The 114547-nt window shown below is 72.3% G+C and carries 93 protein-coding genes and 1 tRNA gene (1 of these 94 cut by a window edge); 52 read left to right on the top strand and 42 right to left on the bottom strand.

Annotated elements, in window-relative coordinates:
* Together V3T34_RS28005 and V3T34_RS28000 are read right to left on the bottom strand one after the other, a co-directional pair.
* Positions 1-549: the 5' end (the start) of an HlyD family efflux transporter periplasmic adaptor subunit gene (locus V3T34_RS28005; RefSeq protein ID WP_305077730.1), read on the bottom strand. It extends 1206 nt beyond the left edge of the window; only the first 549 of its 1755 coding nucleotides appear in the window; its start codon is at positions 547-549; its stop codon lies off the left edge, out of view.
* Positions 550-638: 89 nt separating this feature from the next.
* On the bottom strand, positions 639-1070 hold the full coding sequence (locus tag V3T34_RS28000; RefSeq protein WP_305077729.1) for a hypothetical protein: 432 nt from the start codon (positions 1068-1070) through the stop codon (positions 639-641).
* A 361-nt stretch (positions 1071-1431) separates the two neighbouring features.
* Between V3T34_RS28000 and V3T34_RS27995 the strand changes: the two genes are divergently transcribed.
* The gene (locus V3T34_RS27995) at positions 1432-2103 is read left to right on the top strand and encodes a hypothetical protein (RefSeq protein ID WP_305077728.1); all 672 of its coding nucleotides are present in this window, start codon (positions 1432-1434) and stop codon (positions 2101-2103) included.
* A gap of 12 nt (positions 2104-2115) precedes the next feature.
* A complete protein-coding gene (locus V3T34_RS27990; protein ID WP_060847881.1) occupies positions 2116-2376 on the top strand; it encodes a hypothetical protein in 261 nt (86 codons plus the stop codon).
* Between the two features lie 25 nt (positions 2377-2401).
* Here the strand turns inward: V3T34_RS27990 and nth are convergent, their stop codons facing one another.
* A complete protein-coding gene (nth, locus tag V3T34_RS27985; RefSeq protein ID WP_305077727.1) occupies positions 2402-3217 on the bottom strand; it encodes an endonuclease III in 816 nt (271 codons plus the stop codon).
* A gap of 20 nt (positions 3218-3237) precedes the next feature.
* Between nth and V3T34_RS27980 the strand changes: the two genes are divergently transcribed.
* Complete coding sequence (locus tag V3T34_RS27980) at positions 3238-3774, top strand: DUF2244 domain-containing protein (protein ID WP_060849470.1); 537 nt, start codon at positions 3238-3240, stop codon at positions 3772-3774.
* 353 nt (positions 3775-4127) lie between these two features.
* Here V3T34_RS27980 and recD2 read toward each other — a convergent pair whose 3' ends face one another.
* The 3 genes from recD2 to V3T34_RS27965 all read right to left on the bottom strand — a co-directional run bounded on the left by recD2 (position 4128) and on the right by V3T34_RS27965 (position 8028).
* Entirely contained in the window at positions 4128-6353 is a 2226-nt protein-coding gene (gene recD2 / locus V3T34_RS27975) for an SF1B family DNA helicase RecD2 (RefSeq protein ID WP_305077726.1), read from the bottom strand.
* Between the two features lie 92 nt (positions 6354-6445).
* Positions 6446-7279, bottom strand: coding sequence for an FkbM family methyltransferase (locus tag V3T34_RS27970; protein WP_060847878.1), 834 nt, complete (start codon positions 7277-7279; stop codon positions 6446-6448).
* Positions 7280-7386: 107 nt separating this feature from the next.
* On the bottom strand, positions 7387-8028 hold the full coding sequence (locus tag V3T34_RS27965; protein ID WP_091882259.1) for a DedA family protein: 642 nt from the start codon (positions 8026-8028) through the stop codon (positions 7387-7389).
* A gap of 358 nt (positions 8029-8386) precedes the next feature.
* Here V3T34_RS27965 and V3T34_RS27960 point away from each other — a divergent pair, with 358 nt between their 5' ends.
* From V3T34_RS27960 to V3T34_RS27925, 8 genes are all read left to right on the top strand, one after another.
* Complete coding sequence (locus V3T34_RS27960; protein ID WP_305077725.1) at positions 8387-9754, top strand: MdtA/MuxA family multidrug efflux RND transporter periplasmic adaptor subunit; 1368 nt, start codon at positions 8387-8389, stop codon at positions 9752-9754.
* A gap of 247 nt (positions 9755-10001) precedes the next feature.
* Complete coding sequence (locus tag V3T34_RS27955) at positions 10002-13121, top strand: MdtB/MuxB family multidrug efflux RND transporter permease subunit (protein ID WP_305077724.1); 3120 nt, start codon at positions 10002-10004, stop codon at positions 13119-13121.
* A 220-nt stretch (positions 13122-13341) separates the two neighbouring features.
* Complete coding sequence (locus V3T34_RS27950; protein ID WP_060847874.1) at positions 13342-16623, top strand: efflux RND transporter permease subunit; 3282 nt, start codon at positions 13342-13344, stop codon at positions 16621-16623.
* A 347-nt stretch (positions 16624-16970) separates the two neighbouring features.
* Positions 16971-18452 carry an efflux transporter outer membrane subunit gene (locus V3T34_RS27945; RefSeq protein ID WP_060847873.1) on the top strand — a complete coding sequence of 494 codons (1482 nt, stop codon included), beginning with the start codon at positions 16971-16973 and terminating at the stop codon, positions 18450-18452.
* Between the two features lie 306 nt (positions 18453-18758).
* Positions 18759-20378, top strand: coding sequence for an ABC transporter ATP-binding protein (locus V3T34_RS27940; RefSeq protein WP_060847872.1), 1620 nt, complete (start codon positions 18759-18761; stop codon positions 20376-20378).
* Positions 20375-21595 (top strand): phosphopentomutase, encoded by a 1221-nt coding sequence (locus V3T34_RS27935; RefSeq protein ID WP_305077723.1) that lies wholly within the window; start codon positions 20375-20377, stop codon positions 21593-21595. Before V3T34_RS27940 ends, V3T34_RS27935 begins: the two co-directional genes overlap by 4 nt.
* A 35-nt stretch (positions 21596-21630) precedes the next feature.
* Positions 21631-23028, top strand: a complete 1398-nt coding sequence (locus V3T34_RS27930; protein WP_305077722.1) for a cytochrome P450 — start codon at positions 21631-21633, stop codon at positions 23026-23028.
* Positions 23029-23104: 76 nt separating this feature from the next.
* Positions 23105-23743 (top strand): TetR/AcrR family transcriptional regulator, encoded by a 639-nt coding sequence (locus V3T34_RS27925; protein WP_305077721.1) that lies wholly within the window; start codon positions 23105-23107, stop codon positions 23741-23743.
* Between the two features lie 122 nt (positions 23744-23865).
* Here the strand turns inward: V3T34_RS27925 and V3T34_RS27920 are convergent, their stop codons facing one another.
* Entirely contained in the window at positions 23866-25341 is a 1476-nt protein-coding gene (locus V3T34_RS27920; protein ID WP_091882280.1) for a SulP family inorganic anion transporter, read from the bottom strand.
* Positions 25342-25873: 532 nt separating this feature from the next.
* A complete protein-coding gene (locus V3T34_RS27915; protein WP_305077720.1) occupies positions 25874-28516 on the bottom strand; it encodes an MMPL family transporter in 2643 nt (880 codons plus the stop codon).
* Positions 28517-28918: 402 nt separating this feature from the next.
* Here V3T34_RS27915 and ispH point away from each other — a divergent pair, with 402 nt between their 5' ends.
* Together ispH and hpnH are read left to right on the top strand one after the other, a co-directional pair.
* The gene (ispH, locus tag V3T34_RS27910; RefSeq protein WP_305077719.1) at positions 28919-29872 is read left to right on the top strand and encodes a 4-hydroxy-3-methylbut-2-enyl diphosphate reductase; all 954 of its coding nucleotides are present in this window, start codon (positions 28919-28921) and stop codon (positions 29870-29872) included.
* Between the two features lie 122 nt (positions 29873-29994).
* Positions 29995-31149 carry an adenosyl-hopene transferase HpnH gene (gene hpnH / locus V3T34_RS27905; RefSeq protein WP_048428969.1) on the top strand — a complete coding sequence of 385 codons (1155 nt, stop codon included), beginning with the start codon at positions 29995-29997 and terminating at the stop codon, positions 31147-31149.
* On the opposite strand, the gene V3T34_RS27900 is transcribed toward hpnH, so the two are convergent.
* Positions 31072-31812 carry a phosphorylase gene (locus V3T34_RS27900; protein WP_305077718.1) on the bottom strand — a complete coding sequence of 247 codons (741 nt, stop codon included), beginning with the start codon at positions 31810-31812 and terminating at the stop codon, positions 31072-31074. The two genes, hpnH and V3T34_RS27900, sit on opposite strands and share 78 nt — an antisense overlap.
* Positions 31813-32016: 204 nt before the next feature.
* On the opposite strand from V3T34_RS27900, the gene V3T34_RS27895 reads away from it, so the two are divergent.
* Positions 32017-32559, top strand: a complete 543-nt coding sequence (locus tag V3T34_RS27895; RefSeq protein ID WP_305077717.1) for a hypothetical protein — start codon at positions 32017-32019, stop codon at positions 32557-32559.
* A gap of 43 nt (positions 32560-32602) precedes the next feature.
* Here V3T34_RS27895 and V3T34_RS27890 read toward each other — a convergent pair whose 3' ends face one another.
* The gene (locus V3T34_RS27890; RefSeq protein WP_305077716.1) at positions 32603-33496 is read right to left on the bottom strand and encodes a 3'-5' exonuclease; all 894 of its coding nucleotides are present in this window, start codon (positions 33494-33496) and stop codon (positions 32603-32605) included.
* Positions 33497-33934: 438 nt separating this feature from the next.
* Here V3T34_RS27890 and ada point away from each other — a divergent pair, with 438 nt between their 5' ends.
* The 3 genes from ada (at position 33935) to V3T34_RS27875 (ending at position 36356) form a co-directional block, all read left to right on the top strand.
* Complete coding sequence (gene ada / locus V3T34_RS27885) at positions 33935-35038, top strand: bifunctional DNA-binding transcriptional regulator/O6-methylguanine-DNA methyltransferase Ada (protein ID WP_305077715.1); 1104 nt, start codon at positions 33935-33937, stop codon at positions 35036-35038.
* 122 nt (positions 35039-35160) lie between these two features.
* Entirely contained in the window at positions 35161-35883 is a 723-nt protein-coding gene (locus V3T34_RS27880; protein WP_060847863.1) for a DUF4142 domain-containing protein, read from the top strand.
* Between the two features lie 257 nt (positions 35884-36140).
* The gene (locus V3T34_RS27875) at positions 36141-36356 is read left to right on the top strand and encodes a hypothetical protein (RefSeq protein ID WP_060847862.1); all 216 of its coding nucleotides are present in this window, start codon (positions 36141-36143) and stop codon (positions 36354-36356) included.
* Between the two features lie 13 nt (positions 36357-36369).
* Here V3T34_RS27875 and V3T34_RS27870 read toward each other — a convergent pair whose 3' ends face one another.
* The 7 genes from V3T34_RS27870 to V3T34_RS27840 form a co-directional block, all read right to left on the bottom strand.
* The gene (locus tag V3T34_RS27870) at positions 36370-37086 is read right to left on the bottom strand and encodes a ribonuclease activity regulator RraA (protein WP_305077714.1); all 717 of its coding nucleotides are present in this window, start codon (positions 37084-37086) and stop codon (positions 36370-36372) included.
* A 235-nt stretch (positions 37087-37321) separates the two neighbouring features.
* Positions 37322-37792, bottom strand: a complete 471-nt coding sequence (locus V3T34_RS27865; RefSeq protein ID WP_060847860.1) for a hypothetical protein — start codon at positions 37790-37792, stop codon at positions 37322-37324.
* Between the two features lie 89 nt (positions 37793-37881).
* Positions 37882-39480, bottom strand: coding sequence for an ABC transporter ATP-binding protein (locus tag V3T34_RS27860; RefSeq protein WP_305077713.1), 1599 nt, complete (start codon positions 39478-39480; stop codon positions 37882-37884).
* 4 nt (positions 39481-39484) lie between these two features.
* On the bottom strand, positions 39485-40600 hold the full coding sequence (locus tag V3T34_RS27855; RefSeq protein WP_305077712.1) for an ABC transporter permease: 1116 nt from the start codon (positions 40598-40600) through the stop codon (positions 39485-39487).
* A complete protein-coding gene (locus V3T34_RS27850) occupies positions 40597-41520 on the bottom strand; it encodes an ABC transporter permease (protein ID WP_305077711.1) in 924 nt (307 codons plus the stop codon). Before V3T34_RS27850 ends, V3T34_RS27855 begins: the two co-directional genes overlap by 4 nt.
* A gap of 10 nt (positions 41521-41530) precedes the next feature.
* Positions 41531-43135, bottom strand: a complete 1605-nt coding sequence (locus V3T34_RS27845; RefSeq protein ID WP_407942792.1) for a peptide ABC transporter substrate-binding protein — start codon at positions 43133-43135, stop codon at positions 41531-41533.
* An 8-nt stretch (positions 43136-43143) separates the two neighbouring features.
* A complete protein-coding gene (locus tag V3T34_RS27840) occupies positions 43144-43578 on the bottom strand; it encodes a GlcG/HbpS family heme-binding protein (RefSeq protein WP_091744466.1) in 435 nt (144 codons plus the stop codon).
* A gap of 186 nt (positions 43579-43764) precedes the next feature.
* Here V3T34_RS27840 and V3T34_RS27835 point away from each other — a divergent pair, with 186 nt between their 5' ends.
* The gene (locus V3T34_RS27835) at positions 43765-44613 is read left to right on the top strand and encodes a methyltransferase domain-containing protein (RefSeq protein WP_060847854.1); all 849 of its coding nucleotides are present in this window, start codon (positions 43765-43767) and stop codon (positions 44611-44613) included.
* 11 nt (positions 44614-44624) lie between these two features.
* Positions 44625-45581 carry an alginate O-acetyltransferase AlgX-related protein gene (locus V3T34_RS27830; protein WP_305077710.1) on the top strand — a complete coding sequence of 319 codons (957 nt, stop codon included), beginning with the start codon at positions 44625-44627 and terminating at the stop codon, positions 45579-45581.
* Here V3T34_RS27830 and V3T34_RS27825 read toward each other — a convergent pair.
* The 8 genes from V3T34_RS27825 to V3T34_RS27790 all read right to left on the bottom strand — a co-directional run bounded on the left by V3T34_RS27825 (position 45503) and on the right by V3T34_RS27790 (position 53464).
* Positions 45503-46438: an aminotransferase class IV gene (locus V3T34_RS27825; RefSeq protein ID WP_305077709.1), complete on the bottom strand. Its 936-nt coding sequence runs from the start codon at positions 46436-46438 to the stop codon at positions 45503-45505. The two genes, V3T34_RS27830 and V3T34_RS27825, sit on opposite strands and share 79 nt — an antisense overlap.
* The gene (locus tag V3T34_RS27820) at positions 46435-47367 is read right to left on the bottom strand and encodes a DMT family transporter (RefSeq protein ID WP_091882309.1); all 933 of its coding nucleotides are present in this window, start codon (positions 47365-47367) and stop codon (positions 46435-46437) included. Before V3T34_RS27820 ends, V3T34_RS27825 begins: the two co-directional genes overlap by 4 nt.
* A 79-nt stretch (positions 47368-47446) precedes the next feature.
* Positions 47447-48211, bottom strand: a complete 765-nt coding sequence (locus V3T34_RS27815) for an SDR family NAD(P)-dependent oxidoreductase (protein ID WP_305077708.1) — start codon at positions 48209-48211, stop codon at positions 47447-47449.
* Positions 48208-48858: a cupin domain-containing protein gene (locus tag V3T34_RS27810; RefSeq protein WP_305077707.1), complete on the bottom strand. Its 651-nt coding sequence runs from the start codon at positions 48856-48858 to the stop codon at positions 48208-48210. The genes V3T34_RS27815 and V3T34_RS27810 overlap by 4 nt, the downstream gene beginning before the upstream one ends.
* 44 nt (positions 48859-48902) lie before the next feature.
* Positions 48903-49571 (bottom strand): hypothetical protein, encoded by a 669-nt coding sequence (locus V3T34_RS27805; protein ID WP_305077706.1) that lies wholly within the window; start codon positions 49569-49571, stop codon positions 48903-48905.
* A 476-nt stretch (positions 49572-50047) separates the two neighbouring features.
* Positions 50048-50911, bottom strand: coding sequence for a formyltetrahydrofolate deformylase (purU, locus tag V3T34_RS27800; RefSeq protein WP_305077705.1), 864 nt, complete (start codon positions 50909-50911; stop codon positions 50048-50050).
* Positions 50912-50960: 49 nt separating this feature from the next.
* On the bottom strand, positions 50961-51599 hold the full coding sequence (locus V3T34_RS27795) for a class I SAM-dependent methyltransferase (RefSeq protein ID WP_305077704.1): 639 nt from the start codon (positions 51597-51599) through the stop codon (positions 50961-50963).
* A complete protein-coding gene (locus V3T34_RS27790) occupies positions 51596-53464 on the bottom strand; it encodes an ABC-F family ATP-binding cassette domain-containing protein (RefSeq protein WP_091882327.1) in 1869 nt (622 codons plus the stop codon). Before V3T34_RS27790 ends, V3T34_RS27795 begins: the two co-directional genes overlap by 4 nt.
* A gap of 110 nt (positions 53465-53574) precedes the next feature.
* Between V3T34_RS27790 and V3T34_RS27785 the strand changes: the two genes are divergently transcribed.
* The 4 genes from V3T34_RS27785 to V3T34_RS27770 all read left to right on the top strand — a co-directional run bounded on the left by V3T34_RS27785 (position 53575) and on the right by V3T34_RS27770 (position 57785).
* Positions 53575-54948: a nucleotide sugar dehydrogenase gene (locus V3T34_RS27785; protein WP_305077703.1), complete on the top strand. Its 1374-nt coding sequence runs from the start codon at positions 53575-53577 to the stop codon at positions 54946-54948.
* Positions 54949-55080: 132 nt separating this feature from the next.
* Entirely contained in the window at positions 55081-55767 is a 687-nt protein-coding gene (locus V3T34_RS27780; RefSeq protein ID WP_060847844.1) for a Crp/Fnr family transcriptional regulator, read from the top strand.
* Positions 55768-55791: 24 nt separating this feature from the next.
* Positions 55792-56754, top strand: coding sequence for a C45 family autoproteolytic acyltransferase/hydolase (locus tag V3T34_RS27775; RefSeq protein ID WP_305077702.1), 963 nt, complete (start codon positions 55792-55794; stop codon positions 56752-56754).
* 59 nt (positions 56755-56813) lie between these two features.
* Positions 56814-57785, top strand: coding sequence for an NAD-dependent epimerase/dehydratase family protein (locus V3T34_RS27770; RefSeq protein ID WP_305077701.1), 972 nt, complete (start codon positions 56814-56816; stop codon positions 57783-57785).
* Here V3T34_RS27770 and V3T34_RS27765 read toward each other — a convergent pair.
* Complete coding sequence (locus V3T34_RS27765; protein ID WP_407942791.1) at positions 57764-58426, bottom strand: TetR/AcrR family transcriptional regulator; 663 nt, start codon at positions 58424-58426, stop codon at positions 57764-57766. The genes V3T34_RS27770 and V3T34_RS27765 overlap by 22 nt on opposite strands.
* A gap of 158 nt (positions 58427-58584) precedes the next feature.
* Here V3T34_RS27765 and V3T34_RS27760 point away from each other — a divergent pair, with 158 nt between their 5' ends.
* The 7 genes from V3T34_RS27760 (at position 58585) to V3T34_RS27730 (ending at position 67703) form a co-directional block, all read left to right on the top strand.
* Positions 58585-59823, top strand: coding sequence for an HlyD family secretion protein (locus V3T34_RS27760; RefSeq protein ID WP_060847840.1), 1239 nt, complete (start codon positions 58585-58587; stop codon positions 59821-59823).
* Between the two features lie 355 nt (positions 59824-60178).
* Positions 60179-61741 carry a DHA2 family efflux MFS transporter permease subunit gene (locus V3T34_RS27755; RefSeq protein ID WP_060847839.1) on the top strand — a complete coding sequence of 521 codons (1563 nt, stop codon included), beginning with the start codon at positions 60179-60181 and terminating at the stop codon, positions 61739-61741.
* 407 nt (positions 61742-62148) lie between these two features.
* Positions 62149-63246, top strand: a complete 1098-nt coding sequence (locus V3T34_RS27750; RefSeq protein WP_305077700.1) for an ABC transporter ATP-binding protein — start codon at positions 62149-62151, stop codon at positions 63244-63246.
* Positions 63243-64172: an ABC transporter permease gene (locus V3T34_RS27745; protein WP_060847837.1), complete on the top strand. Its 930-nt coding sequence runs from the start codon at positions 63243-63245 to the stop codon at positions 64170-64172. Before V3T34_RS27750 ends, V3T34_RS27745 begins: the two co-directional genes overlap by 4 nt.
* Positions 64169-64945, top strand: coding sequence for an ABC transporter permease (locus V3T34_RS27740; protein ID WP_060847836.1), 777 nt, complete (start codon positions 64169-64171; stop codon positions 64943-64945). The genes V3T34_RS27745 and V3T34_RS27740 overlap by 4 nt, the downstream gene beginning before the upstream one ends.
* 95 nt (positions 64946-65040) lie before the next feature.
* Complete coding sequence (rutA, locus tag V3T34_RS27735; RefSeq protein WP_305077699.1) at positions 65041-66123, top strand: pyrimidine utilization protein A; 1083 nt, start codon at positions 65041-65043, stop codon at positions 66121-66123.
* Positions 66120-67703, top strand: coding sequence for an amidase (locus V3T34_RS27730; protein WP_305077698.1), 1584 nt, complete (start codon positions 66120-66122; stop codon positions 67701-67703). The genes rutA and V3T34_RS27730 overlap by 4 nt, the downstream gene beginning before the upstream one ends.
* 4 nt (positions 67704-67707) lie before the next feature.
* Here the strand turns inward: V3T34_RS27730 and V3T34_RS27725 are convergent, their stop codons facing one another.
* On the bottom strand, positions 67708-68619 hold the full coding sequence (locus tag V3T34_RS27725) for a LysR family transcriptional regulator (RefSeq protein ID WP_305077697.1): 912 nt from the start codon (positions 68617-68619) through the stop codon (positions 67708-67710).
* 103 nt (positions 68620-68722) lie between these two features.
* Here V3T34_RS27725 and V3T34_RS27720 point away from each other — a divergent pair, with 103 nt between their 5' ends.
* Complete coding sequence (locus V3T34_RS27720) at positions 68723-70123, top strand: MFS transporter (protein WP_305077696.1); 1401 nt, start codon at positions 68723-68725, stop codon at positions 70121-70123.
* A gap of 31 nt (positions 70124-70154) precedes the next feature.
* Here V3T34_RS27720 and V3T34_RS27715 read toward each other — a convergent pair whose 3' ends face one another.
* Together V3T34_RS27715 and V3T34_RS27710 are read right to left on the bottom strand one after the other, a co-directional pair.
* Positions 70155-74462 carry a translocation/assembly module TamB domain-containing protein gene (locus V3T34_RS27715; RefSeq protein ID WP_407942790.1) on the bottom strand — a complete coding sequence of 1436 codons (4308 nt, stop codon included), beginning with the start codon at positions 74460-74462 and terminating at the stop codon, positions 70155-70157.
* A gap of 9 nt (positions 74463-74471) precedes the next feature.
* Entirely contained in the window at positions 74472-76487 is a 2016-nt protein-coding gene (locus V3T34_RS27710; protein ID WP_331369335.1) for an autotransporter assembly complex protein TamA, read from the bottom strand.
* Between the two features lie 425 nt (positions 76488-76912).
* Here V3T34_RS27710 and V3T34_RS27705 point away from each other — a divergent pair, with 425 nt between their 5' ends.
* Both V3T34_RS27705 and V3T34_RS27700 read left to right on the top strand, forming a co-directional pair.
* On the top strand, positions 76913-77809 hold the full coding sequence (locus V3T34_RS27705; protein WP_331369334.1) for a histone deacetylase family protein: 897 nt from the start codon (positions 76913-76915) through the stop codon (positions 77807-77809).
* 94 nt (positions 77810-77903) lie between these two features.
* A complete protein-coding gene (locus V3T34_RS27700; RefSeq protein ID WP_048425481.1) occupies positions 77904-78056 on the top strand; it encodes a hypothetical protein in 153 nt (50 codons plus the stop codon).
* Between the two features lie 313 nt (positions 78057-78369).
* On the opposite strand, the gene V3T34_RS27695 is transcribed toward V3T34_RS27700, so the two are convergent.
* Complete coding sequence (locus V3T34_RS27695; RefSeq protein WP_305077693.1) at positions 78370-79266, bottom strand: DUF6925 family protein; 897 nt, start codon at positions 79264-79266, stop codon at positions 78370-78372.
* 87 nt (positions 79267-79353) lie between these two features.
* Between V3T34_RS27695 and V3T34_RS27690 the strand changes: the two genes are divergently transcribed.
* From V3T34_RS27690 to V3T34_RS27675, 4 genes are all read left to right on the top strand, one after another.
* Positions 79354-80157 carry a DUF502 domain-containing protein gene (locus V3T34_RS27690; protein WP_082742573.1) on the top strand — a complete coding sequence of 268 codons (804 nt, stop codon included), beginning with the start codon at positions 79354-79356 and terminating at the stop codon, positions 80155-80157.
* A 91-nt stretch (positions 80158-80248) separates the two neighbouring features.
* Positions 80249-82219 carry an alpha/beta hydrolase domain-containing protein gene (locus V3T34_RS27685; protein WP_305077692.1) on the top strand — a complete coding sequence of 657 codons (1971 nt, stop codon included), beginning with the start codon at positions 80249-80251 and terminating at the stop codon, positions 82217-82219.
* Positions 82220-82480: 261 nt separating this feature from the next.
* A complete protein-coding gene (locus tag V3T34_RS27680) occupies positions 82481-83563 on the top strand; it encodes a fatty acid desaturase (RefSeq protein ID WP_305077691.1) in 1083 nt (360 codons plus the stop codon).
* A gap of 134 nt (positions 83564-83697) precedes the next feature.
* Positions 83698-84195: a DUF3617 domain-containing protein gene (locus V3T34_RS27675; protein WP_305077690.1), complete on the top strand. Its 498-nt coding sequence runs from the start codon at positions 83698-83700 to the stop codon at positions 84193-84195.
* Between the two features lie 141 nt (positions 84196-84336).
* Here the strand turns inward: V3T34_RS27675 and mfd are convergent, their stop codons facing one another.
* Together mfd and V3T34_RS27665 are read right to left on the bottom strand one after the other, a co-directional pair.
* Positions 84337-87939 carry a transcription-repair coupling factor gene (mfd, locus tag V3T34_RS27670; protein ID WP_305077689.1) on the bottom strand — a complete coding sequence of 1201 codons (3603 nt, stop codon included), beginning with the start codon at positions 87937-87939 and terminating at the stop codon, positions 84337-84339.
* Positions 87940-88110: 171 nt separating this feature from the next.
* The gene (locus tag V3T34_RS27665; RefSeq protein WP_060847824.1) at positions 88111-88407 is read right to left on the bottom strand and encodes an FAD assembly factor SdhE; all 297 of its coding nucleotides are present in this window, start codon (positions 88405-88407) and stop codon (positions 88111-88113) included.
* Positions 88408-88574: 167 nt separating this feature from the next.
* On the opposite strand from V3T34_RS27665, the gene recG reads away from it, so the two are divergent.
* The gene (recG, locus tag V3T34_RS27660) at positions 88575-90686 is read left to right on the top strand and encodes an ATP-dependent DNA helicase RecG (protein ID WP_305077688.1); all 2112 of its coding nucleotides are present in this window, start codon (positions 88575-88577) and stop codon (positions 90684-90686) included.
* Between the two features lie 16 nt (positions 90687-90702).
* Here the strand turns inward: recG and V3T34_RS27655 are convergent, their stop codons facing one another.
* From V3T34_RS27655 to V3T34_RS27645, 3 genes are all read right to left on the bottom strand, one after another.
* Positions 90703-91641, bottom strand: a complete 939-nt coding sequence (locus V3T34_RS27655) for an alpha/beta fold hydrolase (RefSeq protein WP_305077687.1) — start codon at positions 91639-91641, stop codon at positions 90703-90705.
* Between the two features lie 78 nt (positions 91642-91719).
* Complete coding sequence (locus V3T34_RS27650) at positions 91720-92064, bottom strand: type 1 periplasmic-binding domain-containing protein (RefSeq protein WP_060847822.1); 345 nt, start codon at positions 92062-92064, stop codon at positions 91720-91722.
* Between the two features lie 198 nt (positions 92065-92262).
* Positions 92263-93624 (bottom strand): AMP-binding protein, encoded by a 1362-nt coding sequence (locus V3T34_RS27645; RefSeq protein WP_305077686.1) that lies wholly within the window; start codon positions 93622-93624, stop codon positions 92263-92265.
* A 363-nt stretch (positions 93625-93987) separates the two neighbouring features.
* Here V3T34_RS27645 and V3T34_RS27640 point away from each other — a divergent pair, with 363 nt between their 5' ends.
* Positions 93988-94740, top strand: a complete 753-nt coding sequence (locus V3T34_RS27640) for an invasion associated locus B family protein (protein WP_060847820.1) — start codon at positions 93988-93990, stop codon at positions 94738-94740.
* A 159-nt stretch (positions 94741-94899) separates the two neighbouring features.
* On the opposite strand, the gene hspQ is transcribed toward V3T34_RS27640, so the two are convergent.
* Together hspQ and V3T34_RS27630 are read right to left on the bottom strand one after the other, a co-directional pair.
* Positions 94900-95265, bottom strand: coding sequence for a heat shock protein HspQ (gene hspQ, locus V3T34_RS27635; protein ID WP_060849465.1), 366 nt, complete (start codon positions 95263-95265; stop codon positions 94900-94902).
* A 123-nt stretch (positions 95266-95388) separates the two neighbouring features.
* Positions 95389-96444, bottom strand: a complete 1056-nt coding sequence (locus tag V3T34_RS27630) for an HpcH/HpaI aldolase/citrate lyase family protein (protein WP_305079616.1) — start codon at positions 96442-96444, stop codon at positions 95389-95391.
* Positions 96445-96906: 462 nt separating this feature from the next.
* Between V3T34_RS27630 and V3T34_RS27625 the strand changes: the two genes are divergently transcribed.
* A complete protein-coding gene (locus tag V3T34_RS27625; protein WP_305079615.1) occupies positions 96907-98130 on the top strand; it encodes a patatin-like phospholipase family protein in 1224 nt (407 codons plus the stop codon).
* 233 nt (positions 98131-98363) lie between these two features.
* Here the strand turns inward: V3T34_RS27625 and V3T34_RS27620 are convergent, their stop codons facing one another.
* Positions 98364-99578, bottom strand: a complete 1215-nt coding sequence (locus V3T34_RS27620) for a UbiH/UbiF family hydroxylase (protein WP_305079614.1) — start codon at positions 99576-99578, stop codon at positions 98364-98366.
* A gap of 141 nt (positions 99579-99719) precedes the next feature.
* On the opposite strand from V3T34_RS27620, the gene V3T34_RS27615 reads away from it, so the two are divergent.
* Together V3T34_RS27615 and pncA are read left to right on the top strand one after the other, a co-directional pair.
* Positions 99720-100694, top strand: a complete 975-nt coding sequence (locus V3T34_RS27615) for a quinone oxidoreductase family protein (RefSeq protein ID WP_305079613.1) — start codon at positions 99720-99722, stop codon at positions 100692-100694.
* A 60-nt stretch (positions 100695-100754) separates the two neighbouring features.
* Positions 100755-101459 carry a bifunctional nicotinamidase/pyrazinamidase gene (gene pncA / locus V3T34_RS27610; RefSeq protein ID WP_331369333.1) on the top strand — a complete coding sequence of 235 codons (705 nt, stop codon included), beginning with the start codon at positions 100755-100757 and terminating at the stop codon, positions 101457-101459.
* Positions 101460-101509: 50 nt separating this feature from the next.
* Here the strand turns inward: pncA and V3T34_RS27605 are convergent, their stop codons facing one another.
* Both V3T34_RS27605 and rimO read right to left on the bottom strand, forming a co-directional pair.
* Positions 101510-101752 carry a hypothetical protein gene (locus V3T34_RS27605; protein ID WP_305079611.1) on the bottom strand — a complete coding sequence of 81 codons (243 nt, stop codon included), beginning with the start codon at positions 101750-101752 and terminating at the stop codon, positions 101510-101512.
* 3 nt (positions 101753-101755) lie between these two features.
* Entirely contained in the window at positions 101756-103072 is a 1317-nt protein-coding gene (gene rimO, locus V3T34_RS27600; protein WP_305079610.1) for a 30S ribosomal protein S12 methylthiotransferase RimO, read from the bottom strand.
* A gap of 176 nt (positions 103073-103248) precedes the next feature.
* Between rimO and pabB the strand changes: the two genes are divergently transcribed.
* From pabB to V3T34_RS27585, 3 genes are read left to right on the top strand one after another with little or no spacing between them, the layout of a single operon-like run.
* On the top strand, positions 103249-104643 hold the full coding sequence (pabB, locus tag V3T34_RS27595; RefSeq protein WP_305079609.1) for an aminodeoxychorismate synthase component I: 1395 nt from the start codon (positions 103249-103251) through the stop codon (positions 104641-104643).
* Positions 104640-105251, top strand: a complete 612-nt coding sequence (locus tag V3T34_RS27590; protein WP_305079608.1) for an anthranilate synthase component II — start codon at positions 104640-104642, stop codon at positions 105249-105251. Before pabB ends, V3T34_RS27590 begins: the two co-directional genes overlap by 4 nt.
* Positions 105238-106083, top strand: coding sequence for an aminotransferase class IV (locus tag V3T34_RS27585; RefSeq protein ID WP_331369332.1), 846 nt, complete (start codon positions 105238-105240; stop codon positions 106081-106083). Before V3T34_RS27590 ends, V3T34_RS27585 begins: the two co-directional genes overlap by 14 nt.
* Before the next feature lie 137 nt (positions 106084-106220).
* Here the strand turns inward: V3T34_RS27585 and V3T34_RS27580 are convergent, their stop codons facing one another.
* Positions 106221-106445 carry a hypothetical protein gene (locus tag V3T34_RS27580; protein ID WP_060847812.1) on the bottom strand — a complete coding sequence of 75 codons (225 nt, stop codon included), beginning with the start codon at positions 106443-106445 and terminating at the stop codon, positions 106221-106223.
* Between the two features lie 202 nt (positions 106446-106647).
* Between V3T34_RS27580 and V3T34_RS27575 the strand changes: the two genes are divergently transcribed.
* From V3T34_RS27575 to V3T34_RS27550, 6 genes are all read left to right on the top strand, one after another.
* Positions 106648-108243, top strand: coding sequence for an ABC transporter substrate-binding protein (locus tag V3T34_RS27575; protein ID WP_305079606.1), 1596 nt, complete (start codon positions 106648-106650; stop codon positions 108241-108243).
* A 10-nt stretch (positions 108244-108253) separates the two neighbouring features.
* The gene (locus tag V3T34_RS27570; protein ID WP_091882414.1) at positions 108254-109264 is read left to right on the top strand and encodes an ABC transporter permease subunit; all 1011 of its coding nucleotides are present in this window, start codon (positions 108254-108256) and stop codon (positions 109262-109264) included.
* Entirely contained in the window at positions 109264-110175 is a 912-nt protein-coding gene (locus tag V3T34_RS27565) for an ABC transporter permease subunit (RefSeq protein WP_305079605.1), read from the top strand. Before V3T34_RS27570 ends, V3T34_RS27565 begins: the two co-directional genes overlap by 1 nt.
* Positions 110176-110183: 8 nt before the next feature.
* Positions 110184-111242 carry an ABC transporter ATP-binding protein gene (locus V3T34_RS27560; RefSeq protein ID WP_305079604.1) on the top strand — a complete coding sequence of 353 codons (1059 nt, stop codon included), beginning with the start codon at positions 110184-110186 and terminating at the stop codon, positions 111240-111242.
* A complete protein-coding gene (locus V3T34_RS27555) occupies positions 111239-112237 on the top strand; it encodes a peptide ABC transporter ATP-binding protein (RefSeq protein ID WP_305079603.1) in 999 nt (332 codons plus the stop codon). The genes V3T34_RS27560 and V3T34_RS27555 overlap by 4 nt, the downstream gene beginning before the upstream one ends.
* 85 nt (positions 112238-112322) lie before the next feature.
* Positions 112323-113792 (top strand): adenylate/guanylate cyclase domain-containing protein, encoded by a 1470-nt coding sequence (locus V3T34_RS27550; protein ID WP_305079602.1) that lies wholly within the window; start codon positions 112323-112325, stop codon positions 113790-113792.
* 43 nt (positions 113793-113835) lie between these two features.
* Here the strand turns inward: V3T34_RS27550 and V3T34_RS27545 are convergent, their stop codons facing one another.
* Entirely contained in the window at positions 113836-114213 is a 378-nt protein-coding gene (locus V3T34_RS27545) for a VOC family protein (RefSeq protein ID WP_048430973.1), read from the bottom strand.
* 179 nt (positions 114214-114392) lie between these two features.
* On the opposite strand from V3T34_RS27545, the gene V3T34_RS27540 reads away from it, so the two are divergent.
* Positions 114393-114482: transfer RNA gene (locus tag V3T34_RS27540), tRNA-Ser, on the top strand.
* The last annotated feature ends 65 nt before the right edge of the window (positions 114483-114547 follow it).

Here is a 114547-nt window from a genome sequence, read left to right as displayed (position 1 = left end):
TTTTTCGGTCAGGCGCTCCCCGAGCGCCTGGACCCAGCCTTCGTCGTCGTGCCCGGCGTGAGCCGGGTGCCCGGCCGGCGCCGGCGCGGCGGCCTTGCCGCCCTCGGCCGGGGCCAGGGCCACCGCCAGCGACAGCACGTCGACATCGGCGCCGGCCGTCACCGTGACGACGAGGTCGAGATGGTCCTGGCCCGGGTCGCGCGTCGCCAGCCAGGGCGCGGAGAGGCGGTAGCTGCCGTCCGCGGCGGCCTCGGCCGTGGCGGGGCCGGCCGGCGTCTCGACCTCCAGGGTGGCATCGGTGATCGGCTCGCCCGTCGCGAAGCGGTCGAGCCAGAGCACCAGGGCGTCGCCCCGGGGGATCGCCACCAGCTCGAAGACGGCGGACGCCGCCTCGCCGCGCGGCGCGATGGTCTTCGAGACCGGCGCCTGCGGGGCGCCGTGGTCGTGGCCCTCGTGGGCGCGGGCGACGGTGGGGAGGAACGGCAGCGCCAGCAGGGCGAGCGCCGCAGCCAGCGCGCGCGGCGCGGCCGGCAACCGGAACGGAACCATGGGGGGATGAACCTTCGCGAACGGACGTCGAGGGGCGCCCGCGGGAGCATCCACCCGTCAGGGCGGCGTGCCGGCGCGGAACGCGGGCGTCAGGCGAAGGATCGAGGGGGACGTGCGGGGGAATCCGGCACGATGCCGGGCGGCACCGCCTCCGCGGCGGCCGTGAGCCGGCGGGCCGGGGTGGGGGCCGGGAAGGCCGCCAGGGCGTCGGGCAGCAGGCCCGGCACGCAGCAGGACGCGCCCATCAGGCAGCACAGCCCGTTGCAGGGCCGGGCGACCGGCGTCGCGTCCGGGTCGGCGGCGGTCAGGCGCGGCCCCTGCGCGGCGACGCGCGCCTCGGCGAGCGTCAGCGCCGTCGGGGCGGGCGCGTCCAGGGACCTGTCGTGGTGGGCGTGACCCTGATGCGCATGGCCCTGATGGGCCTGCGCCGCCGACGCCCCGACCACGGACGCGCTGACGCACGCGGCGATCGTCACGATCACCGCGGCCAGCAGCCGTGCGAGGGGGAGGGGCAGGGACATAGAGCCAGGATACCAGATCCCGGCCGGGAGGGAAGCGGGTACCCCCACGCCGCCTACCAGCCCGCCACATCGAGGCCGGAGGCCGTCTGGTTCAGACGGAACGGGCGACGCCCAAGAATCCCGAACTCTCGATGGATCCCGCCCGGTTTCGCGCTGTTCGACGGCTCGTGTATTCTTATCTTAAATATAAGACCGTTATGAAATGCCATAAATGCTTGATATTACTCCATTATATATTATAATACAATCTTTGTTATGTCAAAATGAGCGATTTTGTTTTTTTGCGCAAATATCAACATCTAGCATATTCGATATAAAAGCAAATTTCCATCCGCGTCGAAGAATAATGCGCGACATATGCTTGACTGAAGATCCGACGTCCGGTCAATTGACGCTGTCGGCTTGGCATGTGTCGGGCGGCACCGTCGCGTTAGCTTGCAAAGTACCGGGCACAGAGAAAATGGCAAGATTTTACAAAGGCGTAGGAGTCGGCACTCATCTTCACGGCACGGATTTGAGAACCACAGGCATCGTCGCACGCAACCCGGGGGCGACCAGTTCGGTTAGTGCTCTTATGGCACATATCGCACAAGGCACGACCACTTCTCCGTTCATCTCGCTGACGCGCTCCTACGGCGTGGCGCGAGACTATGCGGTGAACGCGAGCCGGGCGATGCCGACGGCCTCCATTCCAGCCTACGTCTACGAGATCGATATCGACGACACCCACAACGTATCTGCGCGAGATCCGATCTTCGAGATCGCACGCAGCGTTAATAATCTATTTGCGAATATTTCCTATCAACACAATGGGGACCAGTCGTACCTGTTGGGGGTCGTGGATCCGATCGGCAACAGGGCCCGATTGCAGGCGCCGCCGCCCCAGCCTAAAACGATGGGTGGATCGAGCGCGCCGTCCCCGCGCCTGACCACAGAACTCGAAGCCCTCGTGCGGGGTCTCCGAGACGCCGAAGTTCTCATCGCCGGTATGGTGCCGCAAGCCTGCGTCATCCATCGCTACGATGAATACTGAAAAGGTGTGACGATGGCCATCCTCGGAACTGCGCCCCTCGGGATAAGCCTTCCCAACGATGTGTTCCTCAGCCACGCCGAATGGTGGAACGAAAACTCGCGGTTCGTCCTCGTCAGATTTCGTCGCCGGGGCGAGATGATGGATCTCGGATTGCGGTTCGACTTGGACAAGCTAACCTTCCTGGATGATACAGGCGATCCGGAGGCCGATCAAGTGTTGCAGTCGACGTCGAGCCGCATCAGCGAAGCCGTCTTCGACACGAAGGCAGCCTGACCGGACGCGTGCTCCGCGGCATCTCTCAGCCCGTACCGGGCGTCTTGTCGGGGTAGCGGCACAGATCGGCGATCGGGCAGCGCCAGCATTCGGGCTTTCGGGCCTTGCAGACGTAGCGCCCGTGCAGGATCAGCCAGTGGTGGGCGTTGAGGCGGTAGGGCTCGGGCACGATCGCCTCCAGCCCGGCCTGCACCTTGTCGGTGGTCGAGCCGGGCGCGAGCGGCACCCGGTTCGAGACCCGGAAGATGTGGGTGTCGACCGCGATGGTCGGTTCGCCGAAGGCGACGTTGAGCACCACGCTGGCGGTCTTCTTGCCGACGCCGGGCAGCACCTCCAGATGCGCGCGCTCCCGCGGCACCGCACCGCCGTGCTCCTCGATCAGGATGCGCGAGAGCGCGATGACGTTCTTGGCCTTGGTGTTGAACAGCCCGATCGTGCGGATGTGGTGGCGGACTGTCTCCTCGCCGAGCGCCAGCATCGCCGCCGGGTTGTCGGCTTTGGCGAAGAGCGGCGCGGTAGCGATGTTCACGCTCTTGTCGGTCGCCTGGGCCGACAGCACCACCGCGACGAGCAGCGTGTAGGGGTTGAGGTATTCGAGGTCGGAGCGCGGCTCGGGGTTGGCGGCGCTCAAGCGGGCGAAGATCTCCCTGAGCGTCGCCGCATCGACCGGCTCCGGCGTGGAGGCGCGGGCGGTGAGCGGTTTGACGAGCGCCGCCTTGGCGGAAGCTCCCTTCGCGGAGGCTGCCTTGACGGAGGCTCCCTTGGCGGCCGCCGACGCGGCGCGCCTCGCCCCGGCGGGTGCGGTGATTTGGTCGGGGGCGGCCTGCTTTCGGCGAGTCATAGGTGCCTTATATGTGGCGCATGGCGAGCGGCAAGGCACCCGACGACGCAAGGACGCGGCACCCCTATGGGCGTGACCCGGACGCGATCGAGCGTCCGGTCTATTCCGCGACCATCCGGCCGCATTGCTCGCTCTCGCGCCTCGGCTTCCGGGTCGTGATGGTGTTCTGCGGCGGCGTCGCCCTGGTGACGGGGATCGCGTTCCTGCAGATGGGGATGTGGCCGGTCACCGGCTTCTTCGGCCTCGACATCGCGGCGCTCTGGCTGGCGCTCACCCTCAACGCCCGCCGCGGCCGCTCCTTCGAGGAGGTGGTGATCAGCCAGATCGAGGTGCTGGTCGCCCGCGTCAGCCATCGCGGCGAGCGGGCCGAGTGGCGCTTCAACCCGCTCTGGACCCGGCTGCACAAGGTCGAGGACGACGAGTACGGCCTCATGTCGCTCGCCTTCGTCTCGCGCGGCCAGCGGGTGCTGGTCGCCCGCGACGCCTCGCCGACCGAGCGCCAGGTGGTGGCCGACGGGCTGACGCGGGCGCTCGCCGAGGTGAAGAAGGGGTATTAGCGGGCCCGTCCGATCCGCCCGGACGAATCCGACGCGCTTCGCAGATTTGACACCCTCCGGGTCATCCCGGGGCCGCGCAGCGGAACCCGGGATCCATAGCCGCCGACGATGCAGGATAAGGCGGAACGCCGTCCGCCTCCTTCTCAACCCTCGGAGCCTGCTTGACCGATCGATATAATCTATCCCGCCAGCAACCTCATCCTGAGGTGGAGCGCAGGATAGAAAATCCCCTCGCGATTGTGTATTTTTAAGCAAGGCTCTCAGAGGTTATGGATCCCGGCTTCTCGTCTTCGACGAGCCCCGGGATGACGCGGAGGGTGTCGATCCTGTGAGATCCCATCACAGACAGGTTCTTATTTTCGCTTTCTCGCCGGCTTGCGCAGCCACTCCGCCAGCTTGGTGAACCGCGGCTTCACCCCACCCCGCACGGCGGTCGCCACGGCCTTCGGTTGCGCCACCAGCACCACCAGCCGCTTGCCCCGGGTCACGCCCGTATAGAGCAGGTTGCGGGCGAGCATCGTGTAGTGCTGCATCGCCACCGGGATCACCACGGCGGGGTATTCCGAGCCCTGCGACTTGTGGATCGTGACGGCGTAGGCGGGGCTCAGGGCGTCGAGCTCGCCGAACGGCCAGGCCACCTCGCGCAGGACCACGGCACGCGACGCCGCATCGCGCTCCTCGAAGCCCGCGACCAGGATTTCCTCCTCGGGATCGACCCGCAGCACCACCCCGAGATCGCCGTTGAAGACCTCGCGGTCGTAGTCGTTCTGGCCCACCATCACCCGGTCGCCGGGGGCGAAGACCCAGCCGAAGCGCTCGACCGAGACGGTCGGGTTCGGGTTCAGCACCCGCTGGAGCGCCTGGTTGAGGTGGCGGCTGCCGAGCGCCCCGCGGGTCATCGGGCAGAGCACCTGCACGTCCTTGACCGGATCGAGGCCGAAGCGGCGCGGGATGCGGCGGGTGACGATCTCGACGAGCGTCTCGGCCCCGGCCTCGGGATCGTCGATCTTCACCACGAAGAAGTCGCCGTCGGGGGTGTCGGCGCCCTCCGGCATCTGCCCGGCATTGATCCGGTGGGCGCCCGTGACGATCCGGCTCTCGGCGGCCTGGCGGAAGACCTCGGTCAGGCGCACCACCGCGACGCGGCCCGAATCGATCACGTCGGCGAGCACCCGGCCGGGCCCGACCGAGGGCAGCTGGTCGACGTCGCCGACGAGCCAGAGCGCGGCGTGGCGCGGCAGGGCCCGGGTCAGCGCGTTCATCAGCGGCACGTCGATCATCGAGGCCTCGTCCAGCACCAGGAGGTCGCAGGCGAGGGGGGAATGCTCGTTCCTCTGGAAGCCGCCGAGCTGCGGGTCGATCTCGAGCAGGCGGTGGATGGTCTTCGCCTCGCGCCCGGTCTGCTCGGTCATGCGCTTGGCCGCCCGGCCGGTGGGGGCGGCGAGCAGCACCCCGGCCCCCGCCGCGTCGAGCATGCGCAGGAGCGCGTCGAGTGTGCTGGTCTTGCCGACGCCGGGGCCGCCGGTCATCACCGCGACCTTGGCATTGAGCAGCGTCGCGGCCGCCGCCCGTTGCGAGGGCGAGAGCGGCCGGCCGGTCTCGGCCTCCACCGTCGCGAGTGCGGCCCCCGCATCGATCTCGTCCCAGGGCAGGGGCGCGTCGTCGAGGGCGATCAGCCGCTCGGCGATCGCGGATTCGGCCGCGTGCAGGCCGCGCAGGAACAGGTGGGGCACGTCGGCAATCGTGTCCATCACCACCGACTCGCCGCCGATCTCCTCGACGAGGGCTGTGCGCAGCAGGCTCGCATCGACCGCCAGCAACGCGGCGGCGCGGGCGACGAGGTCGGGCACCGGCAGGGCGCAGTGGCCGTCGTCCATCGCCGCCTGGAGCGCGTAGGCGAGGCCGGCGCGCAGGCGCTCGGGCGCCGTCGGCGCCAGGCCGAGCCTGCCCGCGATGGCGTCGGCGGTGCGAAAGCCGATGCCGCGCACGTCGCGGGCGAGCCGGTACGGGTCCTCGGTCATCACCGCGACCGACTCGCGGCCGTAGGTCCTGTAGATCCTGACCGCCCGGGCGGTGCCGACGCCGTGGGCGTGGAGAAACACCATGATCTCCCGCACCGCCTTGTGCTCGGCGAAGGCGGCCGTGATCCGCGCGGCGCGCGTCGGGCCGATGCCGGCGACCTCGGTCAGGCGCTGGGGTGCTTCCTCGATCACCGCGAAGGTCTCGGCCCCGAAGGCCGCGACGATGCGCTTGGCCATCTCCGGGCCGATGCCGCGCATCTGGCCCGAGGCGAGGTAGCGGCCGATGCCCTCGACGCCAGTGGGCGGGGTCGCCGCGAGCGTGTCGGCGCGGAACTGCAGGCCGTGCTCGCGGTCGCTGACCCAGGCGCCGGTCGCGGTCACCCACTCGCCCGCCGCCACCGCGGGCGCGTGCCCGGTCACCGCCACGAGGTCGCGCCGGCCCCGCGCCTTGACCTTCAGGACGCAGAACCCGCTCTCGGCGTTGTGGAAGGTGACGCGCTCGATCGACCCGGCGAGGGCGTCGGGGGAGCGGGAGGTCGGGGGAGCGGGACGGGCCATCGGCCCTCGTGGGATCGGGACGGGCCGTCGGCCCTCGTGGGATCGGGACGGGCCGTCGGCCCTCGTGGGATCGGGACGGAGCGCGGGGGCCGCTACCCCTCCCGCTCGAAGATCAGGTTCAGGCGGGTCTGGGCGATGCGGCGGTAGCCGTGCTGCGTGAGGAGCGCCGACAGGTCGGTCTGCCACAGATCGGTGCCGTCCTCGATGACGAGGAGGCGCGGCAGCAGGGACGGGGGCGCCTGGCGCAGGAACGGCTCGAGGATCAGGTCCTCGGCGCCCTCGACGTCGAGCTTGACCGCGTCGATGCGGGTCAGGCCCTCGCCGCGCACGAGGTCGAGGAGCGGCACCGCCGGCACCCGGATCGACGCGCCCTCGTTGGTGCCGACCACCTTCAGGCTCGACTCGCCGCGGTTGCGGGGGTCGACGAACAGGGTCATGTCGCCGGCCTTGTCGGCCACCGCGCAGGCCACCGCCTTGATCGAGCCGAACGGGTTCTGGGCGATGTTGAAGGCGAGCTTGTCGAAGATGTCGGGCTGCGGCTCCACCGCCAGGATCCGCGCCCCGGGCCCGGCGAGCGCCGCCACGAACAGCGCGTAGGCGCCGACATTCGCCCCGATGTCGAGGAAGACGCAGTCCGGCCCGATCCGGCCGGCCAGGAGCTTGCGCTCGAGCGGATCGAAGAACTGCGGGGTGAAGAGCACCTTCTTCTCGCAGTTGTTGTTGTAGGGGTGCAGGCGCATCCGCGCGCCGTAGCGCTCGACGTCGAGGGGCCGGCCGCGCAGGAGCCGGATGGCGGTGCGGCGCAGGAGCAGGGCGAGGCGCCGCGCGCCCCAGTTGTCGTCGGGCAGGCGCTCGGTGCGCGAGAGGATCCAGCGCACGAGCCCGGCGGGCGCGTAGGTGCCGAAGGGGTGGGTTGCCTGTGTCATCGTGCCGGGTTCGGGCCGCGGGCGGCCGCCCCGCGCGGGCGCGGGGCTGGTGGAAACGGGATGGCGCCCCTCATGCCACCCGGTCGGGCGGGCGGCAACGTGCGGGGTCAGACGAGGGGGCCGGGGATCGCCCGCTCGGCCTCGAGGGTCAGCCGCTCCTCGTGGCGGCGCACGAACAGCCACAGGGCGATGCCGCCGAACACCACGAAAGCGAGGAGCCCGAGCCCGACCGGCCCGGCGATGTGCTCGATCGAGCGGCCGCCCCAGTAGGCGCCGAAGCCCATCAGCGACGCCCAGGCGATGCCGCCGGCGGCGTTGAACAGGAAGAAGCGGCGGGCGTCGAACTGGTTCACGCCGGCGAGCAGGGCCGCGTAGGCGCGCAGCATCGCGGTGAAGCGGCCGAAGAACACGATCTTGCCGCCGTGGCGCCGGAAGAGGTACTGGCCGAGCTTGAGCCGGCGGTGGTCGAGGGCGATCTTGGACCCGTGCCGGAGCAGCAGCGGCATGCCCCAGCGCCGGCCGACCCAGTAGCCGAGATTGTCGCCGATGATGGCAGCCGCCGCCGCGGCCAGCACCACGAGGCCGATGTTCAGCCGGCCGGTGGACCCGGCGTAGACGGCCGCCGAGATCAGGGCGGTCTCACCCGGCATCGGCACGCCGGCGCTCTCCAGGGTGATGACGAGGAAGATCGCCCAGTACCCGTATTGCGAGATCAGGTCGGCGATCGGCAGGTCGTGCAGGAAGTGCATTCTGGTAACCGTGGACAGGCCGGGGCGGCGCCGTGCCGCGCCCCGCGAGCCGGGGTTAAGCGAGGGGATCGTGGCCCTTCGAGGGCGGTCGGACGGGGCAACGCTCGGCTGGCGTTCAGCAATCGTGACGCAACATCGTCGTCGTACTGGCGACGCATTGCCGTGCGGACTAGGCGGGGAGCGGGCGCGGGACCGTCGGCGGGCGGCGCCCGCGGAGGCGACGTGCCGCAGGCGCCATCCGGACTGCCCTTACGACATGAAGGGCGCGAGCCGGGAGGCCGCGCTCTCCGACAGTGTTTCGAAGGTCCGTCTTGGTTTCGAAGGTCCATCTTGGCGTGAGTCCGGGTTATCCAGGTCGATGAACGAATTGTCTCCCATCCGGACCGACGACGCGGTCGCATCGCCCCCCCGCCGGCGCGGCCGCGGGCTGGCCTGGCTCCTGGTGCTCCTGGCGCTCTCCGGCGGCGGCTACTGGGCCTATCGCACCTATTTTCCCGACGGCTTCCGGAAGGCCGAGACGCAGCAGGCCGGCACCGGCCGGCGCGGCGGGCGCCGCGGCGCGGGCGGGGAGGGGCCGCAGGCGGTCGGCATCGCCACCGTCCAGAAGGGCGACATGCCGGTGGTGCTCTCGGGGCTCGGCACCGTGACGCCGCTCGCCACCGTGACGATCCGCTCGCAGGTGAGCGGCTACCTGACCCAGATCGGCTTCCGCGAGGGCCAGACCGTCAAGGCCGGCGACTTCCTGGCCCAGATCGACGTGCGGCCCTACGAGGCGCTGCTGGCGCAGTACCAGGGCCAGCTCCTGCGCGACCAGGCGCTGCTGCAGAACGCCCGCCTCGATCTGACCCGCTACCAGACCCTGAACCGGCAGGATTCGATCTCGAGGCAGAACGTCGACACGCAGGCCGCCACGGTCAAGCAGTACGAGGGCGTCGTCGCCTCCGACCAGGCCCAGATCGACCAGCAGAAGCTCAACATCCAGTACGGCCGCATCACCGCGCCGGTCGAGGGCCGGGTGGGCCTGCGCCAGATCGACCAGGGCAACTACGTCACCGCCGCCTCGACCGGCATCGTCGTCGTCACCCAGCTCCATCCGATCTCGGTGATCTTCACCCTGCCCGAGACCGTGCTGTCGCGGGTGATGGACCGGCTGCGCGCCGGCGCCACCCTGCCGGTGCGGGTCTTCGACCGCTCGGACACGACGGAGATCGCGCGGGGCAACCTCGACACGGTGGACAACCAGATCGACGTGACCACCGGCACGGTGAAGCTGCGGGCGCTGTTTCCCAACAAGGACGACCGGCTGTTTCCCAACCAGTTCGTCAACGCTCGCCTCGACGTCGACACCGTGCGCGACGCCGCGCTCGTGCCGGCGGCCGCCGTGCTGCGGGGCACGCCCGGGACCTACGTCTATCTCCTGACGGGCGAGGACAAGGTCGCGGTGCGCCCGATCGAGATCGGCGAGAGCGACGGCGTGCGGACCGTGGTGACCAAGGGGCTGGCGGTCGGCGACCGGGTGGTGGTCGACGGGACCGACCGGCTGAAGGACGGGGCGCAGGTGCGGGTGACCGGCGGGCGGCCCGAGAAGGCGGCCGGGTCGGAGACGGAGGCCGCGAAGCCGGCGGAGCCGGCGAACGGGGAGGGTGGGGCGCAGCCGAAGCCGGAGAATCCACGTCCCGAGGGCGAGCGCCCGCACCGCCGTCGGCAGCAGAGCCAGAACCCGTGACCCGATCGATGCAGGCCATCGAGGACAGGCGCGCCTCCCCTCTCCCGAGTGGCAGAGGGGCCGGGGGCGAGAGTGGCTCGGGTTCAGGATATGCCGCCGAGCGTCGAGCTGCGCAGCTCGACGGTTCAGGGTCATTGCGGCACCGTCTCCACCCTCACGCGATCTTCGATCGCCCCCACCCCTCTCCCACTCGGGAGAGGGGATACCGCGCTTATTCCTGGACCCATGGTGAAGCGGGATACGGCGCATGAACCCCTCCCGCCTGTTCATCCTGCGCCCGGTCGCGACCACGCTCTTGATGCTGGCGATCCTGCTCGTCGGCATGATCTCCTACTTCAACCTGCCGCTCTCGGCGCTGCCGTCGGTCGACTACCCGACGATCCAGGTCCAGACCTTCTATCCCGGCGCCAGCCCCGAAGTGATGACCTCGGCGGTGACGGCGCCGCTGGAGCGGCAGTTCGGCCAGCTCGCCAACCTCAACCAGATGACGTCGCAGTCCTCGGCCGGCGCCTCCGTCATCACGCTCCAGTTCAACCTCGATCTCGGCATCGACATCGCAACCCAAGAGGTTCAGGCCGCCATCAATGCCGCCGGCAACCTCCTGCCGGGCGACCTGCCGGCGCCGCCGGTCTACGCCAAGGTGAATCCGGCCGACGCGCCGATCCTGACGCTCGCGCTCACCTCCAAGACCCTGGCGCTGACCCAGGTGCGCGACCTCGCCGAGACGCGGCTCGCGCAGAAGATCAGCCAGGTCTCGGGCGTCGGCCTCGTCTCGATGGCGGGCGGGCAGCGGCCGGCGGTGCGGGTGCGGTTCAACGCCTCGGCGCTCGCCGCCTACGGCCTCAACATCGACGACCTGCGCACGACCATCAACAACCTCAACGTCAACACCCCGAAGGGCTCGATCGACGGGCCGACCCAGTCCTTCACCATCAACGCCAACGACCAGATCCGGGACCCAGGCGCCTACCGCGACGCGGTGATCGCCTACCGCAACGGCGCGCCGGTGCGGCTCTCGGCGGTGGCCGAGGTGGTGGAGGGCGCCGAGAACACCCAGCTCGGCGCCTGGATGGACACCACGCCCGCAGTGATCCTCAACATCCAGCGCCAGCCCGGCGCCAACGTGATCGCGGTGGTCGACCGGATCAAGGCGCTGCTGCCCCAGCTCCAGGCGACGCTGCCGGCCGCGATCCAGGTGACCCCGCTCACCGACCGCACGGTGACGATCCGCGCCTCGGTCGAGGACGTGCAGTTCGAGCTGCTGCTGGCCATCGCGCTGGTGGTGCTGGTGATCTTCCTGTTCCTGCGCTCGCTGCCCGCGACCCTGATCCCGAGCCTGTCGGTGCCGCTCTCGCTCGTCGGCGCGCTCTCGGTGATGGACCTGTGGGGCTTCTCCCTCGACAACCTGTCCCTGATGGCGCTCACCATCGCGACCGGCTTCGTGGTCGACGACGCGATCGTCGTCATCGAGAACATCGCCCGCCACGTCGAGGAGGGCGACAGCCCGATGGAGGCGGCGCTCAAGGGCTCGCGCGAGATCGGCTTCACCATCATCTCGCTCACCGTCTCGCTGCTGGCCGTCCTGATCCCGCTCCTGTTCATGGGCGAGGTGGTGGGGCGCCTCTTCCACGAATTCGCCATCACGCTCGCCGCCACCATCGTCATCTCGGGCGTGGTTTCGCTGACGCTGGTGCCGATGCTGTGCGCGCGGCTCCTGCGCCACGAGGCCCCGCAGGCCCGCGCCGCCGGGCGGATCTCCAACGCCGGGCGCCGGCTGATGGAGGGCGGCATCGCGTTCTACGGCCGGACCCTGAGGGGCGTGCTCGCCCACCAGTGGCTGACGCTGCTGGTCGCGGTCGGCACCCTCGTGCTCACGGTCTACCTGTATATCGTGATCCCCAAGGGCTTCTTCCCGGTCCAGGATACCGGGTTGATCCAGGGCATCACCCAGGCCGACCAGACCGTCTCCTACGGCGCCATGGCCGAGCGCCAGAAGCGGCTGGCGGAAGAAATCCTGAAGGATCCGGACGTGGTCAGCCTGTCGTCGTTCATCGGCGTCGACGGCCAGAACGTGACGCTCAATTCCGGCCGTTTCCTCATCAACCTGCGCCCGCGCGAGGAGCGGGCGGAGAATGCCGGCGCGATCATCCGGCGGATCGCCGCCCGGGTCGCCGACGTGCCGGGCATCGCCCTGTTCATGCAGCCGGTCCAGGACCTCACCATCGACACGGCGGTGAGCGCGACCCAGTACCAGTTTATCCTGGAGAACCCGGACCCGAACGCCTTCGACACCTGGGTTCCGCGCCTGGTCGAGCGCCTCAAGGCCATCCCCGACCTCGCCGACGTGGCGAGCGACCGGCAGGCGAGCGGGCTCGCTGCCTACATCACCATCGACCGGGCGACGGCGGGGCGCTACGGCATCACCCCGGCCTCCGTCGACAACGCGCTCTACGACGCCTTCGGCCAGCGCATCATCTCGACGATCTTCACCCAGTCGAACCAGTACCGGGTGATCCTGGAGGCCGATCCCGCGCTGCACAGGACGCTCGAGTCGCTGCAGCGGATCTACCTGCCGTCCTCCACGGCCTCGAACGGGCAGGTGCCGCTCACCGCCATCGCCCAGGTGAGCGAGCGCCGCGCGCCGCTCCTCATCAGCCATCTCGGCCAGTTCCCGGCCACCACGATCTCGTTCAACCTCGCGCCGGGCGCCTCGCTCGGGCCGGCGGTCGCGGCGATCAAGGCGGCGGAGCGGGAGTTGGGCATGCCCGACAGCTTCCGGCTGATCTTCCAGGGCTCGGCGCTGGCCTTCCAGGCCTCGCTCGACAACACCCTGTTCCTGGTGCTCGCCGCCATCGTCACGGTCTACATCGTGCTCGGCGTCCTCTACGAGAGCTTCGTCCACCCGATCACGATCCTCTCCACCCTGCCGTCCGCCGGCATCGGGGCGCTGGCCGGGCTGATGCTGTTCGGGCACGACCTCGACATCATCGGCATCATCGGCATCGTGCTGCTGATCGGCATCGTGAAGAAGAACGCCATCATGATGATCGACTTCGCGCTCCAGGCCGAGCGCGAGGAGGGCATGACTCCGCGGGACGCGATCTACGAGGCCTGCATCCTGCGCTTCCGCCCGATCCTGATGACGACCTTCGCGGCGCTCTTCGCCGCGATCCCGCTGATCCTCGGGACCGGCACCGGCTCGGAGCTGCGCCAGCCGCTCGGCCTGTCGATCGCCGGCGGGCTGATCGTGAGCCAGATCCTGACGCTCTACACGACCCCGGTGATCTACCTCGCCTTCGACCGGCTCGGCCGGCGCCTCTCCGGACGGCGCAGCAGCGGGCTGGCGCCCGGGGAGGCGGTGCCGTGAGGGTCGCGACGGGCGCGCGCATGAACCCTCCCCCCTCCGCGGGGGAGGGTGGCCCCCGGAGGGGGCCGGGAGAGGGGCAGCGCGACGCTGGTCCAGGGGGCGCCCGTCAGAACGGTTCCGCCTCATCCGGAAGCGTGGTTCCCCTCTCCCGCCCGGCTCCGCCGGGCACCCTCCCCCGCAGAGGGGGGAGGGTTGAGGGCGGCGCGCGTGGGAGAACCCCGTGAACCTCTCCGCCCCCTTCATCCTGCGCCCGGTCGCCACCACGCTCCTCACCCTCGGCGTGCTGCTCGCCGGGCTGTTCGCCTTCGTGCGGCTGCCGGTGGCGCCGCTGCCGCAGATCGACTTCCCGACCATCCTGGTCCAGGCCTCGATGCCCGGCGCCAGCCCCGACACCATGGCGACGACCGTGGCCGCACCGCTCGAACGGCGGCTGGGCCAGATCGCCGACGTCGACCAGATGACCTCGACGAGTTCCGTCGGGCAGACCCGGATCGTGCTGCAATTCGGGCTCGACCGCGACATCAACGGCGCCGCCCGCGACGTGCAGGCGGCGATCAACGCCGCGCGGGCCGACCTGCCCACCGCGCTCCGCACCAACCCGACCTACCGCAAGTTCAACCCGGCCGACGCGCCGATCCTGATCCTCGGCCTCACCTCGAAGACGCTGAGCCCCGGCGCGCTCTACGATTCGGCCGCGACGGTGCTCGCCCAGAAGCTGTCGCAGCTGGAAGGGATCGGCAACGTCGACATCGGCGGCTCGTCGCTGCCGGCGGTGCGGGTCGAGCTCGATCCCAACGCCCTGTTCCACTACGGCATCGGGCTCGAGGGCATCCGCGCCGCGCTCGCCAGCGCCAACGCCAATTCGCCCAAAGGCGCGATCGAGGCCGGCGAGCGGCGCTACCAGCTCTACGCCAACGACCAGGGCCGCAAGGCCTCCGACTACCAGGACATCGTCGTCGCCTACCGCAACGGCGCTGGCGTGCGCCTGCGCGACGTCGGCCAGGTGGTCGATGGCGTCGAGGACCGGCGCAACCTCGGCCTCGTCAACGGCCAGCGCGGGGTGCTGCTGATCGTCTACAAGCAGCCCGGCGGCAACGTCGTCGAGACGATCGACCGGCTCAAAGATGCCCTGCCGCAGCTCAAGGCGGCGCTGCCGGGCGACACCGAGCTCATCGTCACCGGCGACCGCTCGCTGACCATCCGGGCCTCGCTCGCGGAGGCCGAGCGCACGCTGCTGATCTCGGTCGGGCTGGTGATCCTGGTGGTGTTCGGCTTCCTGCGTTCCGCCCGCGCGACGCTGATCCCGGCGGTGGCGGTGCCGATCTCGCTGGTGGGCACCTTCGCCGCCATGTGGCTGTGCGACTACAGCCTCGACAACATCTCGCTGATGGCACTCATCATCGCGGCCGGCTTCGTCGTCGACGACGCGATCGTGGTCCTGGAGAACATCCAGCGCCACATCGAGGACGGGCGCTCGCGCATCGAGGCGGCGCTGCTCGGCGCCCGCGAGGTCGGGTTCACCGTCTTGTCGATGAGCCTGTCGCTGATCGCGGTCTTCCTGCCGATCCTGCTCGCCGGGGGCATCATCGGGCGGTTCTTCCAGGAATTCGCCGTCGTGCTGTCCCTGGCGATCCTGATCTCCCTCGTCGTCTCGCTCACCACCACGCCGATGATGTGCGCGCGCTTCCTGAAAGCCGAGGCGCACGGCGCCCGGCCGGGCCCGGTGGCGCGGGTGCTGGAGGGCGCGTTCGACGGGCTCCTGTCGGGCTACCGCGTCACCCTCGACTGGGCGCTCCGCCACGGCGTCATCGTGATGCTGGTGCTGCTCGGCGCGGTGGTGCTCAACGTCTACCTCTACGTGATCGTGCCGAAGGGGTTCTTTCCCCAGCAGGATACCGGCCAGATGATCGGCGGGATCCAGGCCGACCAGCGCATCTCGTTCCAGGCGATGAGCGCCAAGCTCCGGCGCGCCACCGCGATCGTCCAGGCGGATCCGGCGGTGGAGAGCGTGGTCGGCTTCACCGGCGGGCGCGGCACCAACTCGGCCAACGTGTTCGTCGGCCTCAAACCCCTCGGCCAGCGCGACCCGATCTCCGAGGTGATGACCCGCCTGCGGCCGAAGCTCGCCGCGATTCCAGGCGCCCGGCTCTACCTGTTTCCGCGCCAGGATTTCTCCGTCGGCGGGCGCCAGAGCTTCTCGCAGTACCAGTACACGCTGCAGGGCGACACGAGCGAGGAGCTCTACACCTGGACCCCGAAGCTGCTGGAAGCCCTGCAGAAGGACCCGACCTTCACCGACGTGACCTCGGACCAGCAGCAGGGCGGCCTGGAGACGCGCCTCGTCATCGACCGGCCGACCGCCTTCCGGTACGGCCTGACCCCGGACCAGATCGACAACACCCTCTACGACGCCTTCGGCCAGCGCCAGGTCTCGACGATCTACAACCCGCTGAACCAGTACCACGTCGTGATGGAGATCGCGCCGCGCTACCTCGACAATCCCGAGACGCTGAAGCTGATCTACGTCTCGACCTCGGGCGCGCGGGCCCGCGGCTCGGCCACCACCAACGCGGTCGCCGGCACGGTGGCCAGCGCCGCCACGGCGAGCACGGATGCGACCAGCGCCGCCGCGGTCGCCACCGACTCGGCCCGCAACGCCGCCACCAACGCCATCGCCTCGTCCGGCCGCTCCAGCGCCTCGTCGAGCGCCGCGGTCAGCAGCGCCAAGGAGACGATGGTGCCGCTCTCGGCGTTTGCCAGCTTCGAGACCGGCTCCACCCCGGTCCAGGTCAGCCACCAGGGCCTGTTCGTCGCCACCACGCTGTCGTTCAACCTGGCGCCGGGCAAGAGCCTGAGCGACGCCACCGCGGCGATCGACGCCCACATGCGCGACCTGCGGATGCCCGCCACCATCCACGGGGAATTCGCCGGCGCGGCGAAGAGCTTCCAATCCTCGTCCTCGCGCCAGCCGCTCCTGATCCTGGCGGCCCTGCTCGCGGTCTACGCCGTGCTCGGCATCCTGTACGAGAGCTGGGTCCACCCGCTCACCATCCTCTCCACCCTGCCGTCGGCCGGCATCGGGGCGATCCTGGCCCTGATGCTGGCGGGCGAGGAGTTCGGCGTCATCGCGCTCATCGCCGTGATCCTGCTCATCGGCATCGTGAAGAAGAACGCGATCATGATGATCGACTTCGCGCTCGACGCCGAGCGCACGCGGTCCTCGAGCCCGCAGGAGTCGATCCGCGAGGCCTGCCTCTTGCGCTTCCGCCCGATCATGATGACAACCCTGGCCGCACTGCTCGGCGCGCTGCCGCTGATCTTCGACGGCGGCGAGGGCTCCGAGCTGCGCCGTCCCCTCGGCATCGCCATCGTGGGCGGCCTGATCGTGAGCCAGATCCTGACCCTCTACACCACCCCCGTCGTCTACCTGTACCTCGACCGGTTCCGGCTCTGGGTCGGCCGCCGCCGGGGCTCCGCCACGCGGGCGCTGCCGGCCGAATGACCTTCTCCACCGATTTCATTGCCCAGATCGATGCCGCCTCGCCGAACCCTCCCCCCTCCGCGGGGGAGTGTCCGGGGAACGGAAACGGCGCGGGTTTCCCCTCTCCCCGCGGGCGGGGAGAGGCCTTCACCCCCCTTGTCGGGGGTGAAGGAAGCCCGCAGGGCGAGGGTGAGGGGGTGTTTCCGGAGGAGTCTCTTCCGGGGCCACCCCCTCACCCTCGCTCCGGCTACGCCTGCGCTCACTTCATCGACGACAAGGTCGATGAAGTCCTCTCCCCGCCCGCGGGGAGAGGAGATTTCTTGCGCTATACTTTTTTTCAAACAGCCCTTCGCAGAGGGGGGAGGCTCATGGGCGGCGCCTCGCACTTTGCGGCGGCGACCCTGCTCCCCCTGGCGCTCGCCGGCTGCCTCGTCGGCCCCGACTATTCGCGCCCCACCGTCGAGACCCCGCCCGCCTTCAAGGAGGGCGGCGCGCGGCCGATGCCGCCGCGCAACTGGCGGCCGATCCGGCCCCGGGACGAGGCCGACCGCGGCGACTGGTGGCGGGTGTTCCGCGATCCCACCCTCGACCGGCTGATCCGCCTGATCGACGTCGACAACCAGACCCTGCGCGGCCAGGTCGCCGCCTACCGGCAGGCTCGCGCCCTGGTGCAGGAGGCCCGCGCCCAGCTGTTTCCAACGGCGCTCGGCGCCCCCTCGATCGGCCGCACCAGCACCGGCGGGGTCGAGCGTACGGTCCTGACGCTGCAGGGCTCGGCGACCTGGGAGCTCGACCTGTTCGGCCGCATCCGCCGCCTGATCGAGAGCGACGTCGCCGCCGCCCAGGCGAGCGCCGCCGACATCGCCTCGGTGCGCCTCGCGCTCCAGACCCAACTCGCCACCGCCTATTACCAGCTGCGCTACCAAGAGGCGCTGCAGCGGCTTCTGGAGCGCACCGCCCAGGCCTACCAGCGCTCGCTCGACATCGCGCAGAACCAGTACGCTGCCGGCGTCGCCGCCCGCTCCGACGTCATCACCGCCCAGACCCAGCTCCAGACCACCCAGGCCAACGCCATCGCGGTCGGGCTGCAGCGGGCGAACCTGGAGCACGCCATCGCGACGCTGATCGGCCGTCCGCCCTCCGAGGTGTCGCTCGCCCGCGGCACCCTGCCGTCGAGCCCGCCGGCCGTGCCGGTCAAGCTGCCCTCCGACCTCCTGGAGCGCCGGCCCGACGTGGCGCTGGCCGAGCGGACCGTCCAGGCGCAGAGCGCCCAGATCGGGGTCGCGGTCGCGGCGTTCTATCCCACCGTCACCCTGTCGGCGAGCGGCGGCATCACGGGCGATCCGGCGCGCAACTTCTTTGCCGCCGCGAACTCGTTCTGGTCGGTGGCGGCCTCCGGCAGCCAGGTGCTGTTCGACGGCGGTGCCCGCACCGCCGCCCTCCAGGCCGTCGAGGCTGCCTACGACGCGGCGGTCGCCAACTACCGCCAGACGGTGCTCACCGCCTTCCAGCAGGTCGAGAACGGGCTCGCCGGCCAGCGCATCCTCGCCCGCCAGCAGGGCGCGCAGGACCTCGCGGTGCAATCCTCGCGCCGGGCGGTGGAGATCGCGCTCAACGAGTACCGGGCCGGCACGCAGAACTACACCACCGTCGTCACCGCCCAGGCGCTGGAACTCAACAACGAGGTCACGGCGCTCCAGGTCCGGCTCAACCGCTTCACCAACGCGGTGTCGCTGATCGGCGCGATCGGCGGCGGCTGGGACACCCGGAGCCTGCCGAGCGGCGAGGAGCTGAAGCAGTTCCAGCCCCTGCCGATCGACAGCGGCCAGGCGCCGCGGGTGGATGAGTGAGAAAGCGGCTCTCTCCGCTCATGATCTCGCCCTCCACTCTCGACCTCATCCTGAGGTGTTGGTCGATCGAAGATCGACTGACCTCGAAGGAGGGCTCCAGAGATCACGGAGGCGTCTGGAGCCCTCCTTCGAGGTCAGCTCATCTTCAATGAGCTGACACCTCAGGATGAGGTAGCGGATGGGATGGAAGGGAGCGAGACCGGCCCGCACGCTCGCCTCGCTCTTGACCCCACCCCCCCGGTTCCCGCCCGCCCGCGAATGACCTAAACCGGTCCACCGGCGCACCGCCGCCCTATCTCCGAGCCGATGACCGACCCGCTCCTCTCCGTCCAGGACCTCTCCGTCGCCTTCCGCCAGGGCGGGCGCGAGACCCGCGCCGTCGATCGCGTCTCCTTCGCCATCGCCCCGGGGGAGACCGTGGCCCTCGTCGGCGAGTCGGGCTCCGGCAAGTCGGTGACGGCGCTCTCGATCCTGCGCCTCGTCGACGGCGCGGTCCCCGAGGGACGCATCCGGTTCAAGGGCCGCGACCTGCTGACCCTCCGCGAGCCCGAGATGCGGGAGATCCGTGGCGCCGACATCACCATGGTGTTCCAGGAGCCGATGACCTCCCTGAACCCGTTGCACCGCATCGCCGAGCAGGTCGGCGAGGTGCTGCGGCTGCACAAGGGGATGAGCGGCGAGGCGGCTCGCGCCCGCACGCTCGAGCTCCTGACCCTCGTCGGCATCCGCGACGCCGAGCGGCGGCTGGGCGCCTATCCGCACGAATTGTCCGGCGGGCAGCGCCAGCGGGTGATGATCGCCATGGCGCTCGCCTGCGAGCCCGACCTGCTGGTGGCCGACGAGCCGACGACCGCGCTCGACGTCACCGTCCAGGCCCAGATCCTGTCGCTGCTGGCCGACCTCAAGGCGCGGCTCGGCATGGCGATGCTGTTCATCACCCACGACCTCGGCATCGTGCGCCGCGTCGCCGACCGGGTCTGCGTGATGCTGCAGGGCCGCATCGTCGAGACCGGCCCGGTCGCCGAGGTCTTCGCCGATCCCCAGCACGACTACACCCGGCGCCTGCTCGCCGCCGAGCCGCGCGGCCGCGGCAACCCGGTCCCCAAGGGCGCGCCGATCCTGGTCGAGGCCGGGCCGATCCGGGTGCACTTCCCGATCAAGACGGGCCTGCTCCGGCGCACCACCGGCCACGTCAAGGCGGTGGACGGGGTGAGCCTGACCGTCCGCGAGGGCGAGACCGTCGGGGTGGTGGGCGAATCGGGCTCCGGCAAGACCACGCTCGGCCTCGCCATCCTGCGCCTCATCGCCTCGCAGGGACCGGTGGTCTATCTCGGCCGGCGCATCGACGGGCTCTCGTCGGGTGCGATGCGGCCCCTGCGGCGCGAGATGCAGGTGGTGTTCCAGGACCCCTACGGCTCGCTCTCGCCCCGGATGTCGGTGGCCGAGATCGTCGCCGAGGGGCTTGAGGTGCAGGGCAAGGGCCGCACCGACCCCGAGCGCCGGGAGATCGTCGCCCGGGCGCTCGCCGATGTCGGGCTCGATCCCGCCGCCATGGACCGCTATCCCCATGAATTCTCCGGCGGCCAGCGCCAGCGCATCGCGATCGCCCGCGCCATGGCGCTCGATCCGCTCTTCGTCGTCCTCGACGAGCCGACCTCGGCGCTGGACATGTCGGTCCAGGCCCAGATCGTCGAATTGCTGCGCGAGCTCCAGGCCCGGCGCCGCCTCGGCTACCTGTTCATCAGCCACGACCTCAAGGTGGTCCGCGCGCTCGCCAACCGCGTGATGGTGATGCAGGGCGGCCAGGTGGTGGAGGAGGGCGCGGCGGACGAGATCTTTTCCGCACCCCGCACCGCCTACACCCGGGCCCTGTTCGCCGCCGCCTTCGACCTCGCGGCGGCCCCCGCCGGGGCGGTGAGCGAATGACCCGCGCCCTTCTCATCGTGCTCGATTCCGTCGGCATCGGCGGCGCGCCGGACGCCGCCGCCTTCGGCGACGCGGGTGCCGACACGCTCGGCCACATCGCCGAGGCCTGTGCGGCGGGCCGGGGCGACCGGGCGTCCTTGCGCGCCGGTCCCCTGCGCCTGCCCCACCTCGCCGGCCTCGGCCTCGGGCTGGCCGCGCAAGGCGCGAGCGGCCGGATGCCGCCGGGCCTCGCGCCGGCCGGACCCATCGCGGGCGCCTACGGCCACGCGGTCGAGAGTGCCGAGGGCAAGGACACGGTGTCGGGCCACTGGGAGATCGCCGGCGTGCCGGTGGATTTTTCGTGGGGCCACTTCCCGGCGACGCGGCCGGCCTTTCCGCCGGACCTCGTCCAGGCGCTGATCGCGGAGGCCGGGCTGCCGGGCATCCTCGGGGATTGCCACGCCTCCGGCACGGCGATCATCGACGAGCTGGGGGCCGAGCACGTCCGAACAGCCAAGCCGATCTGCTACACCTCGGTCGACAGCGTGTTCCAGATCGCCGCCCACGAGGAGGCGTTCAGGCTCGACCGGCTCCATGCCCTCTGCACCATCGCCCGGCGCCTGTGCGACCCCTACCGGATCGGCCGGGTCATCGCCCGGCCCTTCGTCGGCGACGAAACCTCGGGCTTCACCCGCACCGCGAACCGGCGCGACTACGCCGTGCCGCCGCCCGCCGACACGCTGCTCGACCGGCTCGACGCCGCCGGCCGGCCGGTGGTGAGCGTCGGCAAGATCGGCGACATCTTCGCCCACCGGGCGACCGGCCGCGAGGTCAAGCCCGGCGGCAACGACGCCTGCCTGACCGCCGCCCTCGACGCGCTGGCCGGCCTGCCGGACGGCGGGTTCGTGTTCGCCAACCTCGTCGAGTTCGACACCGAGTACGGCCACCGCCGCGACGTGCCGGGCTACGCCGCCGCGCTCGAGCGCTTCGACGCCAGGATCCCGGAGATCCGGGCCGCGCTCGGGCCCGGCGACCTCTGCCTCGTCACCGCCGACCACGGCAACGACCCGACCTGGACGGGCACCGACCACACCCGCGAGCAGGTGCCGGTGCTGCTGTTCGGGCCCGACGTGACGCCCGGCCCCCTCGGCCGGATGGGCTTCGCCGCGATCGGGCAGCGGATCGCGGAGCATCTCGGGTTGGCGGAAGGATTGGCGGGAGCGGGGCCGGTCGCGTAAGCCTCCGGGGGAGACGCCGCCGGAGACGCCCGCCCGTGACCCTGACGTTCGCCGCAGAGGCCTACGCGCCGCCGGTGCCGGACCTCGCCGAGCGGGTCGGCTGGCTCGGGCTCCTCGGTGCGTTCCGGCGCAACACCCTGGAGGCGTTTCCCCGCGCCTGCCTCGACGCGCCGGTGGTGACGATTCCGCTGCCGGGCGGCCGGATGGTGCTGCTCTCGACGCCGGCCGGCGCCCGCCACGTCCTGCTCACCGCCGCCGACGACTTCGAGCGCCTGCCCGCCGGCCGGCGGGTGCTCGGGCCGATCGCCGGGCGCGGCCTCGTGCTCGCCGACGGCGAGGCCTGGCGCCACCAGCGCCGGGTGCTGGCCCCCGCCTTCACGCCCCGCACCCTGCCTCTGATGCTGCGCTTCGTCGCCCGCAGCGCGGAGGAATCCTGCCGCCGGCTGGAGGCGGGCCTCGGCGCTCCCGTCGACCTGCGGGGCGAGATGCAGCAGGTCGCCCTCGACATTGCGACGACCTCGATGTTCTCCCTCGAGACCGGTCCCCTAGGGGCGGAGATCCGGGCGCTGATCTCGGGCTATCTCGGCCGGCTCGGCCGGCCGACCGTCGCCGACTTCCTGCTGCCGCCGGCCTGGCCAACCCCGTCGAGCCCTCGCCGGGCGCTGTTTCGCCGCCGCTGGCTGAAGACCGTGCTGGCGGTGCTGGCGGCGCGGCGCGCGCAAGGGCAAAGGCAGGGGCAAGGGCCAGGGCAGGAGGACGGGATGCGCCGCGACGCGCCGCGGGACCTGTTCGACCTCCTCGACGCGGCGCATGGCGACGCTCCCGGCGGGCTGCTCGCCGACGAGATCGGCACCCTGATCGTCGCCGGCCACGAGACCACCGCCTCGACGCTGTTCTGGGCCTGCACGCTGCTCGCCCGCGCGCCTGCCGTGCAGGACGCGCTCGCCGCGGAGGCGCGGGGCCTCGACCTCACGGAGGCGGGCGCCGCCGACGCCCTGCCGCACCTTCGCCTCGCCCGGGCCGTGGCGCAGGAGGCGCTGCGGCTCTATCCGCCGGTCTACGTCATCGCGCGGCGCGCGGCGCGGACGAGCACGGTCGAGGGCGTCACGGTCCCGGCGGGCAGCATCGTGATGGTCCCGACCTGGATCCTGCACCGCAACCCGCGCTGGTGGGACCGGCCGGCGGCCTTCGATCCCGGCCGCTTCCTCGACCGCCCGGAGCCGGACCGCTTCCTCTACCTGCCGTTCGGCGCCGGCCCCCGGATCTGCATCGGGGCGCAGCTGGCGCTGGCCGAGGCGACCCTGGTGCTGGCGCGGCTCGCGCGCGACTTCCGCCTCGCCCTCGACGGCGACCGTCCGGTCCTGCCGGTGGCGACGACGACCGTGCGGCCGGACCACGTGCCGCGCTTCCATCTGGCCCGCCGCGCCGGTTGAGCCTGCCGCCGGGGCCAAAATGCATTATGGCAGCGGGGACCGGCCGGCCCGGCCCCGTGAAGAGACAGACATCACCGTGCGACCCTGGCGCAGCGACCCGTCCGACCGGCGCGGCTACCATCACGGCAACCTCAAGGAGGCCCTGATCGAGGCCGCGCGCCGCTTCATCGCGGAGCGGGGCATCGGCGGCTTCACCCTGGTCGACGCGGCCCGCCTCGTCGGCGTCTCGCCGGCGGCGCTCTACCGCCACTTCCGCGGCCGCGAGGCGCTCCTGGAGGAGGTCGCCGAGCGCGGCTTCACCGAGCTGGCCGAGCGGCTCGCCCGCGCGCTGCGCGGCCCCGGCACGCCGCTCGAACGCTTCACCCGCATGGGCGAGGCCTACCTGACCTTCGCCGAGGAGGAGCCGGGCTACTATGCGGCGATCTTCGAGGCCCGGCCCGTCGGCCCGGACGGCTGCAAGCCGGTCCAGGCGGCGCGGGACCGGAACGCCTTCGAGCTCCTGGTCGAGGCCCTGCGGGCGACCTTCCCGGACGGGTTCTCGGCCGGCGTCGATCCGCGCTTCGTCGCCCTCGAGGTCTGGGCGCTCTCCCACGGCATCGCGACCCTCGCCGCCGCCGGCCGGCTGCCGACCGGGCCGGGCCTGCCGAGCAAGTACGACCTCCTGCGCGCCGGCGTCGTCGCCATGGTGCACGGGGCGACGGCGCGGGCGGGGTAGGCGGCTCGGATCGCGGGGCATTTTCAGCCCATTCGGCGCTCATCCTGTCCTCCACCTCATCCTGAGGTGCGGGTGGGCGGAAACCAAACCTCCCACCACGCGCTGCCGGATCAAGCGGCCGCTCAATGCCCCGAGGCGAGCGCCGCCCCCGGCTTGTCGTGGGTCCCGAGCTTCTCGACCAGCGTCGCCGAGGCCGCGTTGAGGCCGACGATCTCTACCGGCACGTCGTGGTGGCGGAACTTCAGCACCACCCGGTCGAGGGCGTTGACGGCGGTGAGGTCCCAGAAATGGGCCTGCGTCAGGTCGATCGCGACGCGCCCCAGGTCGTCCTCGCGGAAGTCGAAGCCGGCGTGGAAGGCTTCTGCCGTGGCAAAGAAGATCTGGCCCGTCACCCGGTAGGTGCGGACGGCGCCCTCGCGCGACGAGGTGATGGCGAAGAACCGCGTGACCTTGTGGGCGAAGAACAGCCCGCTCAGCACCACGCCGAACAGCACGCCCTTGGCGAGGTCGTGGGTGGCGACCACCACCGCGACGGTCCCGAGCATCACGATGCTCGACGTGGTCGGATGGGTGAGGAGGGTCCGGATCGAGCGCCACTGGAAGGTGTTGATCGACACCATGATCATCACGGCGACGAGCGCCGCCATGGGGATCTGGGCCACGTAGGGGCCGAGCACCACGATCAGGAACAGCAGGAAGGCGCCGGCCCACAGTGTCGAGAGCCGGCCGCGGCCCCCCGACGAGACGTTGATGACCGACTGACCGATCATCGCGCAGCCGGCCATGCCGCCGAACAGGCCGGCGGTGACGTTGGCGAGGCCCTGGCCGGCGCATTCGCGGTTCTTGTTCGAGGTCGTGTCGGTGCGCTCGTCGACGATCGCGGCGGTCATCAGGCTCTCGAGCAGGCCGACCATCGACAGCGTCAGCGCGTAGGGCAGGATGATCCGCAGGGTCTCGAGGGTGAGCGGCACCTGGGGCAGGGCGAAGCTCGGCAACTCGCTCGGCAGCGCGCCCATGTCGCCGACGGTGCGGATACCGAGGCCGAGGCTCATCGACAGCGCGGTGAGGAGCACGATGGTGACGAGCGCCGAGGGTACGGCCTTGGTGAGGTAGGGCAGGCCGTAGATCAGCGCGAGGCCGGCGGCGGTCATCGCGTAGACGATCGGCCCGCGGCCGAGCAGCTCGGGCATCTGGGCCATGAAGATCAGGATGGCGAGCGCGTTGACGAAGCCGGTGACGACCGAGCGCGAGACGAAGCGCATCAGGTTGCCGAGCCGGAGCGCGCCCGCGGCGAGCTGGATCAGGCCGGTCAGGATCGTCGCAGCGAAGAGGTAGCCGAGGCCGTGGTCCTTCACCAGCGTCGTCATCACCAGCGCCATCGCGCCGGTGGCGGCCGAGATCATCGCCGGGCGCCCGCCCGCGATGGCGGTGACGACCGCGATGCAGAACGAGGCGTAGAGCCCGACCTTCGGGTCGACTCCGGCGATGATCGAGAAGGCGATCGCCTCGGGGATGAGGGCGAGCGCCACGACGGTGCCGGCCAGGATTTCGCGCGTGACGTCGGGCGCCCATTCGCGCCGGAGGCGGACGAGATTCATGGAGTGTGAGCTTTCGGGACGAGGCGCGACGAGGCGCGCGAGGACGACCCGCCGCGCAGGGCGGACGGGCACGGAGAACGGGCGTGGAGAGAGAACGCGGGAGAGCGGGGCGCTACGGCGGCGTGGGCCGCGAGACCAGTCTGGCTCGATCCTGCATCATGGGTTGTGCCCTAGCACGGAGTTTCGCTGCGCCGCAACCGGAGGGCGGGAATAAACTCACGGCCCGCGGACGAAGCAACCGGGGCGATGATGGCGCGGGCCTTCGCCTCTCCCCGCGGGCGGGGAGAGGGCCGTGTCGCCGTGCAGGGGACACGGCAAGCGCAGGCGAAGCCGAAGCGAGGGTGAGGGGGTCTCTCCGAATGAGGCTCTTCCGGAAACACCCCCTCACCCTCGGCTACCGCCTCGCTGTGTTCCTTGAACAGGAACACAGCCCTCTCCCCGCCCGCGGGGAGAGGCGAAACCCGCGCCATCATGAAAAAGCCCGCCCCTCGGCGGAGGGACGGGCCTCGTCGTTTGCTGAGCGGGCCGGCCCTCAGGCCGGGATCAGCGGATCGCGCCGCGCGGCATTCTCCGGCGCCCCGTCCTTGGCCTTCTGCTTCGGCGGCGGCCCGAGGAAGGCCGGGACGATGAAGAAGGCGGCCACCAGGGTGAAGAACAGCGACAGGGCGAGGAGCTTGCCCATGCTGGCGGTGCCCGGATGGCTCGACAGGACCAGCGAGCCGAAGGCGGTGCCGGTGGTGAGCGCCGAGAAGAAGATCGCCCGGGTCAGGCTCGAGGCCAGCATGTCGGCGACGCCGGCCCGCCAGGCGATCACGTAGTAGATGTGGAACGCCACGCCCACCGCCAGCATCAGCGGCAGCGCGATGATGTTGGCGAAGTTGAGCGGCATGCCGATCAGGTAGAGCGCCTCCAGCGTCCACAGGGTGGCGAGCACCAGCGGGCCGAGCGCCATGGCGACGTCCCAGGGGCGGCGCAGGGCCACCGACAGGATGATGAAGATCGAGAGCAGCGCCAGGAGGCCCGCCTCGACGAAGGCGCCGAGGATCGTGTGGCTCGACCGCGTGGTGGCGACCGGCGCGCCGGTCGCGTGCGGGGCCACGCTCAGGACCTCCTTGGAGAACTGGCGCAGGACCGCGTTGTCGTTCGAGTTGCCCTTGGGCTGCACCTCGATCCGGGCCTTGCCGTCGGCGGCGATCCAGTCGGAGCGGATCTGCGCCGGCAGGTTCTCGAGCGTGACCTTCTCGGGCGAGAGCAGGCCGCGCAGGCGGGTGAGCAGCGCCTTGAGGTTCGGCACCGTCGCGGCGGCGGCGGCCTCGCGCACCGACGGCTCGGCGCCGGCGAGGCGGTCGAGGGTGTCGGTGAAGCCCTGGATGGTGGCGAGCGGGCCGGAGGCGCCGCCCTGCTGGGCGCCTTGGGTGATGCCGCGCAGGGCCGCGACCGCGTTGCGGATCGCCGTCACCGTCTCGCGGTCGTTGGGGGCCGGGGCGACCCGGGGCGGGTTCAGCACCGGGCCCATCACCTGGGCGGCGTCCTCGATGGTCGCGAGCTTCTGGTCCTGGTCGGGCGGGACGAAGGTGTCGATGTCGATCACCCCGGAGACGCTCGGCAGCGCGGTGAGCCGCTTCACCATCGGGGCGATGGCGTCGCGGTTGGGCACGATCACGTCGATGGTGTTGGGGCTGGTCTTCGGATCCTTGGTCAGGTCGAGATAGGTCGCGACCGATTCCACCTTGGCGCTGCGCAGATGCATCGGGTTCGAGTCGAACGGCAGCCAGTAGAGCAGCGGCAGGCCCGCCACCGTGACGAGGCCGGTGAGCACCAGGACGAGCTTGCGGTTCGCGAGGATCCAGTGGTCGACCGAGGCCATGCCGGCGGTGCCGACCTCCTGCTTCTCGCCCGGCGGCCGCAGCACGGCGATCAGCGCCGGCAGCATGGTGAGGGAGAACAGGTAGGCGACGATCATGCCGGCGCCGGCGATCAGGCCGAGCTCGGACACGCCGCGGAAGTCGGTCGGGAGGAACGAGAAGAAGCCGGCGAGCAGCGACACCGCGGCGAGCGTCAGCGACCAGCCGACGCCGCGGGCGGCCGAGCGGATCGCCCGTTCGAGGTTCTCCTCGGTGAAGCGGTCGGCGCGGTAGCGCACCGCGAACTGGATGCCGAAATCGATGCCGAGGCCGACGAACAGCGCCGCGAAGGCGACCGAGATCGGGTTCAGCTCGCCGACCATCAGGAGGCCGAGCGCCGCCGTGACGATGAGCCCCGCGAAGGTGGTGATCAGCACCGCGACGACGAGGCTGCCGGAGCGCAGCGCCAGCCACAGGAACAGCACGATGGCGCCGCCGGTGACCGAGTAGTTCAGCGCCGCGTCGTCGGCGAGCGTCGCGAACTCGTCGTCCGCCACCGCGACCTGGCCGGTCAGGCGTACCCGCACGCCGTTGGCCTCGGTCAGGCCGAGGCTCCGGGCGGTCTCGCGGATCAGCTGGCTCGCCTTCTCGCCGGGCTGGAGGGCGTCGTAGTCGAGGACCGGCTGGGCGATGACGAAGCGGCGCAGGTCGCCGGGCTCCGCCTTGCCGCCCGACAGGAGCAGCTGCCACGACAGCTGGGCCCGCTCGCCCTTGAGGACGCGGTCGAAGACCTCCTTCATCTGGCCCATCGGGCCGACGAGGTCGTCGGGCTTGGCCTGGCCGGCCTTCACCCCCTGCGCCCCCATCACCATCGCCTGCATGATGCCGCGCAGGGACGGGTCGGCCGAGAGCGGCCCGAGCAGGCCCTGCTGCTGGATCAGCTTCTCGGTGGTCTGCTCCAGGTCCTTCTGGGGCATCAGCAGGAGGCCGTTCTTGTCGAAGAACGGGCCGCCGTCGGGCCGGTAGACGACCGGCAGCAGGTCCTTGTGGGTCGAGAGCGCCTTGGTCAGGCGGTTCGCCGCCTCCTCGGCCTGTTCCGGGGTCTGCCCGTCGACCACCGCCACGAGCAGGTTGCTGCGCTGCGGAAAGGTCTTCTCGAACTGGATCTCGTCCTGGCGCCAGGGCACGTCCGGCGTGATCAGGCGCTCGACGTCGGTGTTGATGCGGAAGAGGTGCGCTGCCGTGCCGGCGCTCGCGACGGTGAGCAGCAGCGCGGCCACGAGGACGAGCCAGCGCCGGTGTACGGAAAACGCCACGAGCCGTTCGATCACGATGCGAAGCCTGCCTCTAGCTCGCGGGCCGCGCGGCGGAATGCGGCGGCCCGGTGGAATCCCCTGGATCGGTCCGGCCCGTCGGCCGGTGCGGCGACGGTCCCCGCGGGCCCGCGCCGGCTGGGACCAGTATAGCGCGCAGGGCGGCGGCGCCCATGGTCACGGCCCACAACCCGCCTCGCTCCTGTACCGGAAGCGCGTCCGTGGCGCGCTAGGTAATGACCCGCAGGCCCGATTGCAACGCGTTGGGCGCAAACGCATCCCCGGCCCGGACGGCCGTCCGGGCGCGCCGCCGCGGCGCGCCCGCGGCTTTACCGGGCCGCCGGCCCCACCCTACACCTCGGCGGGACGGCCGGGTTCCGCCCGGCGGGACAGGTCCCGGAACGGAGGCGCGGAGGGCGAGTGGCGGGGACGCGGGAGAACGGGATCGACCTCGTGCTGGCCCAGCCCAGGGGCTTCTGCGCCGGCGTGGTGCGGGCCGTGGAGGTGGTCGAGCGGGCGCTCGCCCGGGACGACGGCCGCCCGGTCTACGTGCGCCACGCGATCGTCCATAACGGCCGGGTTGTCGCCGACCTCGAGGCCAGGGGCGCCCGCTTCGTCGAGAGCCTCGACGAGGTGCCCGACGGCGCCGTCACGATCTTCTCGGCCCACGGCGTCGCGCGGGCGGTGGAGGCGGAAGCCGCCCGCCGCGGGCTCCCGGTGATCGACGCCACCTGTCCGCTGGTCGCCAAGGTGCACAGGCAAGGGCAGCTCTACGCCGCGCAGGGCCGCACCGTGGTGCTGATCGGCCATGCCGGCCACGCCGAGGTCGAGGGCACGCTCGGGCGGATCGACGGCGCGGTCCGCCTCGTCGGCAGCGTGGCGCAGGCCGAAGCCCTCGACCTGCCGGCCGACACGAAGCTCGCCTACGTCACCCAGACGACGCTCAGCGTCGACGACACACGGGCGATCGTCGCGGTCCTGCACCGGCGCTTCCCCGACCTCGTCGGGCCGGAGACCCGGGACATCTGCTACGCGACCCAGAACCGCCAGGCCGCCGTGCGGGCCCTCGCGGCGGTGGCCGACCTGATCCTGGTGGTGGGGGCGAGGACCTCCTCGAACTGCAACCGCCTGCGCGAGGTCGCCGCCGAGGCCGGGCGGCCGAGCCGCCTCGTCGAGGGGGCCGAGGACCTGGCGGAGGTCGACCTCGACGGGATCCGCACGCTCGGGCTGACCGCCGGCGCCTCGACGCCCGAGGCCTCGATCGCCGAGGTGATTGCTGCGCTGCAGCGTCGCACCCCCCTGCGGATCTCCAGTCTGCCGGGCATCGTCGAGGGCGTGAGCTTCCCGCTTCCGTCGAGTTTGGGCCACAGTTAGGCGCTTTGGCACCCAGCCTGGACCCTTTCGAACCTAGCTTGCTGGAAATCCGCCACTTTTCGGGCTAATCAGCCCGCTTGGCACAGCACCCGACACGAACCACGACACAAGGAGCCTTGGTCTTGGGCATTCCTCTCCGGTACGTCGCGAAGATCGGCGGCTACATTCTCAAGCAGCACCTCACCGGCCGCAAGCGTTACCCGCTTGTCATGATGATGGAGCCGTTGTTCCGGTGCAATCTCGCCTGCGCAGGCTGCGGCAAGATCGACTATCCGGACGAGATCCTCAACAAGCGCCTGCCGGTCGACGAGGCGCTCGAGTCGGTCCGCGAGTGCGGCGCACCGGTGGTGGTCATCGCGGGCGGCGAGCCGCTCCTGCACAAGGACCTGCCGCAGATCGTTGAGGGCATCATCGCCCAGAAGAAGTTCGCGATCGTCTGCACCAACGCGCTCCTCCTCGAGAAGAAGATCGCGCAGTACAAGCCGAGCCCGTACTTCACCTGGTCGATCCATCTCGATGGCGACAAGGAGATGCACGACCAGTCGGTGTGCCAGCGCGGCGTCTACGACAAGGCGGTGGCGGCGATCCAGAAGGCCAAGGAGATGGGCTTCCGGGTCACGATCAACTGCACCTTCTTCAACAACTCCTCGGCCGACAAGATCGCGGACTTCTTCGACAGCGTGACCCGGATGGGCATCGACGGCATCACCGTCTCCCCCGGCTACGCCTACGAGCGCGCCCCCGACCAGCAGCACTTCCTCAACCGCCGGGCGACCAAGGACCTGTTCCGCGGCGTGTTCCGCCTCGGCAAGGAGAAGGGCCGCGAGAAGTGGACCTTCCAGCAGTCGGGCCTGTTCCTCGACTTCCTGGCCGGCAACCAGACCTACCACTGCACCCCGTGGGGCAACCCGACCCGGACGGTCTTCGGCTGGCAGAAGCCGTGCTACCTGCTCGGCGAAGGCTACGCCAAGACCTTCAAGGAGCTGATGGAGACCACGGACTGGGATTCCTACGGCACCGGCAACTACGAGAAGTGCGCCGACTGCATGGTGCATTCCGGCTACGAGGCCTCCTCGGTGGTCGACTCGGTGAAGAAGCCGTGGAAGCCGGTGATCTATGCGCTGCGCGGGATCAAGACCGAGGGCGAGATGGCTCCCGAGATCTCCCTCGAGAACCAGCGCCCGGCCGAGTTCGTGTTCTCACGCAACGTCGCGCAGAAGCTCTCCGAGATCCGGGACGCCAAGGCCGACGCCAAGAAGCGCGCGACAGCGGCCTAACGCGGCGAAGGCCGCCGACGAGTCGCGGGCGAGGCGCACCAGCCCGCCCACGCTCGCCCGGCGGCGCGCCAGCGCCGCCAGAACGGCGAGGATGTCGGGCTCGCCGTCCGGCTTGAGGGCCTTGGCGATCGCCGCCGGAAGGGCGCGGTCGGCCGGGTCGCACACCACCCGCACGGCGCAGAACGGCAGCCCGTGCGCCTCCGCGAAGGCGGCCGCGACGTGGGATTCCATGTCGACCGCCGCCGCCCCGGTCTCCGCCCGCAAGGCCGCCTTGGCGTGCGGAGACAGCACCGCCGCCTCCACCCCCGCGACATCGGCGAGCACCACCCGCACCGGCGCGTCCGCGAGCCGGCGGGCGAGGGCCGCGACGACCTGCGGGTGCGCCGGGTGCCGGACGCCGCCGGCGCTCACCCCCGTCGCCACCACGACGTCGCCCGGCACGAGATCGGGCGCGAGCCCGCCGGCGATGCCGATGCTCATCACCGCCCGGCAGCCCGGGGCCGCGCGCCCCTTGAGCATTTCCCGCAGCCGCTCCGGGTTGCCCCCGGCCCCCACCGTCGCCACGCCGGGCCCCGCGGCGAGCCGCGCCTCACGGGCGAGGCCCGTGACGGCGAGCACGGGATGGGGGCCGCGCGGGCCGGTGGTGTCCTCGACGACGGTCATGCGGAGCTCGGGGAACGCTGTGGGGAGGGGGGATCAGGCTCTCCCATACCAGAGCGGGCGAGCCGAGCATGTGGCGCCGGTGACACGGGGCGACGGCGGCGCCGTCGCACTCCGTTTCACGGAGCTATATTCCGGTTTCGCGCCCGTGCGGCGTCGCGAGCGGGGCGAGCCCTGCACGCGCAAGCGCCTTCCTGCAGGTGTCGGATGACCGCGACGAACGATGACGTCGACCGGGCACTCGCCGCGCATGTAAGCGGCGTCTTGCGGCACATCTGGGACCCGATCGGCATGGGAATGGAGGGGCCGCCGGACGAGTATGACCGGTACATCCCGGGCATCGTCGCCCTGTTGCACGGCAGAACGGCCTACGACACCGCGATCGCCGAGCACCTCATTCGCATTGAGACCTTGGAGATGCGGCTTTCCCCTCGGACACGGGTGAGGTCGACTTCGACCCGGGCGGCCCGTGCCTTGCTCGGCCTGCGTGATGCCTGCCTCGACGCGCCCCACCTGCTCGTCGCTCAGATCATCAGCTGGAACGGGCTGCACTGCATCTGGATTTTCCGGCGGTCCGACGGACTGCACAATTACCAGCACGCCGTGTTCCGGAGCGAGAACGACGAGAACGGCGAATACGGCTGGTGGGCCGATACCGGGGAGGGGCGACCGGGCCTTTTCTCGACCGCGACCGCCGCAGAGGCCGAAGCACGTGCGACGATAGGCTGGCTGCGGACGTGCGACGGCTGACTGGCGCGCCCGCCTCCGGATCGGCGAGGCGGCCGCCGTGCCCCTACGCCTCCGGATCCGCCCGGTTCGAGAACCGGTCCCGCGCCGTGAAGCGGTCGGCGGGCAGGCCGGAGGGCAGGGTGCCGCGGTAGATCTCGCGCGACAGGAAGGTGCGCTCGATCTCGATCTGCTCCTCGTCGAGGTCGACGTACCAGCAGCGGCGCCGGGGCGACCAGCGGTAGTTGCGGTCCTTGAGCCGGTCCTTGAGGGCGATCGGCGCATCGGAGGCCCAGAGCCGCACGGTGGGGCGGCGCGCCGCCTCGAGCAGCGCCGTGAAGGCGAGGCGGCCGGAGGTGCGCAGGGGCCGGGCCAGGATGGCGAGCAGGGCCTCGCAATCGTCGATCGCCCGGTGGCCGTTGTGGAACCGGCCGTGGTCGGCGAGCAGGTGGCCGAGCCGCATCCCCTCGTGGCCCTCCGCCCGCCAGGGGATCTGGTGGCAGGAGCAAGCCCAGTTGCGCGAGACGAAGACCGGCCAGCGGCGCTCGCACATCTGCCGGTCGAAGCGGGCGTTGTGGGCGATGACGACCCGGGCCTCCGCCGCCAGGCACTCGACCGCCGCGTCGTCGATGCGCTGGCCGGCGACGTCGGCATCGGTGATGCCGGTGAGGCGCACCACCGCCTCGGGGATCGGGATGGACGGCTGGTGGAGCTGGTTGAACCGCTCGAGCACCCGGTAGATCCGCCCGCTGGCGCCGTACTCGAACTTGATGATGCCGAGCTCGATCACCTCGTCGGCGGTCACGTCGATGCCGGTGGTCTCGGTGTCGAGGATCAGGCCGACGAAGGTCGGCTCGTCGGGCTCCGCGGCCGGGGGCACGAAGGGGCCGAGGCGGCGCAGCACCCGGTAGTCGCCGGTGCGCTCCAGGATGGCGGCGATGTCGTCGAGCGCGTCGGTCAAGCGGCGGTCACCCCGAAGCCCAGCGGCCGCGCGGCGGCGGCGCATGTCGTTGCTTGGGGCAAGGCTTACCCCCGGGCCGGCCATCCGGCCAAGAGCCCGGCCGCCACGCTCCACCGCAATCGTCGCCCGACAAACAAGACCCCGCGACCCTGTGGGCCGCGGGGCAAGTGGAGGAGATCCGAGGAGCAGAAGGCCCCCGCCGGCCGGGGAGGACGCGTGGCGGGCGGGGGCGCCGGGCCCGCTCGCGCGGGCCCGACCCACCCCCAACCGGCCGCCGCTTCCCCGGTTTCGGGGACGGCGGAGAAAGCTCCGCGGGAGTAAACCTCGATCAAGCCGGGCCGTGCGAGACGCCGGAATTCGGCAGCAAGCGCCGGGATGCGGCGTGACGGCGACGAGGCCAGGATGACGCCATCGCCCGGACAGGAAGGCACGAGGCTGATGCGCAACCCGGACCCTGCCGCCGCTCCCCCGCCCCTCGACGACGCCGCGCGCTTCGCCGCGGTGGCCCGGCGCGACCGGGCGGCGGACGGCCTGTTCGTCTACGCGGTGCGCACGACCGGGGTCTATTGCCGGCCGAGCTGCGCCGCCCGGCCGGCCCGGCCCGAGAACGTCAGCTTCCACCCGACCTGCGCGGCGGCGGAGGCCGCGGGCTTCCGGCCGTGCCGGCGCTGCCGCCCGAACGAGGCGAGCCTGGCCGAGCGCCAGGCCGAGGCGGTGGCCCGGGCCTGCCGGCGGATCGAGGCGGCGGAGACACCGCCGGCGCTCGCCGACCTCGCGGCGGCGGCGGGCTTGAGCCCCTACCATTTCCATCGGGTGTTCAAGCAGGTCACCGGGGTGACGCCGCGGGCCTACGGCGCGGCCCGGCGGGCGGCGCGGGCGGCGGACGGGTTGCGGCAGGAGGACAAGACCGTGACGGATGCGATCTACGAGGCCGGCTACGGCGCGGCGAGCCGGTTCTACGACGCGGCGCCGGAGCGCCTCGGCATGACGCCGACCGCCTATCGCAGGGGCGGGGAGGGCGCGGCGATCCGCTTCGCGGTCGGCGCCTGCTCGCTCGGCCACGTCCTGGTGGCGGCGACCGAGCGCGGCGTCTGCGCGATCCTGCTCGGCGACGAGCCCGACGCGCTGCTGCGCGACCTCCAGGACCGCTTCCCGAAGGCGGCGCTGACGGGAGGCGACGCGGGGTTCGAGGCGACGGTGGCGCTGGCGATCGGCCTCGTCGAGGCCCCGGGCGCCGCCCCGGCCCTGCCGCTCGACATCGGCGGCACCGCCTTCCAGCAGCGGGTCTGGCAGGCCCTGCGGGCGATCCCGCCCGGGCGCACCGCGACCTACGCGGAGATCGCCCAGGCGATCGGCATGCCCAAAGCCGCCCGGGCGGTGGCGCTCGCCTGCGGCGCCAACCCGATCGCGGTCGCGGTGCCCTGCCACCGGGTGGTGCGCCAGGACGGCGGCCTGTCGGGCTATCGCTGGGGCGTCGCGCGCAAGCGGGCCCTGCTCGACCGGGAGCGCGACGCCGGGGACGGGCCGCGGGACAGGACCTAACGGCGCTTCACTCCCGCTGCGGAACTTTCCCTCAGGAGACAGGTTGTGGCGGCGAAGGGGCGTCAGGCTTTCGCAGTGCGGTCGTCCGTACGGCAAAGCTATACACGAATGGACTCTATTCAATGTCTCGCACTGCACTTCTGGCCGCGCTCGCCGTGACGGTCGCCGGCAGCCTGCCGGCCGCGGCCCAGAACCTCGTGATCTTCCCGAACGACCGTCCGGCGGCCGAATCCACCGAGGCGTTCCGGGCCGAGGCCCTGCGCAGCGACGCCTACAACATCGAGGCGAGCCGCCTCGCGCTGCAGAAGTCGGGCAACCGCGCCGTGCGCGGCTACGCCGAGCAGACGATCGTCAACCGCCAGGCCACCACCGACGCGCTCCTGCCCCGCGGCACCTCGCTGAGCTCCTCCGGCACTGTGGTGGGCGATGCCGGCAACGGCGGCCTCCTCGGCTCGGGCGGCCTCCTGACGGCCCCGCTCGCCATCGCCACCGCGCCGATCGCGGTGGTCGGCAACGTGCTTCAGGGCCAGCCGGCCTTCGGCCGCTCGCTCGTCGACACCAACCCGGGCACCCCGGGCCGCCGCGTCGCCCTCGACCCGGCCCGCGAGCAGCGCCTGGCGCGCCTGCAGGCCGCTCCGAGCGGCAAGCGCTTCGACGCGCTCTACACCGCCGACCAGGCCCGGGCCCAGGGCGACAGCGTGCAGCTCTACGAGACCTATTCGCGCTTCGGCGACAGCCAGGTCGGCCGCACCTTCGCCAACGAGGCCAAGCCGATGCTGCGCGAGGATGCCGGCGAGGCCGACCGCCTGGCCGACCGCTACTCGAACGCCGACTCGCTGTTCTGATCGCACCGGGTCGACGGGACCGGCCGGGCGGAGGTTTTCGCCCGGCCCGGGCCGCGCCCGGCCATCCGGCGCCGCCCGTCCCCGGGGACCATCGCGGGACAGATCCTGTCTCCGGGCGGGCCTCCGGGACCGAATTTACGCAGGGGACGGATCGTTGCGCGGAGATCGGCGTTCTCTCCCCGACCCCCTGCCGTCATGCTTTGGCGCCAGGCCCGATACCACTCCGTCGCGCGAGCTTCCCCGTGGAGCGCCAACCCATGTCGTGCCGCCACAACGCCGTCGCTCCCCAGCCGCACCTGATCGCGACCGCGCCGTCGCACCTGCGCAAGTGGCGCCGCTTTCCGAGCGCGCTGCCGCAACCGGCGAACGACAACGGCCGCGCCGGCTACAGCGCCGAGGCCGGCCTGTGGGCCGCGGCGCTCGGTGCCACCGCCACCATGGTGGCGGTGCTGATGGTCGGGATGATGCTGTAGGCCGGATCCCGGCTCAGCGCCCCGTCTTCTGCCGCCAGGCCGCGAAGTCGGCCTTCGCCCGCTCGTCGATCAGCGGGTAGAGGCCGATCACGCCGCGGCCGTTCTGCACCTCCTCCAGCACGAAATCCTCGAACACCGTCATCTCGGCGGCCTCCGCGGCGATCTCGTCGGCGATCTCCGCCGGGATCACGATCACCCCCTCGGCGTCGCCCACCACCACGTCGCTGGGAAACACCGCGACGTCGCCGCAGCCGATCGGCACGTTGATGTCGAGCGCCTGGTGCAGGGTCAGGTTGGTCGGGGCGGACGGGCGGTTGTGGTAGGCCGGGAAGGGCAGGGCGCCGATCTCGGGCGAATCGCGAAAGCCCCCGTCGGTGACGACGCCGGCCGCGCCCCGCTTCATCAGCCGCGTCACCAGGATCGCCCCGGCGGAGGCCGCCCGCGGGTTCTTTCGGCTGTCCATCACCAGCACCGCGCCCTCCGGGCATCGGTCGACCGCGACGCGCTGCGGATGACCGGGATCGCGAAAGACCGCGAGCGTGTTCAGGTCCTCCCGGGCCGGGATGTAGCGCAGGGTGTAGGCTTCGCCGACCATCGCCCCGGCCTGCGGGTTGAGGGGGCGCACGTCCTGGATGAACTGGTTGCGCAGGCCGCGCTTGAACAGGGCGGTGGCCAGGGTCGCGGTGCTGACGGTCTTCAGCGTCGCGCGGGTCTCGGGGCTCAGGGGCATCGGGGCTCTCCGGTCGGGCGCCGAGGCCGCGGGCGGGGGAAAGCCCGTGGGACGCCGTGCCGCCACCGATCCTCCCCGCCACCCGGACGACTTCGCCGCTCCGCGGCCGCCGGTCCGGCAGCCTGTGACGCGCCATTGAAGCACTAATGTTTTAGTACATCAACCGGTTTGCCAGAGCTTCGTCGGAGCCGAAGTCCTCCCCCGCGGAGGGGGAGGATCCGGGCAGGGGTACGTCTTACTTCTTGCGCGGCGCCGGGGGCGGGGGCGCCGGGGGCTCGTCGCCCCCTTCGTCGGCCTCGCCGCCGCCGATGGTGGTCTTGAGCGCGAAGGCGACCAGCGGGCTCGCGACGTCGACCACCTCGGCCTTGGTCAGGCCGTCCTTCGGGTCGTAGCTGCCGACCAGCATGACGGTGCGGTTCTCGCTCTTGGCGAGGTCGAGACCGTCGCCGGAGACGGCCACCGGCTTGCCGGCGATCTCGTCGGCCTTGCGGTCGTTGGTGAACAGCACCGTGACCTTGCCGTCCTTGACCACGCCGACGTAGCAGATCTCCTCCGGCGTCCGGCACGGGAACAGCATCGCGGCGACGGGATCGGGCTGGGGTGCCTCCTTGGGCGGCGGGGGCTTGGGCGGGCCCTTCGGGGCAGGCTGGGCGGCGGCCGGGACGGCGGTGAGCGCGAGCAGCGTGAAGGCGAGCGCGGAGCGCATCAATCTCGTTCTCCAGGTGGTGCCCTATCGGAAGGCGCGAAGTGGCGCGCCGCCGCCGGAGGTTCAAGGGCGGGGTGGCCCGGGACGCCTCACGCCTGCGCGAGGCCGCCGTCGAGGTCGGCCGCCGCCACGAGGTCCCGCGTATAGGCCTCGCGCGGGCGGGCCAGCACCGCGTCGGTCGGGCCGCGCTCGACCTCGCGGCCGGCGCGCAGGACCAGCACGGTATCGGCGAGCGCGCGCACCACCGCGAGGTCGTGGGAGATGAACAGGTAGGCGAGGCCGTGCGCCGCCTGGAGGTCGCGCAGCAGGGCGACGATGTCGCGCTGCACCGTGCGGTCGAGGGCCGAGGTCGGCTCGTCGAGGACGACGAGGCGGGGCCGCAGGATCATCGCCCGGGCGATGGCGATGCGCTGGCGCTGCCCGCCCGAGAAGGCATGCGGGAAGCGGTGGCGCCAGGCCGGATCGAGGCGGACCTCCGCGAAGGCCTCCGCCGCCCGGGCGTCGCGCTCGGCGGCGGCGAGGTGGGGGGCGTGGACCCGCAGGCCCTCCGCCACGATCTCGCCGGCGGTGAGGCGCGGCGAGAGCGAGCCCATCGGGTCCTGGAACACCGGCTGGAAGCCGCGGCGCAGGGGGCGGAGCGCCGCCCGGTCGAGGGCCGTCAGGTCGCGGTCCTCGAACCGCACCAGGCCGTGGGCGGCGGGTTCGAGGCGGATGAGCGCCCGGCCGAGGCTCGACTTGCCGGAGCCCGATTCGCCGACGACCCCGATCGTCTGGCCGGCCCGCAGGGTGAGATCGATGCCGCAGACCGCGAGCCGCGGCGGCTCCGCCCGGAGCAGGCGCCGCCGGCCGGGATAGCCGACCGACACGCCGCGCGCCTCCAGCACCACGGGGGCCTCCGCGGCCACCGGCGCCTTGCGGCCCGCCGGCTCGGCGGCCAGCAGATCGCGGGTCTCGGGCGCCCGCGGGTTCCGGAACAGCGCCCCGGTCGGCCCGGTCTCGACGAGGCGCCCGGCGCGCAGGACCGCGGTACGGTCGGCGATGCGCCGCACCAGCCGCAGGTCGTGGGTGATGAACAGGAGGGCGAGCCCGAGGCGCCGCTTGAGGTCGGCGAGCAGCGCCAGGATCTGGGCCTGGACGGTGACGTCGAGCGCCGTCGTCGGCTCGTCGGCGATGAGGAGATCGGGCTCGCCGGCGAGCGCCATGGCGATCATCACCCGCTGGCGCTCGCCGCCGGAGAGCTCGTGGGGATGGGCCGAGAGGCGCGCCGCCGCATCGCGGATGCCGACGAGGTCCAGGAGCTCGCGCGCCCGCGCCGCCGCCTGGCGCCGGCCCATGCCCTGATGGGCGCGCAACGGCAGGGCGATCTGGTGGCCGATGGTGAAGAGCGGGTCCAAAGCCGTCATCGGCTCCTGGAACACCAGGCCGATGCGGGCGCCGCGGATCCGGTCGAGGGCGGGGCGGTCCAGCGCCGTCAGCTCGGTCCCGTCGAAGCGCACGCTTCCCGAGACCCGCGCCGGGGACGGCAGCAGGCCGAGGATCGCGAGCGCGACCTGGCTCTTGCCCGAACCCGACTCGCCGACGAGGGCCAGGGTCTCGCCGCGTGCGAGGTCGAGGTCGAGACCGTCGAGCGCCGTCACGCCGGCCTCGGGGTAGCGCACGGTCAGGCCGCGCAACTGCAGCAGGGTCATGCGCTCACCCCCGCACGTCGAGGGCGTCGCGCAGGCGCTCGCCGAGCAGCGTCAGGGCGAGCAGGCTGGCGACGAGGAACGAGGCCGGCACGATCAGCATCCACGGCGCGGTCTCGAGGGAGCGGGCGCCGTCGGCGATCAGGACGCCCCAGCTCGTCGCCGGCTCCTGCACGCCGAGGCCGAGGAACGACAGGAAGCTCTCGATCAGGATCACCCGGGGCACCATCAGGGCCGCGAAGGCGACGACGGGGCCGAGCAGGTTGGGCACGACGTGCCGGCGCAGGATCGCGCCCGTCGAGAGGCCGAGCGCCTCGGCCGCCCGCACGTAGTCGCGCCGGCGGATGGCCTGAGCCTCCGCCCGGACGATGCGGGCCATGTCGAGCCACTCGACGGCGCCGACCGCGACGAAGATCAGCGCCACCGAGCGGCCGAAGAACACCACCAGCATGATGACGAAGAACACGAAGGGCAGGGAGTACAGGATGTCGACGAGGCGCATCATCGCCGCGTCGACCCGCCCGCCGAGCGTGCCGGCGAGCGCCCCGTAGACCACCCCGATGCCGAGCGCCACCGCGGTCGCCATCAGGCCGAGCGCCAGGGACAGGCGGCCCGCCGTGAGCGTGCGGGTGAGGAGGTCGCGCCCGAGCGCGTCGGTGCCGGCGAGGAACCGGAGCGCGCGCAACGGCGCCTCGACGGTGAGCCGCCGCCCGTCCTCGGAGCGCCCGAGGAGGCGGGCCTCGCCGAAGGTGTCGGAGCGGGAGAAGAAGGTGAGCACCCGGTCGTCGATCGGCCGGTCGGAGGCGAGCGTCAGGCGCACCGCCTCCCCGGTGACCGCGACGTCCTCGGCCCGCACCCGCATGCGGAGGGCCAGCCGGTCGAGGGCCGGGCCCACGGCCTCGGGCTTGGGGTAGAGCGCGAGCGAGGGCGGGACGCCCGGATAATCGTAGTAGAGCCGGTCGTAGGGGTGGCCGGTGGCGAAGGGCCCCAGCAGGCAGGCGAGCGCCACCACGACGAGGAGCGCCGCGCAGGCCCGCGCGAGCCCATCACCGAGGAGGCGGCGCCGGGCGCGGGCGAGGAGCGAGGCCTCGGCGAAGGCGAGGCCGGACGGGGACGGGCTCACCCGAAATCCCTCAGGCGGGGATCGATGAGCGCGCAGGCGAGGTCGGACAGGAGGTTGAGCACGAGGACGAAGACCGCGATCAGCACCACCGTGCCGAGCACCAGCGTGTAGTCCCGGTTGATCGCCCCGTCGACGAAGTAGCGCCCGACCCCGGGCAGGCCGAAGACCGTCTCGACCACCACCGAGCCGGTGAGGAGCCCGGCCGCCGCCGGCCCGAGATAGGACACGACGGGGAGCGCCGCGCCGCGCAGGCCGTGGAGCGCCAGGGTGCGGGGCGGGAGCCCCAGCGCCCGCAGGGTGCGCCAATGCGGCCGGTCGAACACCTCGACGAGACCGGCCCGGACGAGCCGCGCCACCACGGCGACCTGCGGCAGCGCCAGGGTGACGACCGGCAGGACGAGGTTCTTCGGGCTGCCGTCGTCCCAGCCGCCGACGGGGAGCCAGTGCAGGGTCAGCCCGAAGGCGATCTGAAGGAGCGGCGCGACCACGAAGCCCGGCACGGTGAGCGCGAAGGTGCCGAGCGTCGTCACCGCATGGTCGAGGACCGAGCCCCGCCGCAGGGCCGACAGCCCCCCGAGCAGCGTGCCGAGGACGAGCGAGACGAGGAGGGCGAGCCCACCCAGCGTCATCGAGACCGGCAGGCCGCGGGCGAACAATTCGGCCACCGAGAGGTCGCGCACCGAGAAGGACGGCCCGAGATCGCCGCGCGCCAGCGCCGCGAGGTAGCGGCCGTACTGGACGAGCAGCGGCTGGTCGAGGCCGTAGACCCGGCGCAAATTCTCCATCGCGGCTGCCGGCAGCGGCCGCTCCAGGTCGAACGGGCCGCCCGGCGCCAGCCGCACCAGGAAGAACGACAGGGTGACGACGATGAACAGCGTCGGGACGGCCTGGGCGAGGCGGCGCAGCACGTAAGGAATCATGCGCGGGGCATCACGCGAGCGACAGCCAGCGCGTCGGCGAGACGCCGCGCAGGTTGGGCTGGAAGCCGCGCAGGCGCGGGCCGATCAGGTGCTTGTGCCGGTAATGCAGCAGCGGGATCCAGGGCAGGTCGGCGAGGAAGAGTTCTTCCGCACGGTAGAGGATCCGGGCGCGGGCCTGGAGGTCGGTCTCGCGGGCGGCCTCGCGCATCAGGGCGTCGTAGGCCGGGTTGGCGTAGCGCCCGGAATTGAAGCCGTCGTTGCCGCTCTCGACCAGGAACAGGAAGTTCTGCGGGTCGGCATAGTCGGCGAGCCAGCTCATCCGGGCGATGTCGAACGGTCCGCCGTCGCGCAGGTAGGCGAAATGGGTCTTGGCGTCGGTGGCGGCGAAGGCCGTCGCGACGTTGAGCGGGCGCCACATGTCGGCGATCGCCACCATGGTGTTCCGGTTGTTGTCGGTGATGTTGTAGCGCAGCTCGACCGCGAGCGGGGTCCCGCCCGGGCCGTAGCCGGCCTCGCGCAGGAGCGCGACCGCCGCATCCTCGCGCTCGAGCGGCGAGAGGTCCCGGCCGGGCATCGTCGGCGGGGGAAGCGCGTTGTCGAGCCCGGCCGGCGTCAGCGAATAGGCCGGCAGCATCGTCTCGCCCCACACGGCGTCCGCCAGGAACTCGCGGTCGAGGGCGAGCGACAGGGCCCGGCGCACCCGGGCGTCGCCGAGGGGGCGCTTTCGCACGTTGACCATCAGCGCCAGCACGCCGAGGGCCGGATTGAGCACCACACCCGCGCCGAAGCGGGCCTTGAGCGCCTTCACCTGGTCGGCCGGCAGGTCCTCGAGGGAATCGATCTCGCCGGCGGCGAAGCGGCGCACCGCGGCGGCGAGGTCGGGGGTCGGGATGTACTCGACCCGGGGGATCGCGATCGCGGCGGCATCGCGGTGATGCGGGTTGCGGACCGCCGTGATCCGGTCGTTGGGCGAGAAATCCTTCAGCACGTAGGCGCCGTTCGACACGAGGTGGCCGGGCCGGGTGAAGGCGTCGCCGAAGCGGGCGAGCGACGGCCGGTGGAGCGGCGTGCTCGCCTGGTGCGCCATCAGCTCGACGAAGTAGGGGGTCGGCTGGGCGAGCCGGATCACCACCGTGAGCGGATCGGGCGCCGCGACCCCGACGGCGTCCACCGGCATCGCCCCGCGGTTGACCGCCTCGGCGTTCAGGATCGGCGCGAGCACGCTGGCGTACTTCGCTCCCGTCGCCGGGTCGAGCATGCGCCGGAAGCCGTGCACGACGTCGTCGGCGACGACCGGGTCGCCGTTCGACCAGCGCCCGTCGGGGCGCATCGCGAAGGTCCAGGTGAGGCCGTCGGCGGAGGTGGTCCAGCCCGCGGCCGCCCCCGGCACCAGGTCGCCGTCGGCGCCGTAGGTGCTCAGGCCCTCGTAGAGGTCGAGGAGGATCGTCGCCTCGGCCACGGTCGAGGTCTTGTGCGGGTCGAGGGTCTCGGGATCGGCGCCGTTGCCGCGCCGGTAGGCGGCGGGGCCGGCCGCGCGGGCGGGGGCCGCCGCGCCGAAGGGCACGGCGCCGAAGGATGCGGCGCCGAACCCCGCGAGGACGTCCCGGCGCCGCACGGCGCGGCTCAGGCGCCGGCCTGGGCCTGGAGGCCGGCGGCCTCGATGCCGGCGAGCGCCGCCTTCTCGTCGTTGTCCGAGGTGTCGCCCGAGATGCCGACCGCGCCGAGGAGCACGCCGTCGCGCTTGATCAGCACGCCGCCCGGGACCGGGATCAGGCCGGCGGGGCCCGCCACGTGGGTCACGGCGGCGACGAAGTAGGCCTGCTCCTCGGCCCGCTTGGCGATGGCGCGCGAGCCGATGCCGAGCGCCAGGGCGCCGTTGGCCTTGCCGAGGGCGATCTCGGCCCGCTTGAGGCTGGTGCCGTCCTCGACGGAGGCCGCCTTGAGGGCGCCGCGGGCGTCGAGCACCACCACCGCCAGGGGCTTGAGCCCGAGGTCGCGGCCGGCCTTGAGGGCGGCGGTCACGAGGGTCGAGGCGGCGTCGAGGGTGAGGTCGGACATGGTGTCGGGAACTCCGGGTCGTCGGATGGGCGGACCGCGCGGGCGGGCCGCCATCCTCGGGTCCCCGGGGCTTACCCTGCCGGGCCGGGGGATGCCAGGGCCGGGGTGCCGGCCGCCGGGGCCCCGCGTTGCCGCAGCGGGACCGCCGTGATACCGGCCCCGCGCACCATCGGCGCCTTGAGGGACATGTCGGACCGCGACCCCGCTGCCGCGGGCCTCTCCGAGGGCCTGCACCTCACGCACACGATCGACCTGCCCGGCCACGGGACGCTCGCGGGCGAGATCGACCTGCGCGAGAATTTCTCGGCCTGCCTCGGCGACGTGCCGCTGCGCGGCCGGCGGGTGCTCGACGCCTGCGCGCTCAGCGGCTTCACCAGCTTCGCCATGGAGGCCCTGGGCGCCGAGGTGGTGTCCTACGACCGGGCCGAGGGCCGGCACTGGGACCTGGTGCCGTTCTGCGACGGCGCTCCGGCCTCCCACCTCGTGCCGCTCCTCGACGAACACCAGGCCCGGATCGCCCGCGCCTACCGCCACTGCCACGCCGCCCTGGGCTCGCGGGCCGAGCGGATCGAGGGCGACCTCTGCGCCGTGCCCGAGGCGATCGGCCCCGTCGACCTCGCGGTTCTGGGGGCGCTGGCGCATGTCCGCGACCCGTTCCGGGCGCTGCACAGCGCGCTGCGCCTCGTCCAGGAGACCGCCGTGGTCACCGGCATGCTGCCGCGCCGGCCGTGGTACGACCCGGGCCGGCTCGTTGACGACGGCTGGCTCGGCGACGCCCGGCACGGGCCGTTCGCGCGCGAGCGGCTGGCGGACCGGCGCGCCGACGCCCCCCTGGCCTTCCTGCCCCGCAGCGGCCAGGGCAACCCGTTCGCGGCCTGGTGGCAGATCCCGCCGCGGACGGTCGTGCGCTGGCTTGAGGTCATCGGCTTCGGCGAGACGCGGATCGCCTATCACCGCCGCCCGCTCGCCGGCCGGATGCGCACGCTCTACGCGGTGGTCGGCCGCCGGACGCAGGCGAACCACGCGGCGATCTGAGAAGGACGGCGATGTTCCATATCGGGCAGGACGGCTGGCTGTTTCTGACCGTCGGCACCAACCGGGCGGCGGACCTCTACGCCGACACCCCGGAGGTCTGGCGCATGCTGCGGGGCTGGCGCCGGCTGCTGCTCGCCCGCGCCGACAAGGCCGCGCGGCTCGACGCCTGCTACCTGCACCTGTCCTCGCCCGAGAAGCTGAGCGTATACGACCACAAGTTCTTCGGTCCGGGCCCGGTCCGGGCCTCGCGCTCGCCGACGCGCCGGCTGGGGCAGTTGCTACGTCTCACGCCCAGGGGGCGCCGGCTGTGGGTCGACGCGCTGACGCCGCTCCGGGCCGGGCGCGACGCGGCCGAGCTGTACTACCGGACCGACACGCACTGGACCTCGCAGGGCACCTTCGTCGCCTACCGGGCGATCTGCGTGGCCTGCGGCGCGACACCGATCGCCGACCTCCTGGAGACGCGGCCGGCCCATGCCGCGACCCGCCGCATGGATCTCGGCGAGAAGCTGCAGTTTCCGGTGACCGAGACCTCGACCTACCGGGCGATCCGCCGCACCGCCTGGGTCGCGGAAGCAGGCCGCCTCTACGGGCTGGCGGAAGCCCACCCGGAGCTCGCGCTCCATACCGGCGTGCGGGTCGGTTTCCGCAACGGTGACCCGGCGGCGGATCAGCGCTCGCTGCTCGTGTTCGGCTCGTCCTATTCGGGCTACGGGGGCCTGGGGCTCACCAGCATGCTCGCCGAGACCTTCCGGCGCGTCGACTTCGTCTGGTCGGCGGAGGTCGACTGGGGCCTCGTCGCAAGGCTGCGCCCGGCGATCCTGCTCACGGAATCGGCCGAGCGCTACATGGCCCGGCTGCCCGACGACGATCGCTTCGACGTCGGGCGCTACGAGGACGAGAAGCTCGCCCGGCTCGCCGCCGAGCATCCGGGGCTCGACATCCTCCCGCGCGTGCGCTCGCGGTAGGCGTCCCGCAGCGGCCCCAGGACACGGCGCAGGTCGCGGGAGCCGAGGTCGTAGCGATGCGCCCCGATGCGCGCCACCGGGACGACCTCGTAGGCCGTGCCCGTTGCGAACGCGCCGTCGAACGCGGCGACCCCGGCGAGCGGCACCTTCGCGATCTCGACCCGGATCGACAGGGCCGAGGCCAGGGCGACGATCTCCTGCCGGGTCAGGCCGTCGAGGGCGGAATCCGCAGGCGGCGTCACGAGGCCGCCATCCCGCACGAAGAAGATGTTGGCGCCGGTCAGCTCGGCCACGTGCTCGCCGTCGGGCGCGCAGACGAGGGCGTCGTCGAAGCCCTCCGCCCGGGCCGCGGCGGCGTTCATCGACCCGATCGCGTAGAGCCCCGACAGCTTGGCCTGGAGCGGCCACATGGTCGGTGCCGGGCGCAGCCAGGGACCGAGGCCGAGCGACAACCCGGCCTCGGCGGCATCGGGATGAGGGCCAGACCACTCCCAGCCCGCCACGGCGAGGTGGCAATCGCCGGAGCGGCCGACGATTCCGAGCGCGTCGGCGCCCCGCCACGCGATGGGCCGGATGTAGGCGTCGCCGAACCGGCACGCTTCGGCATAGGCCTCGATCTCGGCGACGAGCTGATCCACGCCGTAGGGAAGCGCGATACCGACCGTCCGGCACGAATAGGCCAGCCGCTCGCAATGCTCGCGCAGCTTGAACGGCCGCCCGTCATAGACCCGCACCCCCTCGAAGGCGGCAGTCCCGTAATGCAGCCCGTGGCTGAGGACGTGCAGCCTCGCCTCGGGCCAGGCGACGTGGCGCCCATCGAGCCAGATCGCGCCGTCGCGCAGGTGGAGGGGGATCATCGCGAGGCCTGCCGTGAGAGGAGGGAGCGGTCGAACGTCGACATGGCGACGCCGCCGAGCGCCAGGCATCCACCCAGGATCTGCTGCGCCGTGGGCGCGTGGCCGAGGACGAGGGCCGCCAGGGCGACCGCGAAGGGCGGCATCAGGAAGGTGAAGATCCCCGTCCGCGACGCGCCGAGCGCCTTCACGGCCTGATTCCACCACAGATAGGCCAGCAGCGTCGCGAAGATCGCCAGGTAGGCGATCGACAGCCAGAAGGTCGTCGAGGCGTTCGCAAGGTCGACAGGCTCGCCGAGCAGGAACGGCATCGGGAGCAGAAAGACCATCCCGAACCCGAACGACAAGGTGGTCGTCTCGAGCGAGTCCAGCCGGTCCGGGGAGAACTTGGCGGAGACGGCGTAGCAGGAGAACGCGAAGGCGGACAGGACGATCAGGACGTTGGACGACAGGGCGACGGAACCGCCCGCATCGTGCGAGATGACGAGGATCGCCCCCACGAGGCCGAGGCCGAGGCCGAGCCACAGCTTCGCCGGCGGCCGCTCCCCGAGCACGGCTGCGCCCAGGAGGGCGGTGAAGACCGGCTGCGTCGTCGGGATCAGGAGCGCGGCGTTCGCCGCCGTGGAGTGGCGCAGTCCGAGATGCAGCAGGATCGTGTAGGCCGCCACGCCGAAGAACCCCATGGCGGCCAGCACGGCCCAGTCCCGCACCGGAAGATCCCGCAGGCGCGGCCACAGCGGCTCCCGCTGCCTTGCGGAGACAAGGCACAGCGCGACGTAGCACGCCGTCGTGACGACGAACCGCACGGCCGCCGTCGTCGCGGCGGGCTGCTCGTGAAGCGCGATCTCGCTCGCCACGAAGGTTCCCGCCCAGAAGATCTGCACCAGTACCAGCTTGAGAACAATGCTCGTTTTTTTGCCGAGATCCACCATCTTATCGATCCTATGGCAATAACAACGCAATATTACCTAGGGTAATATAAAATTGCCAGGGGATTTTCACAAATCATGTTCATGCCAGCAGGCCGCCATCGACGGATAGGCAGGCGCCGGTGGTGAAGGAGGCTCGCGCCGAGGCGAGGAAGTACACCGCCTCCGCAACCTCTCCGGCCTGCGCCAGGCGGCCGAGGGGATGAAGCCGCTCTCGCCGTCGCCGCCCCTCGACCGCGTCGGGCTCCACGGCCAGCGCGCGGTCGGTCATGGGCGTGTCGACGATGGCCGGCGCGACGGCATTCACGCGGATGCCGGAGGCCGCGAGTTCCGAGGCGAATGCCCTGGTCAGCGACAGCACGGCGGCCTTGGTCGCGCTGTAGACCCCGTCTCCGGGCCAGGTCCGGAACGACGCCACGGAGGCCAGGTTGACGATGCTGCCGCCGCCCGCCCGGACCAGATCCGGCACCGCAGCGCGCGAGCACAGGAACACCGACCGGACGTTCACCGCGAACAGTCTCTCGTAATCCGCGAGGCTGAAGCCGGTCAGCGGGCCGGTGATCTCGATGCCGACGTTGTTGACGAGCGTATCGACGGGGCCGCAGGCCGACGCGATGCAGCCGAAGGCGCGTTGCACGCCGGCCTCGTCGGACACGTCGGCCGCGAATGCATCGGCGCGCCCGCCGAGGGCTTCGATCTCCGCGACGACCGCGGCGGCCGCGCCCTCGTCGATGTCGATGGCGGCGACCCTGGCGCCGCGTCCGGCGAAGCAGAGCGCAGTCGCGCGCCCGATACCGGATCCGGCACCCGTGACGATGACGGTCCGGGGGAGGTCCGGGCGGGTCATGCGCGCTCCCGCTTCGGGCGGAGGTTCCACCGGGGCGGGATGAAGACGTTCAGCGAGGTGGCGTCCCGGCTCTCGTCGTTCCAGCCCGAATGCGGCACGTATTCCGGCGCATGGTAGACCACCTCCGGCCCGAATGGCCGGATCTCCTCGCCGACCTGCATCGTGTAGGTGCCGCTCACGCCGATTCCGATCTGGATGCCGCGATGGGAGTGGAGCGGCATCCTGGCGCCGGGCTGCAGGCTGGAGAGCATGATCTCGAACCACGGGCCGACGAAGAAGCTGACCCCCAGGCCGCCCTTGACCGCGCGCATCTCGGTGAGCGGCAGGGCGACGGCGCCCGGCGGGCTGCGGGTCAGCTGCCCCTCCTCGCCCGGGACCGGCTTGCGCTTGATGTCTACCGTCACGGCCGTCGCTCCGCTCTCGTTGCGCGCTGCATGCGGCGTGCCACCTGGCGCGAAGTAGGCCGTCTCGAGCGCGTGGATGGGATAGTCGCGCCCGTCGACCTCCATGATGAAGCCGCCGCGGAGACACAGGCCGATCTGGTGCTCGTCGTGGACGTGCTGCGGCACGACGGCGCCCGGAGCGACCTCGTTGATCATGACGACGGTCCCGGCCGGATCGTCGAGCGCGTACAGAGACGTGCTCACTCCTGGAAAGGGCTGGATGTTTCGCCACTCGGGAAAGTACACGCTCATGCCTTTCGCCCCCTCTGCGCGAAGACATTCCAAGTCATCTGAATGACGATGCCGGTCGTCGAGTGTTCGAGCCCGAGTTCCTCGATGGTCGCGAGGTTGCACAACGCCATGTCGGCCTCGCGCGTCAGGACGGCCCGCGCCGCGGCGGCGGTGGAACGGCGATGCGCGACGCGGTATCGCGACCCAACCGGCAAGATCCGGGGAATCAGGTCGACCGGGGCGGGATGGCTCGCGATGAGGGGGCCGCTCTCCGGCTGGGCCGACCCGGAGCCGCCGAAGACACCACCCTCGCCACTGCGCCACGCGAGGTGATAGGGCGGCGTGTCGTGACAGAAGCACCCGATCACTTCCAGGCGCGCATCCATGAAGAATGTGTTTGCGCCTGCAAATGCGCTCGGGACGATGATGAGACGGCCACCATCGCGAGCGTCGCCCCGAAGCGCGTCTTGAAAGTCTTCGTGGAGGACGATCGGCATCTCACGGGACATGACCGCAAGAAAATGTTTAGCGGCGATGTGGCTGCTGGTCGATTCCGGTCCCAGCGTGTGCAGGGACTCGAATAATCCCATATCCGTGCCGCCCTTGCGCTGGCTGAACCCGGTTTCGACGGGCTGCCCCCTGAACGACATGCTTGTCGGCAATGATTCCCTTGAATTGTCGTGCATCTCGCCAGAGCTTTCGAGCCAGGACTTGATGCAACCAACGATGTAATATCCATTATTAAGTGTCAACTTTAAATATTGGAAATCTGATTTTCTAAAAATAAGATTATTTATGATTATGTTTTCAGCGCCAGCGCATAATTTATCGATATTCTGCCGCTTTTTTCGCCGACTACGGAGGATATTCGATCGCAATCGGGATCTACCGCTGGGTCATCCGGGATGCTGACGCATCGGTTCGATCTCGGGCAGGCCCGAGATCGACGGAGCCGTCAACCCATCTCGAATGTTCGACACCAAGCCCCGAAGTCCGAGCCATTGGGCTTGGCTAAGGGCTTGGCGAAAATTCGAGAACGGAACCAAAGGTCGTTTTCTTTCGACCGTTGGTATCAGTTGTTCACCGGCTTCGCGGCCCCTGGCGAACGAACCCGTTTCGCGAGCCACGGCGGTAAATACCACCCTGGATAGCGAGTTTCTATTTAGTCGGTGAACACCACGGTCTTGCGGCCGTTGGCGATCACCCGGTCCTCCAGCACGTAGCGCACGGCGCGGGCCAGCACCCGGCGCTCGATGTCCCGGCCCTTGCGCACGAGGTCGTCCGGGGTGTCGCGGTGCGAGATGCGCTCGACGTCCTGCTCGATGATCGGCCCCTCGTCGAGGTCGCCGGTGACGAGGTGGGAGGTGGCGCCGATCAGCTTCACGCCGCGCTCGTGGGCCTGGTGATAGGGCTTCGCGCCCTTGAAGCCGGGCAGGAACGAGTGGTGGATGTTGATGCAGCGGCCCACGAGCTTGTGCGAGAGGTCGTCCGACAGGATCTGCATGTAGCGGGCGAGGACCACGAGCTCGGCGCCGGTCTCCTCGACGAGGCGCCACAGGGCGGCCTCCTGCTGCGGCTTGGTGTCGGCTGAGATCGGCAGGTGGTGGAACGGCACCCCGGCGAGATCCGCCGCGCCGTAGATCTCCCGCGGGTAGTTCGAGACCACGGCGCAGACCTCCATCGGCAGTTCGCCGATGCGCCAGCGGTAGAGGAGGTCGTTGAGGCAATGGTCGAAACGCGAGACGAGCAGCATCACGCGCCGCCGCTCGGCCCGGTCCCGCAGGGTCCAGTCCATGCCGAAGCGCTGGGCCACCGCCTCGAAGCCGGACGCCAGCGCGTCCCGCCCCGGCGCGCCCTGCACGGGGTTGAACACGATCCGCATGAAGAAGCGGGCGGTCTCGACGTCGTCGAATTGCTGCGCGTCGAGGATGTTGCACCCGGCCTCGAACAGGTAGGCCGAGACGCCGGCCACGATCCCCGGGACGTTGGTGCAGGAGAGGGAGAGGACGTAGGAGGGGGTGGTCATGGGTGTCCGGGCCGGAAACGAGAATCGGCCTCCGCCCTAGGCGATCGTCTCAGGCGCGTGAAGCCCCCGGGCCCGCTTCCCTGACGAAAGCGACCCGGTCCCAGGTCACGCCGGGCCGGCCGAGCTGCGCATCCTCGTCCGTCCGGGACAGGACGCACCGCAGGCCATGAACCCGCGCGAGGTCGATCGTCTCGGCCGCCGACACGTCGAACATCCGCCGCCCCTCCGGCACGGGGCCGTGGCGCAGCGACAAGGCCATCACGCCCCCGACCCGCATCAGGGCCACGAGACGCGACATCGCGCGCCGCCGCTCGGCCTCGTCGAGATGCATCCAGACGGCGGTGAGCATCACGACGTCGACGCTGTCGCCGCGTCCGGAGAGGGCGGCGAGGTCCGGCAGGCCGTCATCCACCCAGTCGATCAGCGGGTACGAGTGCAGGGCGACCGCCTGCCGGCGCAATTCGAGCGTGGGCTCGACGGCGGTGACGCGGTAGCCGAGGGCGGCGAAGCCCGCGGCATCCCGCCCGGTCCCGGCGCCGACGTCGAGGACGTGCGCCGGCGGCGCCGGCAGCAGCGGCAGGATCGCCGCGTGGATGTCCGCGAAGGCGATGCTCTCGTATTGCGCGACCAGCCGCTCGGCCTCGGCGGCGTAGCCGGCCGTACCCCGGGGAGCGCTCCCGTCCGTCACGCCTCCGCCTCCAGTTCCCCGCTCACCTCCAGCCACTCCTCCTCGGCGCTGCCGAGAGCCGCGGCGGCCTCGGCCCGCATGCGGGCGAGCTCACCGGCCTTGGCGGCGTCGGTGCGGAAGGCGGTGCCGTCGGCGAGCGCCGTGTCGATCTTGGCGATGGCGGCCGAGAGCTTGGCCATCCTGGCCTCCACCGCCTCGAGCTTGCGGCGCAAGGGCGCGAGCGCCGCCCGGCGCTCGGCGTTGGAGCGGCGCTCCACCGCCTTGGCGCCGCCGGTCGGCTCCTGGGCCTTGGCGGTCTCGGCCTCGGGGCCGGCCAGCACCAGGCGGCGGTAATCGTCCATGTCGCCGTCGAACGGCTTCACGGTGCCGTTGCGCACCAGCCACAGCCGGTCGGCGCAGGCCTCGACCAGGAAGCGGTCGTGGCTCACCAGGATGACGGCGCCCTCGTAGTCGTTGATCGCCTCGACCAGCGCCTGGCGGCTCTCGATGTCGAGGTGGTTGGTCGGCTCGTCGAGGATCAGGAGGTGGGGGCCGTGGAAGGCGGCGAGCCCCATCAACAGCCGCGCCTTCTCGCCGCCGGAGAGCTGCGAGACCGGGGTGTCGGCCTTGTGGCCGGGAAAACCGAGGCGCGCCGCCGCGGCACGCGCCTTCGCCTCCGGCACGTCCGGCATCAGGTCGCGGACATGGGCGTAGGCGCTCTCGGCCGGGCGCAATTCGTCGAGCTGGTGCTGGGCGAAGTAGGCGACGTTCATCTTGCCCCAGCGCCGCACCTCGCCCGAGAGCGGATCGAGCCGGCCGCCGATGAGCTTGCAGAAGGTCGACTTGCCGTTGCCGTTGGCCCCGAGCAGGGCCACCCGGTCGTCGGGGGCGAGGGTGAGGTTGAGGCCCGTCAGCACCGTGCGGTCGGGATAGCCGGCCTGGACCCGCTCCATCGCGACCAGCGGCGGGGACAGGGCGCGCTCCGGGCTCGGCAGGTGGATCACCGGCACGTCGTCCTCGATGAGCGCCGCGATCGGCTCCATCTTGGCGAGCCGCTTCATCCGCGACTGGGCCTGGCGCGCCTTGGTGGCCTTGGCCTTGAAGCGGTCGACGAAGCTCTGGAGGTGGGCGCGCTCGGCCTCCTGCTTCACCCGCGCCTTCGCTTGCAGCATGCGCTTCTCGGCGAGCTGGCGGGCGAAGGAGGTGTAGCCGCCGCGATAGAGCGTGAGCTTGCCGCGATCGAGGTGGAGGATATGGTCGACGGAGGTGTCGAGGAGGTCGCGGTCGTGGCTGATGATCACCGCGGTGCGCGGATAGCGCTCGAGGTAGTCGTAGAGCCAGAGCGTGCCCTCGATGTCGAGGTAGTTGGTCGGCTCGTCGAGGAGCAGGAGGTCGGGCTCGGAGAACAGCACCGCGGCGAGCGCCACCCGCATCCGCCAGCCGCCGGAGAAGTCGGAGCAGGGCCGGGCTTGCGCCTCCGCGTCGAAGCCGAGGCCGTGCAGGATCGCGGCGGCCCGCGCCGGGGCCGAATGGGCGTCGATGTCGACGAGCCGGGTCTCGATCTCGGCCCGGCGCAACCCGTCGGCGGTCTCGGCCTCCGCCATGAGGCGCGTGCGCTCGGTATCGGCGGCGAGCACCACCGCGTGCAGGGTCTCGGGGCCGGCCGGGGCCTCCTGCGCCACGCCGCCGATCCGCGTGCCCTTCGGCAGGCCGATCGAGCCGCCCTCGGTCGGGATCTCGCCCTGGATGATGCGGAACAGGGTGGTCTTGCCGGCGCCGTTGCGCCCGACGATCCCGACCCGCGCCCGCTCGGGCAGGGCGAAGCTGGCTTGGTCGAGGATCAGGCGGTCGCCGATCCGGTAGGTGAGGTCGTTCACGCGGAGCATGGCGGCGTTGTGGGGGCGGCGCGACCGGGTGGCAAGGGGCAGACCGGTGAGGGGCCCCGTGTTGACAGCGCCGCCCCGCGCACCGTGTAAGCGGAGCCATGAGAGCCGACATGACCGCCGAGCCCGGATCCGCGATGACGCTCCCCTCCGAGACGACGTCCCCCGCCGGGACCCTCGGCCGGCTCCTCGCCGAGCGCCGGGCCCTGATCGGCATCGTCGGGCTCGGCTATGTCGGGCTGCCGCTGGCGCTCGCCGCCCTCCGGGCCGGCTTCTCCGTGCTCGGCTTCGACGTCGATCCCGGCCGCGTCGCGGCGCTGAACCGGGGCGAGGGGGCGTTCCACCATATCCCGGGCGACGCGCTCGGCCCGGCGCTGGCCGCCGGCACCTTCGCGGCCACCAGCGACATGGCGCGTTTGTCCGAGCCCGACGCGGTGCTGATCTGCGTGCCGACGCCGCTCACCCGCCACCGCGAGCCGGACCTGTCCTACGTCGAGGCCACCGCCCGGGCCATCGCCGCGCGCTTGCGGCCCGGCCAGCTCGTGGTGCTTGAATCGACCACCTATCCGGGCACCACCGAGGAGGTGATGCGGCCGATCCTCGAGACGGGGGGCCTGCGCTCCGGCCACGACTTCTTCCTCGCCTACTCGCCGGAGCGCGAGGACCCGGGCAACGACCAATTCGACACCGCCCGCATCCCCAAGGTGGTGGGGGCCGACGACGATGCCGCGCGCACACTCGCGGAGGCGCTCTACGGTGCGCTGGTGGTGCGCACGGTGCCGGTCTCCTCGGCGGCGGCGGCGGAGGCCGTGAAGCTCACGGAGAACATCTTCCGCTCAGTCAACATCGCCCTCGTGAACGAATTGAAGCTTGTCTACGACGCGATGGGCATCGATGTCTGGGAGGTGATCCAGGCCGCCGCCACGAAGCCCTTCGGCTTCATGCCGTTCCAGCCCGGACCGGGCCTGGGCGGCCACTGCATCCCGATCGACCCGTTCTACCTCGCCTGGAAGGCGCGGGAATTCGACGTGCCGGCCCGGTTCGTGGAGCTGGCCGGCGAGGTCAACACGCGGATGCCCTACCACGTGGTCGAGCGGCTGGCGGCGGCCGTCGACCGCACCGGGCGCGCCTTCTCGGGCGCGAGCGTGCTGGTCCTGGGCCTCGCCTACAAGCGCAACGTCGAGGATACCCGCGAGAGCCCGGCGCTGAAGCTCATCCGGCTGATCGAGGGGCGCGGCGCGGTCGCGCTCTACCACGACCCCCTGGTGCCGGTGCTGCCCGCGACCCGCGAGCACCCGGAGCTCGCCGGGCGGGCCTCGCAGCCCCTGACGCCCGAGACCCTGCGGGCCGTCGACGCGGTGCTGATCGCCACCGACCACGACGGCGTCGATTACGGGCTGGTGGCGCGCGAAGCCCGCCTCGTCGTCGACACCCGCAACGTCATGGCGCGCCATGGTCTTACAGGTGCGACGATCGTGAAGGCGTAATCCCGGGAAAAGCCCCGGCTTTATCGGCACATGACCCCGGTGCGAGCCCCCGCGCCCTGGCGAGCGCGGCCGCGCCGGGCTAAGAACGCGGGAGCAACACCCGCGACGCCTCCGCGGGGTCGAGGGCATGTGATGGGTCGGCTCGCAGGGTTTCCGTTCTTCAAGGACGCGGGCGTCGACCTGACCTCCTACGAATCGCGCTGCATCTGGCGGCGGTTCGACGCCAACGAGATCCTGGTCGATTTCGACGACGCCTCGACCGACGTCTACCTGCTCGCCTCCGGCGAGGTGCGGATCCTCAACCGGACGCAGTCCGGCAAGGAGGTGATCCTGGGCGAGATGCGGGCCGGCGAGTTCTTCGGCGAGCTCGCCGCCATCGACGGGGTCAGCCGCTCGGCCAACGTCACGGCGCTGACCCGCGGCGAGCTCTGCGTGGTGCCGGCCGCGGTCTTCCGCGAGATCGTCTTCGCGGCGCCGCCGATCGCCGACAAGCTGCTGCGGCTGCTGGCCAAGCGCGTGCGGATGCTCAACGCCCGGCTGATGGAGCACGCGGTCCTCGACCTGCGCCACCGCCTCTACGCCGAATTGCTGCGCCTCTCGGCGCCCCGGCCCGGCACCGAGGGCGAGCGGGCGGTGAGCCCGCCGCCCTACCACCACGTGCTCGCCGCCCGCATCGGCTGCCGCCGCGAGCAGGTGACGCGGGAATTCACCGTGATGGCCCAGGAAGGTCTCGTCGACCGGACCCGCGGCGCGCTGATCCTGCGCCGGCCCGACATCCTGGAGGCGCGGGTGGCGGAGGCGCTGCGGGAGGATTCCTGACGCGCGCCCTTCACAAGACCGTCCATGCATAAGACCTTCACGGCCCACCGCGAGGACCGCCCCGGCGCGGCGTGGCTCGCGCGCTTCCGGGCCGGGCGGGACGAGGCCGCGCGGTGGTATCTCGGCGACACAGCCGCCCCGCTCCCGCCGGAGGCCTGCCGCGCCGCCCTCGTCCGGCACATGCCCGAGCTCGTCCCGCATTACGATGCGGCCTGCGGGCTCGTCGGCGACGACGACCTCGCCCACAGCATCCTCAGCCATTACCGCCCCGCCGCCCACCGGCAGGGCTGCAGCCAGGCGGTGTGGCTCGGCGAGGACGGGCCGGCCCTGGTGCGCAACTACGACTACCCGCTGACCTCGATCACCGGCCGGATCGAGCGCACCGCTTGGTCGGGCCGGCAGGTGATCGGGATGGGGCAGCGCCCCTGGGGCGGCTGCCTCGACGGGATGAACGACGACGGGCTCGTCGTCAGTTGCACCCTCGGCGGCATCGCCCGGCGCGGGGAGGGCTTCGCCATCATCCTGATCCTGCGCTACCTCCTGGAGACCTGCGGCTCGGTGGCCGAGGCGACCGAGGCGTCGCGCGGCCTGCCGCCGACGCAGCTCCACAACGTCACGCTCCTCGACCGCACCGGCGACCACGCCACACTCTTCCTCGGGCCGCGGCGCGAGGCGGCGGTGACGCGCCAGCGCACCTGCACCAACCACCAGGAGCGGGCCTCGCCCGCCTCGCGCTCGGCCCTGCGCCAGGGGGTGCTGGACGAGGCGCTGGCCGACCCCTCGACCACGCTCGCCGGCCTGACCGCGCGGTTCTTCGATCCGCCGCTCTACTCGCGCAAGGCGGCCTTCACCACCGCCTACACGGCGGTCTACCGGCCGGCCGAGGGGCGCGTGGACTACCTCTGGCCCGGCCATCGCTGGAGCCAGAGCTTTTCCCGGTTCGAAGAGGGGTCCTACACGCACGATTACGGCGAGCTGGAGCCGTAGCGGCGGACCCGCGCGGACGGGATCGGGGACCGGACGTTCCGGCGGATCGGGGGCGGCGCATGCGGATGCTGGTGCTCGGCGGCACGCAATTCCTGGGTCGGGCGGTCGCCGCGCGGGCGGTGGGGCGCGGCCACGCCGTCACCTGCGCGGCGCGGGGACGCTCCGGCGCCGCCCCGCCGGGCGCCCGCTTCGTGGCGATCGACCGCGACCGGGCGCACGGGCTCGACGCCCTGAGGGGGGAGACCTTCAACGCGGCGGTGGACGTGGCACGCGATCCGGGCCGGGTCCGGCGGGCGCTGGCGGCGCTCGCGGGCCGGGTCGGGCACTGGACCTTCGTGTCGACGACGAGCGTCTACGCCGACACGGCCACGCGCGGGCAGACGGCCCGCACCGCGCCGCTCCTGGCGCCGTCCGACGACGGACCCTACGGGGCCGCCAAGGTCGCGTGCGAGCGGGCCTTTGGCAGTGGCGCCCTGATCTGCCGGGCGGGCCTGATCGTCGGCCCCGGCGATCCGACCGGGCGGTTCTCGTACTGGATCGCGCGGCTCGCGCGCGGCGGGGAGGTGTTGGCGCCGGCAGAGCCCGACGATCCGGTCCAGTGGATCGACGTCCGCGACCTCGCGGCCTGGATCGTCCACGCGGCGGAACGTGGTCTCGCCGGGCCGTTCGACGCGGTCGGGCCGCCTTGCACCCGTCGCGCCTTCCTCGACACCTGCGCTAACGCCCTCGGCTCGGCTTGCACCTCTGCGTGGGTGGATCGGGCCTTCCTCGACCGCCACGGGATAGGGCGCGAATCCGGCCCGTTCTCCCTGCCGCTGCCCCTGCCGGACACGATCGGCGACGCCTCGCGCGACGTCGCGGCGACGCTGGCGGCGGGCCTGAGCGTGCGGCCCCTGGGGGAGACCGCCCGCGACACGCTTGGCTGGCTGGAGGCGACCGGCGGTCCCATCACGGGTCTGACGGCGGGCGAGGAGGCGGCCCTGCTGGCCGCCCGGCACGCGGAGCGGGGCTACCGCCCCTCCGGCCCGTAGGCCGCGAGGAAGACCCGCACGGCCTCCGCCACCCAGTAGGTCGTCTCGGCCTCGGTCGGCGGGTCGCCGACGGCGAAGAGCAGGCGGCGCATCGTGGTGGCGGCGCAGAGGTCGAAGAAGTGGCGGGCGGCGAGGTCGGAATCCATCGCCCGCAGGCGGCCGGCGGCGACCTGGGCGTCGAGATAGGCCCGCAGCCGCGTGCGGCCGAGCAGCGGCCCCGCCTCGTAGAAGGCCCGGCCGAAGCGCGGGAATTTTTCCGCCGCGCCGATCACCATCCGCACCGAGGCGATGTGGTCGGGCCGGACCATCGCCTCCATCAGGCTGGTGCCGAGGCGGCGCAGGACGGCGGCGATGTCGGGGTCGTCGTGGTCGAGACGGCAGATGTTTTCCGCGAGGCTGCGCTTCTCCTCGATCGTCAGCGCCTCGAACAGCGATTCCTTGCTCTCGAAATAGACGTAGAGCGTGCCCTTCGAGACCCCGGCCGCCTTGGCGATCGCCCCCATGCTGGCACCGTCGAAGCCGCTGGCGAGGAACACCTCGCGGGCGCCGTCCAGGATCTGGCGGCGCTTGTCGGTCTCGGCGGGGCCCGCCTCGGCGAGCGGGTCGGCGGTGGTGCGGTCGATGCTCATGGTCGGAGCCATTGTGGGGGCGCGGCCGCCGCGGTCAACCGGGCGCGTGCGCTGCACACGGCCTCGATTGACCGAACGGTTCGGTCAACGTAGTATCGTGACCGTTCGAGAGCCGTCAATCGATTCGAATCGGGCGATTCGGGTCGGTGCGGCTGGGACGGATGACGACGATGGCGTTTCGAGACGATTACGCGCAGGGCCGGCCCGCCGGCGAGGCGCCCACCAAGGCGGCTCCCCAGGCCGAGGCCCCGGCGCCTACCCCGCCCGCGGGCGCGCCCGCCAAGGGCAAGCGTCCCTTACGCCGCCTGGTCCTGCTCGCGCTGCTGCTCGGCGGTGGCGCCTACGGCGCCTCGGCGGGCCACGAGTGGTGGACGACCGGCCGCTTCTTCGTCACCACCGACGACGCCTACGTCCAGGCCGACATCTCGACCCTGGCCGCCAAGGTCTCGGGCTACCTCGAGGCGGTGCCGGTGGTGAACGGCCAGGCGGTCAAGGCCGGCGACGTCGTCGCGCGGATCGAGGACGGCGACTACCGCCTGGCTCTCAAGGCCGCCGAGGACAAGCTGGCGACGCAGGGCAGCGTGATCGCCCGCATCGCCCGCCAGGCCGAGGCCGCCCGCGCCCAGGTGCTGCAGGGACGGGCCCAGATCGACGCCGCCAAGGCCGACCAGGTCCGGGCCGCCGCCGACTACCAGCGCCAGACGCAGCTCGCCCTGTCCGAATTCGCCGCCAAGTCGCGCCTGGAGCAGTCGCGGGCCGACCGCGACCGCTCGGACGCCACCGTCAAGGGCGCCGAGGCCAACCTGATCGCGCTCCAGGCCAACGTCGCGGTGCTGGAGGCCCAGACCCTCGAGGCCGAGAACCTCGCCGCCGAACTGCGCACCGCCGTCGACCGGGCGAAGCGCGACCTGTCCTTCACGGTCCTGCGCGCGCCCTTCGACGGCGTGATCGGCAACAAGGCGACGGAAGCCGGGGCCTATGTCGGGCCGGGCTCGCGCATCGCCGCGCTCGTGCCGCTCCAGAGCGCCCGGGTCGACGCCAACTTCAAGGAGACCCAGCTCGGCCGGGTCCGGGTCGGCCAGCCGGTCCACATCCGGGTCGATGCCTGGCCCGACCGCGACATCCTCGGTACCGTCGAGAGCCTGTCGCCGGCCTCCGGCTCGGTGTTCAGCCTGCTGCCGCCGGACAACGCCACCGGCAACTTCACCAAGATCGTCCAGCGCCTGCCCGTCCGGGTGCGGGTGCCCGAGGAGGTCGCCCGCGAGGGCCTGCTGCGGCCGGGCCTCTCGGTGGTGGTGCGGGTCGATACCCGCGGCCTCGACGAGACCAAGCCGCCGGCCCCGATCGACCCGCACCGGGCGGTGTCGGAGGGTGGGGCGGCGGCGTCGGTGCGCACGGCGGGTCGTTGAGGCGGAAACGCGCGCCCCCCGAGGCCCGTGCACCAGATGTGACACCCTCGGCGTCATCCTGGGGCTCGCCGAAGGCGAGAATCCGGGATCCGTAAACGCCGAGGGCGCCGAACGAGGCGGGACGCGATTTGCTCCATCCTGCAAGGGCGGCGGTTATGGATCCCGGGCTCCGCTGCGCGGCCCCGGGATGACCCTGTGAGGTGGAAACGCCTCCGCACACTCGATGATTTTCTTCCCTAGAGCGCTTCACGATCGCGCTGCAATCGCGAAGCGCTCTAAGTCTTTGTTTTGTCGCATTTTCTCCGACGAACCGGTTTCCACTTCGTCGGAAAATGCTCTAGCAGGCTTATCCGACATGGCCGCGACCCCCGCGCCCGCCGACGCGCCGATCGACCGCCGCCGCATGGTGGCGTTCGTCTGCATGGTGTTCGGGATGTTCATGGCGATCCTGGACATCCAGATCGTCTCGGCCTCGCTCGCCGAGATCCAGGCCGGCCTCTCGGCCTCGGCCGACGAGATCCCGTGGGTGCAGACGAGCTACCTCATCGCCGAGGTGATCTCGATCCCGCTGTCGGGCACCCTGTCGCGGGTGCTCTCGACCCGCTGGATGTTCGTGATCTCGGCCGGCGGCTTCACCCTGATGAGCCTGATGTGCGCCACCTCGTCGACGATCGGCGAGATGATCTTCTGGCGCGCCCTGCAGGGGTTCATCGGCGGCGGCATGATCCCGACGGTGTTCGCCTCGGCCTTCACGATCTTCCCGGCGTCCAAACGCAGCATCGTCTCGCCGATGATCGGGCTGGTCGCGACGCTCGCCCCGACCATCGGCCCCACCGTCGGCGGCTACCTCACCGACCTGTTCAACTGGCACTGGCTCTTCCTCGTCAACATCGTGCCGGGCATCTTCGTCACGGTCTCGACCTACCTGCTGGTCGATTTCGACAAGCCGAACTTCGACCTCCTCAAGCGCTTCGACTGGGCCGGCCTCGGCCTGATGGCGGCCTTCCTCGGCTGCCTCGAATACGTGCTGGAGGAGGGCCCGACCCACGACTGGTTCCAGGAGGAGGCGATCTTCGCCGCGGCCATCGTCTGCGGCATCGCCTGCATCGGGTTCTTCTGGCGCGCGCTCACCGCCGAGCAGCCGATCGTGGACCTGCGCGCCTTCTCGGACCGCAACTTCGCCGGCGGCTGCCTGTTCAGCTTCGTCATGGGCATCGGCCTCTACGGCCTGACATACCTCTATCCGGTCTATCTCGGCCGGGTGCGCGGCTACTCGGCGCTGCAGATCGGCGAGACGATGTTCGTCTCGGGGCTCTGCATGTTCGCCACCGCGCCGATCGCCGGGCGCCTCTCGGCCAAGGTCGATCCGCGAATCATGATGGCGATCGGGTTCTCAGGGTTTGCCGCCGGCACCTGGATCGTCACCGGCATCACCAAGGACTGGGACTTCTACGAGCTGCTGTGGCCGCAGGTGCTGCGCGGCTGCTCGCTGATGCTGTGCATGATCCCGATCAACAACATCGCGCTCGGCACCCTGCCGCCGGCCCGGATGAAGAACGCGTCGGGGCTCTACAACCTCACCCGCAACCTCGGCGGCGCGGTGGGGCTGGCGCTGATCAACACCGCGCTCAACGACCGCTGGGACCTGCACCTCGCCCGCCTGCACGAGCGCTTCACCTGGACCAACCCGATGGTGCTGGAACGCCTCGACAGCATGGCCAAGGGCTTCTCGGGGCTCGCCGGCAACCCGGACGCCATGGCGCTGAAAGCCATGATGAACACCGTGCGGCTGCAAGGCCTCCTGATGAGCTTCTCCGACGTTTTCCTGATCCTGACCGTGCTGTTCGTGCTGATGGCCTGCGCCACGCCGATGATCCGCCGGCCGCGCCCGGGCGGGGCGGGGGCCGACGCGCATTAGACGCGGCACGGCTCACGAGAAAAGGCGCCCCTGCCCGGGATCGGGGCAGAGGCGCCAAGTCTATGACACGTCTCGGGAGGAGATGCGGAGGCCGCCCGGGTCGAAGGACGCGGCGGGCGGAATCAACGCGTGTCGGAGGCAAAGCTACACCCGGTTTTCCCGTTTCCACAAGTCTCCGCGACCCTCGACCTTGGTCCGGGGCGGGTGACCGGGGGTTACTTCTGCGTCAACCGGGCGCCGGGAACCGGCCGCCTGGCGCCCGGGCAGGGCGCCAGGCCGTTGATTCCCGAAGCCTTTTCCACCCGCGGACGGCCGTTTCGGCGACGGAGGCGACCGGCGGTCCTTCCCAGGCGGGCCCGACCCGCGATAAGTGTGGCGCTCCCGCCCGCCCGCGCCGCCCGGACGACGTGACGACGCCTCATCCCTCCGCGATCCCGCCCGCCACCGGCCACCTCCGCTTCGAGGCGGTCACGAAGCGCTTCGGCGCCCATCCCGCCGTCGACGGCGTCGACCTCGACCTCGCGGCGGGCGGCGTGTTCTGCCTGCTCGGCCCGTCGGGCTGCGGCAAGTCCACGCTGCTGCGCCTGACCGCCGGCTTCGAGGAACCGAGCTCCGGAAAAATCCTCCTCGACGGGCGCGACCTCGCCGGGGTGCCGCCGCACCGCCGGCCGGTCAACATGATGTTCCAGTCCTACGCCCTGTTCCCGCACCGGGATGTGGCGGGCAACGTCGCCTACGGGCTGGAGCGGGAGGGCCTGGGCCGGTCCGAGATAACGGAACGGGTCGCCGAGATGCTGCGCCTCGTCCAGCTCGAGGCCTTCGGCGCCCGCCGGCCCGACCGGCTCTCCGGCGGCCAGCGCCAGCGGGTCGCGCTCGCCCGGGCGCTGGCCAAGCGCCCCCGGGTGCTGCTCCTCGACGAGCCGCTCGGCGCCCTCGACCGGGCCCTGCGGGAGGAGACGCAAGCCGAGCTGCGGGCGTTGCAGCGCCGGCTCGGCACCACCTTCGTGGTCGTCACCCACGATCCCGCCGAGGCGATGGTGCTCGCCGACCGCATCGGCGTGATGGCGGCGGGCCGGCTGGTCCAGGCCGGCGCGGCGGCCGACCTCTACGAGCGACCGGCCACCCGCTACGTCGCGGGGCTCCTCGGCGACGTCAACCTGATCGAGGGACGCCTCGGGGCGGGCGGGGCCGGAACCGTGCGCGGCCTCGACACGCCGCTGGGACCGCTCCGGGCCTTCGACCATCACGGCGCCGGTGAGGCCGGATCTCCCGGCCTCCTGGCGCTCCGGCCCGAGCGGCTGGCGCTGGCGGCCGAGGGGCTGCCGGGCACGCTCCTGGACACGACCTATCTCGGCGACCGGATCGTCTGCCGGGTCGGGATGGCGGACGGGCGGGTGCTGCGCGCCGCCCTGCCTCCCGGTGCCGGCCCGGCCCCGGGTGCGGGCGTGCACCTCGCCTTCGCGCCCGAGGCGGCCTCGCTGCTGCCGGGCGGGCCGGCCTCGTGAGCGGGCGGCTGCGCGCCTCCCTGCGGCGGCTGGCGCTGCCGGCGGCGCCGCTCCTGTGGCTCCTCGCCTTCTTCGGCCTGCCCTTCGCGGTGGTGGTGAAGATCAGCCTGTCCGATCCGGCCACCGCCCTGCCGCCCTACACCCCGGTGCTCGACTGGGATGCGGGCCTGGCGGCCTGGGCCGACGTGCTCGCCGCCCTCGACTTCGAGAACTACCGCACGCTGATCGCCGACCCGCTCTACCTCGACGCGGGGCTGACCTCGCTGAAGGTCGCGCTCGGCGCCACCCTGCTGCTGGTCCTCGTCGGCTATCCGATCGCCTACGCGATGGCGCGGGCGCCCCGCGCCTGGCAGCCGCTCCTCGTCGCCCTGATGGTGATCCCGTTCTGGACGAGCTTCCTGATCCGGGTCTACGCCTGGATCGCGATCCTGAAGCCCGACGGGCTCCTCAACCAGGCGCTGATCGGGCTCGGGCTCGTCGCGACGCCGGTCGAGATCCTCAATACCCCGGCGGCGGTGATGATCGGTATGGTCTACGCCTACCTGCCGTTCATGGTGCTGCCGCTCTACGCGGTGCTGGAGCGCCTCGACCGCGGCCTCGTCGAGGCCGCCCGCGACCTCGGCGCGAGCCGGCTCGCGGCGTTCCGCACCGTGACCCTGCCGCTGTCGCTGCCCGGCCTCGTCGCGGGCGCGCTCTTGTGCTTCATCCCGATCACCGGCGAGTTCATCATCCCGGACCTGCTCGGCGGCACCGACACCCTGATGCTCGGGCGGGTCCTGTGGAGCGAGTTCTTCTCCAACCGCGACTGGCCGCTCGCGTCGGCGATCGCGGTGGTGCTGCTCGCCGTCGTCGCCGGCCCGGTGGTGCTCTTCCGCGAGGCCGAGGCGCGGCGCCTGGAACGACCCGAGACGGGCGATCCGCGATGAGCCGCCCGCATCCCCTCGCCTGGGCCGCGCTCGCCCTGGGGCTGGCCTTCCTGTACGGGCCGATCCTGCTGCTCGTCGCCTACTCGTTCAACGCCTCGCGGCTCGTCACGGTCTGGGCCGGGTTCTCGACCCGGTGGTACGCGGGCCTCCTCGACAACGGCCCCCTGGTCGACTCCGCCCTCGTCACCCTCAAGGTCGCCTTCGCGTCGGCGAGCCTCGCGACGTTGCTCGGCACGCTCGCGGCGCTCGCCCTCGACGGGCGCCGCCGCTTTCCCGGCCGGCCGCTGCTCACCGGCCTCGTCTACGCCCCGATGGTGATGCCGGAGGTGATCACCGGCCTGTCGCTGCTGCTGCTGTTCGTCGGCCTCGGCATCCCGCGCGGGTTCTGGACCATCGTGGTCGCGCACGCGACCTTCACGCTGTGCTTCGTCGCCGTCGTGGTACAGGCCCGCCTGCGCCTCCTCGACCGCGCGCTCCTCGACGCCGCCGCGGATCTCGGCGCCGCGCCCGTCACGGTCTTCCGCACCGTGACCCTGCCGCTGATCGCGCCCGCGGTGATCGCCGGCTTCCTGCTGGCCTTCACCCTCTCGATGGACGACCTCGTGATCGCGAGCTTCGTCTCGGGGCCGGGCGCCACCACCCTGCCGATGCGGCTCTACAGCCAGGTCCGCCTCGGCGTGACCCCGGAGATCAACGCCATCTCGACGCTACTGATCGGGGCGGTGAGTCTCGCGGTGCTGGGGGCGTCCGTGCTGACGGCGCGGGGTCGTTAGCCGGGCGCGCCGAGCGTGACCCGAAAACGGCCCCGATCCTGCAACGCCCCGTCCGGACGGCCTCCCGCCGCCCACCGGAACCCGGAGCCTTGCGCATGGATGTCGGCGTGTTCATCCCGATCGGCAACAACGGCTGGCTGATCTCGGAGGCGGCCCCGCAATACAAGCCGAGCTTTGCCCTCAACAAGGCGATCGTGCAGAAGGCGGAAGCGCATGGGCTCGATTTCGCCCTCTCGATGATCAAGCTGCACGGTTTCGGCGGCAAGACCGAGTTCTGGGACTACAACCTCGAATCCTTCACCCTGATGTCCGGCCTCGCGGCGGTGACCGAGCGGATCAGGCTGTTCGCCTCGACCGCGGTGCTGACCCTGCCGCCGGCCCTCGTCGCCCGGATGGCGACCACGATCGACTCGATCGCCCCCGGCCGCTTCGGTGTGAACATCGTCTCGGGGTGGCAGAAGGCCGAGTATTCCCAGATGGGCCTGTGGCCCGGCGACGACTATTTCGGCTACCGCTACGACTACTCCACCGAATACGTCCGGGTGATGAAGGATCTGTGGGAGACCGGACATTCCGACTTCCAGGGCGAGCATTTCCGGATGGAGGGCTGCATGATGAAGCCCGCGCCCTCCGGCCCGATCCCGATCGTCGCCGCCGGCCAGAGCGGGCGCGGCATGGACTTCGCCGCGCGATATGCCGATTACAACTTCGTGCTGGGCACCGGCCTCAACACGCCGACGGCCTGCGCGCCGACCTGCGCCCGGCTGATCGAGGCCGCGGCGAAGACCGGGCGCGACGTCGGCTCCTACGTCCTGATGATGGTGATCGCCGACGAGACCGACGCGGCGGCCGAAGACCGCTGGATGGCCTACCGCCAGGGCGCCGACGTCCAGGCGCTCGCCTGGATGCTCGACCAGAGCAACCAGGACAAGAACGCCTCCGCCGATTCGACCGCGACCTGGATGAACCTCCCCGAGGGCGCGGTGAACTTCAACATGGGCACGCTGGTCGGCTCCTACGCCAAGGTGGCGCGGCTGCTCGACGAGGCGGCCACCGTGCCGGGCGTGAAGGGCATCATGCTGACCTTCGACGACTTCCTCGCGGGCCTCGACGCGTTCGGCACCCGGATCCAGCCGCTCATGGCCTGCCGCCGGGATCGTCGGGAGATGGCCGCGTGAGCGTGTCGGACGCGCTCATCGCCCGCACCATCCTGGCCGGCACGGTGGCGGAAGGCGCCCCGGCCCGGGACCTGCCCTCGGCCTGGGACCGGGACGCGCCCGAGCCGGCCCAGGCCGAGCGGTGCCTGCGGCAGGCCGCCGAGGCGACCGGGGCGGCGGCGCCCGCCCCGTCGCCCCTGCCGCCGGTCGAGGCGGGCCCGCCCCACGCCCTCGGGATCGGCGCCCTCCAGGCCGCCTTCGCGGCGGGGACCACCGACCCGGTGGCGCTCGTCGCCGCCTTGCGGGAACGCATCGCCCGTCACCCCTCCGGCCGCGACGCGGTCCTGGCCCCGGTGCCCGGTGCGGACGACGCGGCGGCGGAGAGCGCCCGCCGCATCCGGGCCGGGGAGGCTCGCCCCCTCGAGGGAATCCCGTTCGGCATCAAGGACATCATCGACTGCGCCGGCGCGCCCGTGACCTGCGGCTCGCGCCTCACCGGCGACCGGGTGGCGGAGGCCGACGCGACCGTGGTGGCGCGGCTCAGGGCCGCCGGGGCCATTCCGCTCGCCATGCTCGCCACCACCGAGTTCGCCTGCGGCTCGGCCCACAACCCGCGCTACGGCGCGGTCGCCAACCCGTGGGACCGGACGCGCTGGACCGGCGGCTCCTCCACCGGCTCCGGCGCCGCGCTCGCGGCCCGGCTGATGCCGCTGGCGCTCGGCACCGACACGGGAGGGTCGATCCGGGTGCCGTCCGCCTGGTGCGGCGTCACCGGCCTCAAGGCCACCCGGGGGCTCGTGCCCCGCACCGGCGTCGCGCCCCTGTCCTGGACCCTCGACCATGTCGGCCCGATGGCCCGCTCGGCCGCGGACCTCGCCCGGGTGATGCCCTGGATCGCCGGCCCCGACGGGGCCGACCCGCACGCCGCCGGCCGCTACGACGCCTCACGCGCCCGGGACCTCGCGGGCCTGCGCGTCGGCGTGCCGGACGGCTGGTTCACGGCGATGCAGGACGACGCGGTGCTGGCCGCCTGGGAGGCGATGCTGCGCCTGCTGGAGCGCCGCGGCGCCCGCCTCGTGCCGGTCGATCTCGGCGCCGTCGCGACCGCGCACCAGGACGGCTACACGATCGTGATGGCGGAACTCGCCGCGCTCCAGGAGCCCGACCTCGACCGCGCCGCGGCGCTCGATCCCGGCACCCGCGCCCGGCTGGAGCAGGGCCGGCTCTTCTCCGCCACCGACTACCTGCGCGCGCTGCGCCGCCGCCCCGTGGTGCTGGCGCAGGTGCTCGACGCGCTCGCCGACGTCGACGTGCTGGTCACCCCGGGCCTCGGCGGCGAGGCGGCGGCGCTCGACACCCTGACGGTGGAGGTGAACGGCGCGGCCCACCCGCTCCAGTCGGTGCTGCCGCGCAACACGATGCTGTTCGACTATACCGGCCTCCCGGCCCTGATGCTGCCGACCGGACGCGGCCGCACCGGGCTGCCGGTCGCCGCGCAGGTGGTGGGGAAGCCGTATGACGACGCTGTATGCTTGAGCGTGGGGGCGGCGTTCCAGCGCGAGACGGTGCATCACCTCGCGGCGCCGCCGGAGGCGGGGTGACGGCTCACCGCCCGAGGGTCGTCTCCGCGGCCGCGACGAGCCACGCCGCCATCGCGGGGGCGACCGTGTCGGCCCGATCGCTCCAGCGCGCCACCTGGACCTTCGACGAGGGCCGCATCTCAGGCACCCGTACCAGCCGGGTCAGGCGGCGCCGGCGCAGCGCGTCGGCGACGAGGAGCGAGCGCGCCAGCACGATGCCGTTGCCGTCCTGCGCCGCCTGCAGGGCCGCGCCGATGTCGCGAAAGCGCATCGCGGGCGGGCGCACCCCGTCATCCCCGAGCCACGTCACCCAGGACCATTCGTTGCCGATGCCGTCGGCGGCCCGTCCCTTGCCGAGCCGCGGCAGCCGGCGCCAGTCCCGGCCCGGACAGGCGCGGCGCAGCACGGGCGCGACGACCGGGAAGACGGTCTCGACCGGAAAGGACAGCTCGCACCGGCCGCTCGCCTGCCCCTCGCGCGGGATCCAGAGCAAAGCCAGATCGGTCTCATCCGGCACCGTGCCGGGCCTGCCGTCCCAGGGGTTGCTCTCCCGGGTCGTCACCTCGATCGCGACGGCCGGAAACGCCGCCGCCAGATCGGGCAGGCGCGGCGAGAGCCACCAGGCGAGGAGCGCGTTGCTGACGCCGATCCGGAATGGCCGCGGGGCCCGCCCGCACGCGACCCGCTCCCGCAATCCCGCCAGCGTCCCGAGCAGCGGGGCGAGGTCTTGCGCGAGGCGCTCGCCCGCCGGCGTCGGCCGCAGGCCCGGATTCAGCCGCTCCAGCAACGGCGCGCCGAAATAGTCTTCCAGCCCGCGCAAGCGATGGCTGACGGCACTCTGGGTCAGGCCGAGTTCGGCGGCGGCCCGCGTCACGCTTGCGTGCCGCAGCACGGCGTCGAACGCCACGAGACCGGGGAAGGGGGGCAAGCGGTGCATCGGCCTCGTCCTGTGCCCGACACGACGAGCCATGAAACGAGTTCATACGGGCGGTTGCAACTCTCATTTGCTTCGTCTGCCCCGGCTCCGACTGATCGGGGCCATGACCATTCCCCGAGAACCCACCGTCACCCCGCCTCCCGTCACCTTGCCCTCCGCCGCCTGGGATCGGCGTGCGCGCCTCACCGCCGGCGTGCTCGGCCTGGGGGCCTTCCTGACGCAGTTCGACGTGACGGCCCTGGTCGTCGTCATGCCGGAGATCGGCCGCGACCTCGGCCTCGGCATGCCGGGCCTCGCCTGGGTCATCGACGCCTACAGCCTCGCCTTCACGGCCGCCCTGCTGGCCGCCGGGGCCCTGGCGGACCGCCACGGCCGGCGCCTCGCGCTGCTCCTCGGGAACGCGCTGTTCGCCGCCGCGTCGGTCGCCTGTGCGCTCGCCTCGACCGCGCCCTCCCTGTGCGTCGCCCGTGCCGCGCAGGGCATCGGCGCGGCCTTCCTGATCACCGGGGCGATCGCGTCGATCGCCGGCAGCTTCCCGGATCCCGCCCTGCGGGCCCGTGCGCTCGCCCTGACCGGGATCCTGTCGGGCGTCGCGATGGCGCTCGGCCCGACGCTGGGCGGCCTGCTCGCCGCCCGGCTCGGATGGCCCGCGATCTTCCTCGCCAACATCCTGCCCTGCGGGGTGATCGCGCTCGCCGTTCCCCGCTTCGTCGGCGAGGAGCGGAGAGGGGGCGGAAGGCCGATCGACTGGCCGGGATTGCTCGTCCTCATCGCCGCGCTCGGTCTCGCGGTCGAGGGAGTCCTGCAAGTTCACGCCGCCCCGACGGCGGGCCTGGCCGGCGGGGCGGCCAGCGTCGCGCTCACGGTCGCCTTCGCATGCCGGCAGCGCCGGCGGGAGCATCCGCTGATCGATTCGGCCCTCGTATCGGATCGCGGCGTGCTGGCCGTCGTCGTCCTGCTGCTGCCCGTCTCGGCCGGCTACTGGGCCGTCCTGACCTCCCTGCCGGCCTTCCTGATGGCGGCCCACGGGCTGGGCCCGCAGGAGGCCGGGGTGGCGCTGCTCGCGGCGGCCCTGCCGATGCTGGTGCTGCCCCCGGTCGGCAGCCGCATGGTCGGGCATCTCGGCTGGCGGCGCACGTTCGGGACCGCGCTCACGCTGATCGCCGTCGGGAACGCGATCCTGGCAGGGGCGGCCGGCGCCTCGGCCATGGCCGGCGCGTTCGCCGGCATGACGGCGCTCGGCGCCGGGGCGGCTCTCGCCCATTCCCAACTCACGGGAGCCGTCGTGGCCCTCGCGCCGCCCGGGTCGACGGGCATGGCCTCGGCCGTCACGATGGTGGCGCGTCAGGCCGGGTTCGCGCTCGGCGTGGCGGGGCTCGGCGTGCTGACGCCGACGACGGGCGGCGCCGGCTACGCGGCCGTCTTCGCCGTCGCCGCCATCGCCGGCCTGATCGGGCTCGGCGCCTGCCTCGCGCTGCCGAACAGTCCGAATCGGCCGCGATGAGGGTCTCGCACCGAATGCACGCGCATCCGGCTCAATACTCCCACTCCGCGCCCACGCCCACGGCCGTCCGCCCGTCAGCCCCGGCCTCGCCCTGCACCTTGATCCGCCCGGTCACGTCGTACGTGATGGTCGCGGCGCTGTCCTCGGGCCGGGCGCCGGCGCGCACGCCGACATTGACCCGCTCGCCGAGCGCCCGCGACAGGCCGACCGCGGCGCCGCCCTTGGCGCCGGCCTGGATGTCGAGGCTGTCGAGGCCCAGGCCCTTGCGGGCGCTCTCGAACACGTCGGGGCCGCCGGCGCCGCCGGAGAGCTGGGCCACGGCCTGCGCCAGCTGCAGCGCCTGGAACGGCGAGAGGCCGCCGGACGCCTTCTTGAACAGGAGGCGCGACAGCACCTCGTCCTGCGGCAGCGGCGGCTCGGAGGAGAGCGCGAAGTCGGGCTGGTTGGCCGGACCGGTGACGGCGATCTTGGCGGTCACGTCGCCGGCCTGGGACTGGGCCAGGAAGTCGAGCTCGGGCGCCGTCAGGTCGCCCGCGAAGGTCAGGCGGCCGCGGGTGAAGTCGAGGCGCTGGCCGACGACCTGGATCCGGCCGCGGCGCATCGCGAAGGCGCCGTTCGCCACCGGCGCCGCCGAGGTGCCGGTGAGCCGCAGGGACCCGCCGAGCTCGGCGTCGATGCCGCGGCCGCGCACGGTGATGCGGCCCGGCGCGTTCACCGTCAGGTCGAGGGCGGCGAGGAAGGGCGGCGCCTTGCGGCCGCGCCGCGCCGCCGCCGCGCGCTTGGCCCGCGCGTCGAGGCGGGCGCGCATCTGCGGCGGAGTGTTGACGTGGCGGATGCCCGGCAGCGGCTGGACGGTCGCGGGCAGGCGGTCGGGCACCGAGACGTCGAGGGAGACGACGTCGACCTGGCCGCCGACCCGCGGCGTGCGGGCGAGCGGCCCGGTCAGCGACAGGTTGAGGCCGGAGACGAGGGTCATCAGCGGGCTCGCGACCAACTCGGCCCGGTCGGCCCGGATGGTCAGGTTGCCGGGGAAGCCGGCGGCCGGCTCGACCGCGACGCGGCCCTGGACCTGGAGGGTGCCGCCGTTGCGGGTCGCCGCGGTCAGGCGCTCGATCACCAGGCTGTCGCCGCGGCCGGTGACGCGGCCCTGGATGTCGGTGAGGCGCACGCCGTTCAGCGGGTCGGTGAAGCTGCCGCCGGTGAGGACCGCCGAGCCGTCGATCCGCGGCGCCTGGAGGGTACCGGTGACGCCGGCATCGAGGGCGACCCGGCCGGTCACCCGCTGGCCGCCGGTCGCCAGCATCGAGTTGGCCAGAGCCGCGTCGAGGGTCCCGCGGGCGCGCAGGGCGAGCGCGCCGCCGGGCTCGACCGGCACCGTGCCGGAGAGCGCGAGCTGCACGCCCTTGCCCGCCGTCACCGTGCCGTCGAGGCCGGCGCGGCCGTCCTCGATCCGCCCCGAGGCCCTGGCGTCGATCGGCGGCAGGCCGGCGGAGCGGGTCTCGGGCGTCACGAGGCGCGACACGCTCAAGGAATAGCGGCCCTCCGGGCTCGCCGCCGGTCCGGCGAGCGCGGCCTCGCCGTCGAGGGTGCCGGAGAGCGCCAGGCTCGGCGCAGCGATCCGGGCGAGCGACAGCGGCACGGCCTTGAGGCCGAGGCGCACGTCGAGGCGCTTGCCCAATGTCCCGTCGAGGCTGGCCCGGCCGGATCCGGCGGCGATGGCGAGCCCCGAGACCGTCACGCCGTCGTCGCCGAAGGTGATCCGGGCCGGGCCGGCGAGCGCCAGCCGGTCGGCCCCGCGCACGGCCGTGAGGCGCGCGAGGTCGAGGCGCGGGGGCTCGGCCGGAACGAGCCGGGCGGCGCCGTTGAGGGCGAAGCCCCGGGCCCGGGCCTGGAGCACGAGGTCGCTGCCGTCGGAGGCCGGCTTGGCGTCGAGGCGGATCGCCTCGATCGTCTCCGAGCCGGCGACGAGCCGGTCGGCGTTGAGCCTGCCCGAGACCCGCGGGCTCGCCCACAGGTCGGTGCCGGCGAGGTCGGCGTCGAGGCGCGACAGCGCCAGGGAGGCGGCGCGCACGCCCTCGCCGGTCGCCCGCACCCGGGCGTCCTGGCGGCCGCCGGCGCGGCTCAGGGTGATCGCCGCGTCGAGGCGGCCGGAGAGGCGGGTCAGCGCCAGGGCCGAGAGGTCGTCGAGGTTGCCGGCCTTGAGCGCCACCTCGCCCTCGGCGAGGCGCGAGGCCGGATCGACGGTGGCGCGGCCGGTGAGCGCGACCGAGCCGAGGCCGAGATCGAGCCGGTCGAGCAGCCAGTCGGCGCCGCGTCGGGCGAGGTGGAGGTTGCCGGCGAGCGGTTTGCCGTCGACCCGGCCGGACAGGGTGAGCGTGCCGTCGAGGGCGCCGGTGGCGTCGGTCACGCTCGCCTTGGCGAGAAGGTCGCGGACCGGACGGCCCATGGCGCGGGCCTCCGGCGCCGCGAGCGCCAGGGCGAGGTCGGGGTGCTCGAGCGAGCCGGTGAGGCGGGCGTCGAGGCCGGCCTTCCCGGCGAGCTCGGGGTCGAGGGTGGCGAGGTCCGTGAGATCGACCCGGCCGGTCATGTCGGCCTTGGTCTCGGTGGCGCGGCCCTCGAGCGTCGCGGTGAGCGCCTGCCCGGTGAGCCGCGCCGCCTGGACGGCGTAGCCGTCGGGCAGCCGCGTCAGGCGGCCGGCAAAGCGCAGGTCGCGGCCGAGCGTCCGGTCGAGGGCGGGGGTGCCGAGATAGAGCTTCTCGGTGCTCGCCTCGACGTCGGCGGTGACGCCGGCCCGCCCCGGATCGCCGGAGAGCAGCGCCTTGGCGGCGACGCGGCCGCCGAGCGGCCGCCCGGCGGCGAGCGAGAACGCCGCGAGGTCGGGCAGGTCCGCCGTGAGCGTGCCCGCCACCACGTCGCGGCCGATCCGGCCGGTGTAGCGGGCGCTGGCGGTGGGAGCCTCGATCGTCACCGCGTCGAGGTCGGCGACGCCGTTGGGGTCGAGGCGGCCGACGAGGCGGAACGACGCCTTCGGGCCGACCGCGCGGCGCAAGGCGGGATCGGCGAGGTGCAGGCCGTCGACCTCGGCCTCGGCGGCGAGCCGGAAGGCCTGGCCCTCCTTGGTGCGCGGCAGGGGCGCGACCGTGAGGTCGGCGCTCGCCCGGCCGAGGCGGCTGCCCGCGGCCGAGAGGCCGGCAGCCTTCAGGGTGCCGCGCACGGCCGGCGCGTCGAGCGGCCCCTTCAGGGTCGCGTCGAGCATCAGCGATTCGAGGGTCGACTCGCCGGCCTTGGTCACGCCGCCCTCGGTCGGCAGCGCCCGGGCCTGGAGGGTCAGGTCGGCGTTGCGGGCGGCATCGACGGCGCCGGCGAGCGCCAGCCGGGCGGTGCGGGAGGTGAGGTCGAACCGGTCGACCCGCACCGCCCCGTCGTCGGCGAAGCGCAGGGAGCCGTCGAGGCGGGTGGTGCCGGAGAAGACCGCGGCGAGGGGGCCGGGCATCAGCCCCTCGACCCGCGAGGCGAGGTCGAGGGTCATGCGCCGCTCGGGGCCCGCCCGGTCGATGCGGGCCCGGCCGTCGGCGCCGATGCCCTCGCCGGCCTTGAAGGCCAGGGTGGCGTTCCAGGCGTCGAGGGTGCCGTTGCCGTCGAGGTCGAGGGTCACCGGCGGCAGGCCGGGCAGGTTCATCAGCCGCGCCGCGAGCCCGCCCGCCGGCTCGTCGTGGGCGAGCTTCAGCTCGAGGCGCGCGGTGTCCGGCACGTAGGCGAGCTTGAGGGTAACGGTGCCGGGCTTGTCGAGGCGGCGCAGGCCGAATCCGAGGTCGAGGCCCTCGCGCGGGTCGCCGAGGGTCGCCTGGCCGGCCCCGCCGATGCGGGCGGCCTCGCCGAGGACCGGCTCGCCGATGACGAGGTCGGTGAGCGCGAAGGCCTTCACCACCACCTTCACCGGCAGGTCGGGCAGCAGGGCCTCCTTGTCCTGCGCGGGCGGGGTGGCCGAGGGCACCGGCCGGCGCAGGACCTCCAGGCGCCCGATCTCCAGCCGGTCGATCTCGAGCCGGCGCGACAGGAGCGCCGTGCGCCGCCAGATCAGCCGCGCCCTGTCGAGCCGCAGCCAGACCCCGTCGCGGTCGGCGATGGCGACGTCGCGGATGGTCGCGTCGGACGACAGGGCCCCGTCGACGCCACCGATCGAGACCCGCGAGGTCGGGGTCGAGAGGGCGCGCGACAGGAGGTCGCCGAGGATCGTGGTCTCGCCTTCGGCCGCCTCGCCGGTGGCGGCGTGGCCGAGCCAGGCCAGCGCCATAAGGACGGTCGCGACGGCGGCGGTGAGGAGGCGCGAGGCCCGCATCTGCATCATTCAGAAGGCCTGGCCGAGGCTGATGTAGAGGGCGACCGGCGGCTGCTTGAGCTGCTTGTCGGGGTTGAGCGGCACCGCCAGATCGACCCGGATCGGGCCGATGCCGGTGTAGTAGCGGAGCCCCAGGCCCGCCGCGATGCGGATGCGCTCGTCGAAATCCGGCAGCGACCCGGCGAACGCCGTGCCGGCATCGACGAAGGGCACGATGCCGATCGTGTCGGTGATCTTGATCCGGCCCTCGACGGAGCCCTCGAGCAGCGAGCGCCCGCCGATCGGCAGCTGGTAAGGGCCGATCGGCCCGACGGTGCGGTAGGAGTAGCCGCGGATCGAGCCGCCGCCGCCGGCAAAGAAGCGCAGCGAGGCCGGCACGTCGGCGAGGTTGGCGCCGCTGATCGAGCCGAAGCCGAGGCGCGCGGCGAGGATGTAGCGGCCCGCGTCGTCGAACGAGTAGTAGGTCGAGCCTTGCGCCTTGGCGAGGAGCAGGTCCGGGCTGTTGCCGAGACCCGCATAGGGCGTGAGCGAGGCGGTGACGCGAAACCCCTTCGTCGGGTCGAGGAGGCTGTCGGTCGAATCGTAGGTGACGCCGGCATTCAGGCCGACGAGGCCGTAATCCACACGGCCCAGCGCGTCCCGGTCCGAGCCGAAGCGGCCGTCGAGCCCGACCTGGGCCGAGAAAGCGTCGGCGAAGCGGCGCCGGATCGCCACCGTGCCGCCGGCGGCATCGCTGAGATAGGATTGCTGCACCTCGCGGCCGACGAAGGCGCTGGCGAGCAGGTCGTTGCGGGTGCCGAACAGGGCGGGCTTGACGAAGGTGGCGGCGAGCCGGCCGCCCAGCCCGTTGGTCTCGATGCCCGCGAGCTTGCGGCGGCGGGCGTAATAGTCGGTGCCGAGCCCGAGATAGGACAGGTCGGCGTCGATCCGCAGGGTCTCGCCGCCGCCGAACAGGTTGCGGTCGGCCCAGTAGGCGCGCACGCCCGGCCCGTCGACGGTGGAGTAGCGCGCCGAGACGCCGACGATGTGGCGCGCCCGCTCCGTCACGTCGACGAAGACCGGCAGCGTGCCGTCGGGGTCGAGCGCCGTGCCCTCGCGCACCCGCACGCCGCCCAGCGCCTCGATGCGCGAGACCGAGCGGCGGATGTCGGACAGCGCCTGCGGCGAGTAGGGATCGCCCGGCTCGGCGTAGATGAACGAGCGCACCACCGCCGGATCGACGGTCTTGGTGCCCCGCACCGTCACGGCGCCGATCGCCGCCTTGGGGCCTGGATCGACCACGAAGGTCACGTCCATGACGTGGGCGGTGTCGTCGACCACCGGCTCGCGGCGCAGCACCTTGGCGAAGGGGTGGCCGTCGCGGCGGAAGGAATCGACCACGGCCGCCTCGCGGGCCAGCACCGTGGCGGAGCGGGCCGGCACCTCGCCGTCGATGCGGGTCAGGCGCTCCGGCACCGCCCCGGGGCCGAAGGGCAGGCCGGACGGATCGAGCACCGCGATCCGGCGCAGGTGGTAGAGCGGGCCCTGGTCGACCGTGATCCGCACCGCCACGAGGCTGCGGTTGCGCGCGGCCTCGGCGGCCCGCACGGCGGAGCGCGCCGCCGCGTCGCCGCCCAGCACCACGTCCTCGATGCGGAAGGTCGCCGTGCCGGCATAGTAGCCGAAGCCCGAGAGCGCATCGACGAGGCGCGGCGCGTCGGCCTCGGCCCGGCGCAGCAGGCCCTCGCCGTCGGGCGGCGCGTCGTTGCGCAGGCGGTAGAGGCCCGACGTGTCCTTGAGCGCCTGGAGCAGGTCCTCGTCCTCGACGCCCTGGAAGCGGACGGAATAGGGCAGGGCGGCCGCGCTCGGGGCCGGCGGCGCCTCCTCGGCGCCGAACAGCCCGAACAGGTCGAAGGCCCGGGCGGGCTCCGCCGTCCCGAGGCCGAGCGCGAGCGCGATCCCCACCGCTCCGGTGCGACCCAGTTCGCGACCATACCTGGACGGGCGCTCCCGCAGAGCGCCACGACGTTCGACCCGACTCCGCATGCCCCCCGGCCGTGCTGCCGGCGCCGCCCGACGGGACGGTGCCGAAAAAAACCCACCTCACGCCCGCGGCGCGCCCGATTGAAAACCCACCCGTGGAATGCCACGATCGGCAGGTCCACTCCTCCGAAACACGGCCTTCCGCAAGGTCTCCCTGCCGCAACAACCACGCACGAGGGTCGGGGGAATTCGTGTCCAAACCGTGTCCGCTTCCGGACCCGATCCTGGGACAAGCTAGAGCATTCATGCGTCCGAGGGGAGGAGGCGGGGCCCGGAAGCGGGGTTCCGGCCGTGATCGCGGGGGGCGCCAACCCGCGGGGAGGACGGCAGGATCGCCGATGCCCGCGGCGCGCGGTCGCGCCCGCCCCCGGGCCGGCCGGCGCGTTGAGCGGGTCCGTGCCATCCCCGCTGTCCACAGGGCCGAAGCCATGCTTCCCGTCGTGTTCCACCCGGCCTACGAGGCGCCGCTGCCGGAGGGGCATCGCTTCCCGATGGGCAAGTACGGGCGCCTGGCCGAGACCCTGCGGGAGCGCGGGCTGGTGCCCGGGGGCTTTTTGACGCCGCAGCCCGCAGGCCCGGACCTGATCCGTCTGGCCCACGACGCGACCTACGTCGAGCAGGTCGTCACCGCGACCGTGCCGCGGGCGATCGAGCGGGCGATCGGCCTGCCGGTCGACGACGGGGTGGCGCGGCGCTCGCTGGCCTCGGCGGGCGGCACGCTGCTCGCCGCCCGGCTGGCGCTCGAGCACGGGCTCGCCGGGAGCACCGCGGGCGGCAGCCACCACGGCAGGCGGGCGGCGGGCGGGGGGTTCTGCGTCTTCAACGACGTGGCGGTGGCGGCGCTCGCCCTCAAGCGCGAGGGCACGATTCGCCGGGCGCTCGTCCTCGACCTCGACGTCCACCAGGGAGACGGCACCGCCGACTGCCTGACGCACGAGCCCGACCTGTTCACCTTCTCGATGCACGCCGAGAAGAACTACCCGACCGACAAGGTGCCGGGGGACCTCGATGTCGGCCTGCCCGACGGGCTGGGCGACGACGACTACCTGGCGGCGCTCGCCCTCCACGTCCCGCGCCTCCTCGACGGCTTCCGGCCCGACCTGGTGTTCTACAATGCCGGGGTCGATCCCCACCGCGACGACCGCCTCGGCCGCCTGGCGCTGACCGACGAGGGCCTGCGCCGGCGCGAGGCCTATGTCGTCGGCGAGGTGCATCGCCGGGACATCCCGCTCGCCGCGGTGATCGGCGGCGGCTACGCCACCGACGTCGCGGCGCTGGCCGCCCGCCACGCCCTGGTGTTCGAGGCGATGGCCGAGCGGGCGTGACGACGGACACGAGCGCGTCCGGGCGCGGAACGGCCGAGGCTGTTCGGCCGTTGATGCCCCGAGACCGCAACGCCCTCACACCTCGGAGGATACGATGAGCCTGATCGGCCGGATCGTCACCAAGATCCTGGGCAACGACGACCCCCGCATCCGCCCGGACGGACGCAGCCCCTACGACGACCGGGTCGCCTACAACGACTCGGGCAACCTCGTCGGCCGCCTGGTGACCAAGATCCTGCGTCGCTAGCGCATCGCGTCGCGCGCACCGGATCGCGCCGCTGACGTAACGCTCCTGGATGCGTCCCACAGCACCCCCGCCGGTCCCGGCGGGGGTGCTGCCGTTTCGGGGGGATCGGCCCGGCTTCACGGAAAATCCACCAACGTGCGTTTTCGCACTTGCGAAGGCCGCTCCGGTCCCTATTTTCGGATGGGCAGGGACGCGATGGCGTCGCGGCCCTGCTGCCCTCTTTGGGCGTTTCCTCCCTAGACTTCGGGCCGCCTCGCAAGGGCGGCCTTTTTTCTTTGTCGTGGACCGTTCGCGACCGCGCTTTGGGGCCGCCTCAGGCCGAGGCCAGATGGCGCCGCTGGGCCCGTGCCACCCGCGCCACCGCCCGGGCCGCCCGCGTCCGCGGCACCGCCGCCTCGCCGGCGAGGACCCGCCGCTTGAGCGCGACCAGCTCCGGATCGCCGAAGCGCGCCAGCAGCGCCTCGAACGCCGCGTGTCGCGCGAGGTCGTAGCCGTCCCCGTCGAGCGGGTGGGGCGGGTGGAGATGGATCACCGGGGCGAGGCCGGCGGGGATCGGCGCCGTGGCGGCGTGGAGCCGGCCGAGGCGCAGCAACCGGTCGAACCACTGCGCCCGCGGGCCCGGACGGGCGTCGGGCAGAACGGCCTCCGAGACGACCTCCAAGACGACCTCGATGCGGTCGCGCCCGCTTTCCGCCACCAGCACGGCGCCGAGCCCCGGCAAAGCGGCCCAGAGGGCGGCGTCGGCCGGGCGGCCGCAGGCGGCGCGGAGCCGCGAGACCGCCTCCTCCCGCACCCGGGCCATGAGCCGGGCCTGGCGCAGCGGCAGGCCGAGGCAGAACAGCACGCCGTCGCGATCCCCGGCCCGCGCCGCCGCGTGGTCGCGGCCGCGCTCGCTCACGACCGGGGCGGGGCAGGGCGGCAGGAGAGGGAGCGGCCGGCACAGGGCGAGGGCCTGGCTCCAGGCCTCGCCGCCGAGCGCGGTCTCGTAGGCGACCGGCACGAGGGTGTCGGCCTCCCCCAGCACCAGGGCGCCGCGGGACGTGACGAGGCCGGGGCGCCCGCCGCAGGGCGGGGTCGCGGGCTCGCCGGGATCGCGCCGGAAGGTGGCCCCCGCCCCGTAGCCGCCGAGGCTCCAGCCCGTGGCCGGATCGGCGAGCGCCCGGTCGAGGACGGCGCGCAGCGCGGTGCCCGGTCCGGAGGGATCCGACAAAGGGTCTTCCCCGCCTTGAGCGCAACGCAGCAAACCGCTACCTCTTCACGGGCAGGGGGCGCCCGCCCGGGTCGAGAATCGCACATCGTGTCGGAACCGTCGCCGCCGCTCGCCGATCCGGATTCCCCGCTCGCCCGCAAGAGGGTCAGCGTCCGGGGACGGCTGCGCAACTACTTCTTCACCGGCGTGATCGTCGCCGGCCCGCTCGCGATCACGATCTACATCACCTGGTGGTGCATCAGCCTGATCGACGGCTGGGTCAAGCCGCTGGTCCCCTCGGCCTACCTGCCGGACCATTACCTGCCCTTCAGCGTGCCGGGCCTCGGCCTCGTCATCGCCTTCGTGGCGCTGACGACGCTCGGCGCGCTCACCGCCAACCTCGTCGGCCGCTCGGTGGTGGAGTTCGGCGAGGTGCTCCTCGCCCGCACGCCGGTGATCTCGGGCCTCTATCGCGGCCTGCGCCAGGTGTTCGAGACCCTGTTCTCGACCAGCGGCACCTCGTTCCGCACCGTCGGCCTGGTCGAGTTCCCGGTGAAGGGCACCTGGTCGATCGTCTTCCTGTCGGCCCCGGCGGGCCCGGACGTGCAGGGCGCCCTCGGAGCCGGAAACGAGCATGTCGGGGTGTTCCTGCCCTGCGCCCCGAACCCGACCACCGGCTTCTTCTTCTACCTGCCCCGGTCCGAGGTGATCGAATTGTCGATCAGCGTCGACGACGCGGCCAAGCTCGTGATGTCGGCCGGCGTGATCCAGCCCGAGGACCCGCAGAGCCGGCTCCAGGCCATGGCGGCGGGCCTGCGCGTCGCGCAGGTGGGGCCGATCCAGCCCAGACCCTCGGCCAATTCCCCGGCAAGCCCCGCGGCGATGCCGGCGCGGGACCGGATGGACGCCTGACCGGACGGGCCTCCCGCGCATCGACAACGCCCCGCTTCCGTGCTCCCTGTCGTCATCGGCCGGAGCAACAGGCCGGAAACGGGGGGATGGGATGCGGACCACGCGGATTCTGGCCGGGGCGCTCGGCTGGTCCCTCGGCGGCCTCGTGATGGCGGCGCCGGCCGAGGCGCGCATCACGGCGATCGAGGTCACGGCGATCGAGCCCTTCGCCGAGGGTGCCGCCTGGGGCGAGGCGGGGGCCTACGAGCGCGTCGTCGGCACCGCCCGGGGCGAGCTCGACCCGGCCGATCCGGCCAATACCGGCATCGTCGACCTCGTGCTGGCGCCCCGCAACGCGGCCGGGATGGTCGAGTACGCGACCGACCTGTTCCTGCTGCGCCCAAAGGACCCGGCCCGCGGCAGCGGCACCCTGCTGTTCGAGGTGCCGAACCGCGGCCGCAAGTTCCTGTTCAACTGGATCATGGACGCCAGGCCGGCCGCCGGGCTGACGGCGATCAACGATCCGCGCAGCGCGGCGGATGCCGGCACCGGCCTGTCCCTGCGCCGCGGCGACACCCTGGTCTGGGCCGGCTGGGAGGCGAACGCCCTGCGCCAGCAGGGCGGCATGGCGATCGACCTGCCGGTGGCGACCCGCAACGGCCGGCCGATCACCGAATGGGTGCGCGACGAACTGGTGAGCGCCACCCGCGGCCCGCCGGAGGCGCCGTTCTTCCTCGCCTTCGAGGCGACGCAGGACGTCGTTCCCGATCCGGACGACGCCCCCCGGCTCACCGTGAAGCGCCGCGAGCCCGACGCCGCCCGGCCGGTGCCGCCCCGGGCCTGGCGCCTCGCCGGCCCGCGCCAGGTCGAGCTGCTGCCCAAGGGCACCAGGCCCGGCCCGGGCACGATCTACCAGCTCACCTACCGCACCACCGGCCCGAAGGTGCAGGGCATCGGCTTTGCCGCCGTGCGGGACGTGGTGGCGCATCTGCGCACCGGGACCGAGGCGGGCACGATCCGCCACACCGTCGCGCTCGGCATCTCGCAGAGCGGACGCTACCTGCGCGACTTTATCCACCAGGGCTTCAATCGCGACGAGAGCGGCCGGCGGGTCTTCGACGGGGTGCTGGCCCACATCGCCGGAGCGGGCGGGATCTTCCTCAACGCCCGCTTCGCCCAGCCCTCGCGCACCAACACCCAGCACGAGGACCACCTCTACCCCGAGAACGCCTTCCCGTTCTCGGCCGCCGCGCAGCACGACCCGGTCACCGGCCGGCGGGGATCGCTCCTGCGCGGCGACGCCTCGGACCCGCTGCTGATCGAGGTCAACACCAGCACCGAGTACTGGCAGAAGGGCGCCTCGCTGCTCACCACCGATCCCCTCGGGCGCGCCGACGTGGCGCTGCCCGACAAGACCCGCGCCTACCTGATCGCGAGCGGCTTCCACAACGGCCGCGCCCACCAGACCAACGCCAGGGGCGCCTGCCTGAACCCGCGCAGCACGCTCAGCTCCGGCCCGGCGCTCCGGGCGCTCCTCGTCGCCCTGGAGGAGTGGGTCGCCACCGGCCGGGCCCCGCCCGAGAGCCGGGTGCCGCGGGTCGCGGACGGCACCCTGGTCGCGCCGGAGGCGATCGGCTTTCCCTACATCCCGGGCGTGCCGGTCCCGGGCGCCGGCAACGCGATCGCGCGGTTCTCGACCTACCTCGATCCCCGCCCCGAAGCCGGGCCGCAATACCGGCCGCTGGTCCCGCGGGTCGATGCCGACGGGCACGAGGTCGCGGGCATCCGGCTCCCCGCCTTGGCCGCGCCCCGCGCGACCTACACCGGCTGGAACCTCTACGCCGACCCCTACCCGACCGGCGTGCTCTGCGACCGGGACGGCAGCGAATTCGCGCTCGCCCGCACCCGGGCGGAGCGGGAGGCGAGCGGCGATCCGCGGCCCTCGCTCGAGGAGCGCTACCCGGACAAGGCGGCCTACGCGGCGGCGGTGGCGCAGGCGGCCGACACCCTCGTCGCCGAGCGGCTGCTGCTGCGGGAGGATGCCGACCGGATGAGCGCGGCGGCGCGGGAGGACGCGCCGTAACGGCACCGCCCGGCGAGGGACGCGATCGTGCCGCGGGCCGACCGCCCTCCCGGCCGGCGCGAAGAGTGCTACAGGTGCCGGCCGGGGCGACGATCCGGCCGGCCTTCGCATCACGAGCCCCGACCGTGGGTCGGACGGATCCGGGCTCGTCCTCCGAGAAACTGCCTTTCGGCCGGCGCCGGCGGATCTCCGCCCCCCGGCCTCCACCCGGTCGGGGTCGCCCGCGACCGCCCGCTCGACAGACAGGATCGCCTCCCTCCCGTGACCGACGATACTTCGCACCCCGCCGCGTCCAGCCGGGCCGGGGACGGGACCTCTCGGCCCGACGTCGCGGCCCTCGCCCGCGAGGTCGCCCGCCATTGCGCGGCCTACCGCGACCCCGTCCCACGGCTCGCCGTGCGGCAGGTCGCCAACACCCTGCTGCCCTACCTCGCCGTCTGCGCGCTGATGCTGTGGGCGGCCGCCGCCGGCCACGCGCTCTGGGCGCTGCCGCTCGCCGTGCCGGCCGGCGGCCTGCTGGTGCGGCTGTTCATCATCCAGCACGATTGCGGGCACGGCTCGTTCCTGCCCTCGCGCGCGGCCAATGACGGGCTCGGGCGGGTCTTGAGCCTCCTGACGGTGACGCCCTACGACAGCTGGAAGCGGGCGCATGCCCTCCACCACGCCTCGACCGGCGACCTCAGCCGCCGCGGCACCGGCGACATCCACACGCTGACCGTGCGCGAATACCTCGCCCTGTCGCGCTGGCAGCGGCTGCGCTACCGCCTCTACCGCAACCCGTTCATCCTGATCGTCCTCGGCTCGCCGCTCAACTTCCTGGTCCTGCAGCGGTTTCCCTCCGGCGTCGGCCTGCCGTGGCGCACCGCGTGGCGGGACGTGCTCGGCCTCGACCTCGCGCTCGCCGGGCTCGTCGGGCTGCTCGCCCTCGCCACCGGCGGGATCGGGCCGGTTTTGTGGGTGCTGCTGCCGGTCGTCAGCGTCGCCGCCTGGATCGGCGGCTGGCTGTTCTACGTCCAGCATCAGTACGAGGAGACGGTCTGGGAGGGCCCCGAATCCTGGGACTTCCACCGCGCGGCGCTCGGCGGCAGCTCGTACTACGTCCTGCCGCGGGTGCTGCAATGGTTCACCGGCAATGTCGGCCTGCACCACGTCCACCACGTCAACAGCCGCATCCCGAACTACCGCCTCCAGGAATGCCTCGACGGCCACGCGACGCTGGGCGAGGTCGGCCGCCTGACGCTCCGCGACAGCCTGCGCTGCCTCGGGCTCGCCCTGTGGGACGAGGAGGCGCGCAAGCTGATCGGGTTCTCGGGCCTGCGGACCGCGGTGGCGCATGGTGCGTGACCGGGTGAAGGGGCCGGCGATCCCGCCGGCTCCCCCGAGGGCCGGCCCGGCCCGGCCTTGAGCGCCTAGGCCACCTGGGCTAGTCCTCCGCGCCGATGCGGCCCGGACGGCCGCGCGAAACCCAGGGAGGCTCCATGCCCATGCGTGTGATCGGTGGCGGACTCGTCGGACTCACCCTCGTCGCGGCGAGCACGCTGGCCGCCGCCGAGACCCTGCCGACGCGCAAGGCCGGCCTGTGGGAGAGCAAGACCGTCTCGGCGGAGGGCAGCACGACGGCGCGCCAGTGCATCGACGAGAAGACCGACCAGCTGGCGCAGGGCGCGCTCGGGGCCGGGCAATGCGCCAAGCGCGTCTTCACCAAGACGAGCGCCGGTTACACCGGCGAGACCGAGTGCAAGATGGGGGCAATCTCGGCCTCCGGCACCAGCGTGATCACCGGCGACTTCGCCAGCAAGATCCATCTCGACGTCGACACGACGCTCACCGGCATCCCCGGCATGAAGGAGCCCGTCCGGCGCAAGATGGCGATCGACGCCACCTATCTCGGCCCCTGCGAGGCGGGACAGAGCCCGGGCGACATTATTTTGCCGGACGGCAAGATCGTGAAGATGCCGCCGGGGGCGGGGCGGTAGGGGTCGAGCGATCCTGCCCTGCCGCACCGAGGCCGGGGGCATAATTGCTCCTTACAAGACTTTCCCTCTTCCGGGTCCCCTTCCGCTGTCGCGACAGCCGCTCGGGGCAAGGGGGACGGGTCGAAGCCGTCCCCTGCCCCCTCACGCCGCCTTCTTCCGCGTGATCAGCTTCACCAGGTCCCGCAAGATCGCGGTCGTCTCCTTCAGCCGCTCCGCCACCGTCGCCAGATCGCGGATGAACACCACGCTCATGTCCGGCCGCACCTTGGCGAAGGAGCGCTGGTCGGCGATGTAGCCGGCGAGCTTGGCCGGGTTGGCGAAGGAGCGGTCGCGGAAGTGCATGACGATGCCCTTCGGGCCGGCCTCGACCTTCTCGACGTTGGTCTGGCGGCACAGGATCTTGATCGTCACGATCTTCAGGAGCTCTTCCACCTCCGGCGGCAGCGGGCCGAAGCGGTCGATCAGCTCGGCGCCGAAGCTCTCGAGCTCGCGGTCGTTCTCCAGCGTCGCGAGGCGGCGGTAGAGGCCGAGCCGCACCGAGAGGTCCGCGACGTACTCCTCCGGCATCGTGACGGGGGCGCCGAGCGCGATGGTCGGCGACCATTGCTCGTCGGTCGGCAGCGCGTTGCCGGATTTGAGCGCCGCGACCGCGCTCTCCAGCATCTGCTGGTAGAGCTCGTAGCCGACCTCCTTGACGTGGCCGGACTGCTCGTCGCCGAGCAGGTTGCCGGCGCCGCGGATGTCGAGGTCGTGGCTGGCGAGCTGGAAGCCGGCGCCGAGCGTGTCGAGGGATTGCAGAACGCTCAAGCGCCGTTCCGCCTGCACCGTCAGGGGCTTGCCCTCGGGGGTGGTGAACAGCGCGTAGGCCCGGGCCTTGGAGCGGCCGACGCGGCCGCGCAGCTGGTAGAGCTGGGCGAGGCCGAACATGTCGGCGCGGTGGACGATCAAGGTGTTGGCGGTCGGGATGTCGAGGCCCGATTCGACGATCGTGGTGGCGAGCAGGATGTCGTACTGGCCCTCGTAGAAGGCCGTCATCACGTCCTCGAGCTGGCCCGCCGCCATCTGGCCGTGGGCCACCGCCACCTTGGCCTCGGGCACCTCGCGGTCGAGGAAGCGCTTGACCTCCTCCAGGTGCTCGATGCGCGGCACGACGTAGAAGGCCTGGCCGCCGCGGTAGCGCTCGCGCAACAGCGCCTCGCGGATCGAGAGCGGGTCGAACGGCATCACGAAGGTGCGCACGGCCAGCCGGTCGACCGGCGGCGTCGCGATGATGGAGAGTTCGCGCACCCCCGTCATGGCGAGCTGCAGCGTGCGGGGGATCGGCGTGGCGGAGAGCGTCAGGACGTGGACCTCCGCCTTCAGCGCCTTCAGCCGCTCCTTGTGGGAGACGCCGAAATGCTGCTCCTCGTCGATGATGATGAGGCCGAGATCCTTGAAGGCGATGTTCTTGGCGAGCAGCGCATGGGTGCCGACCACGATGTCGACCGAGCCGTCGGCCAGGCCCTCGCGGACCTTCTTCAATTCGGCGTTGCTGACGAAGCGCGAGGCCTGCGCGACGTTGACCGGCAGGCCCTTGAACCGGGCCTCGAAGGTGCGGGCGTGCTGGCGCGCGAGAAGCGTGGTCGGCACCACCACGGCGACCTGCTTGCCCGAGAGCGCGGTGACGAAGGCGGCGCGCAACGCCACCTCGGTCTTGCCGAAGCCGACGTCGCCGCAGACCAGCCGGTCCATCGGCCGGCCCGAGGTGAGGTCGCCGAGCGTCGCGGCGATCGCCGCCTCCTGGTCCTCGGTCTCCTCGTAGGGGAAGCGGGCGGCGAACTCGCCGTAGGTGCCCTCGGGCGGGGCCATCTTGGGCGCCGATTTCAGGAAGCGCTCGGCCGCGACCTTGATGAGGGCGCCGGCCATCTCCATGATCCGGCGCTTGAGCTTGGCCTTGCGCGCCTGCCAGGCCCCGCCGCCGAGCTTGTCGAGGGCGACGTCGGCATCCTCCGAGCCGTAGCGGGTCAGGAGCTCGATGTTCTCGACCGGCAGCAGCAGCAGGCCGCCGCTATACTGGATCTCCAGGCAATCGTGCGGCGCGCCCGCCGCCGTCACGGTCTTGAGGCCGACGAACCGCCCGATGCCGTGATCGGCATGGACCACGAGGTCGCCGGGCGCCAGCGCCTGCACCTCCAGGATCACGTCCTGGGGGCGCTTGGCCTTGCGCTTGGGCCGCACCAGCCGGTCGCCGAGGATGTCGCCCTCGGCCACCACGGCGAGCTGGCCCGCCGAGAAGCCGCTCTCCAGGCCCCAGACCGCGACGCCGAGATCCTGGCCGCGCTTCATCGCCAGGATGTCGGAGAGCCGCGTGATGGTCTTGGGCTTGGGCAGGCCGTGCTCGGTCAGCACGCCGCAGAGCCGATCGCGCGAACCCTCCGACCACGCCGCCAGGACGACGTGATGGCCCGTGCCTTGCAACTCGCGGATGTGGGTCACCGCCGCGTCGAAGACGTTGACGCCCTCCTGCGCCCGCTCGGGCGCGAAGCTGCGGCCGGGCACGCCCTCGCCGTCGATGAGCTTGCGGCCGGAGACCTCCGGCACGTCGAAGGGGGCAAGCCGAGCGACGGTCGCGCCCTCGATGCGCTTCGCCCACTCGTTCGGCGAGAGGTAGAGCGCGTCGGGTTTCAGGGGCTTGTAGGGCGCGGTGCCGCTCTGGCGCTCCTTCAGGGCCTCGCAGCGGGCGTCGTAGTATTCCTGCACCTGGGACAGGCGCTCGGCCACCGCGTCGTCGACCTGGTGGTCGAGGATGAGGGGCACGCCGGCGACGTAGTCGAACAGCGTGTCGAGGTGGTCGTAGAACAGCGGCATCCAGTGCTCGAGGCCGGCATAGCGCCGGCCCTCGCTGATCGTCTCGTAGAGCCGGTCGTCGCGGGTGGCGGCGCCGAAGGTCGTGACGTAGCCCTGGCGGAAGCGCCGGATCGTCTCGGTGGTGAGCTGCACCTCGCTCATCGGCACGAGGTCGAGGGAGCGCAGCTGCCCGATGGTGCGCTGGGTCTCGGGATCGAAGGCGCGGATCGATTCGAGGGTGTCGCCGAAGAAGTCGAGGCGGACCGGGTTCGGCAGTCCTGGCGGCGACAGGTCGATGATGCCGCCGCGCACCGCGTACTCGCCGGTGTCGCGCACGGTGCCGGTGCGCAGGAAGCCGTTGGCCTCGAGCCAGGCGACGATCTGGTCGGTATCGAGCGCGTTGCCGGGGGCGGCCGAGAAGGTCTCGACGGCGATGCGGGATTTCGGCGGCACCCTTTGCACCAGGGCGTTGACCGTGGTGGTGAGGATGCGCGGCTTCTCGGCCGAGGAACGGGTGCGGGAAAGCCGCGACAGAGCAGTCATCCGCTGCGCCGCGATGGCCGCGTTGGGCGAGATCCGGTCGTAGGGCTGGCAGTCCCAGGCCGGGACGCTCATCACCTCGATCTCGGGCGCCACGAAGGCGAGCGCGCTGGCGAAGGCCGCAGAGCGGGTGCCGTCGCGCGCGACGTGGACCAGGACCGCCGGCCCCTCGGAGACCTGCGACAGGGCCCGGGCGAGGTCGGCCACCACCAGGGCGTCGAACCCGTCCGGCACCCGCGCCAGCGTCGCGCTGTCGCCGGCCTTCAGCGCCTCCACGGCCTTGGTCAGCGCCGCGGATTTCGGCAGGGCGAAACGGGCGGCCGCGGGCTTCTTGACCGGCGCGGGCGGGGCGGGGGGCTTGGGGGCGGGCTTGGCCATCGGGTCTTCAGCGGGTCTTTTCAGGCGTGCGGGCGGGCAAGGGGCATCAACTGCGGGTCGTTGGATCGATCAATGCTTCAGACAAAGGCGCGGGACTTGAACCCTCCTCCGCGGAGGGGGGGAGGGTTGCCCCGCGCCTCACCTTGAAACCTCTCGCTAGTCAGAGCCGCCTCACAGATCCACCGGCGCCCCGTGCTGGTGGAACGCCTTCATCCGGCGATAGACCGCGGTGTCGTAGTTCGACGGCGCCTCGGCCTCGTCGGTGATCCAGCGGAACAGGTCGCGGTCGGGCACCTCGATCAGGAGCTCGAAATCGTCGAGTTCCTCCTCCGTGAGGGTCCCGATCTCGGCATCCGCGAAGCGGCCCATGATCAGGTCCATCTCCCGGGTGCCCCGGTGCCAGGAGCGGTAGAGGGTGCGGCGGCGGCGCGGATCGAGGTCGGCGCTGGTGCGGGTGGTGCCGGTCATCGCGAGACAAGTCCTCGGGCTTTTCCGGACGGCTTTACCGTCCGGGGCGCGGGTGCGAAACCCTTCCCCGCCCATATGGGGCGCGAAGCACGCGATGCGACACGCAGCGTCCCGCAGCCGCGCCGCCGTGGTGTATAGAGCCCCGACCTCCCTCCGCTCCCGCCCCGATGTCGCTGCGTCCCTCCCTGCTCGATCCCCTGTTCGCCCCCGCGACCGTGTTGCCGGGGGCCGGTCCCAAGGTCGCCGTGCTGATCGACAAGCTCGTCGGCACGCCGGAGCGCCCGGCCCGGGTGGTCGACCTCCTGTTCCACCTGCCCCAGCGCGGCATCGCCCGGCAGCTGCGCGGCTCGATCGCCGAGGCGCCGCCCGGCGAGCCGGTGACGCTCGGGGTCACGGTGGTGGCCCACCGCCCGCCGCAGACGGCGGGCCGAAAGCCGTTCCGGGTGCTGGTCGAGGACCAGACCGGCGACATCACCCTGGTGTTCTTCAACCTGCCGCGCGCCCGCATCGAGAAGATGCTGCCGCTCGGCAGCCACCGCTACGTATCGGGCCGGATCGAGCTGTGGGACGGCTTTCGCCAGATGGTCCACCCCTCCCGCATCCTCGACGAGAAGGGCCTGGCCGACCTGCCGGCGGTGGAGCCGATCTACGGCGCCACCGAGGGCCTGACCTCGCGGGCGATCGGCAAGCTCGCGGTCTCGGCCCTCGACCGGCTCCCCGTCCTGCCCGAGTGGCAGGACCGCGCCTTCCTCGACCGCCAGGGCTGGCCGGCCTTCGCCGATGCGCTGCGCACCGAGCACCGCCCGGCGGAGGCCGCCGAGACCGAGGAGGACCTCAAGACCCCGGCGCGCCGGCGCCTCGCCTACGACGAGCTTCTGGCCTCGCAGCTCGCCCTGGCGCTGGTGCGCAGCCGGATGCACCGCCCGCCCGGCCGCACCAATGTCGGCGACGGTGTCCTGTCGCGGCGGATCGAGGCCGCCCTGCCGTTCGGGCTCACCGGCGCGCAAACCCGCGCGCTCGCCGAGATCCGCGGCGACATGGGCTCGGACCGGCGCATGCTGCGCCTGCTGCAGGGCGATGTCGGCTCGGGCAAGACCGCGGTGGCACTGCTCGCCATGGCGTCCGCGATCGAGGCCGGCCGCCAGGCGGCCATGATGGCGCCGACCGAGATCCTGGCCCGCCAGCACGCCGAGCGCCTGCGGCCGCTGGTCGAGACCGCGGGTTTGAGGCTGGCGCTGCTCACCGGCCGCGACCGGGCGGCGGAACGGCGCGCGACGCTCGCCGGCCTCGCCGACGGCTCGATCCACGTCGTCGTCGGCACCCACGCCCTGTTCCAGGACGACGTGGCGTTCCACGATCTCGGCCTCGCGGTGGTGGACGAGCAGCACCGCTTCGGCGTGCACCAGCGCCTGGCGCTCGGCGCCAAGGGCGCGGCGGTGGACGTGCTGGTGATGACCGCGACCCCGATCCCCCGCACGCTCGCGCTGACCTGCTTCGGCGACATGGAGGTCTCGGTCCTCGACGAGAAACCGGCCGGGCGCCAGCCGATCAAGACCGTGCTGGTCTCGACCGACCGCCTCGAGGAGGTGACGCTGGGGCTGGAGCGGGCGCTCGCCAAGGGCGACCGGGTCTACTGGATCTGCCCGCTCGTCGCCGAATCCGAATACGTCGACCTCGCCGCCGCCGAGGAGCGGTTCTCGGCCCTGCGCGAGCGCTTCGGCGAGGCGGTCGGCCTCGTCCACGGCAAGATGGCCGGCAAGGACAAGGACGAGGCGATGGAGCGCTTCGTCGCCGGCGACACCAAGATCCTGGTCTCGACCACGGTGGTGGAGGTGGGCGTGGACGTGCCGGCGGCCACCGTGATGGTGATCGAGCACGCCGAGCGCTTCGGGCTGGCGCAGCTGCACCAGCTGCGCGGCCGGGTCGGGCGGGGCTCGGGCGCCTCGACCTGCCTGCTGCTGTTCAAGGGGCCGCTCGGCCAGGTGGCGCGAGCGCGCCTCGAGATGATGCGCGAGACCGAGGACGGTTTCCGGATCGCCGAGGAGGACCTGCGCCTGCGCGGGGAGGGCGAGGTGCTGGGCACCCGCCAGTCGGGGCTGGCCGCCTTCCGGCTGGCCCGGCCGGAGGTCGACGGCGACCTGATCGTGGCCGCCCGCGACGACGCCAAGCTCGTCGTCGAGCGCGATCCGGGGCTGAAGTCCGAGCGCGGCCAGGCCCTGCGGGCGCTGCTCTACCTGTTCGAGCGCGACGCGGCGGTGAAGCTGCTGCAGGCGGGATAAGGGGGCGGGCGAGGAATCAAGCGGGACCGGCCGGCCCGCGCAGCCAGCCGTCGAGGCGTCGCAGGAAGGCGCCGCGCCCGCCGTCGGGCGCCCGCAGCGCGTGGTCGCCGCCCTCGACCAGGTCGAGGGTGAGCCGCGCCCGCGGGTTGCGCGCGAGGAGGCGCTCACGGCCCTCGACCGCCGCGGCGACCGGCACGCTGCGATCCGCCGTGCCGTGCGCCATCAGGATCGGGATCGCGAGCGCGGCGAGGGCGGGGCCGGCATCGATGCGCAGCCAGGAGGCCCAGTAACGATGGGTGTGGCCGCGCCAGATGTGGGCGGTGTCGTCGGGGGCCGCCTGGATACGGGCGAGGGCGGCGTCGGCGTCATCCCAGCCCTGGGCGTCGGCGATCAGCCGCATGCTCTCCCGGCCTGGGATCGCGCCCGCGCCGACCACCACGAGATGGGTCAGGCCCGGCACCCGCGCGGCCACTGGCGGGGCGACGGCGCCACCCTCCGACACGCCGATCAGGACCCGGCGGGGCGCCGCCGCCGCGCCGGCGACAGCCCAGCGGGTGAAGGCGGTCGCGTCGGCGGCGAGCGTCGGATAGTCGGTGTGACGGCGATAGGCGTCGGAGCAGCCCGCGACGCCGGTGTCGCGCGGGAGCACCCCGCGCTTCTCAAGGCCGACGACGCGCCAGTTGCCCGGCATGTCCTCGAACCATTCGCGCACGAACCAGGACTGGGAGAGGCAGCCCGAGCCGCCGAGCAGAATCAGCGTGCCGTCGCGGCCGCTGCCGTCCCCGATCATCGCCGTGTAAACGATGCGCTCGCCCAGGCCCGGAATCGCGACCCGCATCTCGGTCGGGGGCCGGGCGAGGGAGCCAACGGCGTACGAAGCATAGGTCCCGAGTGCCGGCGCGCAGCCGGACGCCGCGATGCCTGCGAGCACGAGCAGCGGCGCCTGCCTGAACATGGAATCCCACCCCGCCTTGACCCTAGGTCATGACCCTACGGGGCGGCCCCAGTCGCGGCAACGCGGGAGTGTGAAAAATCAGAATTCCGGCTCGTTTAGCACCCGCGTGCCGATGCGGCTCTGCAGGTCGATCGGGGCGCCGGTCTGCTGGCCGGCGGCGTCGACCTCGATCACCGGGACGCCGGCACCGCGAAGCCGCTCGCGCAGGCGCTCGGACTGGAGGCGGAAGGTGCCGCCGGTGTCGCGGCGCGGGACGTGCAGCAGCACGGCCGCGGGGTTCGGCATCATCGCCAGGACATCGTCCGCCGCCTCGAGTGAGGCGGTGACGCTGGCATAGCCCAGCTCGGCCAGCTCCGCGGAGAGGGCCCGGTCGACGGCGCGGTGGCCATCGTCCACGACGAGAACTTTTTGCAGCGCACCCATGTTCAAGCGTTAGCCGATCGCGCGCCTTTCGTGAAGGCACCGGGGCAGTAACGCCGTGAGCCGACAAAGGTTCACCGTCCGGGCGGCCGCCGGACGGCGCCCCGGGCCCGGACGGGCGCCCCGGATCACCCGCCAACTATCTGCAGACAATCGACTTTCTCGGCCTCGGCGCGGGGCCGGAATTTTGCCGGCGCCGGATCAGACCTCCGCGACCGCGGTGGCGACGCCGGCGAAGAGCGATGGCCGGAAGCGGGAGGGCATCCACCCGTCCTGATTTTCCTCCCGCGTGATACCGCGATGCAACATCCGGGCGGTGCAGGCCGCGCCCCGGAAGCTCAGGCGGCCGTCCGGATCACGGCGGAGCTGGATCAGCCCGGCCCGGTCGGCGGTCCTGTCGGGGATCGGGGCGACGCGCTCGGGCGCCAGGGCGGCCCGCTCCGGGGCCAGCGCGGCCCTCTCGGGCGCCATCGCGGCCCTCTCGGGGGCCGCCAGGACGAGGCCGACATCCTGGGCGTCGCGCCGGCCGCACAGGAGCGCGGTCTCGTCGAAGGCCAGGATGTCGACGACGCCGGCCCGGCCCGGCAGGCGGCCGCTGAGGCGGCAGGGCGCCCGGTGGACGTAGGCCAGGGTGCGCAGGCGGCCCGCCACGGTGGTGCGGGCGAAGCCCGCCTCCATCCAGGCCGGGGCGACGAGGTGGGTCGGCACCGGCTGGTCGAGGGCGGCCGAGAGGGTGCCGGCCTCGAAGACCGGGTGGCATTCGAGGGTGGCGCCGGCGAGCAGCGCGGCGGCGAGCCCGGTGGCGAGGCCCTTGAGGTCGCTCGGCGGCACGAGGCTGAGGATCCGGTCGCCCGGCTCGACCCGCATCGGCGCCAGGCAGCCGGCGGCGGCGGCGGTCAGCGCCTCGGCCTCGCGGCGCACCGCCACGGGGGCGCCCGCGGGCTCGGGCGGCGGGCCGGCGGGCCCGGCCGGGGGAGCGCCCGGCAGTGCGAAGGTCACGAGGCCGGCGGCCGACGCGGTGCCGAGGGCGGCGGCGTCGCCCCGGTGGTCGAGGACGACCTGGTCGAGGCTCAGGACGCCGTCCGGGACGTGCGGGCCGAAGGCGGCGACGAAGCGCAGCGGGAAATAGCGCATCGCGACCCGGCACATCGTCTCGGCGGGTCGCTCGGCCCCAAGCACGCCCTGGGTCAGGATGGCGAGGATCTGGGCCGACTCGACGGCCTGGAGCAGGCGGTCCTCGTCCCAGGTGACCGGCAGCAGGCAGGGGACGTGGCCGGCCTGCTCGATCGCCAGGAAGGCGAGATGCGCCTCGGCCATGCCGGCCATGCACAGGCCGACGGGGCTCCGCGGCGGCAGCCGGAGCTGCTGTAGCCCTTCGGCGAGGCGCGCGACGATCTCGCGGGCGGCCGCGAAGGTCCAGGCGATGGCGGGACGGCCGCACCAATCCGGCTTGCTCGCCTGGTCGACGAAGGCGATGCGGGCGGGGTGCCGGTCGGCGACGGCGGCGAGGAGCGCGCACAGCCCCATCGGCGCGGAGGCGGGCACGGGCATCGCGGCGGGCATCTCGGGCTCCGCGGCGCCGAGGAACGACGCGTCGTCTCGTCTCATCATCGCCAGAGCCGCCACCGCCGTCACCCCGCCCGCCCCTTGAGCCCACCGGGCATCCTGCCGCGGCATGGTTAAGGGTGCTTTAAGCCGCCCGGCCCCCTCGCGGTCGGCGGCCGTATCGGCTAAGGGGCCCTCGGCCGGCAGCCGGCAGGCCTTGCCTTCGCCTCAATCCGGGGGAAAGCAGGCGCCCCGGAGGCCGGGCGGAGCCCTGCGGTCGCGCTCCGCTGCCGCCGGCGCACCCGTCCCGCGGGTCCGCGCGCCATCGGCCACCGACGTTCTTGCCGTTCGGCTTTCTGCCGCTTGAGGGGTCCACTCCTGATGTTCTTCGCGAATCGTCCCGCGCGCCCGCACCAGGTCGCCACCGCTTTCGCCCTGGCCGGCCTCGGGCTCGGTCTCGCGACCGCCCCGGCGCTCGCCCAGCCCAAGAAGCCCGCCGCCCCGGCGCCGGCCGCCCCCGCTCCCGCGGCGCCGGCCGCGCAGGGCCAGCAGCAGACCGGCCCGATGGTCGTGCAGGTGAAGGCCGAGCCGTCCCAGGCCGACTGGACCAAGGTCTGCGGCAAGGACCAGGGCAGCGGCAACGAGGTCTGCTACACCACCCGCGACTTCGTCTCCGACCAGGGCCAGGCGGTGCTGGCCGTCGCGGTCTACGACATGAAGGGCCCGCAGGGCTCGAAGGTGGTGCGCTTCCTGATGCCGCTCGGCCTGCTGCTGCAGCCCGGCATCCGCTTCACCGTCGACAACGGCCAGCCGACCCCCGGCCGCTACGCCGTCTGCTTCCCGAACGGCTGCTTCGCCGAGGCCCCGGGCCTGAAGGACGACGTCGTCGCCGCGATGAAGAAGGGCACCACCCTGAACGTCAGCGTGCAGAACCAGATGCAGCGCGAGGTCACCTTCGCGGTGCCGCTGGCCGGCTTCGGCAAGGCCTTCGACGGCGCCCCGATCGACCCGAAGGTGCTCGAGGAGCAGCAGAAGAAGCTCCAGGCCGAGCTCGAGAAGCGCTCCGAGGAGATGCGCAAGCAGCTCGAGCAGAAGGGCGGCGCCCCGGCGGCGGCGGCGACCCCGGCCAAGTAAGGGCCCGGGCCGAGGATTCGGTCGGCGTCGCGGGCCCGTGGGCCCGCGACCGGCTACGGGAAAGGGCCGGGCGGCGACGCCCGGCCCTTTCCGTTTGGGTGACGACTCGGAAGACCTCGGGCGAGGGACGCCTCCCGGGGCGAGGGACGCCTCCCGGCCTCAGTTCGCCGCGTCGCCCCGCATGCGGTAGCCGCCCTGCGCGTCGCGCTCGAACATCTCGGCGATGCGGGCGTGGCGCAGGGCCTCGCCGGATTCGTCCGGCACCAGGTTCTGCTCCGAGACGTAGGCGACGTACTCGGTCTCCTGGTTCTCGGCGAGCAGGTGGTAGAACGGCTGGTCCTTGGACGGCCGCACCTCCTCGGGAATCGCCTGCCACCATTCCTCGGTGTTGGCGAAGACCGGGTCGACGTCGAAGATGATGCCGCGGAACGGGTAGATCCGGTGGCGCACGACGTCGCCGATGTTGAACCGGGCGAGGCGGATGACCGCGCCGGACGGCGCGGCGTCGGGCTGCGGGGCGGGCATGGCGGAGGTGGTCTGTCCGAAGGGCATGGGCGTCAACATAGGATGACGGGGGCGGGATTGCACCGGCGCGCGGGCCGCGCCGCGCCGGGGCCCGCCCCCGCGGGCCTCACGATGCCGGGAGCGTCACGCGTCCAGGCCGTAGGCCCGGGCGAGGTCGGGGTCCTTGGCGGCGACGAGCTTGGCGAGGTTCACGATCACGCTGGCCTGCTTCCAGGTGGCGTCGTCCTGCATCTTGCCGTCGAGCATCACCGCGCCGGTGCCGTCGGGCATCGCCTCCAGGATCCGCCGGGCGAAGGCGACCTCGGCGGTGTCCGGGGCGAAGACGCTCTTGGCGATGGCGACCTGGCTCGGATGCAGGGTCCAGGCGCCGGCGCAGCCCATCAGGAAGGCGTTGCGGAACTGGACCTCGCAGGCGGCGGCATCGGAAAAATCGCCGAACGGGCCGTAGAACGCCTTGAGGCCGTTGGCCTGGCAGGCATCGACCATCCGGGCGATGGTGTAGTGCCAGAGGTCCTGCTGCACGCTCGACCGCTCGGAGGTGCCGGGCGTCGGGTCGGCGATGACCTTGTAGTCCGGGTGCCCGCCGCCGACCCGGGTGGTCTTCATGCCGCGCGACGCCGCCAGATCCGCCGGCCCCAGGCTCATCCCGTGCATCCGCGGCGAGGCGCAGGCGATGGCGTCGACGTTGGCCACGCCCTCCGCCGTCTCCAGGATGGCGTGGATCAGGATCGGCTTCGTCACCCCGGCCCTCGCCTCGAGCTGGGCGAGCAGCTGGTCGACGTAGTGGATGTCCCAGGGTCCCTCGACCTTGGGCACCATCACGACGTCGAGCTTGTTTCCGACCTCGGCCACGATCTCCAGGAGGTCGTCGAGCAGCCACGGGCTGTTGAGGGCGTTGACGCGGGTCCACAGGCCGGTGCCGTGCCGGGCGAAGTCCACGTCCCGCGCCATGGCGATGAAGCCCTTGCGGGCGTTCAGCTTCTGGTCGGCCGGGACCGCGTCCTCGAGGTTGCCCAGCACCACGTCGACCTGCGTCGCGAGTTCCGGCACCCGGGCCCGGACCTTGTCGTTGTGCGGCGGCACGAAGTGGATCATGCGCTCCAGGCGCACCGGCAGCTCGCGGAACGGGGCCGGGGCCCCGGTGGCCAGGGGCTGGAAGAAGCGGCGCGGCAGTTTCATGGGCGTATCGTCTCCGACCCCGGCGAGCCCGTCCTCGCAACGAGCGCGACCGTGCCCGAGGGTTAGTGCAGGCGCGGCGCGGCCGTAAAGGGCCTGGCGTCTCGGCAGAAGGTCGGGCGGGACGATCGCCGGTCCCGGGCCCGCCCACCGGAAGGAGGGCCGCCCGCAGGCATGCACCCGGAGCCGGCCGGGCCGCGATCCGTCTTCGCCCACCGGCTGCAAGTCGTCGCTTGTCGATCCCGCCGTTCCCGGTCCAGCAATATTGCCCTAACAGCGCCATACCGACGCCGGATTGTCGACATGACCCGCGCCGGACTGGCATCCCGGATCCCTGTGGCACGGGAATTTCGTGCACGATCGATGGACTTCCTGCCTTCGCCGGCCGTTTCGCGGGCGCGGCATGGAACGTGGGCCCGAGCTTGACGTTCACCGGATGAGGCGGGCGGCGGAGGATCGACACTCATGTCGCGAGAGATGAGCCGACGCCGGCTGGCCGGCGCGGTGATGGCAACGTTCGCCCTGGCGGCGACGGGACCGGCCCGGGCCGGCACGGTGGCGGACCGGCAGCGCTCGACCGTTCGGGCGAGCTTCACGGCCGAGGAGCTGGCAGCGGCGCGCCCGGAGGGGCTGCCCGCCGCGGTGCGGCTGCCGGGCGACGACCCGGCGGCGTTCAGGACCTTCATCGGCGACGCCGCGATGGCGTCCCGCGCGCCCTGGCTCGCCCTGTCGGGCGGCGGCGAGAACGGCGCCTTCGCGGCCGGCCTCCTCAAGGGCTGGACCCAGGCCGGCACGCGGCCGGAGTTCGGCGTGGTCACCGGCGTCTCGACCGGCGCGCTGATCGCCCCGTTCGCCTTCGTCGGCGCCTCACAGGACGGCGCCCTGGAGAAGGCCTATACCGATACCTCGGCGGCGGACGTGTTCGAGTTCGGCGGCGGACAGGAGAGCCTGACCGACACCTGGCCGCTCAAGCGCGGCATCGAGCGCAGCGTCACACCCGCGCTGCTCACCGCCGTGGCGGCCGAGCACCGCAAGGGGCGGCGCCTCCTCGTCGTCACCACCGAGCTCGATTCCCTGCGCCCGACCCTGTGGGACATGGGCGCCATCGCGACGGCCGGCGGGCCCGCCGGGCTCAAGCTGTTCCGCGAGGTGATGCTGGCCTCGGCGGCGATCCCGGGCATCTTCCCGCCGGTGATGATCGATTCCGCCGGCCGCGACGGCAAGCGCTTCCAGGAGATGCACGCCGATGGCGGCGCAACCGCGCCGTTCTTCGTCGCGCCGGGCCGCGCCCTGCTGGAGCAGGTGGCGGGTGCCTCCCCGGCGGAGGACCGGCTGCCGGCACCGGAGGTCTACGTCGTCGTCAACACCTCGCAGGCGCCGGACTTCCAGGTCGCCCAGCGCTCGATGCTGAGCATCCTCGGCCGCTCGCTCTCGGCGATGATCAAGGCCCAGACCGCCGGCGCCATCGCGGTGACGAAGGCATTCGCCGCCCGCACCGGCACGCCGATCCACGTCGCCACCATCGACCAGCGCTTCGGCCAGGTCTCGCAGGCGCCGTTCGAGCAGGGTTACATGCGGGCGCTGTTCGCACACGGCGAGCGGCTGGGGCGGGCCGGCACCGCCTTCGACTGGTCGCCCGACACGATGGCGACCAGCTCGACCCGCCGCAGCGCCAGCAACGCGCCGTAGAACGGTGAACTCCGGTCATCGCCCCGTCGAGGCCGGATCGACGCCGACATCGACAATCCAGCCGTGTCGTCCCGGGGCTCGCCGAAGGCGAGAACCCGGGATCCATAGTTGCTGACTTTAAAGAACGAGGCGGACCGCTTTCCGATTCATCCTGAATCGTCAGCGGTTATGGATCCCGGGTTCCCCTGCGCGGCCCCAGGATGACCCCGAGGATGTGAGAACGCCAGGGATACTCACCCCCGCATCAGCGTCGGCGTACCAAGGCGCGGGGTCACGCCCTCGCGCATCACCAGGCGGCGCAAGGGGGCGATGGTCGAGAGGGCCAGCAGCCCCGCGCCGCGGGCGAGGTCGCTCGGCAGGAAGGCGGTGAGCAGGCTGCGGTTGAGGGTGTCGACCGCGCCGGTGCGCAACCGGGCATCAAGGGCCCGGCCGCGGGCGAAGCCCGCCAGCACCGCCTCCGAGCCGGGATCGCGCATCCCCTCCGCCACCGCGTCGCGCAGCGCCGCGGCGTCGCGCAGGCCGAGGTTCAGCCCCTGCGCGCCGATCGGCGGGAAGACGTGGGCGGCCTCGCCGACGAGCGCCAGCCGCGGCCCGACCGGGCGCGGCACCGAGAGGCCGCGCATCGGCACGAGGCCCCGCGGCCCGTCGATCCGCATCGCACCCAACATCGACTGCGCCTGCCGCTCGATCGCCGCGGCGAGCGCCGCGTCGTCGAGGGTGCTCAAGGCCTCCGCCCGCGCCTCGGCCGAGACCCAGACCAGGCTCGAGCGGCGCCCGCCCGGCAGCGGCACCAGGGTGAAGGGTCCCTCGCGGGTGTGGAACTCGGTCGAGACCTCGCGGTGTTCGCGGGCATGGGCCAGGATCGTGGTCAGGGCCTTCTGCGGATAGGTCCAGCGCCGCGCGGCGAGGCCCGCCGCCTCGCGCAGGGGCGAGCCGCCGCCATCGGCCGCGACGACGAGGCGGGCGGCGACGCGGCCGCCTCCGTCGAGCGCCAGCACCGTCCGGTCGGCCTCGACGGTGCGGCCGGCGGCGTCGTGCTCGACGAGGGTCAGGTCGGGCACCGCCCGGGCGCGGGCCCGCAGGGTCTCGACCAGGCGGGCGCTCTCGACGTTCCAGCCGAAGGCGTCGAGGCCGATCTCCCGGGCGACGAAGCGGGCCGGCGGCGGGCGAAACAGGCTGCCGGTGTCGTCGATCAGGTGCATCTCGGCGAGCGGCGCCGCCTGCGGCTCCAGCGCCTCCCAGGCACCGAGCGCGCGCAGCAGCCGCACCGAGCCGTCGAGGAGCGCCACGGTGCGCCCGTCGGCCACGGGGGCGTGGCGGCCGACGAGGGCGGTGCGCACCCCGTCGCGGGCGAGCGCCAGGGCGGTGGCGAGGCCGACCGCGCCGGCGCCGACCACCGCCACGTCGTAGAGGGGTCCTTCGGTCTGCGGGTCGGCGGTCTGGCTCACGACGGCGGTCCTCGATCGATGCGTGCGGGAGATCTGGGTCATGCAGGGCCGGTCCGCCATCGCGGCCATTGCCGCAGCCCCGCCGCCACCTATGATCCGCCCGGAGACCAAGACCAAGAGACACCGAGACGGGAGCGGACGATGCCCAAGGCGATCCGGATTCACGAGTACGGCGGCCCCGAGGTGATGCGCTACGAGGACGTCACGGTGGGCGAGCCCGGCCCCGGCCAGATCCGGGTGCGCCAGAGCGCGATCGGCGTCAACTTCATCGACATCTACTTCCGCTCCGGCTTGTACAAGGCGCCCCAGCTGCCCTTCACCCCCGGCAACGAGGGCGCCGGCACCGTGGTGTCGGTGGGCGAGGGCGTCACCGGCTTCACACCCGGCGAGCGGGTCGCCTACGGCTCGGCCTCCGGCACCTACGCCGAGGAGGTGGTGATCGACGCGAAATCCGTCGTGCGCGTGCCCGACGGCATCGACGACGACACCGCCGCCGCGATGATGCTGAAGGGCCTCACCACCCAGTACCTGCTGCGGCGCACCTACCGGGTCCAGCCCGGCGACACGATCCTGTTCCACGCCGCCGCCGGGGGCGTCGGCCTGATCGCGACGCAATGGGCCAAGCATCTCGGCGCCACGGTGATCGGCACAGTCGGCTCGCCCGACAAGGTCGCGCTCGCCCGCGAGCACGGCTGCGACCACGTCATCCTGTACCGGGACGAGGACTTCGCCGCGAAGGTCAAGGAGATCACCGGCGGCAAGGGCTGCCAGGTGGTCTACGACGGCGTCGGCCAGGCGACCTTCCCGGCCTCGCTCGATTGCCTCCGGCCCTTCGGCTATTTCGTGAATTTCGGCAGCGCCTCGGGGCCGGTGACGCAGTTCGACATCAACCTCCTGGCCCAGAAGGGCTCGCTCTACGCCACCCGGCCGACCCTGTTCACCCACACCGCCGACCGGGCGGTGCTGGACGAGATGGCCGCCGACCTGTTCGAGGTGGTGAGGAGCGGCGCGGTGAAGATCCCGGTCCATGCCCGGGCGAAGCTCGCCGACGCGCAGAGGGTCCATGCCGACCTCGCCGGGCGCCAGACGACGGGCGCCACGGTGATGCATCCCTGATAGGCTGACGCTGCGGCATCCGGGACGTCCCAGCCCCGGATGCCCGGAGACCGCGGCACCATGCACCCGACCGAGACCGACCTTCTCCTCGTCATCGACGTCCAGGCCGACTTCCTGCCCGGCGGCGCGCTCGCGGTGCCGGACGGGGACGCGGTGATCGGACCGATCAACGCGCTGGGGCGACGCTTCCGGCACGTCGTCCTGACCCAGGACTGGCACCCGGCCGGCCACGCCTCCTTCGCGACGAGCCATCCGGGCAGGCAGCCCTTCGAGACCGTGCAGCTCCCCTACGGCGAGCAGGTTCTGTGGCCGGAGCACTGCATCCAGGGCACGCCCGGCGCGGAACTCTCGCCGAAGCTCGACCTGCCCCACGCCGAGCTGATCCTGCGCAAGGGCTACCGGGCGGGGATCGACAGCTACTCGGCCTTCCGCGAGGCCGACCGCACCACCCCGACGGGGCTCGCCGGCTACCTGCGCGAGCGCGGCCTCACCCGGGTCTTTCTATGCGGGCTCGCCACCGATTACTGCGTCGGCTGGAGCGCCCTCGACGCGCGGGAGGCGGGGTTCGCGGCGGTGGTGGTGGACGATGCCTGCCGGGGGATCGACCTCGGCGGCTCGCTGGCCCGTGCCTGGGACGCCATGGCGGCGGCGGGGGTGGAGCGGGGCGATCGGGGGGTGAGGGTCAGCCCCAATCCTCGGGCCGGCCCCACTTGCGGTCGAACGACCGGGCGATGTGGCGGGCATAGAGCAGGCCACCGGCGCTGAGGACCAGAGCGGTCACCGCCACCTGAATGGTCAAGGTCCAGGTCAGCATGTCAGTCCTCGCTGCGCAGGAAAGTGAGCGCACCCTGTCCTACGCAATGTAGGACGAGTCCGGTCACGAGCCAAACGAGGCTCTTCGGCCATGCGTTCGTTAGGTCCGCGACTGTCGGGATGATCACCCCGGCGCCGATGACACCGAGCGCCAGGGTGTTGAAGAAGCCCGCGAGCAGCTTCAGCCGCTCGTTAGCACGTTTGGCCGCGAGCTTGCGGGCCTTGGTGCGCGCCGCCTCATCCAAAGCCTACACCGCCACCCCGTGCAGGTCGTAGGCATCCGCCGACTCGATCTTCACCGTCACGATATCCCCCACCCGGACCGGGCGGCGGAAGGCGACGTGGACGTTGCCGTCGATCTCGGGGGCGTCGTACTTCGAACGGCCCTTGGCGACGGTGGGACCGGCGGCGTCGATGATCACCGGCAGGCGCTTGCCGACCTTGGCCTTCTGGAGCTTGAGCGAGACCGCCTGCTGCGTCTCCATGAAGCGGCGCTGGCGCTCGGCCTTCACCTCGTCCGGCACCGCCTCCGCCACCGCGTTCGCGGGCGCGCCGCGGACCGGCTCGTACTGGAAGCAGCCGACGCGCTCGAGCTTGGCCTCCTTGAGCCAGGTCAGAAGCTCCTCGAACTCCTCCTCGGTCTCGCCCGGGAAGCCGACGATGAAGGTCGAGCGGATGGCGAGGTCCGGGCAGGTGGTGCGCCAGGAGCGGATGCGCTCCAGCATCTTCTCCTGGTTGCCGGGGCGGCGCATGCGCTTCAACACCGTCGGGCTCGCGTGCTGGAGCGGCATGTCGAGGTAGGGCAGCACCTTGCCCTCCGCCATCAGCGGGATGACCTCGTCGACGTGCGGGTAGGGGTAGACGTAGTGCAGGCGCACCCAGGCGCCGAGCTCGCCCAGTTCCTTGGCGAGGTCGTAGAACCGGGCCCGCACCTCGCGGTCGCGCCACGGGCTGGTGGCGTAGCGGGTGTCGATGCCGTAGGCGCTGGTGTCCTGCGAGACGACGAGCAGTTCCTTGACGCCGGCCTTCACCAGCTTCTCGGCCTCGCGCAAGACATCCGCCGCCGGACGGCTGACGAGGTCGCCGCGCAGCTGCGGGATGATGCAGAAGGTGCAGCGGTTGTTGCAGCCCTCCGAGATCTTCAGGTAGGCGTAATGCCGCGGCGTCAGCTTGACGCCCTGGGGCGGGACGAGATCGAGGAACGGATCGTGCGCCGGGGGTACCGCCTCGTGGACCGCCGCCACCACCGACTCGTAGGCCTGCGGCCCGGTGACCGCGAGCAGGTTCGGGTACTTCTCGCGGATCTCGTCCGGCTGCGCGCCCATGCAGCCGGTGACGATCACCCGGCCGTTCTCCGCCATCGCGTCGCCGATCGCCTGCAGCGACTCGGCCTTGGCCGAATCGAGGAAGCCGCAGGTGTTGACGATCACCACGTCGGCGCCGTCGTGCTTGCGCGCCAGCTCGTAGCCCTCGGCCCGCAGATGGGTGAGGATGCGCTCGGAATCGACCAGCGCCTTGGGGCAGCCGAGCGACACGAAGGAGATCTTGGGGGCGGGTGCGTTCATGGCGATGAGGGGATGCGGCGCCGGCCCACGGCCAAGGGGGCAGCGAGCGGGATCAAGGATTTAGGGAAGGGTGCTGGGGCAGGGCTCTAGCACAGGGGAGGGCGGGCGTCACGGGGCGGGCCTTCCGACCGACGGACGGCTTCCGCTCTCCCCCCCGCCTCCGCTATCACGGCGCCATGTGGAGCCGCCCGTTTCCCCCGCTCGATCCCGCCGATGCGGCCGCCCGCCTGCGCGGGGCCGGCCTCGGCCGGCTGGCCCTCCTCGACAGCGCGATGCGGCACGATACGCTCGGGCGCCATTCCTACCTCGCCGCCGCGCCGTTCGGGACCTTTCGCGCCCGGGACGGCCGGGCGACCTGGAACGGCGCGGCGGTGCCGGGCCCACCCCTCGAGGCCCTGCGGGCGGTGCTGGCGCCCTACCGGATCGAGGCCGATCCCGACCTGCCGCCGTTCCAGGGCGGCGCGATCGGCTATTTCGCCTACGATCTCGGCGCGAGCCTGGAACGGGTGGTGGCGCCGGCCCGGCGGGCCGGCCTCACCGACGACCTCGCTGTCAGCCTCTACGCCACGGTCGTCGCCTTCGACCATCGGACGGGCACCTGCCGGCTGATCGCCACCGGCTTTCCCGAGACCGATCCCGACGCCCGGGCACGCAAGGCCGCGCGCGACCTCGACGCCCTGGCGGCGGCCCTGAGCCGGCCGGCGCCCGAGGGCGCGCCGGCCCCGGTCGCGCCGCTCGCCTGGCGCTCGAACTTCACGGCCGAGGCCTACGCCCGGGCGGTCGAGCGGGTGCGCGACTACATCCGGGCCGGGGACATCTACCAGGCCAACATCGCCCAGCGCTTCGAGGCGACCCTGCCGCCGGGCTTCGACGCCTTCGCGTTCTACCGGCGGCTGCGGGCGCGGAACCCCGCGACCTTCGCGGCCTATCTCGAGGGCGACGGGCTCACCCTCGCCTCGTCCTCGCCCGAGCGCTTCCTGCGCCTCGATCGCCGCGCGGTCGAGACCCGGCCGATCAAGGGCACGGCGCGCCGCGCGGACGACCCGGCGCAGGACCGGGCCCGGGCCGAGGCGCTCGCCACCGATCCCAAGGAGCGGGCCGAGAACGTGATGATCGTCGACCTCCTGCGCAACGACCTGTCGCGGATCTGCGCGCCGCACAGCGTCGCGGTGCCGACGCTGTGCGGAATCGAGACCTATGCCGGCGTCCACCACCTCGTCTCGGCGGTGACCGGCACGCTGAAGGAGGGGGCGGACGGGCTCGATCTGCTGGCCGCGACCTTCCCGGGCGGCTCGATCACCGGGGCGCCGAAGCTGCGCGCCATGGACATCATCACGGAGATCGAGGGCGATGCCCGCGAGGCCTATTGCGGGGCGATCGGCTGGATCGGGTTCGACGGCAGCCTCGACACCAGCATCGCGATCCGCACGGTGATGCTCGACGACACCCGCGCCGTGCTCCAGGCCGGCGGCGGCGTCACGCTTCTGTCCGACCCCGAATCCGAGTATCGCGAGACCCTGACCAAGGCCGAGCGGGTCTTCTCGGCCTTCGCGACCGGGGAGGGCGCATGATCCTCGTCGTCGACAACTACGATTCCTTCGTCTTCAACGTGGTGCGCTACCTCGAGGAGCTGGGCGAAACGGTCCGGGTGGCGCGCAACGATGCCCTCGACGTCGCGGGAATCCGGGCGCTCGCCCCGCAGGCCGTGGTAATCTCGCCTGGGCCCTGCAGCCCGACGGAGGCCGGGGTGTCGCTTCCCGCCATCCGCGAACTGTCGGGCGCCGTGCCGCTGCTCGGCGTCTGCCTCGGCCACCAATGCATCGGGGCGGCCTTCGGCGGCTGGGTCGAGCGGGCGGCGCGACCCCTCCACGGCCAGGCGACGGCGATCGCGCACGAGGGGCGGAACCTCTTTTCCGGCCTGCCGGCGCCGCTGACCGTCGGGCGCTACCACTCGCTGATCGTGACGCCGCAGCCCGGCATGGCCGAGCAGCTGAGCGTCGACGCGGTCTCGCCCGAGGGCGAGGTGATGGCGCTCTCGCATCGCCGCCACCCGACCTACGGGGTGCAGTTCCATCCGGAATCGGTGCTGACCGAGCACGGCCACGCCCTGTTCGGCAATTTTCTCGATCTCGCCCGGCGCTGGCACGCGGAGGGAGGGGCGGACCGTGCTGTGGCGTGAGGGCGCGCTCCGCGAGGACACGGTTCTGCCCTTCGACCTCGCCGACCGGGGCCTGCTGCTCGGTGACGGGGTGTTCGACACCGCGCTGGCGCTCGGCGGCCGCGTCGTCGAGGAAGAGGTGCACCTGGCGCGGCTGGGGGCGGCCGGGATGGCGCTCGGCTTCGCGATCGACCTCGCCGAGGCCCGGGCGGCGATGCGGGCGGTGGCGGCGTGCCATCCGCGCGCCGCGATCCGCACCACCGTGACCCGCGGTGCCGGCCCGCGCGGCCTGCGCCCGCCGGCCGCGCCCCGGCCCGTCCTGTGGGCCGCCGTCGCCCCGCTGCGACCCGGCACGGCGTTCTCGGAGGTCTCCCTCGGCTGGAGCGCGATCCGCCGCAACGAGACCTCGCCGGCCTCGCGCCACAAGACGCTCGGCTACCTCGACGCGGTGCTGGCCGCCGAGGCGGCGGCGCAGGACGGCCACGACGAGGCGGTCTTCCTCAACACCGCCGGGCGGGTCGCCTGCGCGGGCATCGGCACCCTGTTCGCGGTCTCCGGACGCGAGGTGGCGACGCCGCCCCTGGACGAGGGGGTGCTCGCCGGCATCGTGCGCGCCCGGGTGCTGGCGCTCGCCCCCGGCCTCGGGCTCGACGCGGCCGAGCGGCCGCTGACACCCGAGGATCTGGCGCGAGCCGAAGCGGTCTTCCTCACCAATTCCCTCCGGCTGGTCGCGCCGGTGCGGCGGATCGGGGACCGGGATTATGCCAGCGCCGGGCACCCGGCGGTGCTGGCCCTGCGCACGGCCCTGTCGCGGGAGATCGCGCAGGCCTGCGGGATGGCGGTGGAGGGCTGACGGCGGCGCCCGCCTCTGCGGGCAGAACAGCCCGGAAGAACGACCGAGACGAGAAAGCGCGGGTTTCCTCCTCTCCCCGCCGGCGGGGAGAGGGGGGAGGGTTCAGGAGCCGGTCTTCGAAAGCTTCGGGCCCGCGCTCACTCCGCCTGCGCCGCCATCCGGTGGCGCAGCTCCGCCACCCCGACCGCCTCGCGGGCATAGGCGAGGCCGAGCTCGACCCGCAGGGCGCGCAGGGCCTCCTCCGTGTGCCCGGTCGGCAGGCCCCGGCGTCGGCGCTCGTCCAGCACCGCGAGCTGCCGGGCGATGCCGCGACAGGCCTGCGCGACCGTGCGGTGCTCCGCGGCAGGTGAGGATTCAGGCACCACGCAGCCTCCGAACCGACCGCCGCGACGGCGGTGCGCGCCGACGATCCGTCCGAAACCAGACACGAGTCCAGGCGCGACCGCAATCGGCCGGAGGTTACGCGACTGTGCGTCCCATCGGCGGGGGCCTTGCGAAAAAGATCGGAAACCCGCCAGAAGTGGCGCAAGCAAGGCCGTCAGGCCCTCGATCGGAGAGCAGAGCATGAAGCGCGCGTCCCTGGCGGTGGTTCTCGGTACCGCGACCGCCCTGGCGGCAACCCTGCCGGCCGGCGCCAAGACGCTGGTCTACTGCTCCGAGGGCAGCCCGGAGAATTTCTACCCGGCGGTGAACACCACCGGCACCTCGTTCGACGCCGGCTCGCAGATCTACTCCAACATCGTCAATTTCGAGCGCGGCACCACCAACGTGGTGCCGGACCTCGCCGAGAAGTGGGACGTGTCGGAGGACGGCAAGACCTACACCTTCCACTTGCGCAAGGGCGTGAAGTGGCACTCCAACAAGATCTTCAAGCCGACGCGCGACTTCAACGCCGACGACGTGATCTTCTCGTTCGAGCGGCAGTGGAAGGAAAACAACCCGTTCTTCCGGGTGACCAGCTCCAACCACACCTACTTCAACGACATGGGGCTGCCCAAGCTCCTGTCGTCGCTCGACAAGGTGGACGACTACACGGTCCGCTTCACCCTGACCGGGCCCGAGGCGCCCTTCCTCGCTGACCTGGCCATGCCCTTCGCCGCGGTCCAGTCGAAGGAATACGCCGACGCGATGATGAAGGCCGGCACGCCGGACAAGCTCGACCAGGAGCCGATCGGCACCGGGCCGTTCTACCTGCTGCAGTACCAGAAGGACGCGATCGTCCGGTACCGCGCCTTCCCGCAATACTATGCCGGCAAGGCCGCCCTCGACGACCTGGTCTTCGCCATCACGCCGGATGCCTCGGTGCGCTGGGCCAAGCTCCAGAAGGGCGAGTGCCACGTCATGCCGTACCCGAACCTGGCCGACGTCGACGCGATGCGCAAGGACGCAAACGTCCAGGTGCTGGAGCAGCCCGGCCTCAACATCGGGTACCTGGCCTACAACACCAAGAAGAAGCCGTTCGACGACGTGCGCGTGCGCAAGGCGCTGAACATGGCGATCAACAAGAAGGCGATCATCGACGCGGTCTACCTCTCGACCGGCATCGCCGCCAAGAACCCGATCCCGCCGACGATGTGGTCCTACGACGACGCGATCAAGGACGACCCCTACGATCCGGACGCGGCCAAGAAGCTGCTCGCCGAGGCCGGCCTCGGCAGCGGCTTCGCAATGGACCTGTGGGCGATGCCGGTGCAGCGGCCCTACAACCCCAACGCCCGCCGCATCGCCGAGCTGATGCAGGCCGACCTCGCCAAGATCGGCGTGAAGGCCGAGATCAAGTCCTACGAGTGGGGCGAGTACCGCAAGCGCGCCCAGGAGGGCGAGCACCAGACCGCGATGTTCGGCTGGACCGGCGACAACGGCGATCCCGACAACTTCCTCCACACCCTGCTCGGCTGCGCCGCGGCGGAGAAGGGCGGCGGCAACATCGCCAAGTGGTGCGACAAGACCTACGACGACCTCGTCACCAAGGCCAAGACCGTCACCGACAAGGCCGAGCGCACCAAGCTCTACGAACAGGCGCAGGTGGTGTTCAAGCAGCAGGCGCCGTGGTTCACCATCGCGCACGCGGTGCAGCTGAAGCCGGTGCGCAAGGAGGTGGTGGACTTCAAGCTCTCGCCGTTCGGCCGCCACACCTTCTACGGCGTGAGCCTGAAGTAACGGCTCCCCCGTGCTCCGCTTCCTCCTGACCCGCGCGTCCCTGGTGATCCCGACCTTCCTCGGGATCACCCTGGTGGCGTTCTTCCTGATCCGCCTGGTGCCCGGCGACCCGATCGAGACGATGGCGGGGGAGCGGGGCATCGATCCGGTGCGGCACGCGGAACTGCGCGCCGAGTACGGCTTCGACAAGCCCCTGCTCGTCCAGTACGGCATCTACCTCGAGCGGCTGGCCCACGGCGACCTCGGCCGCTCGATCAGCACCAAGGAGCCGGTGATCGCCGAGTTCGCCAGCCTGTTTCCGGCGACGATCGAGCTCGGGGTGTGCGCGATCCTGTTCGCGCTCCTCGTCGGCCTGCCGGCCGGCATCCTGGCGGCGCTCCGCCGCAACTCGGTCTTCGACCACGGGGTGATGGGACTGTCGCTCACCGGATACTCGATGCCGATCTTCTGGTGGGGCCTGCTGCTGATCCTGCTGTTCTCGGTGCAGCTCGGCTGGACGCCGGTCTCGGGCCGCATCGACGTGCGGTACTTCATCGAGCCGGTGACCGGCTTCCTGCTGATCGACACGCTGCTCTCGGACGAATCCGGCGCCTTCGCCTCCGCACTCTCGCACCTGATCCTGCCCGCGGTGGTGCTCGGCACCGTGCCGCTCGCGGTCATCGCCCGCATGACCCGCTCGGCGATGCTGGAGGTGCTCGGCGAGGATTACATGCGCACCGCCCGCGCCAAGGGCCTGCCGGCCTGGCGCATCGTCGGGCTGCATGCGCTGCGCAACGCCCTGATCCCGGTCGTCACGGTGATCGGGCTGCAGGTCGGCGTGCTGTTCACCGGCGCGATCCTGACCGAGACGATCTTCTCCTGGCCCGGCATCGGCAAGTGGCTGATCGAGGCGATCGGCCGGCGCGACTACCCCGTCCTCCAGGGCGGCATCCTGCTGATCGGCGCGGTGGTGATGGCGGTGAACCTCATCGTCGATCTCGCCTACGGTCTCGTCAATCCTCGCATCCGGCACGCCCGCTGATGAGCGCCGAGCTTCTCGACACCCCCGCCGCCTCGGTGCCCCCGGCCGGCCCGCCGCACCCGCTCGCCGAGTTCTGGACGAGCTTTCGCGCCAACCAGGGCGCGGTGATCGGGCTGGCGATCATCGTCGCGGTGTTCCTGATGGCGGTCCTTGCCGACGTGATCGCACCGCATCCGCCGAACCTCACCAACGACGCGGCCTTCCTCAAGCCTCCGTTCTGGCAGGAGGGCGGGTCGCTCACCTACCCGCTCGGCACCGACGCGATCGGCCGCGACATCCTCTCGCGCCTGATCCACGGCGCCCGGCTGTCGCTGTCGATCGGCGTCGCGGTCGTGGCGGTGTCGATCCTCGTCGGCACGATGCTGGGGCTCGTCGCGGGCTTCATCGGCGGTGCCACCGGCATCGTCATCATGCGGGTGATGGACATCATCCTGACCCTGCCGTCCTTGCTGCTCGCCATCGTCATCGTGGCGATCCTCGGCCCCGGGCTGATGAACGCGATGCTTGCGGTCGCCGTGGTGGTGCTGCCGCATTACGTCCGCATCGCCCGCGCGGCGGTGATCGCCGAGAAATCGAAGGACTACGTCACCGCCGCCCGCGTCAGCGGGGCCGGCCCCTTGCGCCTCATGCTGTCGGAGGTGCTGCCGAACTGCGCCGCGCCGCTCATCGTCCAGGCCTCGCTCGGCGTCTCGACGGCGATCCTCGACGCGGCGGCGCTCGGCTTCCTGGGGCTCGGCGCCCAGCCGCCCTCGCCGGAATGGGGCACGATGCTGGCCGATGCCCGCGAGTTCGTACTGCGCGCCTGGTGGGTGGTGACCTTCCCGGGCCTCATCATCCTGGTCACGGTGCTGGCCTTCAACCTCGTCGGGGACGGTCTTCGCGATGCCCTCGATCCCAAGCTGAAGCGGTGAGGCGCCCGATGCCGCTCCTCGACATCCAAAACCTCTCCGTCGCGTTCCCGTCCGCCGGCGGGACCCTGCGCGCCGTCGACGGCGTCAGCCTGACCCTGGAGGAGGGGGAGGTGCTCGGCGTCGTCGGCGAGTCGGGCTCGGGCAAGAGCGTGACCATGATGGCGCTGATGGGCCTCGTCGCCTATCCGGGCCGGGTCTCGGCCGACCGCCTCGCCTTCGCCGGCCGCGACCTCTTGGGGATGCCGTCGCGCGAGCGCCGCCGCCTCACCGGCCGCGACGTGGCGATGATCTTCCAGGAGCCGACCACCAGCCTCAATCCCTGCTTCACGATCGGCTTCCAGATCACCGAGTCCCTGCGCCAGCATCTCGGGCTCGATCGCACGGCCGCGAAGAGGCGGGCGATCGAACTTTTGGAGCAGGTCGGCATCCCGGCGGCCGAGAGCCGGCTCTCGTCCTATCCGCACCAGCTCTCCGGCGGCATGAACCAGCGGGTGATGATCGCGATGGCGATCGCCTGCAACCCGAAGCTCCTCATCGCCGACGAGCCGACGACGGCGCTCGACGTCACCATCCAGGCCCAGATCCTCGACCTGCTGCTCTCGCTCCAGCGCGAGCGCGGCATGGCGCTTGTGCTCATCACCCACAACATGGGCGTGGTCGCCGAGACCGCCGACCGGATGATGGTGATGTATGCCGGCCAGGTGATGGAGGAGCAGCCGGCGAAAGCCCTGTTCGCCGCGCCCCAGCACCCCTACACCGCGGCGCTGCTGGCGGCGCTCCCGGAGCGCAGCGAGGGCGGGCGGCTCGCCACCATCCCGGGGGTGGTGCCGGGCCTCTACGACAGGCCGCGCGGCTGCCTGTTCTCGCCGCGCTGCACCTACGCCACCGATCACTCGCGCGAGGAGCGCCCGGCCCTGCGGCCCTGGCAGGACGGCGCCGTGCGCTGCCACTACCCGCTCGGCGATCCCTCCCGCGACGCCCGCATCCGTCGGGACCACCCTGCCGGCGCAAGCGCCGGTGCCGGCGCAAGCGCCGAAACGCCCACCATCGCGGAGGCCGTCCGGTGAGCGCCCCCGTCGTCGTCGCCGACGATCTCCGCCAGACCTACGAGATCCGCCGCGGCCTCTTCCGGGAGCCGGCCCGGCTCCAGGCGGTCGGCGGCATCTCGTTCTCGATCGAGCCCGGCCGGACCCTGGCGGTGGTCGGCGAATCCGGCTGCGGCAAGTCGACCCTCGCCCGCATGGTGACGCTGATCGAGCCGCCGACCGACGGCCGCCTCACCCTCGACGGGATCGACGCCGTCGACCCGCCGTCGTCCGAGCGCCGCCGCCTGCGCCGCACCGTGCAGCTGGTATTCCAGAACCCCTACGGCTCGCTCAACCCGCGCAAGCGCGTCGGCGCGATCCTGGAGCAGCCGCTCGCCATCAATACCGGCCTGTCGGGGCCTGAGCGCCGCGAGCGGGTGCGGGCGATGATGGCGAAGGTCGGCCTGCGCCCGGAGCACGATGCGCGCTACCCGCACATGTTCTCGGGTGGCCAGCGCCAGCGGATCGCCATCGCCCGCGCCCTGATGCTCTCGCCCAAGCTCGTGGTCGCCGACGAGCCGGTCTCGGCCCTCGACGTGTCGATCCAGGCCCAGGTGCTCAACCTCCTGGCCGACCTGCAGGCGGAACTCGGCCTCGCCTACCTGTTCATCTCCCACGATCTCGGCGTGGTGCGCCACATCGCCCACGACGTGCTGGTGATGTATCTCGGGCTCGCCATGGAGCAGGGGCCGAAGGACGCGATCTACGCCAACCCCCTCCACCCCTACACCCAGGCCCTGATGGCGGCGACGCCGGGCGTCGGGCCCCGCACCCGCGACCGCATCGTCCTGCGGGGCGAATTGCCCTCGCCGCTCCATCCGCCGCAGGGCTGCGTGTTCTCGACCCGCTGCCCCCACGCCACCGACCGCTGCCGCCAGGAGCGGCCGGCCCCGCGGCCGCTCGCCGGCCGGGCGGTGGCCTGCCACTACGCCGAGGACTTCCTGGAGGGGGCCGAGGGGCGGGCGGTCGCGGTCTGACCGCCGGATCACGGTCCCGGGGCTACGCGCCGGCCGTCCCGTGCCCTACCATAAAGGGAGTAGCGGGAGGCCAGCGACCGGATCCGTGAGCGAGCCCATCGCGGCGGCCGAGCCGTCGCCCGACCCCCTGTCGAAACCGAGGGCCGCGCGCCTCGCCCGCGCCGGGCTCGCCCGGATGCTCGCGTTCCGCACCAGCCTGCGGGTCGCGCGCCTGCGCCACTGGCTCGCCGGCCGGCTGCCGCCCCGGGCCCGCGGGCGGCTGGCCGAGAACGTGCGCCAGGCCGAGCTCGCCGGCCTCGCCTTCGCGTTCCGGGCCCGCGCCGTCGCCATCGCCGTGGTGGCGCTGTGGCTCGTCGTGCTGGTGCCCTGGCCGCGCGGCCTCTACTACCTCGCCGGCGCCGGCCTGTTCTTCGTGCTCGGCACGATTCCCTACGCGTTGCGCCGCCATCCCCGCGCCTGGGCGATCAAGCTCGCCTTCACGGTGCTCGACGTGGCGCTGATGAGCGCCGTCATCATCGTGCCGCCGCCGGCCGGCCTCGGGATCGACTGGCCGATCCAGACCCGGCTGCGCACCCCGGAATTCCTCTACGTGCTGCTGCTGCTCGGGGAGGCGGCGCTGACCTACCGGCCGCTGGCCGTCCTGTGGACCGGGACCTGGATCGCCGCGATCTGGTCGCTCGGCGTCTGGCTGGTCTACGGGCGCGAGGACACCGTGCGCTTCGCCGACGCCGCGCATGACGGGGCCCTCGGTGCCGAGGAATCCCTGCGGGTCTTCCTCGATCCGGCCTATGTCGGGCTGACCCCGCTCTGGACGCAGGTGATCGTCACCGGCCTGTTCACGCTGCTGCTCGCCATCGCGGTGTGGCGCGGCCGGGGCACGATGCTGGCGCAGGTGCGCGCCGAGGTGGTGCGGGCCGACCTCGCCCGCTACGTCTCGCCCGACGTCGCCGACGCGCTCGCCGCCCGGGCCCATGCGGGCTTCGGCGCGCCGCAGACCCGGGTGGTGGCGGTGCTGTTCGCCGACGTGATCGGCTTCACGGGCATGAGCGAGGGGCTGGGCCCGGAGCGGGCCTTCGCGCTCCTCGGCGGCTTTCGCGAGCGCAGCTGCAAGGTGGTGTTCCGCCATGCCGGCACCCTCGACAAGTTCCTCGGCGACGGCTTCATGGCGACCTTCGGCGGCCTCGACGGGCGCGGCGACGGCGCCGCGCGGGCCATCGCCTGCGCCCTCGACCTCCAGCACGAGATCGACTCCTGGAACGCCAAGCGCACCGCCCGCGGGGCCGAGCCGGTGCGGGTCGCGGTCGGCGTGCATTGCGGCCCGGTGGTGATCGGCACGATCGGCGCCGACCAGCGGGTCGAGTTCACGGTGATCGGCGACGTCGTCAACGTCGCGAGCCGCCTGCAATCCGCCACCCGCGAGGTCGGCGGCCGCATCCTCGCCTCCGACCACTGCCTCGCCGCCGCCGGCCCGGCGGCGGCGGGCCGCTTCACCCGCTCGCTGCCGCTCACCCTGCGCGGCCGCAGCCAGCCGATCGTCGTCCACGTCGCCGAGTAGGGCCGGGCGGGACCGGTCCCGCGGGTCGCTGCCGGGGAGGGGTTCAGCCCCGCTGCAGGATCTCGATGCGCACGCCGTCCGGCCCCTCGAAGAAGGCGATGCGCAGGCCCGGCCGCACGTCGGTGATGCCCGAGACGAGCGGGATGCCGCGCCCCGCGAGGTCCGCCACCGTCGCCTCGATGTCCTCGACCCGCAGGCCGATATGCTCGATGCCGAGGTTGGGCGGCGTCGCGGCAGGCCCGGTGCCCTCCGGCGCCTGCTCGATGAACATCGTCATCCCGCCGAGATCGAGGATGACCCGGCTCGGGCGCTCACCGCCCTCGCGCCCCGTCTCCCGCGCGCCCAGAACCTCGCCGTAGAACCGCGCCGCCGCCGCGGCGTCGCGGCTGCGCAGGTGGAGGTGGTCGTACCGATAGCCCATGCGGCTCTCCCTTCGGGACGCATCCGATCGCGCCCCGCCGTCACGGCCCGCACGGTACGGCGCGGGGCGGCCCGGCGATAGGCGTCCCGGGCTGGGTCCGCAGACCGCCGGCCGCGGTTGACGCACCGCGCCGCGCCGCCCTACAGAAGGAGCACCCGGACCCACGCGCGTCCGCGGCCGGAAGGGTGGCCGAGTGGTTTAAGGCAGCGGTCTTGAAAACCGCCGTGGGGGCAACTCCACCGTGGGTTCGAATCCCACCCCTTCCGCCAGAAATTTCAATGACTTAGGTGAGATCGCCCGACGCGGACTTCGTCGGACTCCGCCGTGTCTGTGC

Origin of the sequence: Methylobacterium ajmalii (assembly GCF_036448855.1) — a bacterium.
GTDB lineage: Bacteria > Pseudomonadota > Alphaproteobacteria > Rhizobiales > Beijerinckiaceae > Methylobacterium > Methylobacterium ajmalii.
This window is presented reverse-complemented; position numbering and strand designations above follow the sequence as displayed.

Excerpts from the sequence above, each read along its gene's own strand:
- V3T34_RS28000 (WP_305077729.1), bottom strand. The coding sequence starts at position 1,070 with ATGTCCCTGCCCCTCCCCCTCGCACGGCTGCTGGCCGCGGTGATCGTG.
- V3T34_RS27990 (WP_060847881.1), top strand. The coding sequence starts at position 2,116 with ATGGCCATCCTCGGAACTGCGCCCCTCGGGATAAGCCTTCCCAACGAT.
- nth (WP_305077727.1), bottom strand. The coding sequence starts at position 3,217 with ATGACTCGCCGAAAGCAGGCCGCCCCCGACCAAATCACCGCACCCGCC.
- V3T34_RS27980 (WP_060849470.1), top strand. The coding sequence starts at position 3,238 with ATGGCGAGCGGCAAGGCACCCGACGACGCAAGGACGCGGCACCCCTAT.
- recD2 (WP_305077726.1), bottom strand. The coding sequence starts at position 6,353 with ATGGCCCGTCCCGCTCCCCCGACCTCCCGCTCCCCCGACGCCCTCGCC.
- V3T34_RS27970 (WP_060847878.1), bottom strand. The coding sequence starts at position 7,279 with ATGACACAGGCAACCCACCCCTTCGGCACCTACGCGCCCGCCGGGCTC.
- V3T34_RS27965 (WP_091882259.1), bottom strand. The coding sequence starts at position 8,028 with ATGCACTTCCTGCACGACCTGCCGATCGCCGACCTGATCTCGCAATAC.
- V3T34_RS27960 (WP_305077725.1), top strand. The coding sequence starts at position 8,387 with ATGAACGAATTGTCTCCCATCCGGACCGACGACGCGGTCGCATCGCCC.
- V3T34_RS27955 (WP_305077724.1), top strand. The coding sequence starts at position 10,002 with ATGAACCCCTCCCGCCTGTTCATCCTGCGCCCGGTCGCGACCACGCTC.
- V3T34_RS27945 (WP_060847873.1), top strand. The coding sequence starts at position 16,971 with ATGGGCGGCGCCTCGCACTTTGCGGCGGCGACCCTGCTCCCCCTGGCG.
- V3T34_RS27940 (WP_060847872.1), top strand. The coding sequence starts at position 18,759 with ATGACCGACCCGCTCCTCTCCGTCCAGGACCTCTCCGTCGCCTTCCGC.
- V3T34_RS27935 (WP_305077723.1), top strand. The coding sequence starts at position 20,375 with ATGACCCGCGCCCTTCTCATCGTGCTCGATTCCGTCGGCATCGGCGGC.
- V3T34_RS27920 (WP_091882280.1), bottom strand. The coding sequence starts at position 25,341 with ATGAATCTCGTCCGCCTCCGGCGCGAATGGGCGCCCGACGTCACGCGC.
- V3T34_RS27900 (WP_305077718.1), bottom strand. The coding sequence starts at position 31,812 with ATGACCGTCGTCGAGGACACCACCGGCCCGCGCGGCCCCCATCCCGTG.
- V3T34_RS27895 (WP_305077717.1), top strand. The coding sequence starts at position 32,017 with ATGACCGCGACGAACGATGACGTCGACCGGGCACTCGCCGCGCATGTA.
- ada (WP_305077715.1), top strand. The coding sequence starts at position 33,935 with ATGCGCAACCCGGACCCTGCCGCCGCTCCCCCGCCCCTCGACGACGCC.
- V3T34_RS27880 (WP_060847863.1), top strand. The coding sequence starts at position 35,161 with ATGTCTCGCACTGCACTTCTGGCCGCGCTCGCCGTGACGGTCGCCGGC.
- V3T34_RS27875 (WP_060847862.1), top strand. The coding sequence starts at position 36,141 with ATGTCGTGCCGCCACAACGCCGTCGCTCCCCAGCCGCACCTGATCGCG.
- V3T34_RS27870 (WP_305077714.1), bottom strand. The coding sequence starts at position 37,086 with ATGCCCCTGAGCCCCGAGACCCGCGCGACGCTGAAGACCGTCAGCACC.
- V3T34_RS27865 (WP_060847860.1), bottom strand. The coding sequence starts at position 37,792 with ATGCGCTCCGCGCTCGCCTTCACGCTGCTCGCGCTCACCGCCGTCCCG.
- V3T34_RS27860 (WP_305077713.1), bottom strand. The coding sequence starts at position 39,480 with ATGACCCTGCTGCAGTTGCGCGGCCTGACCGTGCGCTACCCCGAGGCC.
- V3T34_RS27850 (WP_305077711.1), bottom strand. The coding sequence starts at position 41,520 with ATGATTCCTTACGTGCTGCGCCGCCTCGCCCAGGCCGTCCCGACGCTG.
- V3T34_RS27840 (WP_091744466.1), bottom strand. The coding sequence starts at position 43,578 with ATGTCCGACCTCACCCTCGACGCCGCCTCGACCCTCGTGACCGCCGCC.
- V3T34_RS27835 (WP_060847854.1), top strand. The coding sequence starts at position 43,765 with ATGTCGGACCGCGACCCCGCTGCCGCGGGCCTCTCCGAGGGCCTGCAC.
- V3T34_RS27830 (WP_305077710.1), top strand. The coding sequence starts at position 44,625 with ATGTTCCATATCGGGCAGGACGGCTGGCTGTTTCTGACCGTCGGCACC.
- V3T34_RS27825 (WP_305077709.1), bottom strand. The coding sequence starts at position 46,438 with ATGATCCCCCTCCACCTGCGCGACGGCGCGATCTGGCTCGATGGGCGC.
- V3T34_RS27820 (WP_091882309.1), bottom strand. The coding sequence starts at position 47,367 with ATGGTGGATCTCGGCAAAAAAACGAGCATTGTTCTCAAGCTGGTACTG.
- V3T34_RS27815 (WP_305077708.1), bottom strand. The coding sequence starts at position 48,211 with ATGACCCGCCCGGACCTCCCCCGGACCGTCATCGTCACGGGTGCCGGA.
- V3T34_RS27805 (WP_305077706.1), bottom strand. The coding sequence starts at position 49,571 with ATGCACGACAATTCAAGGGAATCATTGCCGACAAGCATGTCGTTCAGG.
- purU (WP_305077705.1), bottom strand. The coding sequence starts at position 50,911 with ATGACCACCCCCTCCTACGTCCTCTCCCTCTCCTGCACCAACGTCCCG.
- V3T34_RS27790 (WP_091882327.1), bottom strand. The coding sequence starts at position 53,464 with ATGCTCCGCGTGAACGACCTCACCTACCGGATCGGCGACCGCCTGATC.
- V3T34_RS27785 (WP_305077703.1), top strand. The coding sequence starts at position 53,575 with ATGACCGCCGAGCCCGGATCCGCGATGACGCTCCCCTCCGAGACGACG.
- V3T34_RS27780 (WP_060847844.1), top strand. The coding sequence starts at position 55,081 with ATGGGTCGGCTCGCAGGGTTTCCGTTCTTCAAGGACGCGGGCGTCGAC.
- V3T34_RS27775 (WP_305077702.1), top strand. The coding sequence starts at position 55,792 with ATGCATAAGACCTTCACGGCCCACCGCGAGGACCGCCCCGGCGCGGCG.
- V3T34_RS27770 (WP_305077701.1), top strand. The coding sequence starts at position 56,814 with ATGCGGATGCTGGTGCTCGGCGGCACGCAATTCCTGGGTCGGGCGGTC.
- V3T34_RS27765 (WP_407942791.1), bottom strand. The coding sequence starts at position 58,426 with ATGGCTCCGACCATGAGCATCGACCGCACCACCGCCGACCCGCTCGCC.
- V3T34_RS27760 (WP_060847840.1), top strand. The coding sequence starts at position 58,585 with ATGGCGTTTCGAGACGATTACGCGCAGGGCCGGCCCGCCGGCGAGGCG.
- V3T34_RS27755 (WP_060847839.1), top strand. The coding sequence starts at position 60,179 with ATGGCCGCGACCCCCGCGCCCGCCGACGCGCCGATCGACCGCCGCCGC.
- V3T34_RS27740 (WP_060847836.1), top strand. The coding sequence starts at position 64,169 with ATGAGCCGCCCGCATCCCCTCGCCTGGGCCGCGCTCGCCCTGGGGCTG.
- rutA (WP_305077699.1), top strand. The coding sequence starts at position 65,041 with ATGGATGTCGGCGTGTTCATCCCGATCGGCAACAACGGCTGGCTGATC.
- V3T34_RS27725 (WP_305077697.1), bottom strand. The coding sequence starts at position 68,619 with ATGCACCGCTTGCCCCCCTTCCCCGGTCTCGTGGCGTTCGACGCCGTG.
- V3T34_RS27720 (WP_305077696.1), top strand. The coding sequence starts at position 68,723 with ATGACCATTCCCCGAGAACCCACCGTCACCCCGCCTCCCGTCACCTTG.
- V3T34_RS27715 (WP_407942790.1), bottom strand. The coding sequence starts at position 74,462 with ATGCGGGCCTCGCGCCTCCTCACCGCCGCCGTCGCGACCGTCCTTATG.
- V3T34_RS27710 (WP_331369335.1), bottom strand. The coding sequence starts at position 76,487 with ATGCGGAGTCGGGTCGAACGTCGTGGCGCTCTGCGGGAGCGCCCGTCC.
- V3T34_RS27705 (WP_331369334.1), top strand. The coding sequence starts at position 76,913 with ATGCTTCCCGTCGTGTTCCACCCGGCCTACGAGGCGCCGCTGCCGGAG.
- V3T34_RS27700 (WP_048425481.1), top strand. The coding sequence starts at position 77,904 with ATGAGCCTGATCGGCCGGATCGTCACCAAGATCCTGGGCAACGACGAC.
- V3T34_RS27685 (WP_305077692.1), top strand. The coding sequence starts at position 80,249 with ATGCGGACCACGCGGATTCTGGCCGGGGCGCTCGGCTGGTCCCTCGGC.
- V3T34_RS27675 (WP_305077690.1), top strand. The coding sequence starts at position 83,698 with ATGCCCATGCGTGTGATCGGTGGCGGACTCGTCGGACTCACCCTCGTC.
- mfd (WP_305077689.1), bottom strand. The coding sequence starts at position 87,939 with ATGGCCAAGCCCGCCCCCAAGCCCCCCGCCCCGCCCGCGCCGGTCAAG.
- V3T34_RS27665 (WP_060847824.1), bottom strand. The coding sequence starts at position 88,407 with ATGACCGGCACCACCCGCACCAGCGCCGACCTCGATCCGCGCCGCCGC.
- recG (WP_305077688.1), top strand. The coding sequence starts at position 88,575 with ATGTCGCTGCGTCCCTCCCTGCTCGATCCCCTGTTCGCCCCCGCGACC.
- V3T34_RS27655 (WP_305077687.1), bottom strand. The coding sequence starts at position 91,641 with ATGTTCAGGCAGGCGCCGCTGCTCGTGCTCGCAGGCATCGCGGCGTCC.
- V3T34_RS27650 (WP_060847822.1), bottom strand. The coding sequence starts at position 92,064 with ATGGGTGCGCTGCAAAAAGTTCTCGTCGTGGACGATGGCCACCGCGCC.
- V3T34_RS27645 (WP_305077686.1), bottom strand. The coding sequence starts at position 93,624 with ATGCCCGCCGCGATGCCCGTGCCCGCCTCCGCGCCGATGGGGCTGTGC.
- V3T34_RS27640 (WP_060847820.1), top strand. The coding sequence starts at position 93,988 with ATGTTCTTCGCGAATCGTCCCGCGCGCCCGCACCAGGTCGCCACCGCT.
- hspQ (WP_060849465.1), bottom strand. The coding sequence starts at position 95,265 with ATGCCCGCCCCGCAGCCCGACGCCGCGCCGTCCGGCGCGGTCATCCGC.
- V3T34_RS27630 (WP_305079616.1), bottom strand. The coding sequence starts at position 96,444 with ATGAAACTGCCGCGCCGCTTCTTCCAGCCCCTGGCCACCGGGGCCCCG.
- V3T34_RS27625 (WP_305079615.1), top strand. The coding sequence starts at position 96,907 with ATGTCGCGAGAGATGAGCCGACGCCGGCTGGCCGGCGCGGTGATGGCA.
- V3T34_RS27615 (WP_305079613.1), top strand. The coding sequence starts at position 99,720 with ATGCCCAAGGCGATCCGGATTCACGAGTACGGCGGCCCCGAGGTGATG.
- pncA (WP_331369333.1), top strand. The coding sequence starts at position 100,755 with ATGCACCCGACCGAGACCGACCTTCTCCTCGTCATCGACGTCCAGGCC.
- rimO (WP_305079610.1), bottom strand. The coding sequence starts at position 103,072 with ATGAACGCACCCGCCCCCAAGATCTCCTTCGTGTCGCTCGGCTGCCCC.
- pabB (WP_305079609.1), top strand. The coding sequence starts at position 103,249 with ATGTGGAGCCGCCCGTTTCCCCCGCTCGATCCCGCCGATGCGGCCGCC.
- V3T34_RS27590 (WP_305079608.1), top strand. The coding sequence starts at position 104,640 with ATGATCCTCGTCGTCGACAACTACGATTCCTTCGTCTTCAACGTGGTG.
- V3T34_RS27575 (WP_305079606.1), top strand. The coding sequence starts at position 106,648 with ATGAAGCGCGCGTCCCTGGCGGTGGTTCTCGGTACCGCGACCGCCCTG.
- V3T34_RS27565 (WP_305079605.1), top strand. The coding sequence starts at position 109,264 with ATGAGCGCCGAGCTTCTCGACACCCCCGCCGCCTCGGTGCCCCCGGCC.
- V3T34_RS27560 (WP_305079604.1), top strand. The coding sequence starts at position 110,184 with ATGCCGCTCCTCGACATCCAAAACCTCTCCGTCGCGTTCCCGTCCGCC.
- V3T34_RS27545 (WP_048430973.1), bottom strand. The coding sequence starts at position 114,213 with ATGGGCTATCGGTACGACCACCTCCACCTGCGCAGCCGCGACGCCGCG.